This window comes from Lacrimispora brassicae (genome assembly GCF_054772055.1).
Map to the genome: position 1 here is coordinate 57,672 of NZ_BRYH01000048.1, position 115,343 is coordinate 173,014.

Annotated in this window: 98 protein-coding genes (2 of these 98 cut by a window edge); 12 read left to right on the forward strand and 86 right to left on the reverse strand. The window is 44.5% G+C overall.

Features of this window, described 5'->3' with window-relative positions; genetic code table 11:
• The 3 genes in view from ACYVD3_RS21335 to ACYVD3_RS21345 are tightly spaced (at most 33 nt apart) and all read right to left on the reverse strand, a layout consistent with a single transcriptional unit that may run on beyond the window.
• Positions 1-1,336, reverse strand: partial view of an ABC transporter substrate-binding protein gene (locus ACYVD3_RS21335; RefSeq protein WP_460644512.1) — the 5' portion only. 44 nt of this gene lie to the left of the window's left edge; only the first 1,336 of its 1,380 coding nucleotides appear in the window; it begins with the start codon at positions 1,334-1,336; its stop codon lies beyond the left edge, outside the window.
• Between the two features lie 33 nt (positions 1,337-1,369).
• Complete coding sequence (locus ACYVD3_RS21340) at positions 1,370-2,200, reverse strand: carbohydrate ABC transporter permease (protein WP_460644513.1); 831 nt, start codon at positions 2,198-2,200, stop codon at positions 1,370-1,372.
• Entirely contained in the window at positions 2,200-3,105 is a 906-nt protein-coding gene (locus ACYVD3_RS21345; protein ID WP_460644514.1) for a carbohydrate ABC transporter permease, read from the reverse strand. Before ACYVD3_RS21345 ends, ACYVD3_RS21340 begins: the two co-directional genes overlap by 1 nt.
• A 322-nt stretch (positions 3,106-3,427) precedes the next feature.
• Here ACYVD3_RS21345 and ACYVD3_RS21350 point away from each other — a divergent pair, with 322 nt between their 5' ends.
• Positions 3,428-4,315 (forward strand): helix-turn-helix domain-containing protein, encoded by an 888-nt coding sequence (locus ACYVD3_RS21350; protein WP_460644515.1) that lies wholly within the window; start codon positions 3,428-3,430, stop codon positions 4,313-4,315.
• 78 nt (positions 4,316-4,393) lie between these two features.
• Here ACYVD3_RS21350 and ACYVD3_RS21355 read toward each other — a convergent pair whose 3' ends face one another.
• From ACYVD3_RS21355 to ACYVD3_RS21435, 17 genes are all read right to left on the reverse strand, one after another.
• Complete coding sequence (locus ACYVD3_RS21355; protein WP_460644516.1) at positions 4,394-5,407, reverse strand: 4-hydroxythreonine-4-phosphate dehydrogenase PdxA; 1,014 nt, start codon at positions 5,405-5,407, stop codon at positions 4,394-4,396.
• Positions 5,408-5,953: 546 nt separating this feature from the next.
• Entirely contained in the window at positions 5,954-7,654 is a 1,701-nt protein-coding gene (locus tag ACYVD3_RS21360; RefSeq protein ID WP_460644517.1) for a peptide ABC transporter substrate-binding protein, read from the reverse strand.
• A 200-nt stretch (positions 7,655-7,854) separates the two neighbouring features.
• Positions 7,855-9,540: a peptide ABC transporter substrate-binding protein gene (locus ACYVD3_RS21365; RefSeq protein WP_460644518.1), complete on the reverse strand. Its 1,686-nt coding sequence runs from the start codon at positions 9,538-9,540 to the stop codon at positions 7,855-7,857.
• A 107-nt stretch (positions 9,541-9,647) separates the two neighbouring features.
• Entirely contained in the window at positions 9,648-10,625 is a 978-nt protein-coding gene (locus ACYVD3_RS21370) for an ABC transporter ATP-binding protein (protein ID WP_460644717.1), read from the reverse strand.
• Positions 10,625-11,635 (reverse strand): ABC transporter ATP-binding protein, encoded by a 1,011-nt coding sequence (locus ACYVD3_RS21375; RefSeq protein WP_460644519.1) that lies wholly within the window; start codon positions 11,633-11,635, stop codon positions 10,625-10,627. The genes ACYVD3_RS21370 and ACYVD3_RS21375 overlap by 1 nt, the downstream gene beginning before the upstream one ends.
• Positions 11,636-11,650: 15 nt before the next feature.
• Positions 11,651-12,691, reverse strand: coding sequence for an ABC transporter permease (locus tag ACYVD3_RS21380; RefSeq protein WP_460644520.1), 1,041 nt, complete (start codon positions 12,689-12,691; stop codon positions 11,651-11,653).
• A gap of 17 nt (positions 12,692-12,708) precedes the next feature.
• Entirely contained in the window at positions 12,709-13,626 is a 918-nt protein-coding gene (locus ACYVD3_RS21385) for an ABC transporter permease (protein WP_460644521.1), read from the reverse strand.
• A 130-nt stretch (positions 13,627-13,756) separates the two neighbouring features.
• The gene (gene tsf, locus ACYVD3_RS21390) at positions 13,757-14,680 is read right to left on the reverse strand and encodes a translation elongation factor Ts (protein WP_460644522.1); all 924 of its coding nucleotides are present in this window, start codon (positions 14,678-14,680) and stop codon (positions 13,757-13,759) included.
• Positions 14,681-14,868: 188 nt separating this feature from the next.
• On the reverse strand, positions 14,869-15,609 hold the full coding sequence (gene rpsB / locus ACYVD3_RS21395) for a 30S ribosomal protein S2 (protein ID WP_460644523.1): 741 nt from the start codon (positions 15,607-15,609) through the stop codon (positions 14,869-14,871).
• Positions 15,610-15,932: 323 nt separating this feature from the next.
• Positions 15,933-16,748, reverse strand: a complete 816-nt coding sequence (gene codY / locus ACYVD3_RS21400; protein WP_460644524.1) for a GTP-sensing pleiotropic transcriptional regulator CodY — start codon at positions 16,746-16,748, stop codon at positions 15,933-15,935.
• 133 nt (positions 16,749-16,881) lie between these two features.
• Positions 16,882-18,951, reverse strand: coding sequence for a type I DNA topoisomerase (gene topA, locus ACYVD3_RS21405; RefSeq protein ID WP_460644525.1), 2,070 nt, complete (start codon positions 18,949-18,951; stop codon positions 16,882-16,884).
• 14 nt (positions 18,952-18,965) lie between these two features.
• Positions 18,966-20,066, reverse strand: coding sequence for a DNA-processing protein DprA (dprA, locus tag ACYVD3_RS21410; RefSeq protein ID WP_460644526.1), 1,101 nt, complete (start codon positions 20,064-20,066; stop codon positions 18,966-18,968).
• The gene (locus ACYVD3_RS21415) at positions 20,059-21,600 is read right to left on the reverse strand and encodes a YifB family Mg chelatase-like AAA ATPase (RefSeq protein ID WP_460644527.1); all 1,542 of its coding nucleotides are present in this window, start codon (positions 21,598-21,600) and stop codon (positions 20,059-20,061) included. Before ACYVD3_RS21415 ends, dprA begins: the two co-directional genes overlap by 8 nt.
• Positions 21,601-21,884: 284 nt before the next feature.
• Complete coding sequence (locus ACYVD3_RS21420) at positions 21,885-22,664, reverse strand: TIGR03915 family putative DNA repair protein (RefSeq protein WP_460644528.1); 780 nt, start codon at positions 22,662-22,664, stop codon at positions 21,885-21,887.
• On the reverse strand, positions 22,661-23,989 hold the full coding sequence (locus ACYVD3_RS21425; protein ID WP_460644529.1) for a putative DNA modification/repair radical SAM protein: 1,329 nt from the start codon (positions 23,987-23,989) through the stop codon (positions 22,661-22,663). Before ACYVD3_RS21425 ends, ACYVD3_RS21420 begins: the two co-directional genes overlap by 4 nt.
• Positions 23,990-24,430: 441 nt before the next feature.
• Complete coding sequence (locus ACYVD3_RS21430; RefSeq protein ID WP_460644530.1) at positions 24,431-26,668, reverse strand: hypothetical protein; 2,238 nt, start codon at positions 26,666-26,668, stop codon at positions 24,431-24,433.
• Positions 26,655-28,838 carry an efflux RND transporter permease subunit gene (locus ACYVD3_RS21435; RefSeq protein WP_460644531.1) on the reverse strand — a complete coding sequence of 728 codons (2,184 nt, stop codon included), beginning with the start codon at positions 28,836-28,838 and terminating at the stop codon, positions 26,655-26,657. The genes ACYVD3_RS21430 and ACYVD3_RS21435 overlap by 14 nt, the downstream gene beginning before the upstream one ends.
• 234 nt (positions 28,839-29,072) lie before the next feature.
• Here ACYVD3_RS21435 and ACYVD3_RS21440 point away from each other — a divergent pair, with 234 nt between their 5' ends.
• From ACYVD3_RS21440 to ACYVD3_RS21455, 4 genes are all read left to right on the forward strand, one after another.
• Positions 29,073-29,654 (forward strand): TetR/AcrR family transcriptional regulator, encoded by a 582-nt coding sequence (locus ACYVD3_RS21440; RefSeq protein WP_460644532.1) that lies wholly within the window; start codon positions 29,073-29,075, stop codon positions 29,652-29,654.
• Between the two features lie 121 nt (positions 29,655-29,775).
• The gene (locus ACYVD3_RS21445) at positions 29,776-30,828 is read left to right on the forward strand and encodes a hypothetical protein (RefSeq protein ID WP_460644533.1); all 1,053 of its coding nucleotides are present in this window, start codon (positions 29,776-29,778) and stop codon (positions 30,826-30,828) included.
• Between the two features lie 112 nt (positions 30,829-30,940).
• Complete coding sequence (locus ACYVD3_RS21450) at positions 30,941-31,483, forward strand: nitroreductase family protein (protein ID WP_460644534.1); 543 nt, start codon at positions 30,941-30,943, stop codon at positions 31,481-31,483.
• Positions 31,484-31,561: 78 nt separating this feature from the next.
• Positions 31,562-33,235 (forward strand): S8 family peptidase, encoded by a 1,674-nt coding sequence (locus ACYVD3_RS21455; RefSeq protein ID WP_460644535.1) that lies wholly within the window; start codon positions 31,562-31,564, stop codon positions 33,233-33,235.
• A gap of 50 nt (positions 33,236-33,285) precedes the next feature.
• Here the strand turns inward: ACYVD3_RS21455 and ACYVD3_RS21460 are convergent, their stop codons facing one another.
• From ACYVD3_RS21460 to ACYVD3_RS21550, 19 genes are all read right to left on the reverse strand, one after another.
• On the reverse strand, positions 33,286-34,482 hold the full coding sequence (locus tag ACYVD3_RS21460) for an MFS transporter (RefSeq protein WP_460644536.1): 1,197 nt from the start codon (positions 34,480-34,482) through the stop codon (positions 33,286-33,288).
• A gap of 406 nt (positions 34,483-34,888) precedes the next feature.
• Positions 34,889-37,486, reverse strand: a complete 2,598-nt coding sequence (mngB, locus tag ACYVD3_RS21465; RefSeq protein WP_460644537.1) for a mannosylglycerate hydrolase — start codon at positions 37,484-37,486, stop codon at positions 34,889-34,891.
• 21 nt (positions 37,487-37,507) lie between these two features.
• Positions 37,508-39,406: a PTS 2-O-a-mannosyl-D-glycerate transporter subunit IIABC gene (mngA, locus tag ACYVD3_RS21470; protein WP_460644538.1), complete on the reverse strand. Its 1,899-nt coding sequence runs from the start codon at positions 39,404-39,406 to the stop codon at positions 37,508-37,510.
• A 156-nt stretch (positions 39,407-39,562) separates the two neighbouring features.
• Complete coding sequence (locus ACYVD3_RS21475; protein ID WP_460644539.1) at positions 39,563-40,318, reverse strand: MurR/RpiR family transcriptional regulator; 756 nt, start codon at positions 40,316-40,318, stop codon at positions 39,563-39,565.
• 221 nt (positions 40,319-40,539) lie between these two features.
• On the reverse strand, positions 40,540-41,157 hold the full coding sequence (locus ACYVD3_RS21480; protein WP_460644540.1) for a dihydroxyacetone kinase family protein: 618 nt from the start codon (positions 41,155-41,157) through the stop codon (positions 40,540-40,542).
• A gap of 86 nt (positions 41,158-41,243) precedes the next feature.
• On the reverse strand, positions 41,244-42,257 hold the full coding sequence (locus ACYVD3_RS21485; protein WP_460644541.1) for a dihydroxyacetone kinase subunit DhaK: 1,014 nt from the start codon (positions 42,255-42,257) through the stop codon (positions 41,244-41,246).
• A gap of 40 nt (positions 42,258-42,297) precedes the next feature.
• Complete coding sequence (locus ACYVD3_RS21490) at positions 42,298-43,464, reverse strand: iron-containing alcohol dehydrogenase (RefSeq protein ID WP_460644542.1); 1,167 nt, start codon at positions 43,462-43,464, stop codon at positions 42,298-42,300.
• 11 nt (positions 43,465-43,475) lie between these two features.
• Positions 43,476-44,201 carry a CoA-transferase subunit beta gene (locus tag ACYVD3_RS21495; RefSeq protein ID WP_460644543.1) on the reverse strand — a complete coding sequence of 242 codons (726 nt, stop codon included), beginning with the start codon at positions 44,199-44,201 and terminating at the stop codon, positions 43,476-43,478.
• A gap of 11 nt (positions 44,202-44,212) precedes the next feature.
• Positions 44,213-45,025 (reverse strand): CoA transferase subunit A, encoded by an 813-nt coding sequence (locus ACYVD3_RS21500; RefSeq protein ID WP_460644544.1) that lies wholly within the window; start codon positions 45,023-45,025, stop codon positions 44,213-44,215.
• Positions 45,026-45,084: 59 nt separating this feature from the next.
• On the reverse strand, positions 45,085-46,422 hold the full coding sequence (locus ACYVD3_RS21505) for a CoA-disulfide reductase (protein ID WP_460644545.1): 1,338 nt from the start codon (positions 46,420-46,422) through the stop codon (positions 45,085-45,087).
• 13 nt (positions 46,423-46,435) lie between these two features.
• Positions 46,436-47,554 (reverse strand): extracellular solute-binding protein, encoded by a 1,119-nt coding sequence (locus tag ACYVD3_RS21510; protein WP_460644546.1) that lies wholly within the window; start codon positions 47,552-47,554, stop codon positions 46,436-46,438.
• A gap of 18 nt (positions 47,555-47,572) precedes the next feature.
• On the reverse strand, positions 47,573-47,833 hold the full coding sequence (locus ACYVD3_RS21515) for a EutN/CcmL family microcompartment protein (RefSeq protein ID WP_460644547.1): 261 nt from the start codon (positions 47,831-47,833) through the stop codon (positions 47,573-47,575).
• Positions 47,830-48,486 carry a phosphate propanoyltransferase gene (locus ACYVD3_RS21520; protein WP_460644548.1) on the reverse strand — a complete coding sequence of 219 codons (657 nt, stop codon included), beginning with the start codon at positions 48,484-48,486 and terminating at the stop codon, positions 47,830-47,832. The genes ACYVD3_RS21515 and ACYVD3_RS21520 overlap by 4 nt, the downstream gene beginning before the upstream one ends.
• 36 nt (positions 48,487-48,522) lie before the next feature.
• Positions 48,523-48,822 carry a BMC domain-containing protein gene (locus ACYVD3_RS21525; protein WP_158418960.1) on the reverse strand — a complete coding sequence of 100 codons (300 nt, stop codon included), beginning with the start codon at positions 48,820-48,822 and terminating at the stop codon, positions 48,523-48,525.
• Complete coding sequence (locus ACYVD3_RS21530) at positions 48,823-49,182, reverse strand: BMC domain-containing protein (protein WP_460644549.1); 360 nt, start codon at positions 49,180-49,182, stop codon at positions 48,823-48,825.
• Between the two features lie 25 nt (positions 49,183-49,207).
• A complete protein-coding gene (locus ACYVD3_RS21535) occupies positions 49,208-49,489 on the reverse strand; it encodes a BMC domain-containing protein (protein ID WP_460644550.1) in 282 nt (93 codons plus the stop codon).
• A 5-nt stretch (positions 49,490-49,494) separates the two neighbouring features.
• Positions 49,495-49,833, reverse strand: coding sequence for a BMC domain-containing protein (locus tag ACYVD3_RS21540; protein WP_460644551.1), 339 nt, complete (start codon positions 49,831-49,833; stop codon positions 49,495-49,497).
• Between the two features lie 16 nt (positions 49,834-49,849).
• Positions 49,850-51,271 (reverse strand): aldehyde dehydrogenase family protein, encoded by a 1,422-nt coding sequence (locus tag ACYVD3_RS21545; protein ID WP_460644552.1) that lies wholly within the window; start codon positions 51,269-51,271, stop codon positions 49,850-49,852.
• A gap of 10 nt (positions 51,272-51,281) precedes the next feature.
• A complete protein-coding gene (locus ACYVD3_RS21550) occupies positions 51,282-52,241 on the reverse strand; it encodes a class II aldolase/adducin family protein (protein ID WP_460644553.1) in 960 nt (319 codons plus the stop codon).
• A 271-nt stretch (positions 52,242-52,512) separates the two neighbouring features.
• Between ACYVD3_RS21550 and ACYVD3_RS21555 the strand changes: the two genes are divergently transcribed.
• Positions 52,513-53,280 carry a DeoR/GlpR family DNA-binding transcription regulator gene (locus tag ACYVD3_RS21555; RefSeq protein WP_460644554.1) on the forward strand — a complete coding sequence of 256 codons (768 nt, stop codon included), beginning with the start codon at positions 52,513-52,515 and terminating at the stop codon, positions 53,278-53,280.
• A 123-nt stretch (positions 53,281-53,403) separates the two neighbouring features.
• On the opposite strand, the gene mtnA is transcribed toward ACYVD3_RS21555, so the two are convergent.
• The 9 genes from mtnA to ACYVD3_RS21600 all read right to left on the reverse strand — a co-directional run bounded on the left by mtnA (position 53,404) and on the right by ACYVD3_RS21600 (position 65,763).
• Entirely contained in the window at positions 53,404-54,510 is a 1,107-nt protein-coding gene (gene mtnA, locus ACYVD3_RS21560; RefSeq protein ID WP_460644555.1) for an S-methyl-5-thioribose-1-phosphate isomerase, read from the reverse strand.
• Positions 54,511-54,661: 151 nt separating this feature from the next.
• Complete coding sequence (gene mtnK / locus ACYVD3_RS21565; protein ID WP_460644556.1) at positions 54,662-55,885, reverse strand: S-methyl-5-thioribose kinase; 1,224 nt, start codon at positions 55,883-55,885, stop codon at positions 54,662-54,664.
• A gap of 39 nt (positions 55,886-55,924) precedes the next feature.
• Entirely contained in the window at positions 55,925-56,944 is a 1,020-nt protein-coding gene (locus ACYVD3_RS21570) for an ABC transporter permease (protein ID WP_460644557.1), read from the reverse strand.
• Position 56,945: 1 nt separating this feature from the next.
• Positions 56,946-58,457, reverse strand: a complete 1,512-nt coding sequence (locus tag ACYVD3_RS21575) for a sugar ABC transporter ATP-binding protein (RefSeq protein ID WP_460644558.1) — start codon at positions 58,455-58,457, stop codon at positions 56,946-56,948.
• A gap of 43 nt (positions 58,458-58,500) precedes the next feature.
• Positions 58,501-59,682: a sugar ABC transporter substrate-binding protein gene (locus ACYVD3_RS21580; protein WP_460644559.1), complete on the reverse strand. Its 1,182-nt coding sequence runs from the start codon at positions 59,680-59,682 to the stop codon at positions 58,501-58,503.
• 460 nt (positions 59,683-60,142) lie between these two features.
• Complete coding sequence (locus ACYVD3_RS21585) at positions 60,143-62,542, reverse strand: glycoside hydrolase family 31 protein (protein WP_460644560.1); 2,400 nt, start codon at positions 62,540-62,542, stop codon at positions 60,143-60,145.
• A 44-nt stretch (positions 62,543-62,586) separates the two neighbouring features.
• A complete protein-coding gene (locus ACYVD3_RS21590) occupies positions 62,587-63,408 on the reverse strand; it encodes a carbohydrate ABC transporter permease (RefSeq protein WP_460644561.1) in 822 nt (273 codons plus the stop codon).
• A gap of 12 nt (positions 63,409-63,420) precedes the next feature.
• Entirely contained in the window at positions 63,421-64,299 is an 879-nt protein-coding gene (locus ACYVD3_RS21595; protein ID WP_460644562.1) for a carbohydrate ABC transporter permease, read from the reverse strand.
• An 87-nt stretch (positions 64,300-64,386) separates the two neighbouring features.
• Entirely contained in the window at positions 64,387-65,763 is a 1,377-nt protein-coding gene (locus ACYVD3_RS21600; protein ID WP_460644563.1) for an extracellular solute-binding protein, read from the reverse strand.
• A gap of 250 nt (positions 65,764-66,013) precedes the next feature.
• Between ACYVD3_RS21600 and ACYVD3_RS21605 the strand changes: the two genes are divergently transcribed.
• On the forward strand, positions 66,014-67,033 hold the full coding sequence (locus ACYVD3_RS21605; RefSeq protein ID WP_460644564.1) for a LacI family DNA-binding transcriptional regulator: 1,020 nt from the start codon (positions 66,014-66,016) through the stop codon (positions 67,031-67,033).
• A 182-nt stretch (positions 67,034-67,215) separates the two neighbouring features.
• Here the strand turns inward: ACYVD3_RS21605 and ACYVD3_RS21610 are convergent, their stop codons facing one another.
• From ACYVD3_RS21610 to ACYVD3_RS21660, 11 genes are all read right to left on the reverse strand, one after another.
• On the reverse strand, positions 67,216-68,517 hold the full coding sequence (locus ACYVD3_RS21610) for an amidohydrolase (RefSeq protein WP_460644565.1): 1,302 nt from the start codon (positions 68,515-68,517) through the stop codon (positions 67,216-67,218).
• A gap of 33 nt (positions 68,518-68,550) precedes the next feature.
• Positions 68,551-69,510 carry an ABC transporter permease gene (locus tag ACYVD3_RS21615; protein ID WP_460644566.1) on the reverse strand — a complete coding sequence of 320 codons (960 nt, stop codon included), beginning with the start codon at positions 69,508-69,510 and terminating at the stop codon, positions 68,551-68,553.
• Complete coding sequence (locus tag ACYVD3_RS21620) at positions 69,510-70,475, reverse strand: ABC transporter permease (RefSeq protein ID WP_460644567.1); 966 nt, start codon at positions 70,473-70,475, stop codon at positions 69,510-69,512. The genes ACYVD3_RS21615 and ACYVD3_RS21620 overlap by 1 nt, the downstream gene beginning before the upstream one ends.
• Before the next feature lie 253 nt (positions 70,476-70,728).
• A complete protein-coding gene (locus ACYVD3_RS21625) occupies positions 70,729-72,261 on the reverse strand; it encodes an ABC transporter ATP-binding protein (RefSeq protein WP_460644568.1) in 1,533 nt (510 codons plus the stop codon).
• 135 nt (positions 72,262-72,396) lie between these two features.
• Positions 72,397-73,599: a BMP family lipoprotein gene (locus ACYVD3_RS21630; protein WP_460644569.1), complete on the reverse strand. Its 1,203-nt coding sequence runs from the start codon at positions 73,597-73,599 to the stop codon at positions 72,397-72,399.
• A gap of 80 nt (positions 73,600-73,679) precedes the next feature.
• A complete protein-coding gene (locus ACYVD3_RS21635) occupies positions 73,680-74,603 on the reverse strand; it encodes an MDR/zinc-dependent alcohol dehydrogenase-like family protein (RefSeq protein WP_460644570.1) in 924 nt (307 codons plus the stop codon).
• 109 nt (positions 74,604-74,712) lie between these two features.
• Positions 74,713-75,543 (reverse strand): purine-nucleoside phosphorylase, encoded by an 831-nt coding sequence (locus ACYVD3_RS21640; RefSeq protein WP_460644571.1) that lies wholly within the window; start codon positions 75,541-75,543, stop codon positions 74,713-74,715.
• Positions 75,544-75,999: 456 nt separating this feature from the next.
• Entirely contained in the window at positions 76,000-77,205 is a 1,206-nt protein-coding gene (nagA, locus tag ACYVD3_RS21645; RefSeq protein WP_460644572.1) for an N-acetylglucosamine-6-phosphate deacetylase, read from the reverse strand.
• Between the two features lie 7 nt (positions 77,206-77,212).
• Positions 77,213-78,535: a family 4 glycosyl hydrolase gene (locus ACYVD3_RS21650; RefSeq protein ID WP_460644573.1), complete on the reverse strand. Its 1,323-nt coding sequence runs from the start codon at positions 78,533-78,535 to the stop codon at positions 77,213-77,215.
• Positions 78,536-78,618: 83 nt separating this feature from the next.
• Positions 78,619-80,025, reverse strand: a complete 1,407-nt coding sequence (locus tag ACYVD3_RS21655) for a class-II fumarase/aspartase family protein (RefSeq protein ID WP_460644574.1) — start codon at positions 80,023-80,025, stop codon at positions 78,619-78,621.
• A 10-nt stretch (positions 80,026-80,035) separates the two neighbouring features.
• The gene (locus ACYVD3_RS21660) at positions 80,036-81,610 is read right to left on the reverse strand and encodes a PTS transporter subunit EIIC (RefSeq protein ID WP_460644575.1); all 1,575 of its coding nucleotides are present in this window, start codon (positions 81,608-81,610) and stop codon (positions 80,036-80,038) included.
• A gap of 178 nt (positions 81,611-81,788) precedes the next feature.
• On the opposite strand from ACYVD3_RS21660, the gene ACYVD3_RS21665 reads away from it, so the two are divergent.
• Entirely contained in the window at positions 81,789-83,336 is a 1,548-nt protein-coding gene (locus tag ACYVD3_RS21665; RefSeq protein ID WP_460644576.1) for a helix-turn-helix domain-containing protein, read from the forward strand.
• 157 nt (positions 83,337-83,493) lie between these two features.
• Here the strand turns inward: ACYVD3_RS21665 and ACYVD3_RS21670 are convergent, their stop codons facing one another.
• The 7 genes from ACYVD3_RS21670 to ACYVD3_RS21700 all read right to left on the reverse strand — a co-directional run bounded on the left by ACYVD3_RS21670 (position 83,494) and on the right by ACYVD3_RS21700 (position 91,438).
• Positions 83,494-84,681, reverse strand: coding sequence for a phosphopentomutase (locus ACYVD3_RS21670; RefSeq protein WP_460644577.1), 1,188 nt, complete (start codon positions 84,679-84,681; stop codon positions 83,494-83,496).
• A gap of 413 nt (positions 84,682-85,094) precedes the next feature.
• Positions 85,095-85,685, reverse strand: coding sequence for an imidazoleglycerol-phosphate dehydratase HisB (gene hisB, locus ACYVD3_RS21675; RefSeq protein WP_460644578.1), 591 nt, complete (start codon positions 85,683-85,685; stop codon positions 85,095-85,097).
• A gap of 11 nt (positions 85,686-85,696) precedes the next feature.
• Positions 85,697-86,425, reverse strand: a complete 729-nt coding sequence (locus ACYVD3_RS21680) for a GntR family transcriptional regulator (RefSeq protein ID WP_460644579.1) — start codon at positions 86,423-86,425, stop codon at positions 85,697-85,699.
• A 110-nt stretch (positions 86,426-86,535) separates the two neighbouring features.
• Entirely contained in the window at positions 86,536-87,378 is an 843-nt protein-coding gene (locus ACYVD3_RS21685; RefSeq protein ID WP_460644580.1) for a beta/alpha barrel domain-containing protein, read from the reverse strand.
• Between the two features lie 21 nt (positions 87,379-87,399).
• On the reverse strand, positions 87,400-88,971 hold the full coding sequence (locus ACYVD3_RS21690) for a PTS sugar transporter (RefSeq protein ID WP_460644581.1): 1,572 nt from the start codon (positions 88,969-88,971) through the stop codon (positions 87,400-87,402).
• A 326-nt stretch (positions 88,972-89,297) separates the two neighbouring features.
• Positions 89,298-90,908, reverse strand: coding sequence for a LolA family protein (locus ACYVD3_RS21695; RefSeq protein ID WP_460644582.1), 1,611 nt, complete (start codon positions 90,906-90,908; stop codon positions 89,298-89,300).
• A 2-nt stretch (positions 90,909-90,910) separates the two neighbouring features.
• Complete coding sequence (locus ACYVD3_RS21700; RefSeq protein WP_460644583.1) at positions 90,911-91,438, reverse strand: RNA polymerase sigma factor; 528 nt, start codon at positions 91,436-91,438, stop codon at positions 90,911-90,913.
• Positions 91,439-91,707: 269 nt separating this feature from the next.
• Here ACYVD3_RS21700 and ACYVD3_RS21705 point away from each other — a divergent pair, with 269 nt between their 5' ends.
• Positions 91,708-91,854 (forward strand): hypothetical protein, encoded by a 147-nt coding sequence (locus ACYVD3_RS21705; protein WP_460644584.1) that lies wholly within the window; start codon positions 91,708-91,710, stop codon positions 91,852-91,854.
• A 67-nt stretch (positions 91,855-91,921) separates the two neighbouring features.
• Here ACYVD3_RS21705 and murQ read toward each other — a convergent pair whose 3' ends face one another.
• From murQ to nirJ2, 18 genes are all read right to left on the reverse strand, one after another.
• Positions 91,922-92,815, reverse strand: a complete 894-nt coding sequence (gene murQ / locus ACYVD3_RS21710; RefSeq protein ID WP_460644585.1) for an N-acetylmuramic acid 6-phosphate etherase — start codon at positions 92,813-92,815, stop codon at positions 91,922-91,924.
• Positions 92,816-92,851: 36 nt separating this feature from the next.
• Positions 92,852-93,187 carry a PTS lactose/cellobiose transporter subunit IIA gene (locus ACYVD3_RS21715; protein WP_460644586.1) on the reverse strand — a complete coding sequence of 112 codons (336 nt, stop codon included), beginning with the start codon at positions 93,185-93,187 and terminating at the stop codon, positions 92,852-92,854.
• A 24-nt stretch (positions 93,188-93,211) separates the two neighbouring features.
• Positions 93,212-93,520, reverse strand: a complete 309-nt coding sequence (locus tag ACYVD3_RS21720) for a PTS sugar transporter subunit IIB (RefSeq protein WP_460644587.1) — start codon at positions 93,518-93,520, stop codon at positions 93,212-93,214.
• A gap of 88 nt (positions 93,521-93,608) precedes the next feature.
• Positions 93,609-94,493, reverse strand: a complete 885-nt coding sequence (locus ACYVD3_RS21725) for an N-acetylglucosamine kinase (RefSeq protein WP_460644588.1) — start codon at positions 94,491-94,493, stop codon at positions 93,609-93,611.
• Positions 94,490-95,590 (reverse strand): DUF871 domain-containing protein, encoded by a 1,101-nt coding sequence (locus ACYVD3_RS21730; RefSeq protein ID WP_460644589.1) that lies wholly within the window; start codon positions 95,588-95,590, stop codon positions 94,490-94,492. Before ACYVD3_RS21730 ends, ACYVD3_RS21725 begins: the two co-directional genes overlap by 4 nt.
• A gap of 95 nt (positions 95,591-95,685) precedes the next feature.
• Positions 95,686-97,029 (reverse strand): PTS sugar transporter subunit IIC, encoded by a 1,344-nt coding sequence (locus ACYVD3_RS21735; protein WP_460644590.1) that lies wholly within the window; start codon positions 97,027-97,029, stop codon positions 95,686-95,688.
• 62 nt (positions 97,030-97,091) lie between these two features.
• Positions 97,092-97,424, reverse strand: a complete 333-nt coding sequence (locus tag ACYVD3_RS21740) for a hypothetical protein (protein ID WP_460644591.1) — start codon at positions 97,422-97,424, stop codon at positions 97,092-97,094.
• 21 nt (positions 97,425-97,445) lie between these two features.
• A complete protein-coding gene (locus ACYVD3_RS21745; protein WP_460644592.1) occupies positions 97,446-98,285 on the reverse strand; it encodes a MurR/RpiR family transcriptional regulator in 840 nt (279 codons plus the stop codon).
• Between the two features lie 225 nt (positions 98,286-98,510).
• Positions 98,511-99,872: an RNA polymerase factor sigma-54 gene (rpoN, locus tag ACYVD3_RS21750; protein ID WP_460644593.1), complete on the reverse strand. Its 1,362-nt coding sequence runs from the start codon at positions 99,870-99,872 to the stop codon at positions 98,511-98,513.
• A gap of 231 nt (positions 99,873-100,103) precedes the next feature.
• A complete protein-coding gene (locus ACYVD3_RS21755; protein WP_460644594.1) occupies positions 100,104-101,132 on the reverse strand; it encodes a 1-aminocyclopropane-1-carboxylate deaminase/D-cysteine desulfhydrase in 1,029 nt (342 codons plus the stop codon).
• Between the two features lie 144 nt (positions 101,133-101,276).
• Entirely contained in the window at positions 101,277-101,534 is a 258-nt protein-coding gene (locus ACYVD3_RS21760; protein WP_460644595.1) for a glutaredoxin, read from the reverse strand.
• Between the two features lie 18 nt (positions 101,535-101,552).
• Positions 101,553-102,827, reverse strand: coding sequence for a dicarboxylate/amino acid:cation symporter (locus tag ACYVD3_RS21765; RefSeq protein WP_460644596.1), 1,275 nt, complete (start codon positions 102,825-102,827; stop codon positions 101,553-101,555).
• Between the two features lie 63 nt (positions 102,828-102,890).
• Positions 102,891-104,066 carry a MalY/PatB family protein gene (locus tag ACYVD3_RS21770; RefSeq protein ID WP_460644597.1) on the reverse strand — a complete coding sequence of 392 codons (1,176 nt, stop codon included), beginning with the start codon at positions 104,064-104,066 and terminating at the stop codon, positions 102,891-102,893.
• 269 nt (positions 104,067-104,335) lie between these two features.
• Positions 104,336-106,420 (reverse strand): sigma 54-interacting transcriptional regulator, encoded by a 2,085-nt coding sequence (locus ACYVD3_RS21775; protein ID WP_460644598.1) that lies wholly within the window; start codon positions 106,418-106,420, stop codon positions 104,336-104,338.
• Positions 106,421-106,569: 149 nt separating this feature from the next.
• Positions 106,570-107,346, reverse strand: a complete 777-nt coding sequence (locus ACYVD3_RS21780; RefSeq protein ID WP_460644599.1) for an ABC transporter ATP-binding protein — start codon at positions 107,344-107,346, stop codon at positions 106,570-106,572.
• A complete protein-coding gene (locus ACYVD3_RS21785; protein ID WP_460644600.1) occupies positions 107,343-108,335 on the reverse strand; it encodes a FecCD family ABC transporter permease in 993 nt (330 codons plus the stop codon). The genes ACYVD3_RS21780 and ACYVD3_RS21785 overlap by 4 nt, the downstream gene beginning before the upstream one ends.
• Positions 108,322-109,266, reverse strand: a complete 945-nt coding sequence (locus ACYVD3_RS21790; protein ID WP_460644601.1) for an ABC transporter substrate-binding protein — start codon at positions 109,264-109,266, stop codon at positions 108,322-108,324. Before ACYVD3_RS21790 ends, ACYVD3_RS21785 begins: the two co-directional genes overlap by 14 nt.
• Positions 109,263-110,276, reverse strand: coding sequence for a putative heme d1 biosynthesis radical SAM protein NirJ2 (gene nirJ2 / locus ACYVD3_RS21795; RefSeq protein WP_460644602.1), 1,014 nt, complete (start codon positions 110,274-110,276; stop codon positions 109,263-109,265). Before nirJ2 ends, ACYVD3_RS21790 begins: the two co-directional genes overlap by 4 nt.
• A 406-nt stretch (positions 110,277-110,682) precedes the next feature.
• On the opposite strand from nirJ2, the gene ACYVD3_RS21800 reads away from it, so the two are divergent.
• The 3 genes from ACYVD3_RS21800 to ACYVD3_RS21810 are packed head-to-tail and all read left to right on the forward strand — an operon-like array spanning position 110,683 to position 113,644.
• Entirely contained in the window at positions 110,683-111,936 is a 1,254-nt protein-coding gene (locus ACYVD3_RS21800; protein ID WP_460644603.1) for an ABC transporter substrate-binding protein, read from the forward strand.
• Complete coding sequence (locus tag ACYVD3_RS21805) at positions 111,933-112,634, forward strand: GTP-binding protein (RefSeq protein WP_460644604.1); 702 nt, start codon at positions 111,933-111,935, stop codon at positions 112,632-112,634. Before ACYVD3_RS21800 ends, ACYVD3_RS21805 begins: the two co-directional genes overlap by 4 nt.
• Positions 112,631-113,644: an ATP-binding cassette domain-containing protein gene (locus ACYVD3_RS21810; RefSeq protein WP_460644605.1), complete on the forward strand. Its 1,014-nt coding sequence runs from the start codon at positions 112,631-112,633 to the stop codon at positions 113,642-113,644. The genes ACYVD3_RS21805 and ACYVD3_RS21810 overlap by 4 nt, the downstream gene beginning before the upstream one ends.
• A 169-nt stretch (positions 113,645-113,813) precedes the next feature.
• Here ACYVD3_RS21810 and ACYVD3_RS21815 read toward each other — a convergent pair whose 3' ends face one another.
• A complete protein-coding gene (locus ACYVD3_RS21815) occupies positions 113,814-114,773 on the reverse strand; it encodes a D-2-hydroxyacid dehydrogenase (protein ID WP_460644606.1) in 960 nt (319 codons plus the stop codon).
• A 342-nt stretch (positions 114,774-115,115) separates the two neighbouring features.
• Positions 115,116-115,343, reverse strand: partial view of an FAD-dependent oxidoreductase gene (locus ACYVD3_RS21820; protein WP_460644607.1) — the end only. The gene runs 1,524 nt beyond the window's last position; only the last 228 of its 1,752 coding nucleotides appear in the window; its start codon lies beyond the right edge, outside the window; its stop codon occupies positions 115,116-115,118.

A 115,343-nucleotide genomic window follows, 5' to 3' on the forward strand; every position in this document is an offset into this window, starting at 1 on the left:
TGGTGTCTTCGGGGCTTACGGAACCGTTTACAATCAGCGCTTCGGTCTGCTCACACCAGATTACATTTAATTGCTGGAACCTGCTGGAGGTCTCATCCTGAGCCATCTTAGGATCTACGGTTGCTGCAATCTCTAAGAAAATCTTCATTTCCTCAGGAAAATTCTTAAATTCAAGCCCTTCTGCAATCAGACTCTGGGAAACCGGAATAAAATTGCCTTCTTCGCAGAAAAGCTTCATATTGTCTTTTCTGGCGATATAGTCGATAAAGATGGCACAGGCATTGGGATACTTGGTTTCTTTATAAGCAAATAATCCGTTTCCGCCAAGATCAGAAGTTGTTTTCCCATTGACCTGCGGCATATATGTAACAGCCCAGCCGTCTTTGAAGTTTTCATCCATAAAAGCAGTATGCCAGCTTCCGGCAAATACAAATGCAGTCTTTTGCGCCGAGAACATCATGTTGGTCTGAGCATCCTGGGGAAAGCTCGCCTTAGGCATCAATCCTTCTTTGGTCCAATCGCCCAGCATGGTCAGGACCTCCAGAGTCTCCGGAGAATTGATAGCAATTTCAGTTCCGTCATCACTTAAGATTTTACCGCCGTTCATGTAAAGGAGGGGAAGGAACCGATAACCGTTACCATTCTCCCAAATTCCCGAAAATGCTGTATCCAGATTATAATCTGCTTTCAGCTTCCTGGAAATGTCAGTCAATTCTTCTAAACTCCAGCCATCATTGGCATTCTGTGGAATCCGGATTCCCGCTTCCTCAAACATTTTCTTATTGTAGAAAATTGCAATGGTATCCGTATGATGAGGCAAACCAACCAGCTTTCCGTCATAAGTAAGAGCTTCTTTATAAGCCGGAATCAAATCATCTAAAGTCTCTTGTGAAATTTTCCCAGTCAGGTCAAGCATCACATCCGCTTCTTTAAATTTACCTAATCTCTGATAGGTATACCGCATTACATCCGGCCATTCATTGCCGGCGATCATGGTATCAAGCTGATCCCGGAAGGTTTTGGATGGATAAGCTTCCGCAACCAGTTCAACCTCCGGATGATCTTTCCGGAACCGGTCAAGAACCGCTTTCCAGGCTGCCGTATCCGACGGAGAGCCTTCCCAATAAGCGAACTTGATCACTGCACCGTCTTCTGCTTTTAATTCTTCTGCATTTGCTGCTTCGGCCTGAGCCGGTGCTCCGGTTTCCTGGGCGTTTGTTTCGGTCTGGCCGGCTGCAGCCGGCGGCGGTGTGTTTTTTCCCGAACACCCTGCCGTCAACACAATGGCTGACACCATAAGAACTGCTGCTAACATCTTTCCTGCTTTTGATTTCATTCTGCTCCTCCTGTTTATTCACATTATATTTCACTAGCCCTTGATACCCGATGAAGCGATACCCTGTACAAATTGTTTCTGAAATATCAAAAACACAATCAGCACCGGTATCGTAGTGATCAATGCGGCACTCATCAGCATGTTCCAATTGACAAACTGTGCCCCATTGAGTAATTGCAGCCCTATCTGAACCGTATACATGCTGCTTTTTGACAGTACGATCAGAGGCCACTGAAAATCATTCCAACGCCACATAACGGTAAAGATCACCAGAACACTGATCAGAGACTTTGTGTTGGGTAAAATGATCATTGTAAAGATCTGAAACTCGGTAGCACCGTCTATTCTGGCCGCCTCAATCAATTCATCGGGAATTTCCGACATAAACTGCCTTGACAAGAACAGCCCAAAAGCTTCCGCACATGGCGGCAGAATCAGTCCTGCATAGGTATTGACCATCTTAAGTTTTGACAGGATTATAAAGTTTGGGATCATGGTCACCTGCACCGGAATCATCAGTGTGCTTAAGATGATCAGGAAACATAGCTCCTTGCCTTTAAACTTATACTTAGCGAATGCAAATCCCGCCAGAAGGTTAATAAAAACAGTTATCGTGGTAGCTGACACAGTTACAATCGTACTGTTCTTAAAATACACAAGAAAATTGTTTTCCCGAAACGATCTGGCAAAATTACCAAGCTCAAACCGGCTGGGCCACAGGGTGGGCGGATAGGCAAATATTTCCTCCACCGGCTTAACCGCCGTCACAAACATCCAATAAAACGGAAAGAGAAAAATAATGGTGATGCAAATAATCGCGATATAGGCGAACACATCCAGGGCAGTTATTCTTTTCTTGACCATCAGCTTTCCTCCTTTTGGAATTTATATCGAAACAATGTAAACAGGAACAAAATCACAAACAAGATTACTCCGGACGCCGATGCCTGCCCATAGTTATTTTTAAGGAATGCTGTCTCATAGATATACACGACCAGGGTTTTGGTAGCGTTGAGCGGCCCGCCCTTTGTCATGATATAAATCAGATCAAAAGTTTTAAACGAATAAATAATACAGGTAATCAGTATAAATACATGAGTGGATTGAAGCAGGGGAAATGTTATGTACAAAAACTTCTGCCAGCCAGTGGCGCCGTCAATGGTGGCCGCCTCAAAATAATCCGACGATATTCCCTGAAGCCCGGCCAGATAAATCACCATATTGTATCCAACCCTGCTCCACAGCGTACCTGCCACAATCATGATCATTGCAAAACGGGGGTTATTGAGCCAGTCGATCTTCGTAAACCCTGCTGATTCCAACAGATAGTTAATCAGTCCAAGCTGCGGATTAAAAATCCATATAAAAATCATACCGGCTGCTACCATGGATATAATAGACGGAATATACAATGCACTTCGAAAAAATCCCCGTCCCACCAGCTTTCTGTTTAACAGCACCGCTAATCCAAGAGCCAGAACCATCAACAGCGGAACCGTTATGAGGGAGAATTTAACCGTATTTAGTAACGAGGTTAAAAATATCTGATCAGTCAATATTTTCTTAAAATTATCCAAACCTACAAACTTCGGATTTCCAAGCCCCTTCCACTTGACCAGGCTGTAATACCCGGTCATAATCAGGGGAATGATCATAAACGCCATGAATAAAATCATATTGGGTAAAATGTAAAGGTAAGGCACTATTTTTACATTTTGCCAAAACGGACGTTTCTTTATAGTTGCATTTGATGCTGCTCTTTTCGCCAATAATCCCACCATCCTTTTTTTGCATTATGTTGTTTTTTTATTTTCAAACAAACAGACTTTTTTATTTTTCTAAAAATCCTCCACCCTTCCTCCCTATTGATAATAATATCACAATTCAAAAGTAAAATCATAATTATCACTAATACAGATGAAAAATATTTTATTTTTTATGCATATTAACATCTCTTTTCGTTTTTTATCTTTTTTATTTGTATATCTTTTCATACATGATAACATATAATTTTAAAAATACATATTGTGTTTTGTTTGTTTTATATGTTATAATTTTGGAATTATAGAAATGATGAGGGGTGGTTTAACGATGAAGAACAATTATGAGATTTCAGAACAGCAATATACCGATACCATAAAACAGACAGTCTTTGATCCCTGCGCCCCCGGCAACTACGAGCATGAGATGGGCCGAAAAGACATCATGATCATCAATCAGCAATTGACGGATATCAATCCCCTTACCTGCGGAGAACAATATTGCGAGTCAGGCTATATATACGGACCTAAGATGCGTGAATATTACCTGCTTCACTACGTTTCCTCCGGCAAAGGAATTTTCATCACCGACCGGGGCACATATTCGGTTGACAGAGGTCAGATCTTCGTGATTCGCCCATTTGAAGTCACCAGCTACCAAGCCGGCAAAGAGCAGCCCTGGCATTATCGGTGGGTGGGCTTTATGTCCGATCTGGATCTTTCGGCCATTCTTGATGAGGATGTAATCTCAGCACCGGAATGTGACTATCTATTCCGTCTGATTATGGAATGCGAGCACATGGAAAGCCTGAAAGAATATTTTATCTGTGCAAAGGTTTTTGAGATTTTAGCGCTGATCAATAAAAAGAAGCACAAGGAAAATAACAAAAGCAGAGAATATATCTTAGCTGCCAAGAATTTTATAGAGGTCAATTATCAGAATCCTGATCTAACCGTCGCCCAGATCGCCGACCGAATCAATCTGGACAGAAGTTATTTCAGCACATTATTTAAGAAGTATATGGATAAATCCCCCCAGGCCTATCTTATGGATCTGCGTCTGAGCAAAGCAGCCGAACTCATCGCCTTCAAGGGGATGACAACCGGCGATGCCGCCATGGCCTGCGGCTACTCCGATGTACTGAATTTCTCCAGGATGTTCAAAAAGAAATTCAATGTTCCCCCTTCGAAATTCTCAAAGAGGGAACTGATTTATTAGGGTGTACTTAAAAACTGCTTGAGTTAAGATGTACTTTCCACTTTGCGGGCCGGAATGCATAGATTACACAATGAGTTTTCAGATCCGCCCGGCAGCCTGGGCAGCAGCGATCCGGTAGGCACTAAGAAAAGCATTGGCAGCGGCTACCCTCTGCCCGGCGATGTCAAAAGCAGTTCCATGAGCCGGAGTGGTGACAGGAACCGGAAGTCCGGCGGCCACCGTAACGGCATTTGCAAAATCTTTCAATTTCAATGCGATCTGGCCCTGATCATGATACAGGGTCACCACCCCGTCAAATTCCCCCCGGAAGGCCCGGATGAAAATAGTATCCGAAGGAAATGGCCCCGCCACACAGACCCTTTTCTCTATGGCAGCAGCGATGGCCGGTTGGATTATATCAATCTCCTCCCTGCCGCAAAGCCCGTTTTCACCAGCATGGGGATTCAGGGCACATACTGCGATTCTTGGTGTAGTGATGCCCGCCGCCTTCATGGTCTGATCTGCCAGCAGAATGGCTTCTTCTATTTTATCACGACTTAAATATTGACCGATCCTGGCCAGAGGGATGTGGCTTGTCACCCGGGAAGTCCACAGGCCTTCCACTACATTCATTTCTCCGGTCAGGCCGCTGTATCCCATGGCTTCCTGAAACACCTGCAGCTCACTTTCAATATCCGGCCTGACCAGCTTCATGGCTCCTTTGTTAAAAGGTGCATAACAGATCCCGTCAATGATTCCCTTTTGGTACAGCTCCACCGCCTTAGCGATCATATTAAAAACTGCCTGCCCGCAAACAGGATTCAACTCCCCATACCTAATCCCGCGCAGATCCGCCTCCTCCAGTTCATATACTGTAATTTCCTCTGTGATTTCCTGTTCCTTTTTTACAAAATCCGTTTCACTGCTGATCACTTCATAATCAAAGCTGACCTGTAAAAGCTCCATTTCCCTTTTCAATATGGATTCATGCCCGATAATCAGAGGAACTGCATCCTTGCTTAGTTCCCCCGACTGCAGGCATTTCACCACTAACTCGGTTCCAATCCCGGAATAATCCCCCAGCAAAACTCCTATCACCGGTTTTTTCTTCATATTACCAGACTCTCCTTTGTTTAAATTTGAGCTAATACTAGCATGTTCCATTCATATTTACAACGGCATTTTGTTCGTTAAAAATAACATTATGTTTTAATATGACGTTTTGATAAACCACTTCTAATCCATATTTTTAATTATCTTATCCCTGTTCTTGCTATCTGTAAAATTCTCCTTCGCGAAAACTTTTACCTTTCAAAGCTGTTTTCAGGCTAGGAAGAAAGATCGGGTAATCGAGTAGGAGGTGGTGACTAACCGCTGCCATCTCACAATACCGAGCGTATCAGTCTTTCTTTTGACAGCGCTCTGTTAACCGTACTTGATGCAGATGTAAACCAGTAAGCCTTTCAGCTATTCGCTGTCATGTGTGCAAAATACATCTGGAATACCAAGTTTTCGTACTCCTCCGTCTTGTTTTGGTACGTCCTTCCCACCGGGTGGATTTGAGACTTGCAATCGTAAGAACGTGCACCCGCTGGGTGCACAAACAGAAAACGCCCGGGATATATTTCCCGGGCGCTCTTAAATCAAAAAACGATATTCTTACTCCATGGTAGCATACTGGAAGAACCAGTAGCCATATGGAGAATGCCATGTTCCCTTTAACTTGGGATCCTGCAACCAGAAGTCATTGTAATAAGCAACCGGTGCAATTGCAGCGTCCTCCAGGATCATGTTTTCAACCTCATGCAGTTTGGAATAATGCTCTGCTAAATCAGCGGCAGAGTTGGCTTCATCAAGCAGTTTGTCAACTTCTGCATTGCTGTACTTCGCATTATTATTACCACTGGTGGACATCATCAGATTCAGCATGTTGGATGGATCATCGTAATCATATACCCAGCCATCACGGGCCACCTGATAATCGCCAGCGCGGCGTGTAGGCGTAAATACACCCCACTCAACTACCTTAATATCCATATTGATTCCTAAAGTTTCCTTCCAGCAACTCTGCAGATACTCTGCTACCGACTTATGATAACCGGCATCATTGGTCATATATTCAATGGTTGGGAATCCCTGGCCATCGGGATAACCTGCTTTCGCAAGAAGTTCCTTTGCCTCTGCTACATCAGCGTCATAATTCGCAACATCAAAGAAATCACCGCCGTTGTTCTTTTTTGTCACTTCTTCAAAGAATGACCCATCTTCCACATCTGAAATACCAGGTCCCACAAAGTTTGTTGCAGGAGTATAGGTTCCCTGCATAACCGTATTGGCAACATAATCGCGGTCAATGGCAAGGCTCAGAGCTTTACGCACATCCGGATTATTAAATGGTTCTTTCTGGTTCTGGAAATCAATATAATAAGTGCCCATGATAGGCTCTACGTGAAATTCTTCTTTCCCCTTAAGGCTTGGAATCTCTTCTGTCGGCGGCTCCTTGATCATTGAAACTTCACCTGCCTGGTATGCGCTGTACGCAGCATTGGGATCTTCCATCAGAACGAACTTCAGTGTATTTAAAGTAACCTTATCTGCATTCCAGTAATTCTCATTTTTTGCAAATGTAATATGGGAACCTGGTACCCATTCGATCATCTTTAAGGGACCATTGGATACATAGGTTGCAGGCGTTAAGGTCCACTTATCGCCATTTGCTTCAACGGTGGACTGCTGTACAGGAACCATAGTTGCATGAGTGAGCAGCTTTGCAAAATAAACGCATGGTACAGATAATTCCACCACAAAGGTCTTGTCATCAGGAGCAGAAACTCCAAGTGCATCAATGTTTCCTGCGGTTGCCTCTTCAAAGCCCTTTACATACCCCAGCATGTCTGCTGCATAGGGAGCAGCGGTGTTTGGATCTGCCAGCCTCTTCCAGGAATACACAAAATCACCGGCAGTTAAAGGAGAGCCATCGCTCCACTTAAGTCCGTCACGAAGATGGAAGGTATAAGTAAGTCCATCCTCGGATATATCATAAGATTCTGCCTGACCAGATACAATTTTGTTATCAGCATCCACGACCATCAACGTTTCAAATGCATGAACAATCATATTGGCACCATCAACCGCACTATTTAAAGCGGGATCGACGGTCTCCGGATCTGGACCGATGCGGACTGCAAGATCAAGTCCTGCGGATGTTCCTTGGGCGGGAGCCGTTGTTTCGCCGTCGGCTGCCGCAGCTTTGGTTGTGTCAGAGCCTGCTTTTGTACCTGCAGTATTATTCCCTCCGCAAGCGGAAAGAATCATACCGGAGGCCATAACAGCAGCCAACACAAGTGACATTTTTTTCATAGATCGTCCTCCTAATAAAAATCATATTCTATCAACGCAATAATACTTTAATCAGCTACTGCATCAACTTATCTTTTAGCATACCATAAAAGCAGGAAAATAGCAATGAGATTTTAGTTCGGCAGACAGGCAGACAGGTCACAAAAAACAAAAACACCCAGAAAACAATCCTGAGTGTTTTTATACATAACAGATATTTCTTATTCCATGGTAGCATACTGGAAGAACCAGTAACCATACGGAGAATACCAGGTTCCCTTTAACTTAGGATCCTGTAACCAGAATTCATTCCGATAAGTGATGGGAGCAATTGCTGCATCCTCAAGGATCATATTTTCCGCCTCATGAAGCTTTGCATAGTGCTCTTCAATGTCAGCCGTGGAGTTGGCTTCATTAAGCAGCTTGTCAAGCTCAGGATTTTTGTACAACGCATTGTTATTGCCGCTTGTAGACATTAACAGATTCAGCAGATTAGAAGGATCATCATAATCAAAGCTCCAGGCATCACGTGCAACCTGATAATCTCCTGCACGGCGGGTAGGTGTAAAGGTAGCCCATTCAACAATCTTAATGTCCAGGCTAATGCCAAGGGTTTCCTTCCAGCAGCTCTGCAGGTATTCTGCCACCGCTTTGTTATGACCTGCATCATTGGTCATGTACTCAATGATCGGGAAGCCCTGTCCGTCAGGATATCCTGCCTTTGCAAGAAGCTCCTTTGCCTTTGCAACATCTGCTTCATGATCTTCAACGTTAAAGAAGTCGCCCCCGTTGTTCTTCCGTGTTACATCCTCAAAATGAGTTCCACCTTCCGCATCAGAAACGCCTCGGGGAACAAAGTTTGCTGCAGGAGCACCAATGCCCTGCATAACCGTATTGGCCACATACTCACGGTCAATGGCAAGGCTTAAGGCTTTGCGAACATCCGGATTGTTAAATGGCTCCTTCTGGTTTTGGAAATCTATATAGGAAATACCCATGCCTGGCTCTACATGGAACTCCTCTTTGCCCTTAAGCGCCGGAATCTCCTCTGTTGGAACATCCTTGATCATGGACACTTCGCCGGTCTGATAAGCGCTGTAAGCAGCATTGGAATCTTCCATCAGGACAAATTTCAAGGTATTTAAAGTAATCTTATCCACATTCCAGTAATTTTCATTCTTTGCGAAAGTTATATGAGAGCCTGGAACCCACTCGATCATCTTTAAAGGTCCGTTGGAAATATAAGTTTCTGGCTTTAAACTCCACTGCTCCCCATTTGCCTCTACAGATGCCTGCTGTACGGGAACCATAGATGCATGAGTAACAAGCTTTGAAAAATATACGCAGGGAACGGATAATTCTACTATAAAGGTCTTATCATCCGGAGCGGAAACAGCAAGAACATCCAGATTTCCGGCAGCAGCCTCTTCATAGCCCTTTACATAGCCCAGCATATCTGCCCCATAAGGAGCTGCCGTATTAGGATCCGCCAGTCTCTTCCATGAATACACAAAGTCATTGGCAGTTAACGGACTTCCGTCACTCCATTTCAGACCCTCACGAAGATGGAAGGTATAGGTAAGCCCATCCTCGGATACATCATAAGATTCCGCCTGACCAGGTACAATCTTGTTTTCTGAATCCACGATCAGCAAGGTCTCAAAGGCATGTACAATTACATTTGCACCATCAGCCGCACTATTTAAAGCCGGATCAATGGTTTCAGGGTCAGGGCCTACCTGAACCGCAAGGTCAAGGCCTCCGGTTGCTCCTGCAGGAGCAGTTGTTTCCCCGTTTGCTGAGGTCGTACCGCCTGCAGATGGGCCAGCCGATTTATTACCGCCGCAGGCGGAAAGAATCATGCCTGTTGCCATGACAGCAGCCAATACCAGTGACATTTTTTTCATAAATTCCCTCCTATAAAATATATTTATCGGCACAGCAATACATGATCATGTATTCTGTGCCGATACACTTTTAGCATAGCATATAAACTGTAAATTAGCAATATAAATCAGTTCACCTTGTCCAGATGATGGCACGCTGCAAAATGTCCGGAAGAAACCTCTTTCCACTCCGGCTCCTGGGCTGCACAAAGCTCATCCGCATAAGGACACCGTGTACGGAAACGGCAGCCGGATGGCGGATTTACCGGGCTTGGTACATCTCCCTCCAGAACGATTCTCTTGGAACTACGGCTGGTTTTCGGGTCCGCAACGGGAATGGCAGAGATCAGACTCTTGGTATATGGATGCACGCTGTGGAAGGTCAGCTCATAGCTGTCTGCAAGCTCCACCATCTTTCCTAAGTACATAACGCCGATCCGGTTGGAAATATGCTTTACAATGGAAAGGTCATGGGCAATAAAGAGGTAGGTCAGTCCCATTTCTTCCTGAAGCTGTTCGAACATATTGACAACCTGTGCCTGAATGGACACATCAAGAGCCGATACCGGCTCGTCACAGACAATGAACTGAGGGTTCACTGCAAGAGCCCGGGCAATTCCCACACGCTGGCGCTGTCCGCCTGAAAATTCATGAGGATAACGGTTTGCATGCTCTGAATTAAGTCCTACAGTGGACAGAACCGAAATGATCTGGTCCTGACGGTCCTTTCTATTGGAAGCCAGATGATGGATGTCGATGGCTTCACCGATAATATCCCCAACAGTCATACGGGGATCCAAACTGGCATAGGGGTCCTGGAACACGATCTGCATTTTCTGACGGTAAGGGAGCATATTCACCTTTGTAATATCTTCCCCGTCAAAAAAGATCTTTCCTGAGGTAGGCTCATAAAGCCGGAGCAGAGTACGTCCTGTTGTAGTCTTTCCGCAGCCGGATTCTCCAACCAGTCCCAGAGTTTCACCTTTTTTGATTCCAAAGGAAACGTCATCTACTGCCTTTACCACCTTTTTCTCAAATAATTTGCCTCCTGCAACAGGGAAATACTGCTGTAAATTCTGTACCTCTACAAGATATTTATTATCCATCATGCATCTCCCTTCTGGGCCTGTTGTTTCTCAAATTCTTGTTTCTGAAGCAGCCAGCAGGCACTGTAATGAATATCAGATATATCCGTATATGGCGGCATTTCACGCAGACAAATCTTCATGCAGGCTCTGCATCTGGGCGCAAAGGGACAGCCGGCCGGCGGATTAAGCATATCCACAGGGCTTCCTTCAATGGGAACCAGCTTGTTGTGTTCTTTTTCCGTAAGCTTCGGAATGCTTCGAATGAGCCCCTTGGTATATTCATGGCTGGGATTATAGAAAATATCATCAGTATTTCCGTACTCCACCACTTTTCCTGCATACATAACTGCAATGCGGTCACACATGTTGGCAACAACCCCCAGGTCATGGGTGATCATAATGATCGCCATACCAAGCTTTTCTTTTAATTCCATCATCAATTCCAGAATCTGAGCCTGAATGGTAACGTCAAGAGCCGTAGTCGGCTCATCGGCGATCAAAAGCTTTGGCTCACATGCAAGGGCAATGGCGATCATAACACGCTGGCGCATACCGCCGGACAGCTCGTGAGGGTACTGCTTCAGACGCTTATCCGGTTCGTTGATGCCTACCAGGGTGAGAAGCTCTCTTGCTCTTTCATTTGCCTGCTGTTGGTTTTTCTTTGTGTGAAGCATGACCACTTCCGTGATCTGGTTTCCAATGGTGTAGACCGGATTTAAGCTGGTCATGGGATCCTGGAAAATAATAGAAATTTCATTTCCCCGGATTTTTCTCATTTGCTTCTCTGACATCTTCTCAATCTGATGTCCGTTAAACTGAAGAGAACCGCCAATCAGGCGCCCGGGATAAGCAGTGAGGCCCATAAGGCTGTAGGCTGTTACAGACTTACCGGAACCAGACTCTCCTACAATTCCTAAAACCTCTCCCTCACGAAGATGAAGGGATACATCATTAAGCGCCTTAACCTCTCCAGCCGGAGTAAAGAAGGAAAGACGTTCATTCTCAATATTAACTAAATATTCACTCATGGAATCTCTCCTCCTTTAATCTTTCAGTTTTGGATCGAATGCGTCACGGAGACCATCACCCAAAAGGTTAAAACTTAAAATAATAACAGAAATCGCAAGAGCCGGTGCGAATAAGCGGTGAGGATAGCTTTGCAGACCATTTAACGCAGCGCTTGCAAGACTTCCCAATGAAGGCATGGGCGCAGCAACGCCAAGACCCAGGAAGCTTAAAAAGCTCTCCGTAAAAATAGAAGAAGGAATCTGCAGTGTAGTTGTAACGATCAGAGTACCAATACAGTTTGTAAGCAGGTGCTTCTTAATAATATGACCGCTGGAAGCGCCAAGAGCTCTTGCCGCAGTTACATATTCCTGTTCCTTTAAAATCAGGATCTGGCTTCGCACGATACGTGCCATACCTACCCAGTAGAGCAGGGCAAATACAACGAAAATACTGATTAAGTTGACGCCGATGACCTGGATCCACTGAAAGCCGGGCCTTTGAGACAAAGCTTTTAGAGGCTGGTCAAAAGCAACGGACAACAGTACGATGATCAGAATATCAGGCACCGTATAGATCATGTCCACGACACGCATCATGATCATATCCACCCATCCGCCGAAGAAACCTGCAACGGAGCCATAAAGGGAACCAATGAGCAAAATGATACAAGAAGCGATCAAGCCAACCATCAGGGAAACACGGCTTCCCATCATGACACGGATGGCATAGTCACGGCCCAGGTTATCTGTTCCCAAAACATGAGGAAATACATCCTCTCCTGCATCCATGGCAGTCAGTTCCTTTTGGGAATACTGCATGGGAGCAAGGTTTTCACTTCCCCTGATCTGCTGTTCATAGCTGTAGGGATACAATTGAGGCACAATAAATGATAAAATAAATACAATAATGATCACAACAAGGCTGACCATTGAAATCTTGTTCTTTTTAAGGCGCCTGATTCCATCCTTCCAAAATCCTACGCTCTTGCGCATGACGGTTAGGCTTTCTTTTTCTGCATCGCTTGCCGGGAGAAAGTCTTCCACATTAAGCTGCAATGATAATTTATTCTTTGGCATCTTCTTTCTCCTCTCCCTTACTTCAGATTAATTCGCGGATCGATGAATTTATAAGCAACGTCCACCAGCACATTCATGATAACCATTAAAGTAGCAAGGAAAATCGTAGTACCCATAATGAGCGGATAGTCACGTCCTGTAATGGAACCAATGAATTCAGATCCCAAGCCCGGTATCGTAAATATCTTCTCAACAATAAAGCTTCCTGTTACGGTATAGGCCAAAAGAGGACCTAAATATGTAACAACCGGAAGAATGGCATTACGAAGCGCATGCTTAAAGATGCTGACCATCTGGGAAAGCCCCTTGGCACGGGCTGTTCTCATGTAATCCTGTCCCATAACATCCAGCATGGAAGAACGCATCAGACGTGCGATATATGAGGACGGATAAAATGAAAGAGCCATTACGGGCATAATGTAATTTTTCCATGATGCCAGTCCAAAGGTAGGCAGGAGGCCCAGCTTCAGGCTCAAAACATACATTAAAATAGTACAGACTACAAAGCTTGGTACTGCGATGCCGCATGTACTGAATATAATAATAACATTATCAACAGCGGTTCCCCGCTTGAATGCAGCGATACTTCCCAATGGAACGCCAACTAAGACAGCAGTCAGGATGGCGATTCCGCCGATCTTTGCAGATACCGGGAACTTTGTTTCGATGATCATATTCACCGTACGGCCGCGCTGTTTTACGCTTAATCCTAAATTGCCATGAAGCAAATCTTTCATATAGGTCACATACTGTTCACCTAACGGTTTGTCCAGGCCGTACTTTTCATTAAGGGCCGCCTGGGCCTGTGGGCTGATGGCCTTCTCAGACATGAAGGGGCCGCCTGGCACCATGTTCATGACAAAGAAAGTAACCGTTGCAACAGCAAAAATGGTTACAATCGCCATAGCGATACGTTTTAAAATATATTTAGCCACTTTCCTCAACTCCTTTGGTATAGTGATGTCCGCCTATTATGGAAACATATGTCAATGGTAAACGGACATTGTTTGAATAGAAAAATCCCATGGATACCCATGGGATTCCCCCCAGAATCCTGTTACAAGATTACTGCATCTGCTTTGCAACTTCTTCTGCAAAGTTCTCTTCTTTTCTCTCAAGACCTTCACCAGTCTCAAAGCGTACGAACTTTTTCACTTCTACCTTACCGCCAACTTCCTTGGAAACCTGCTCCAAGTACTTGCCTACGGTTAAATCTCCATCTTTTACATAAGCCTGGTCTACCAGACAGAATTCCTTTAATTCTTTATTTAAACGGCCGACAATCATTTTCTCAAGAATGTTGTCCGGTTTATCCGGGTTCTCATTCTTAGCCTGTACCTTTAAGATTTCCATTTCATGATCAATGAATTCCTGAGAAATTTCATCTCTCTTCACATACTTTGGTGTTAATGCGGCAATCTGCATGGCAATATTCTTTAAAGCTTCCTTGACAGCGTCATTCACCACTTCTGCATCAGCTTCAATTAAAACACCGATTCTTCCGCCGCCGTGGATATAATCAACAACCACACCGTCGGTAACGATCTTTTCAAATCTTCTGATGTTCATATTTTCCCCGATCACTGCGATCTGGCTGGACAGTGCCTGAGCAACTGTTAAGGAGCTGTCCTTTGTCCATGTCTCTGCAAGAAATGCATCCATGTCTTTTGTCTGAGAAACAAGCACCTGAGCTGCAACGTCTGCAACATAGCCCTGGAACTGAGCATTCTTTGCAACAAAGTCTGTCTCACTGTTTACCTCTACGATTGCAGCAGACTTTCCATCTTCGCTTACAACAGTGGTAACAAGTCCTTCTGCCGCAATTCTTCCTGCTTTCTTAGAAGCAGCCGCAAGTCCTTTTTCTCTTAAGAACTCTACTGCTTTGTCCATATCACCATCTGTTTCTGCAAGAGCCTTCTTGCAATCCATCATACCTGCGCCGGTCATCTCTCTTAATTCTTTTACCATTCCAGCTGTAACTGCTGCCATTTGTTTTCCCTCCATCAATTGATTTCATTGCTATTGCCCATGCTTTTTGGGCATAAAGGTATGCCGCAGGGCGTTCTTTTCAACTTTGATATTCTCAAAGGCTGTTTGATTCACAGGAACTTTTTTCCAGTAAAAAAAGCTCCGACCCGCTTCTCAAAGCAGGTCGAAGCATTAAATCGCCTGAATAATTAAGCCTCTACAGTCTCTTCTGTTTCCTGAGCTGCTTCTGCTTCTTCAGCTACTGCCTCGCCCTGGTTTGCCTCGATCACTGCGTCTGCCATCTTAGATACAATTAACTTAACGGCTCTTATGGCATCATCATTGCCTGGAATCACAAAATCAAGTTCTTCAGGATCACAGTTTGTATCAGCGATACCAATTAACGGAATCCCCAGTGTATGAGCTTCCTGAACGCAGATTCTTTCTTTCTTAGGATCTACAACAAAAATCGCATCGGGAATCTTCTTCATTTCTTTGATTCCGCCTAAGTTCTTCTCTAATTTCTCCCATTCTTTCCTAAGAGCAAGAACTTCTTTCTTAGGAAGAACATCAAATGTGCCGTCAAGGGACATGGTCTCGATCTTCTTTAATCTTGCAACTCTGGACTGGATTGTCTTAAAGTTTGTAAGCATACCGCCAAGCCATCTCTCATTAACGAAATACATACCGCAGCGCTCTGACTCGGCCTTGATGGCATCCTGAGCCTGCTTCTTTGTTCCTACGAAAAGGATCTTGCCGCCTTCTGCAGCAATGTCAGACACTGCCTTGTAAGCCTCATCTACCTTTACAACAGACTTCTGTAAGTCGATGATATAGATACCGTTTCTCTCTGTGTAAATGTATGGAGCCATCTTAGGGTTCCATCTTCTGGTCTGATGACCAAAGTGTACGCCAGCTTCTAAAAGCTGCTTCATTGAAATAACACTCATGTTACTACCTCCATTTGGTTTTACTTCCGCCCGCTTCTCGTGCTTCCGGGGAGACCGGTATCCGGCACCCTCCTCTGGAATCCGCAGACGTGTTTTTTGTCAGCCTAGCCAGTATAGCATATCTTTCTACATGATGCAAGTATTTTTTTGTATTTTATGTGCAAAACAAACATATCCTGCCATATTTTGTGATTTAATGAATCAACTGGATATTTGGTCATATTGTCGGTTCTCCAGACACAAGGTTGAGGGGTTTTTCATTGGGCTTTTACTAAAAAAAGAGCAGTTGTTTCCCTCTGCTCTTTTTTTCCTGACTCTGGATTTTATATATCTTTTATTTCCCGGCGCTCCGCTATATTTTTAACGGTTCCGGCTCTAATGGTTTTTAATTCATCAAAGACTACGTCATTCAATACCTTGATATAAGTTCCCTTCATGCCGGAAGATCTGGATTCAATCACTCCCGCACTTTCAAATTTCCTAAGGGCATTGACAATAACGGAACGGGTGATGCCTACACGGTCAGCGATCTTGCTGGCCACCAGGATACCCTCGTTTCCATCCAGTTCCTCAAAGATATGAGTAATGGCTTCCAGTTCGGAAAAAGATAAGGTGCTGATTGCTGACTTGACAATCTGTACTTTTCTGGTTTCCTCCGCATTCTCCTCATTGACGGAACGCATCATCTCCAGTCCTACCACTGTTGTGCCGTATTCGCTTAAAATGATATCGTCTATATCATATTGGGAATCGGATTTATAAATAAACAGGGTTCCAAGCCTTTCCCCTGCAATGTCAATAGGTGTGATGATTGCTTGGTATTTTCTGATATCGTCACCAGTGAAACCCAGCGTTTCCAGATTGACGTTTTCCTTGGTTGATAAAATGCTGAGCAAACGCTCGTTTAACATCGTATCTACATAACCGCCTACCTGGTCCGCGATCAGCTCCTGAATTTCCTCGATGTCCGGTGTCAGGCCAATGCCAAGCACCTTTCCCTTCTTGCTGATCACAAGAATATTCGAATTCAGGATCTCGGTCAGCACTTCACAGATATCGTTAAATACAACCTTATGCGAATTATTGTTATGCAATAATTTGTTAATTTTTCTAGTTTTGTCCAACAACTGTACGCTCATAGCCGAAAACCTCCTTAAGAATTTATGTGAAAATCTAAAATACACCTCTAATGATTAAATATTAACATTATTATTTTCAAATAACAATAGTTTTTTGAAGATTTTCGATTTTCTTAATAATTATTCTTTTTTCCTATTTGTCAGTGCTATATCCGCATTGCTCGTTTGAGCAAAGCAATTTGTTTCCCTTTTCAACCATATAGGCTCCACACTTGGGGCAGGCCTTCGTAGAAGGCTTTTGCCAGGACATAAAATCACAATCCGGATTTGCTTCACATCCGTAATAGATTCTTCCCTTTTTGGTTTTCTTTATTACTACTTCTTTTCCGCATTTCGGACAAGGAACGCCGATCTTTTCCAGATAAGGCTTTGTATTCTTGCATTCAGGAAATCCGGGGCAAGCCAGGAATTTCCCGTGAGGGCCGTACTTTATAACCATGTTCCGTCCGCATAGCTCGCAGATCTCCTCCGTCACCTCATCGGCAATGGTCACGGTTTCTAATTCCACAAGGGCTTTATCCACCGCCTCCTTTAAATCCGGATAGAAATTTTTCACAACTGTCTTCCACTGGACAGAACCGTCTCCCACTTTATCAAGAAGGTATTCTAAGTTGGCAGTGAAGGTGACATCAACAATGCTTGGGAAGCTTTGCTTCATCATGCTGTTGACCACTACTCCCAGTTCTGTCACATAAAGGTTTTTACTCTCCTTTGCCACATATCGCCTGGCTAAAATGGTGGTAATCGTAGGGGCATAGGTACTTGGGCGCCCGATGCCTTGTTCTTCCATGGCTTTTACAAGAGAGGCCTCCGTAAAATGCGACGGCGGCTGGGTAAAATGCTGCCCGCTCTCAAGCATATCCAGCTTAAGGAGGCTGCCTTTTTCCAGATTGCCCAGCAATACATTGGCTTCTTCCTTATCATCCTCCTGCACATATACGGACATAAAGCCGTCAAAGGATAACTTGGAAGCGGAAAGAGTGAACACATATTTTCCGGCTCCCACCCTGACTGAAGTAGTTTGATAAACGGCTGGCTGCATTCTGCTGGCTGTAAAACGTTTCCAGATCAACTGGTAAAGCCGGAATAAATCCCGCTGCAGGGATTCCTTTACCATAACCGGCGTCAGCGAAATATCTGTGGGACGGATGGCCTCATGAGCATCCTGGATCTTTGCATTGCTTTTTTTCGCCTGCTCTCCATTTGCCACATACTGGCTGCCGTACTGCTTTCCAATATATTCCCTTGCCGCAATGTCTGCCTCCTCAGCGATCCTGGTGGAGTCGGTTCTCAAATAGGTGATAAGTCCCACTGTCCCGCGTCCTGCAACTTCCACACCTTCATATAGCTGCTGGGCCAGGCGCATGGTTTTCTGTGTTGAAAAGTTAAGTACCTTGGACGCTTCCTGCTGAAGGGTGCTGGTGGTAAATGGAATGGGGGCTTTCTTGATCCTTTCCCCATTCTTGATTTCCTCCACCTGGTAGGTCTGGTTTTCAAGACCTTCCAGGATCTCTTCCAGTTCTTCCTTTTTCCGGATTGCAATTTTGCCGTCTCTGTCACCGTAAAATTTTGCAGTAAGAAGCTTTTTGCTCCCTTCCTGCTTTAAAACTGCTTCCAGGTTCCAGTATTCCTCAGGAATAAATGCGTCGATCTCTTCCTCCCGGTCACTGATCAGCCGCAGCGCCACTGACTGAACACGGCCGGCGCTTAAGCCTCTCTTTACTTTTGCCCAAAGGAGAGGGCTTATCATATATCCTACCATACGGTCCAAAACCCTTCTGGCCTGCTGGGCGTCCACCAGGTCCATATCAATCACTCTTGGGGTTTTTAAGGAAGTCTTTACCGCGTTCTTCGTAATCTCGTTAAAGCTGATCCGGTACACCTGCTTATCCTTCAGTTCATCCAGCTTCAAAGCCTTCATCAGATGCCAGGAGATCGCCTCTCCCTCCCGGTCAGGGTCAGTAGCAAGATAGATCTTATCAGCCTTCTTTACTTCTTTTCTAAGCTTGGCCAGGATATCGCCCTTCCCTCTGATTGTTATATATTTAGGATCAAAATCATTCTCTACATCAATTCCCATCTGGCTTTTCGGGAGATCCCTCACATGTCCGTTAGAGGCATCTACTTCATAATTCGCTCCCAGGAACTTTTTTATCGTCTTTACCTTTGCCGGTGATTCCACAATTACTAAACAGTTCGCCATACCAAACTCCTCGCCTATAATTTCTTACCATAATATTGATGGGATGTCTGCACAACCCAGCCTTTAAGTTCTAATTCCAAAAGGGCGCTCATACAATCGCTGACAGACAATCCGCTTAAAGCTATGATCTCTTCCAGATTCTTTGGTTGCAAATCTAGGCAACTATACACCATTTTTTCTTTTTTGACAAGTCCGTTCTTATCTTTTTCATGAACTCTTAATATATTACCACTTTGTAATTTGAAATATTCCAGTACAGAATCAGGGCCTAACAAAATTCCGGCACCTTCAAAAATAAGCCGGTTGCAGCCGGCACTTAAGGGATCCGTGGCTCTTCCGGGAAGGGCAAAAATTTCTTTTCCCTGTTCAAGACCCAGGTTCACCGTGATCAGGGAACCGCTCTTTTCCCTTGCCTCAATCACTAAAATCACATCCGACAGCCCGCTGATGATCCGGTTCCTCATGGGGAAATTACAGGGTCTTGGCGCTTCTTTTGGCATGAACTCTGTAATGATTCCTCCACTGGCCGCCATCTGTTGGTATAATCCATAATTTTCCTTTGGATAGCAGATATTGATCCCGCAGCCTAAAATTCCATAAGTATCCCCGCCTGCTTCCAGTGCTCCCTGATGTCCTGCCCCGTCAATTCCCCAGGCCAGTCCGCTGATGATCTGAATCCCTGCCCTGGATAGCTCTCCTGCCAGGTAAGAGGCCATTTGTTTTCCGTAATTGGTACAGTTTCTGGCTCCGATTATGGCAACCGCAGGCCTTTCATCCTCAGGCAGCTTTCCTTTAAAAAAGATTCCCATGGGATATCCGTAAATTGCAAGGAGCCGTTTCGGGTATTCCCTGTCATAGGGTGTAACAAAATGAATCCCTCTATTTTCTAATTCCTCCAGCTCCCATCTGCAGGCGTCTTTCTCTCCTTTCATCTTCTCAAAAAATGAAGCTTCTGCCTGTTTTAAAAGTCCTGACCGCACCAGTTCTTTTCCTTCTATATTATATATCCCTTTATAGCTTCCAATGTAATCATACAGTTTTTTTATTTTCACCGCCCCCAGAGACGGAACATGACAAAGCCAGTATAAATACTCCCGTTCTACATGATCACCCATAGATTCCTCCCCAATACTTTCCTTCCAGGCTTCGCAGCCCCACCGCCTCTGCCAGATGGTCCTTTTTAATCTTTTCACAGCCTTCTAAATCCGCTATGGTCCTGGACACCTTCAGGATCTTTTCGTAGCCTCTCACACTGAGCCCCAGATTTTCATAAACTTTTTTTAGAAATTCCTGCTCTCTCCTTCCAAGACCGCAGGATTCCTGGATCTGGGCCTTATTCATGGAGCTGTTAAAATATATCTCCTGGCCTTCAAACCGCTTTTTTTGAATCTGTCTCGCCCCCTCCACCCGTGTCCGTATGGAAGAGGAGGACTCACCGCCCTTTCTTTCCTGGAGTTCTTCATAAGTAACTGCCCCGGATTCTGCACAGATGTCGATCCGGTCCAGCAGCGGCTTTGATATCCTGCTTAAATATTTGCGCACCTGCTGTTCAGAGCACCTGCATCTTGCCCTGTCGGGAAAAAATCCACAGGCGCAAGGGTTCATGGCGGCTATCATCATAAAATCCGCCGGAAATTCATAGGCGCCAAACATCCTGGAAACCGTTATTTTCCTCTCTTCAAGTGGCTGCCTTAAAATCTCTATGGTATTTTTTTCAAATTCGGGTAATTCATCCAGAAACAGAACGCCTCCGGATGCCAGGGAGATTTCACCTGGTTTTGGTATCCGCCCTCCCCCGGCCAAGGCCGTGGGGCTGATGGTATGATGAGGGCTGCGAAAGGGCCGTTTTGTCATTAAGGGCCTTTCCTGGGAAAGCAGTCCGCATACGCTGTATATCTTTGATATTTCCACGGCCTCCTCCATTGACAGGGAGGGCATGATGGTGGGAATCCTTTTGGCCAGCATGGTCTTTCCGGTTCCAGCGGGACCGATATAAAGAATATTGTGCATACCTGCCACCGCCACCTCTGTGGCCCTCCTTAAGAGCATCTGCCCTCCAATCTCTGAAAAATCCACGCCATAGGCCTCTTCCTGCCCCGTCAGTCCGCCTTGGCCATGGCAGCCTGCTCTTTGTTTCTCAGAAAGCTTAAGCTGATCCGTTAAATCTTTCAGATGATCCACACCAATGATTTCCATTCCTTCTATTACTAAGCCCTCACTGACGTTTTCACTGGGGAGAAAACATTGACGCTTTCCGTCCTTTTTTGCGGCCGCTGTGATGGAGAGGGCCCCTCGTACAGGCTTAATCTCCCCATCTAAACCCAATTCCCCGGAAATCACACAATTTCCCAAAGCAGCAGGCTCTATCATGCCGGAAGCTGTGAGAATGGCCACCGCAATGGGCAGATCAAAAGCAGTCCCCTCCTTGCGGATGTCGGCAGGGGACAAATTAATGGTGATTTTTCTTGCAGGCAGCCGGAAACCGGAATTTCTCAAGGCCGTTCTTACCCGGTCCTGGGCTTCCTTCACCTCAGCGGAGAGATAACCCACCATGGAAAAGCCTGGAAGCCCGTCACTGACATCTGCCTCCACCAGAATGGGGACGCCCTCCACTCCCTTAATGCCCACACTATGAACTTTACTGTACAAAACCGCCTCTCCTTTCCTTATGTACGCCCATGCTTTCTGGGCATAAAGGTATACCCCTGGGTATTTGCTTATGTACGCCCATGCTTTCCGGGCACAAAGGTATACCCCCAGGGTATTTCATTCTTCTGTATCGCAAATAATAAGCCTGGAAAATATGCAGAAACGCATCTGGAATGTTCCTGAACTGGAACCTGCTTTTATAATAGCCGAAAAAAAGGAAAAAGGCAATGGTTTTTTCCCTGGTATCACCCTTTCTCACAACAAAATAAGGATTACTCTAAAAATCAGTAATCTTTTAAGCCGTGAGAAAATTCAGGCATATAGGCCCGGTAACGGAGGGGCATGTGGTTGCGCTGACAAGCCGGATTTGTCCTCTCTTTTATGGAAATGCTTTTTCTAAAGCGCTGAAAAAGTACTTCATACTCGTCCTCATCCGACGCTTTTTTCATTCGATCTTCCCATTCCGACGAAATCAGATCAGCCAAAAACCAGGGCCTCAGGGCCGGATGCAAAACCGCCTTTTTCCTGTTTTCATCGTATAAAACCCAATTTTCTCCTGACAGACGGTCCATAAAATGAGGAGCCAGAAGAACAAGCACATCATTCTTTGGTCCGATCCGGCTCACCAGCAGGCCTCCTTCCATCTCCACAAAGCGCACAAAGCCTGTGAGCAGATGGGTCTCATTATCAATATGACGGCACATTTGAAATATATCGTATACCTCCTGGACCTGAAGCATATGGACAATGTTTGCTCCAAAATGGAAGCCGTAAATCAAGAAACGGTAAATTTTATCTGCACGGTCCTTTTCCTTGCTTAAGGCAGCTTTGTATACAGCAATATAGGCTTCCTCTGATATCTTCTTTCTGATCGCCTGCACCACCTTATCCACATTCACTGCATTGACCGGAACCTCCTGGTACTCACAGAACAGCTCCATGGTGTCCTCATTCCCCATGATGCCAAGCTTCACATTCTCATGCCCCTTTCTACCGGTCCATGCTGCATATACGCCGCTGAGAATGCCTTCTACGCTGTTCTCACATAAATAGACTGTTTTCATATCCGGACTCCTCCAAAATCTGCCAAAGCGGGTAAATTCATGTCATCAAACAGGGAAAGCTGTTGAAACGTTCCCGTCGAACCGATGTCCCATACTTTTTTCTGTTCCTCACCGATGAGATGACCGGAAATAAAGTCTTCCTCGATCTTAACCGGATACATCATCCTGCCGGAACATGTGATAAAATAAAGCGCCCGTTTTAATACGACACCGATCTTTTTCAAAGCGTCAAAATCCAGAGGCCCATTTCTTCTGGCCGCAATAATACGCTTTGCTGACTTCACGCCCATTCCAGGAACCCTCAGAAGTGTATAATAGTCTGCCCTGTTTACTTCCACCGGAAACAGCTCCAGATGGCGCAAAGCCCAGTCACACTTGGGATCCAGAAGCACATTAAAATTAGGGCGGTCCTCAGAAAGCAATTCCCCCGCTTGAAATCCATAAAAGCGCATGAGCCAGTCGGCCTGGTACAGCCTGTGTTCCCGCAAAAGAGGCGGTCCCCCGGGAAGAGCAGGCAGGCTGCTGTCCTGGTTAACAGGGACAAATGCAGAATAGAACACTCTTTTTAAATCATAATTCTGATAAAGGGCCTCCGCCACCATCATCATCTGAAAATCATTTTCCCTGGTGGCCCCCACAATCATCTGAGTGCTCTGCCCTGCCGGCACAAAGGACGGGACCTTTCCGTATTCCATCAACTCGCAGCGGTTGGCCGCGATCCCTCTCTGGATCTGCTTCATGGGCGTAAGGATCTTGCTCCTGCTCTTACCGGGAGCCAGCTTCTTAAGTCCATCGGCCGTGGGAAGCTCTAGGTTGATGCTCATACGGTCCGCCAGAAACCCAGTCTTTTCAATGAGAACCGGATCTGCTCCCGGAATGGCCTTTACATGGATATAACCTCGGAAATGGTGCTCCTCCCGAAGTTTTTTAAGGGTTTGGTAAATCAGATCCATAGTGTAATCAGCACTGTGAAGAACTCCGGAGCTGAGGAACAGCCCTTCAATGTAATTGCGGCGGTAAAACTGGATCGTCAGCCGGCACACCTCATCCGGGGTAAATGCAGTCCTCACCACATCGTTGGAGCACCGGTTGATGCAGTACTTACAATCATGGATACACTGGTTGGTAAATAATATTTTCAAAAGAGAAATACATCTTCCATCTGCGGAAAAACTGTGGCAGATTCCAGGTGCCGTTGTATTCCCAAGGGTCCCAGCCTTCCCCTTCCGGTCCACTCCGCTGGAAGTACAGGCAACGTCGTATTTTGCGGCATCAGACAATATTTCAAGCTTTTCCTTTACACTTAATTCTTCCTGAATCAGCATTTTTTCACCTCGAACACACGTTCTTTTTCTTTATTGTAGCATAAGCAGACTATTTTTTCAAGCATTTTCGAATGTATGTTCTACTTTTTAGAAAATCTACGGAACCAGGGCCTGCAAAAGACTTTATATGATTTATACAATTATAAAAATCAACAGTTCTTTAAAAAGACCGGAGAACACCTGATTGCAAAGAAAGCAGCAGTTAGAGAGAACGCCTGATCCGTCTCTCTAACCGCTGCCTTCAGGTAAACTTAAACCCCTGCTATTTTAAATCCTCAGCCGCAAGGTCACTTCCGGCATATATCTCTTAAATTCTGTTCCTCACCCAGCCGCCTGCCAGAATCAGGCGGCTGGGTGTCAGGATTCTGCAGGAACCGGATATGTAGTTTCTCCTCATGATCTCTCATTGCTCCGGGATATGCCAAAATTCCTGCCTTACTGTCATTTAAAAACTGAAGTTATAGATTGCCAGATATGTTTGAAAATATTTCCGATCCGATGAAAAATATTTCCATCTGGGTAAAAATCCTCATCAACGTTTACATCATCATTGCCCTTTTCCGCTTTTATTTCCTCTGTACGCAGGATCATCTGAATGCTCCTGGGGGAAGGATTCTTCTCCGATGTTATGGACATTGGGGAGGCCTCTAAGTCAATGCTTAATATTGTCGTTTTATCCGTCGTATATTCATCCCATTTATCATCGATCATTCCCTTGATGGTATTCTTTGCGTTTCTCAATACATCTGTCTGGTTTAACCCATTTCCAGCCTCATCCAAAGCACCGGCCAGGCCGTTTAAGGTTTTCTCCGTGCTTCCGTTTAAAGAATCCCCCACAGTCTTCATCTGGTTTTCAAGAGAACGGAAAAATACATTCATGGAATCAATGCCTCTGGAAGCACTGTCTGTCATTTTTCCAACATCATTCAGGGTCGTGATCATTTCGTCATGGTGACGGTTTAAAATGCCATTTAAATCATCGGCAGCGCCGATCAGATCATCGGCTGTATCGCAGATGTTCCCTGCAGCAGTTGCTATTCCCATGGCCCCGTCAAAAGCCCCGCTTACAGGACCTCTTAAGGAATACAGATCCCCGATCAGTGCCTGGGTCATCCCAAGCATTTTTCCCAAATCCCCGGTCAGCCCAGCACCGCTGTCAACCAGTTGGGGAAGAAGGGCTGCCAAAGGAGCTGCCGCTTCCACCACGACCTTGGACCCATTGCTGGGAGTTGCCGGCCGGCCGGTTTTCAGTGCAGAGGACAGATAGCCGGTAAGAGCATTGATTTCCGGCAGGGAGTAGCCTTTTTCATTAAACAAATAGGAAGATATCTCATCTTCATCCATAAGTCCCTCATCCTTGATCTCCTGGATTAAATCCTGCAGTTCCCCAGCCTCAATTCCGGCTGCCGAGCTGCTTAGGGAATTGTTCAGCGCCGTCAGCTTTGGAAGGGTCTGCCCCAGGGAAGCAAGCTCCTTTGCCAGCTTCTGCTGCTCAGCGGTGAGGGTATATAAGTGCTCTTCTATCTTTTTTGCCTGCCCAAGAAACGCCTGGGATTTCAGATCCGTCTGAGAGTTTTTTGCCATTTTCCGAAGCTCTTCCACTTCGTTCCTTAAATGCCGGACACTGTCCTGCAAATCTCCCAAATCCGGTGACAGATCGTCAAGAATTTCCACCGTGTGATTTGTCTGGGTCCTGATGTCATTTAAGGCATTTCCGGCGTTCTGGGTGTGGTTGTAAAAGGGCCGCAGGGTCTGGGACAGGCCGTCAAGCGCTGCCAGAGCCTCGTCCGCATTCTCATACACCTTACCCTTGGAATCAGCGAATATCTGCCTTGTTTTATCCAGTCCCCTGATGCCATCCGCCGTATCCCCAATGCTTTTTTGCATATTCCCCATGGTGTTTAAAACCACATCCAGGCTGTCGCTGATGGCATCTGCCGAATCTTCCATGGTTTCCTTGGCATCTCTTAAATCCGCAACCTTATCAAGCTGGCTCACCGTCAAAGGCACCATGGCAAATACAATGCCGGGAAATTTAAAATCCTCCGAACCGATGCGGATGGAATAATGGCCCTCCTCCCCCGGCAATTCAAAGAAAACAACCATATTTAGATTTCCCATGGCCTGTACCTGGGCTCCCTCAGCCTCCAGGCTTAAGTTTTTATCCATATCCACCATCGTACTGGCCATAAGGGCCATGTTATTCTGGTAATAGCCGGAAAGCCCTTTATTGGGGATGAGATCCACATTGATCTCAATCAGCCCCGTTTCTCCGGCCAGCTCTTCCGCCTTTTTTTCCACCCCGTTTAAACGGTAGCTCACTTTAATATCCCAGGGAAGCTGGGATTTCTCTGTTTGGGTCCGGCCTTCAAAATAGAACCGGCTTCCCGTCTCTTCCGGAGAAAAGGTGATGGAGCCGTCTTCTCCCATGACAGGTTCCGAATGATCCGTTAAGTTCATCACTTTCTCGTAAGCACCGTAATCCACCACCTTGCTGTTTCCATTCATCTGGTAATTCTTTACAATGCTGCTTTCCTTTATCTCCCCATAAGGGTCCATGGTCACATAAAGAGTTTCATCATACTGAGGCACTTCCGGCGAGGCCAGGGCCGACAGCACCGGCTGAAGGGAGAATATGGCAGCCAGGCCCATACTCAGGATTTTATTATACTTTTTCATGGTCATTATCTCCTTTTATTTTCACTTTTCCATATCTTAAACGCCGTTTTTCCTTCCGTTTTGCCGAACGAAGCTGCTGGTTCTGGATCTGTCTGTCAAAGGTGCTTAACAAGGCCGGAAGAAGGGAAAGCACCAGAACCATGCTTAAGACCGCTCCTCTTCCCACCAGGCGTCCCACCTGGGAAATTGCCTGTATGGACGACGTAAAATACAAAAGATAACCTACGACCGTAAGAATTCCCCCTGACGTCAGGATGGAAAGGGTACTTTTTGAAATGGCAGCCATGGCAGAATCCGTGTTGTTCATGGTTTTACGAAAGCCCAGATAATTATTGGTCATGAGAATGGAATAATCAATGGTGGCCCCCAACTGCAGGCAGCTTACAATGATATATCCAATGTACACCATGAAGTCTCCCATCACATAAGGCAATGTCATGTTTAAATAAATGGCCACCTCAATCGGTATGATAACAAGGATTGGAACCAGGACAGACTGGAAGGTAGCAAAAACCACCAGAGCCACTCCCGCCAAAGACAACAGGGAAACCTTATTGTAGTCATCAGTCAATATATCCCGGATATCAATGGTTGTGGGAGTCATGCCTATGACATAAGCATCCTCCGGATAATATTCCCTGACCACACGTTCCAGCTCCTGGCTGCAGTCAAAGGCGTACTGGCTTTCCTGGACCGTATTTAAAGAAACCAAAAGTCTGGCGTACCTCTCACTTCGAAGCTGTTCCCTGACTTTTTCCGGAAGAAAGCTTTCCGGGATTCCCTTTGGCACTGTCCCTGCCATGGACATGGCATAATTTACGAAATCCAGGTCTTCCAACGCCTCCGTCAACTGCCGTTCCTTTACCAGGTCACCGTTTGGAACAATCCCGATGATCATATTGGATTTTCCGAATTCCTCATTGATGGCCTTGGTGTCCTCATAAACCCTGGTTCCCGGTCCTGCTCCAATGGCATCATCCCCGTAATAAAAAACGTTCATATTCTGACCGAAGTAACAGGGGACAGCCAGAAAAATGGCAACCACGAAAACAGGCTTGCGGATCCGGTTCATCAACCTTGCAAATGGTTCAAAAGAAGGAAAAAAAGGTTTATGAGCCGTTTTTTCAATCTTATCATTAAAATGCAGGATCAGGGTTGGCATAAGAAACAGCACGGTAGCCAGACTGCAGACGATCCCCTTGGTCAACACAAATCCCACGTCCCTGCCGATGGTAAAACGCATGAACGCAATCACAATAAACCCTACAATGGTGGTGGCCCCGCTTGCCAGGATGGAACTGCAGGATTCCTTTACCGCCAATTCCATGGCCTCATGTATTTCAACGCCGGTATTCTTAATTGCCGTAAAAGTATGTAAAAGGAAAATGGAATAATCCATGGATACTGCCAATTGCAAAATGGCTGCCGTGGAAAATGTAAAAAACGATATGGAGCCAAACATCAGGTTGGATCCCATGTTCATGATGATGGCCACAAGCATAATGGAAATAAACAAAAACGGTTCCATCCAGGATGTCGTGGTAAGGGTCAGTATCACCCAGATGATCACCAGCGCCATTCCGATGGCCATGGTAATCTCCTTTGTAATGGATTCTTCACGCTCCTTACTGGATACGGCGCTTCCTGCAAAAAAGCCTCTGTCCTTTCCAACAATGCGGTAAATTCCGTCAACAGCTTCCCGGGTCAGATGACTGTCATCGCCATTTTCAAATATCACATCCATCAGTGCATACCCGTCATGGTAATAATCCTCCATGGAGAAGGCATCCACAGACATCATATCAGTAATTCCCTGGTTTACGAAGGAGGCTCCCATATAAACATCCGTGGTCAGGTCCGGACCTATGACCAGATCAACCCCTTCCAGATCCGATATCTGCCCCCTTATTTTTTTTGCCTCCTGAAGGCTTACATCCTTTATCATGATCCGGGCCATGCCAGGATACCCAAATTCATCCTCCATCACATCCAGAGCCTGTTTTGTCTGAGCGAACTGCGGCAGGTATTTGCTTAAATCGTAATTGACCTTTACAAAAGGAAAGCAGACTGCGCAGATAATGGTGGCAAGAAAGAAAAAAGTTTCTATTTCCTTTCCCCGGTACACAATCACATGCACAATTTTATCAAATAAACTTTTGTCTTTTTTCATTATTTCCTCCATTACCAATCCTTATTCTACTAATAGATACATTATTGACTTTTGAACATGTGTACATTATAATACTCTTGTAAATAAGTTTCAATAATCAATCATTGGCGATAATTCTATTAATAATCATAAGTTATTTTTTCATGCAATACTCAACAGTTTTCGTCATGGTGTTCATGGTTTTCAGTCCCTGAAAATGAAAATCAAGCATGGAAACACAATTGGAGGAATCATATGGAAATGCAAAAACAGGATCGCCGCATCCGAAAAACCCAGAAACTGTTAAAGGAAAGCCTTCTTGAACTCATGGAAAAAAAGGACTTTAAGAACATTTCCGTAAAAGACATTACGGAAATGGCTGATTTAAACCGGGGCACCTTTTATCTGCACTATTCCGATACCTACAGCCTGTTGCAGGAGATGGAATCCGAAGTCTTGAATGACTTTCAGGATATGGTCAGCAACTGCCGCTATGCCTTTAAAAAGGACTCGCTCCTGCCCGTTGTCATCCCCATCATCCATTACATTGAGGAAAACAAAAAGATATGTAAAATCCTTTTTGAGAACAGCTCATCCAATGACTTTGTAAACCGCTTCCATACCCTTATCTTAAAAAACGGCACAGCCATCATCAGGGAACAGTACCCGGATGCAAAAGAAGTGACCATGAATTATTTTCTTGAATTCATCACCTATGGGCTGACCGGTGTCTTAAAGCAATGGGTTGATACGGATATGCAGCAGCCCAAGGAAGAAGTGGCTGAATTTGTGGATAAGGTGATCATGGGAACGGCAAAAAAACTTCTTGCCGTATAAACAAAATCAATTTTATTTAAAATCCTTATTTTTCCTAAGGAATGAACCGATATATGGATAGCGATGTTAAGCAGCCATTTGATCTGTATTCCGCATCAGTAAATACACAAGGATGATCATTATGCCAAAATTCACAAAAGCCAAGAAAGAGAAGGTTCCCAAGACAAAAACAAAGAAAGTAAAGGCCGCAAAGACAAAAAAAGAGAATAAAAAACCGGCCAAAGCTCCAAAAGCCAAAGGGAAAAGCCTATTGCCTAAAAATAAAAGAGTCCTGGTTTTACTGACAGCAGCTCTTATGATCATTATTATAGGATCTGCCCAGGCCATTATCCTGCTCACCGCAAAAAAGAAGGATGTCTCCAAAGAACAGGTGCAAAAACCGCCCTCTTATTACTTTTCAAAGGAAGAAGAGATTTCTTCTGTAACGGAAGTTGTAGGAGAACGTGATTTTGAAAAGCAGCCGGTTTCCGATGCCAGCCAGGAAACAGAAACAAAGGAAACCGATGACCAGGCACAAAAAGCCAAGGAATCTTCTGCTGATTCTCCCCCGGAAACCTCCGGCCTGGGGGATCGGTACAAATACCTTCATGTGGAAGATATCTCTGCTGATATAAAAAGCTACGTGGATTATCTGGAGGGAGAAAAAAGTTTCATTGACGTGACGGATAAATCCAAGCAGGCCGGGCAGACTTCCCCAGAAGAAGCCCCAAAGACCGACTCAGAGATTTACAAGCTGGCAGGCCCCTCAAAAGATTCCTCTTCCTACCTTTCCATCACCCTGGAATCCGAAACTGACAGCTATACCGTGACCACTGCTAAGGAAAACCAGCCTTGGAGCACTTATTTTAAGGACCAATGGAATAAGCAGAAAAAAACAATCGCGGATTTTGAAAAACAGCCGAAAACGACCAATACCATTGAACAGGCTGAAGAGACCGTCCGTGCCCAGGGCCAGGAAAAGCTTGGCCTGGTGGAAACTGCCGACGCTTACGAGTATATCGCAGCACCTGGAATATCTAAAATAGACGGCAAAAATTATTATACAGTCAGGGCATACAAACGCCATAGTGATGATACCCTGATTTACGTTGCTTCCTATTTATTTGACTATGATACAAGCAGTGTGGCTTTTCAATACGATGAAATGACAGGAAAAGCAATTCCTCTCAGTTGATGCAAACCATAAAAGACGGACAGTCCCCAGGGATTGGTTCCGTCTTTTTATCTTTGCTCCTTTCCCTTTTTATGCTATAGTAATGATATTAAAAACAGAAGGAGATGTTGTTATGGAATTTATTCAATTGGCAAAAGAACGTTACTCCGTCAGAAAATTCAGTGACCGGAAAATCGAAAGGGAAACGTTGGATTTGATCCTGGAAGCAGGAAGATTGGCTCCTACTGCAGTGAACTTTCAGCCGCAGCGGATCCTTGTCCTTGACAGTATGGAAAACCTCACCAAACTCGTATCCTGTACTCCTTATCATTTTCATGCTCCTCTGGCACTGCTAGTGTGCTATGATTCCACGGTAAGCTGGAAAAGGCCTTACGATAACAAGGATATGGGGGAGATTGACGCCGGCATTGTTGCCACACAGATGATGCTTGAGGCAGCAGAATTAGGGTTAGGCAGTACCTGGGTAGGTCATTTTGACCCTGCAGCCATCCGGACGGCCTTTGACATCCCTGAACATCTGATTCCCGTGGTCCTGCTCCCCATGGGCTATCCCAGGGAAGACTGCAGCCCCAGCCCCTATCACGAAAAGCGGTTTGATATGGAGCATACGGTTTTCTTCAACTCTTTTCAGGATGCAGAGCCTTCCAAAGGATGATAACCTTTCATGAACCCCCATACCTATGCATAAGATAACTATATACTGCGTTTAAAACAGCAGGGTGGGGGCTTTATCATGAATAAAATATTTGATAACGAATATTATGATTTGATCGTCAGCAACTCTTTAGTTCCCGATTTTGATGCCGGCAATAATATCACGGTTCTGAATGAAAAGTTTTCTTTGCTGCATATATGGAAAAACAGTATGGATGCCTGTGACCTGGGACTGTATCCTTACCACAATTTTCCCTCTCTTTTTACACTTACCTCGAAATTAAGCATTGAAAAATCCGGTATCATCAATGTCCGCAAGCATCCCCATTTAAACCTGATGGGGCTGGGGGTGCTCATCGGCATCGTAGATACCGGCATAGATTACCAGCATCCTGCGTTCAGAAATCATGACGGTTCCACCCGCATTCTATCCATATGGGACCAGACCGACCAAAGCGGCAAGCCTCCTGAAGGTTTCAGTTTCGGTTCTGAATACGAAAAAAACCACATAAATACCGCATTAAAATCAACCGATCCCCTGGCCATAGTTCCCACCGTTGACACCAACGGACACGGCACGGCAATCGCCAGCATTACCTCCGGCAGTCCCAATGAAAAACAATCCTTTACCGGCGTTGTTCCACAAACAGAGCTTGTAGTCGTAAAATTAAAAGAAGCAAAGGAAAACTTAAAAAAGCTGTTCTTTGCTCCTGAAAACGCCCTGTGCTATCAGGAATCAGACATCATACTGGGTATCCGTTATCTTCTCTCCGTTTCTCAAAAAACAGACCACCCCATTGTCATATGCATTGCACTGGGAAGCAGCCAGGGAGGTCATGACGGGCTGAGTGTCCTCAGCTCCTACTTAGACTACATCGTACAGTTACCCATAACCGACGTATCAGTTGCCGCCGGAAATGAAGCAAACCGGCGCAGACACTATTTCTATTATTCAGCAGCCGAGCCCTTCTGCAATGGCTTTAATTTAAAAATAGGGGAAAATGATAAAAAATTTTCGATGGAAATCTGGCCCTTTCCTCCCGGGAAAATAACCATCGAAATTTTTTCACCCAACCGGGAGATCGTTCAAAGCATATACCCGTCTTCCAGGGATTGTCAAAAATTCAGTCTTTCCTTTGGCCAAACTACCATATGGATCAACAATATCATTTTGGAAGGCGCCAGCGGGGACCAGCTCATTTTAGTACGGTTTGACAATCCCACTCCCGGAATCTGGTATTTCCAGGTCTCCAGCACTGAAAACGAGCCTTTTTCCTTCCACTCCTGGCTGCCTTCAGGAAATTTGATCTCAAACGAGACTTTTTTCTATCGATCAAGCCCGGACACCACCATAACCTCCCCTGGAAATGCCAGAAATCCCCTGACCGTTGCTGCCTATAACCAGTTTGACGGCAGAATTTTGGGAGAATCAGGAAGAGGTTATTCCAGATTCGGTGAGATTGTTCCCGATGTGGCGGCTCCCGGATACCACATTCCCTGCGCCCTTCCCGGAAATCAGTATGGAAGCATTACAGGTACCGGCGCCGCAGCGGCCCACGCGGCGGGAGCGGCGGCCATTGTCCTGGAATGGGGATTCTGCAAAGGCAATCATACCACAGTCACCGGAGTCCAGATCAACCATATGATGATGCGGGGAGCGTACAGAAACAGCGCCTATACTTATCCCAATAATATCTGGGGGTACGGGCAGATAGACGTATACAAACTGTTTCAAAGGATAGCCGCAATTTGATGAATGCATGGGATTAAGGTTAAAAGAAATACGTCTATAAAAATACCTTTTTAGCTGCCAAATCCATGATTGGCAGCTTTTCTTTTAAAAAATATCACCGTCCCGATTCCCCCCAGGCAGGCAATCCCTGCCAGCAGCAGATAACCGGTCCCTATTCCCTTCCCGGAGGCCAGTGCCCCTGTAAAAACAGGGAAGGTGGTCATACCCACCGCATATACGGCCTGAAACAGCCCCATAGCCGTGGACTTTCTTTCTCCGGGAATTTCCTCCATTGCCTCTGAAGTTGCAAAAGAAAACAGAATGCCGGTGGACATTCCCGGTAAAATCTGCAGCAGCAAAAGCACAGGGATACTTCCTGCGGCCGGAACCAGGACACAATACATGGCCACAACGGCAAATGTCAGGGGAATCCAGAACCTTGGACCTTTGCGGCTGCAGATGCCGGAAGCTGCAAAAGCCGCAAATCCTACGGACGACATCATATAGATGACAGAGGATATTCCCACAATCCCGTCTGACGCTCCCATCCCTTTCAGTATCTGGTTTGTAAACGACATGGCAGTGGTCAACTGGATCCCCTGCTGAATCAGGGCTATGAAAGAGAACATCCACAAGCGTTTATTTTTACAAACAGAAAGCAATTCCCCGGTTTTATGTATGCCTGGAGAAACAGCCGTCTCTTTGATCCCGGCAGCAAGAAGAAATGATATCAGGCCTGCGCAGACGCTTAGTATACAGATCCCGGCCATGCCGATCCGGTGATAGGTGACCGTACTGCACAGAAAACCAAGAAGCATTCCAAAATTGTTGAACAGTACGATCCGGCCGGTGGCGGCCTGCTGGTTCCGGGCGGAAAAATGGCTGGTATAGAAAACCATAAAAGAGATCCACATGGCGGAAGCCAGCCCGGAGAAAAGATTGGCAACCAGAAAACCGGCGCCATTGCACCAGAATACCCGGAAAACAGATGCAGTTCCTGAGGCAAGGGCTCCTGCCATGATAAAATACTTATGCCTGCCAACGGAATCCGCATAAAGCCCTATGGGAAACCTTAAAACCAATTGGGAAATTCCATAAGCCCCTACAATCATTCCGGTAAATGCGCTGCCGGCTCCGCTGGCTGTCAAAAAAATCGTCTGATATGGAATGTATACATATTGGGCAAACCAGAACAGGGACACCATGGCAAGGTAATGGATTTCCTGTTTGCGCGTAAACGTCAGTTCCTTTAAAATCTGTTCTTTCATCTTCTCTTCCTCTGGGCGTATTCCCTAAAATTCTGTGAATTTGCCTTAAATACCTTTGCACTGGTATAGGCAAGAATAATAGGCATGAAATAAAACAATGGGGAAGCCCCCTTATGTTTTCAGAGGCGCCCACATTTGCTATAATGTCTTTGGCTATTTGATTATAATTCATTTTCCACTCCCCTTTCAAGTGTTTTAATATCCTGCCATCCGGCCGGAATGGCAAAATAAAAAAGACCCGATCAAGCTACATCAACCATAAGACTATAAAAACAATCAGTCTTATGACTCTTCACTCAATCCGATCTTGCCTGCATTACCAGTAACACGTCTTCCTGCCAATCCCGCCATTTACAGGAACAGACTGTGTTTCCTTGTCCGTTCCTGTTTTTCTTAAAACTTCCCATTATTTTTCCGGCTTAACCGCAAATGTCCTGATCTGCCCAGGCTCTATGGCCACACAGCTCCAATCTGCATTTTTCCCGTCTCCCCTTTCATCCAGCCTGCGCTCGTTCCAAACCAGCCGATTTAAATCTGCATGGAGCAAAAGTCTGGAGTCAAATGGATTGTAACAGCGGAGAATCAGTTCTTCTGCTTTTTCTGCTTTCTTAAGCGCACTCAGGATCAATCGTTTTTCCCCTATCTTTAGAAGACTATACTCATATGGTACTCTGATTTCTGTGGGATTCAATTTCATAGCATGGTACGGCATCTTATTGTATGTGATAACCGGTGTTATATACTCTTTGGCCTGCTGTGCCGCACAGGGAATCCAGGTTGTCAGGGCAAATTCAAATCTTTGTATTCCCTGCATCTGGGAATCCGGTGTCTCCATCTTAATTCCGGAAGGTCTTCCCGGACGGCGGTATAAATTCTCCTTCCCCAGCACTCCAACACAGCGGAACAGTGTAATGGCTGTGGTGTCATGCCCCCGGCCTGTCATTTCATACTCCCGCACAGAATTAGTCAGGACTGCGATTCCCCTGTTTCCTTCCGGATATACGTAGGAAAGGAACGGATAAATGGAGTCCGGGCGCTCTGACCAGTTTTCTTTATCCCAAACTTCCATGGCGCAGTCTTCCACCGGCCGCCGTATGACTCCCAATTGATTATCACAGACAGAATACCTCGTTTCCATTCCATTGGGAATCAGCACCCGAAGGCGGTGATCCTTTGCCTGATTACAAACCTCTGCCCTAATCTCAATCACTTTGGAATCTTTTCTTAAAGTAATATTCCAGATCACAGCCAGCACAGCATCACAGCTCCTGTTTTTTCTGCTCTCCAAATCTTTTGGAACCGGCATGGAGTACCGGATAACAGCTTTTGTCATATGGTTTAAGCAGTGAATCTTTACATCTGAATCAACCGCTTTGCCGGTAACCACAAAATCCTCTTCCAGGGGGGAATAATCGTATCCATCCCCATCGTCACTGCCGTCTTCCAATAAAAGGACTTCCGAATAGGTATTTCCCCTTTCCTTATCCGTAATGCACAAGGTACCGTTTTTTAATATTTTAATCTTATAATATCTGTTTTCAATCACATCTGTTAAAGTGCCCTCAGCCGTACTCCCATTCTCCCCTTGTGACTCCTTTAAAAAATATGTCCGGTATCCCATAGCCGGTATGGTATCCTGGAAAACTATTTCATATTTTACAAACGGGTCATAATTTCCATAGTGTACGATCTGTCTGTCAATCAATCCTGGATCTATGGTTTCCTTTCTGCAAATCTCAAAGGGGATCTTCCTGCCCTCTTCATCTTCCAGCTCAAAATTACGAATTCTGGTTATAACCTCCCCTGTTATAACCTCAGTTCTTTCATAAGGAAGCAGATTAAATGCAGTAAGTTTATCCACAGATATGCTGCTGTCCATGCTGTCAGCAATCTGGCGCATGTAAAAATCCATTAATTGGTCAGCCCGTTCTTCTGTAAGAAAGAAGCGGTCCCCGATTGCCCGGTGAACTTTATCACTGCAGCAGCAGCCAATGGAATCGTGGGCATGGTTTTTCAAAAGTTCTTTCCATAGCTGCTCCATTAAACCGTGTTCATACGGAATCCCAAGGCTATAAGCAATGCTCATCAAAGGTTCCAGTAAATTCGTTATTTTATTTTCAATCCTGGTATTTGCAGACTTTAAATCAGCTCTGGATGAATAAATACTTCTGTGAACACGCATATATTTTCCATCCAGAAATTCTCCCCGAAGCGTATCCAGGCCTTCTAATTTCTCAGTGCGCTCAAAAACATCTTCATAACCCCCTATGGAAACCTTTCTTTCCGGATACAGCTTTTCAATCTGTTCCATCACCTGAAAAATATTCTTCTGAATTGGCATCTGGTCATGGCCGTTAGGAAGGAGTATATCATCTGCTGCGGCTCCTTTATCCAATACCGGAAGATATTTATCCAGTCTCGCTTTCAGCCCATCCGGCTCTATTGGCAGATACTTCCCAATTGCATATCCAAGGGGCAGAAGCTGAACCAAAACCTTTGATCCGTCCAGCCCCTCCCAGTAAAATTCTGTTTTGTCCGTACCCATTCGCTCCGAGGTCCCCCGCCAAAAGATACACCGTTTGATACCGAATCCATTTAAAATCTGCGGCAGCCGGGCTGTCTGCCCAAAAGAATCCGGCAGATATCCAATATCCATACGCGGCCCCAGCTTTTCACAGTCCATCATACCATAAAGCAGATTACGGATAATGGATTCCCCTCCTACTACCATCTCATCGGTCTGGGTATACCACGGGCCTATGATCAGTTTTCCCTGCTTTACCAGTCTTTTAACACGCTCAAGGTTTTCCGGTTTCACAGAAAAATAATCTTCCAAAACTGAGGTCTGTCCATCTAAGACAAAGCAGGGGTATTCCCTTTTGGTTTCCAGCATGGTGAGAATTTCTTCCATATCACGCACCAGTAAAATCCTGGATTCTTCCACAGTAAAATACCATTCCCTGTCCCAATGAAAATGTGGAACTATGTGTATACGATCTGCCAAACGTTTCTCCGCCTTTCTTTTCTATACTTTCTGTTGTTTCTCGAATTTTGCTTTTTTTAATAATATCAGAAGAATTGTAGAAATAACCGCTCCCAATACAGCCGCAAAGAACCATATGATGGCATTAACAAATCCGCCGAATCCATCCTTTAATAAAAACAGGGAGAAAATTCCTGCTCCAGGCACATCCAAGCCGATATTACACATGGCCACAATGGCTCCTGTCACTGCAGAACCGGCGCATAGAGAGAAGATCACGCGGATCGGATCTGCCATCATTAAAGGAATCGCACCTTCGGTGATCCCGGCAAGCCCCAGAATCCAGGTAGACATCCCAGCCTCCCTCTCTTCCTGGGTAAAATACTTCTTAAAACCAACGGTTGCAAAGGTTACTGCAAATGCAGACACCATTTTAATAGAAGCAAATGCTGCGTACGGCATCAGAAGCCCTTCTGACATAGCGCCGACACAGAATGTGTATGCCGCCTTATTTACCGGACCGCCAAGATCAAAGGATACCATAATTCCAATGATAGCGCCAAGAAGGCCGGCATTGGATCCGCTCATACTTCCCAGCACTTGAATCAGTGACTGATTCAGCCATGCAACAGGTTTTCCAAGGATGAAAATTATGACAATTCCTACAATTAACGTACTGCATACAGGATAAACCCAAAACGAAACAAACCCGGAAAATATGCCTTTCGCAGGAATATACTTCCTTAAGATTCTCACCGCATAACCGGCAACCAATCCTCCTAACATTCCGCACAAAAATCCGCCGTTAATCAGATTTGCAGCAATTCCGGCAGCGAATCCCGGGGCCAGTGCAGTCTTGTCTCCAAGAGAGTAAGCCATATAGGCAGAAAGCATGGGGATCATCAGCGTGCCAAGAGTATTGCCCCCCATTTTTCTAAAAAGCCACAGCCAGCTATTATCCAGATTATAAAGCTCCTGTAATCCAAACCCCTGGGCTATTAATACTGCAAACGCATTGATCATACCGCCTGCAACAATGATAGGGATGATGTAGGAAACTCCTGTAAGCACTGCTTGTTTGACTTCACTCCCAACGCTCTGTTTTTCCTCTTCCCTGCTTCCTGCATATTCTCGTTTTTCCCAGGTTTCCGCTTTATCCAGTGCCGCCCTGATGATACCCTTTGCATCTTTAAGGGGAGCGGACACTTTGGTTCTATAAATTGGAAGGTGATCAAAACGCTGAGAATCCTTTACTGCCACATCAACCGCAAAGATTGCAGCATCAGCTTCCTTTAAGTGCTCTGAGGTGTGGCGCCCCTCCACGCCATTGGCTCCCTGTTTTTCCACATAAACCTTAACTCCCATTTCTTCGCCCGCCTGAACCAACGCTTCCGCTGCCATATAGGTATGGGCAATTCCTGCGGGACAGGCTGTTACGGATACGATTGATTTTTCATATGTTTTTTTCGCATCCACTTTTATTGGTTCATAGGAAAGATTCTTATAAAACTCCTCACTGGTTTTGGATGACAAAAGATGTTCCAGATAACCATTGTCCGATATCTTTGTCATCAATTCTGCCAACAGCTCCAAATGGGTGCTTCCGGCCTCTGCCTCGGGTATTGCCAGTAAAAACACATAACGCACTTTGTTATCCGGAGCCAGGCTCTCCCAGTCTTCTATTGGCTCCCTGACGGAAGCAAATGCAAAGGCTGCAGTATGGACTGTCTTGCTTTTCCCATGGGGAATGGCGATTCCCTTATCAATTCCCGTAGCAGATAAGCTTTCCCTCTCTTTTACTGCCTGATAAAATTCTTCTTTTGACTGAATCTTTTTTTCTTCATAAAGCTTTTCAATCAAATCACGGATGGCCTCATCCTTGCTTTTGTAACTGCGGTTCAAAGCAATCAATTTTTCATTCGTTACCCCTTTAAGATTCATAACCCTTCCTCCTTATTTCTTTTTAAGAACACTATAGCACTTATTTTTTCCAAAACAGCATTTTGGTAATTTGCACACAGGACTTTAGACAGGTATGACACAAATACACAAAAACAGGTATTGTTTTTTATACAATACCTGTTGAATATAAGGAAACTAAGCCATATAATACGTATTCCAAAAATCTTCACTAAGCAGCCGCAGCAATACCATTAAACCGCACCGGTCCGTTACATTATAATCATTCACAACCCGGTATTCTCCCCAGAAGAACAACTGCAGATCCGTCATGTCAGCCAGTGGATTTTTGTTAAAATGAGTGATACTGATTGTCTTCATTCCCTTTGCCTTTGCCTTTTGGGTCAGATCCAGAAGCCGTTCATTTTCTCCCCGGGCGCTTATGACAACCAGAACATCTTTGCTTTTGCCATGCTCCACACAGTAAAACATATCATGAATATGAATTTCACTTTCTACCTTTTTTGCAAAGCACCGGAGATTATTCTTCATCATTTCACAAAAAGGATAAGAATCACCAAGTCCGGCGAATATGCAGCAGTCTGCCTCTATTAAGGTTTTGGATACCTTTTTAATGACACTTTCATCAATCGTATCCAGTGTTTTCACAATATTCTGGGGCAAATGTTCCATGAGCTGATGAACCAGTGTCTTATCTCCGGCCTCTGGCTTATCCTCATTGCTTAAGGCATATTTTAACTCGGAAAAACCACTGTAACCAATCTTCTTTGAAAATCTCATGACAGCATTGGGTGCAACGTAAATATCTTCTGCGATCTTACGTATAGACAGGTTCATGATCTCTTTCCTATGAAGATTGATATAGTCAACGATCAAATCATCGGTGTCATTGAGTTGGAATTCATGCGACAAAATCCGCTGTTGAAAAGTCATATTTCAGCCCCCTTACTATTTAGTCAAGCAAGTCCCCACCACCACCGCCTAATGCCTTTCGCATTTGATGCGGGGGACTTTCTTGATTCGGTTAAATTATAAAGAAAAAATAGTAAAATAACAAGATTTAATTTCATATACCACCGTCTTTTGCAGCCGGTACTAAAAATCCACAAACGGAAACCGGAGCAAAACATTTCTGTTTGCTCCGGTCATTGGTTTTATCTGTCAGCAACAGCCTTCATGATAAGTGCTGCTACAGCGGCCCCCGGGTCCTTTAAGGAACGGGATGCTTCTCCTCTGGTTGCCGCTCTTCCGTGAACAGCAATCATGGTCGTGGTATGCTCAAAGCCTTCCAATGCGGCTTTGGCAGCTTCCTCAAACGCTTCCTCAAGGGAGGTTCCGGCTTCCACTTTAGCCTTAAGAGCCTCCACTCCGGGATGAAACCCATCTAAAAAGGTCTTATCTCCTAATTTTGCCTTACCTAAATCAGCAACGCCTGCTTCATAAGCTTCAAACAAATCAGCAACATCTGCTCCTGACAATTCCGTCTTTCCCTTTAATACCTTTCCGGCACGCATCAGTCCTGCCGCCATCAATGTGCCCATGGTGGAAGGAACCTTATTTCCCATGGTTTTTCCGGCCTTGTACAAAAGCTTGCCCAGGTCCGGCTCAGCCCCATCGGATACCGCTTCATAGGCCGCCTGAAATCCGTCCGTCATGGTCAGCCCTAAATCACTGTCTCCCACAACACTGTCCAGTTCAATCAAGTAGTTTCGGTTTTGTCCCATGATCTTACTTATTCTTTCAAGCATGGCTATCAGTTCCTGCTGGTTCATATCAGCCTCCATTCTGCCGCTGTACCGGCGGCATATATAATCGTGACAAATGAGATTCACCTCTGCCATTTCCGACAGTATGATCTTTAAACCGTTCCCTGCTTAAAGAACGGCGTATCAGCCGCAGCATCCAGATAACCCTTCAGTTCTTCATCCATTTTCAAAAGGGAAATGGATAAGCCTGCCATCTCAATGGATGTCACATACTCACCTACATAATAACGGTAAACCAGGATCCCCTTCTCTTCCAGGATCTCATTGACCTTTCTTGCCACAATATACTGCTCGTCAAGAGGAGTTGCTCCCAATCCGTTTACAAGAACTGCAACCTCATCGCCTGCACCGTAAGGCATATCCTCAAGAATCTTTTCCATCATTTCACAGGTGATCTCATCTGCAGTTTCTATCTTCCCCCGGCGGATTCCAGACTCTCCATGGATTCCCATGCCGATTTCCATGTCATCCTCTCCGATTTCAAATCCGGGATGACCGACTCTCGGCACCGTACATGGAGTAAGGGCCACTCCCATGGTCCTTACATTGCCAGCCGCCTTCTCTGCAACCCGTTTTACTTCCTGGAGATCCTTCCCGGCCGCAGCCGCAGCACCTGCGCATTTATATACAAAAAAGATGCCGGCCACTCCTCTTCTGGTGTTTTTCTCACCGGGCGCAGCCTTGGGAGACGCCACATCTTCCCCTGCAACAACGCTTTCCACCTGGATTCCTTCTTCCATATCCGCCATCTCTGCGGCCATGTCAAAATTAAAGATGTCCCCGTTATAATTGCCGTAAATATAAAGAACGCCTGCTCCGGAATCAATGCTTTTCGTCACCTGGAGCATCTGCTCCGCGCTGGGAGACTGGAAAACGTCTCCAACGGAACAGCCGTCTAACATTCCCTTTCCCACATAGCCTAAAAACAGAGGAAGATGCCCCGAACCTCCTCCGGTAGCGATTCCTACCTTTCCCTCCACCTTATTGGAGGTGACCAGACAGCGTAAGTCCCCTGCCGCATAAGTGACATGGTCCGGATGGGCAAGATAGATCCCCTCCAGCATTTCATTTACATAGTTTTCCGGCACATTAATCAGTTTTTTCATTTATTTCCCTCTCCTTCCCGCAATTTGCTGCATGTCCGAATTATTCCCCATATGCTTTCCTATACACCTCTATGACCTGTTGGACCGTGGGTTTAAAAGGATTGTCCTCCATACAGGAATCACGCAGTGCAACCTCTGCCAAAGCCTTAAAATCCTCAGGATCCACCTTAAGATCCCGAAGGCTCTGTGTGATTCCAACTTCCTTTGACAACCGCCTGATACAGGCCACTGATTCCTTTACCGCCTGTTTTCCTGTCATGGCAGCCGCCCCGGGAAGCTTAAGTCCCTCTGCCACCTTCTTATACCCCTCTGCGGTCTCCGGCCTACTTCCGTTAAATTCCATAACAAAGGGCAGCAAAACTGCATTGCAGATGCCGTGAGGCAGATTCAGCCGGCCTCCCAGGGAATGGGCCATGGCATGAACCATTCCAAGGCCTGCATTGGAAAATGCCATGCCTGCGCTGTATTCCCCATAAGCCATCATCTCCCTGGCCTTCTCATTGCTTCCGTCAGCCACCGCCTGGGGAAGATATGTCAGGATCACCCCCATTGACCAAAGGGCATCTTTATCTGTAAAAGGGGTGGCTCTCTTTGCCACGGCTGCTTCAATGGCATGTGTCATGGCATCCATTCCCGTGGAAGCCGTAAGGCCCTTTGGCATAGTCATCATCAGATCCACATCGTTGACAGCAATGGTAACCATGGAGTTAGGATCCACCATACACATCTTGGAATGCCTTGCCGGGTCAGTCACGATATAGAACGCCGTGACTTCGGAACCGGTCCCTGCAGTAGTGTTCACCGCAACAATGGGAAGCCCCGGATTGGCGGAACGGTTCACTCCCTCATAATCCTCAACCTTGCCTCCGTTTGCCATGACAATGCTTACAGCCTTTGCCGTGTCAATGGCCGAACCTCCGCCCACTGCCACCAGAAGATCCACTTCCAGGGCCCTTGCCGCCTCCAGGCAGTCATTGACAATGGTTGTGGAGGGATTTGGTTCAACCAGATAGTAAATGGCATATTCCATCCCTGCCTTTAAAAGGCAGGCTCCTACTTTATCTCCGGTACCATTTTCATAGAGGAACGGGTCCGTAACAATTAGTCCCCGCTTAAATCCCCGTTTCTTAAGCTCATCCGGCAGCAGTCCAATGGAGCCGCGGCCAAAAAAGCTGGTTCCTACTGCATTGATCCTCTCAAGCGCCATAAATGGCCTCCTTAGAATTCTATATTTCTGAAATCTCCCGGATCGATCCGCTTCAGCGCATTCAGCTCTTCCCTTGTAGGAAGAGGCGTATAGGCGACATGGGAGAATTTTATGGGAAATCCGGTATTTTCCTGTACTTCTTCCAGGCTGGAAGTGGGATGAATGGTTTCCAGGACCATTTCCCCGTTTTCCATCTTGAAGATGCACAAAGGGGTGACGATCCGGTCCACATTTCCCCTGGTAGTTACAAAATCCACCTGGTTTACAAAGGTGCGCTTATCATGCTTTGTCCTCCAGAGAATCGCCTTTTTTGCCGTTGGAATAAGAACGGCGCTGCCTGCTCCTCCCGGCATCCTTACCTTTGGTTTTTTATAATCTCCGATGACCGATGCATTGACATTGCCGTGGAAATCAAACTGGATTCCGCTTAAAAATGCCACATCCAGATCCCCTCTCATGGCCAGGTCAAATACTTCCATTAACGGAAAATATGCAGTGGCACGTTCCAAAAGTTCCGGACCTGCGCTGGTATACTTTTTAAGCCTCATTGGATCCGGATCCGTTCCTCCCGGAATATTCAAATGCACGGCCCCCGGCGCATGAAGCGCCTTTGCCAGCAGCAGCGCAATCATGGGCATATGGGAGGATACCCCGTGAAACACCTTGCTGCCGTCAGGGATGAGACGGGCCATGGCGCAGACCATAATATCGCAAACTCTGTATTTTTCTTCCATCATGCCATGCCCCCTTATCCTTTATAGTCTGACTTTTCAAATGCCTTTAAATAGGCCTTTAAGCCGTCCAAATCCTTTAAGCCTTTAAATTCCTTTAAATTCTTTCCGTCAATGTCATAGGATCCCGGGCAGGAACAGGGCGAAGCCCCCTTGGGAGCCCTGACCACCGCTTCTACCAGAAAATGAGGAATATCCGCCTTTTTTAAACTGCCCTTAAAAGCAGATCCATGGACGATATTCTCCGTTGTCAGGATGACCCTTTTGGCTGCCCTGGAAAATAGGACATCCTCAAATAACGGCCCTGTGATCCTGGCGTTTCCTTCTTCATCCGCCTCCTGGACATGAATGACCGCAACATCCGGCCTTATGGCCCTTACCACGGTAACCGGCTCCTTTGTAAATGGATCCTCGACCCGCATAAAATAGTCATTTGCATCGATCAGATCGCTGATCACAAGCCCTTTTACAGGCATGAAGCCCACTCCGTAGCTGGCGGCTCGGAGGGCGGAGATCACCGTATAGCAGGCATGTTCATTTCCTTTTACAGCTCCGCTTTCAACTGCCCTGCGGTAATGCCCTGCCAGGGAATATTCGCTCTCATAGCTGATAAAACCGGCATCAACGCTGGAAACACAACCTCCGAAGCAGAGCATGTCTACATCCATGGCTCCTGCGGTCTTTACCAGCTTTAAATCCCTTTTATTCTGACGCACCAGTTCCCGCACCATTGCCATAGGCGCCCGATGAAGCACATTGCCCCCAAGACCAAGAATATCCCCGTCATGGATCAGGGCCGCCGCATCCTGCAAAGACATGACTTTGCTCATGGTCTGACCTCTCTTTCTATCCTTCACTCCACTATTTGCCTTCTAAAGATGCTTTTATTTCAGCCTTTTGCCGCATTGCAGGCAATCTGGATGGCATCCCATACGCCGGAAAAAGGTGGCGCATAAATAAGATCCGTCATTCCCAGCTCTGCCGTGGTCATCCTGCAATGGATCGCAACCGCAAACACATCCACCCGCAAAACAGCCCCTTTTTGCCCACAGGTCTGTGCACCCAGCAGCCTTTTTGTTCCTTTTTCATAAATCAGCTTAATGGTGATGGGTGTTGGATCCGGATAGTATGCCGGATGGTCATTGGCCTGAATGATCAGGGTCTTGTAATCCTTTCCAAGACGTTTGGCCTCCCCTTCTCCCATGCCTGTGCGCCCAAGCTCCAGCCCGCACACCTTAATTGCTGCCGACCCGAGAGCTCCCAGGAACTGTTCATGACCGCCTGCCAGATTGGTGCCTGCGATTCTTCCGCATTTGTTTGCCACTGTGCCAAGGGCTAAAAAGCTGTCTTCCTCTAAAACTTCATTATAGACCAGGATGCAGTCTCCTGCCGCATACACATCCGGCAAAGAGGTTCTCATTTCCCGGTCTACGATCAGAGCACCGTTCTTTGCCATGGAGATTCCCGTATCTTTCAAAAAACCCGTACAGGGACGGATACCTACCGCAACGATCACCAGATCCGCTTCATAGGTTCCCCTGTCCGTTTTTACATGTTTCACATAAAGACCGTCTCCGTAAAAGCCTTCTACCTTTTCCCCGGTATTAAGCTCCACTCCACACCTTACCAGCTCTTCCTGGGCAAGGGCTGCGATTTCCTCATCAAAGGGTGCCAGAATTCTGGGAGCCGCCTCCAGGATACGGACCTTTTTTCCAAGGCTTAAAAAAGCTTCCGCACATTCAACTCCAATGTATCCGCCTCCTACGATGACAATGTTCCGGATCTCCGGCATTTTAGCGTATTCCTTTAAAAAGATCCCATCTTCCAGGGACTTTAACACATGGACCCCCATAAGCTCCTTACCGGGAAAGGGGGGAACCACAGACGATGCCCCTACGGCTATCATCAGTTTATCGTAGGTATCTTTAAATTCCTGACCATTTTCAAGATTCCTTACAAGGACCTCTTTCCTTTCTGCATCAACAGACAATACCTGGTGACGGAGAAAGGTCTTTATTCCCATTTTGGTAAAGGTCTCCTGGGTGCGGGCGATCATCTTACGGTAATCATCGTTATAGTCTCCCACATAATAGGGAAGCCCGCATGCCCCATAAGATAGGAAACCTCCCTTTTCATAGACCGTTACTTCAATGTTCGGGTCCACCCTGTTGATCTTGGAAGCGGCGCTCATTCCTGCCGCCACTCCTCCAATTATAATAATCTTCATGTTTTCTCCCTGATCATATTACCCTGTCAATCTCTTGCCCGGCTTCCCTCATGGCTTCTTCTGCCGCCTTTTTTCCGGAAAAGGCCTCAAAGATTTTCTCATAAAGAATACCGTTTTTCTCTCCTGCCTTTGACAAATGGGGAAGAGGCCTTGCAAGCTCCATCATCCTTTGCTGCACCGGAAACCAGGGACAGTCGCCGGCCCCTTCCAGATAGCTGGCTCTTCGTACGGGAGCGCCGCTCTTTCTTCCCACCTTTTGATCCACCAAAGGAGAACGGAGGTACTTAAGGAATTCTTCTGCCGCTTCCTTTTTCCCGGAACTTAAGCAGATTCCAAAGGACCAGGTCACGTTCCAGGCTGTAGAAAAGGTGGAAAATCCCAGATCCCACTGTTCCAGACACCCTTCCTTAAAGACCTCTCCCATCTGGCCGCTCCAGGTGACCGCCATGGCCGCTCCTTTTTCCCGGATAGCTGCCGCAATTTCCCCGTTCCCGAAGGATTCTGTGCCGTCAACCGCATAAGCTTTCAGTTCCACATAGGACTGAAGCCCCTTTACCGTTTCTTCCTTTCCGCAGGCATCGGTTCCCTGAGGATCATAAGCATCTCCTCCGTACATGCGCAGGAAGGGAAGGGCATCGGTAAAGATCTCAGACGGATCAGCCTTCATGGCCACTGCCTGTTCCCCGCAGGCAGCCCTGTAAGCCTTTGCCGTCTCTATGTATTCCTGGGGAGTGATGACCCTTTCAAGCTCTCTTCCCAATGCCTGATAAAGCAGGCTCTTCCGGTAAACGATCATATGGCCGTCACAAAAGGAGGGAGATAAATATGTCTTTCCCTTATACCTCATTTCTTCTGCAATGACCGGAAGAATGTCTTCCTCCTCAAGCGCAAGCTCTGAAAGATATCCCTTTTCTGCAAAGTCACGAAGCCATAAATGACCTGCAACCATAACAATGTCATAATCTGCTTCCCCGGCAAATGCTTTCATCATCATGGGATAGTAATCGGCCCAGGGCACGATATGGAAATCCACTTTTCCTCCATATCCGTCTAAAATTCCCAGGTCCTCATCCAGATAACCTTCCACGGCCGGGTCTGCCACTGCCAAAACCTTAAGAGTTTCCTGTTCCATAAGCTTTCCCTCTCCTTCTTACTTTCCCGGCTGAGGCGGCGCATCAACGATGCCCACAATACAGGCATCCACCGGCGCCGAACGGTCCAGGGCAAATTGGGTCGTATTATCAGTGGTTACCAGTACCAGTTCCCCAATTCCTGCACCCATGGTATCGGCAGCCACAAAAATATCCTTCTTCTCCCCATAATAAGGCTCTACCAAAAGAAGCTTAAACCCAACCAGACTTTTGCATTTTCTCGTGGAAACCACAGTTCCCATAACTGTACCTAATATCATCGGGCCACTTCCTTTCTAATGGTTACCCACTGTCCCTGCTTTAGCTGGAATGCATTGGCATCATCTGTGTCCAAATGAAAATCCAGGCTGCTCTCACGGGTTACGCGAATAAGTACCTGATCCAGCACGCCGCCTTTTGGTCCATCCACCGCAACCCTCACCCGCTCCTGATCCGATACCCCGAACCACAAGGCATCTTCCGGTGTCATATGAATGTGGCGGTCTGCAATGATGACGCCCTCTCTCAGCAGTACCTCTCCCTTTGGTCCCTTTAGGATGATTCCCGGAGTTCCCTTTAAGTCTCCTGACGTTCTCACTGCTGGCTGTATTCCCAGGATCCTGCAGTCACTAAAGGCCATTTCTACCTGGCTTTGCTTTCTTTCCGGTCCAAGAATCCTCACCCTGGGAAGTGTCCCTGCTGGACCACAGACAGCCACCTGCTCCTCACAGGCAAACTGCCCCGGCTGGCTTAAAGCCTTAATGGGAGTGAGCCGGTAACCGGTTCCAAAAAGCATTTCCACATGTTCCCTGGACAGATGCACATGCCTTGCCGAGATTCCCACGGGAACCTGGTAAGGCTGTGTGCTCAGCCTTTGCCAGTTTTCCACGACCAGTGCGGTTACCTTTTGAATCAGTTCTTCCCTGTTTTCCATTGTAAGCCTCCGCCCTCAGACAATTTCCTGTTCTTTTTATTTAAGAAACGGAAGGATTCCGCCTATGGAATTATGAGGTCTTGGGATCACATGAACTGCTACTACTTCTCCCACTCTGGAAGCTGCTTCCTCTCCTGCTTCCACTGCAGCCTTGACAGCTCCCACATCTCCCTGAACCATGACAGATACCAGACCGGAGCCGATTTTCTCAGTTCCCACCATTTCAACATCCGCTGCTTTTAACATGGCGTCTGCCGCCTCGATGGATGCCGTAAGTCCTCTTGTTTCAATCATTCCCAATGCCAACATTCCCTTTTTTACTACTGCCTCTGCCATTTAATTTTCCTCCTTATTTCCGCGTTCTTCTTCCTCTGCTTTTGCAGAATTCTTTTCGCTCTCATGCCTGTCTATCATATTTAAAAGTTTTAATACCTCGGGATGAGGATTTTCAATGGACACGGACACCTTTACGTTCTCGTCTCCCACGATCCTCCCGGCCTCTCTGGCCGCTTCCACGGCAGCACGAACCGCCGAGGTCTCACCCGCCAATACCGTATGGCACATCCTGCCTCCCAGCTTCTTGTGGCAGCTTACGATTTCCACCTCAGCCGCCTTTAAAGCCTGATCCACCACCACAACGGTATTTGCATAATAATTGACTTCTAAAACCCCTATGGCGTTTCGGATTGTTTTCATGACGCCCACCTTTGCTGATACTCTTTCAACCTTTGATTTTTGGTAAAATCTTGATAACGTCCTGGTGCGGCCTTGGGATCACATGGACTGCTACCAGTTCCCCAACTCTGGAAGCTGCTTCACTGCCTGCCTCGGTAGCCGCTTTCACCGCACCTACTTCTCCGGTTACAATAACGGTTACAAGACCGGAGCCGATCTTCTCAGTTCCCACAAGCTCAACGTCCGCTGCCTTTAACATTGCATCTGCTGCTTCGATGGATGCGGTCAGACCTCTTGTTTCAATTAATCCAATTGATGTGGATGCCATTTTTGCTACCTCCTGAAATTTTCAATATTTTCTTCCTTAAGGTCTACCTTCGTTATATGAGACAGTGCCCTTGTTCCCTCATATGGTTTTTCGATCATCTCTACCAGGACCTCTTCCGGTTTGTTGATCTTTAGAGCCGCCCTTTTTGCCACTTCGCAGGCCTCTTTCACATCGTCTATCCCGCCTTCAAACTTCACCTGGGCCGTAAGGGGAATGAATGCGGTGGCATCCTTGGGATTGATGGTGTCGATACCGATGATCCTCACATTTGCCGCCTTACAGGCCTTATCCATGGCATAGAGAACAGCTCCATATCCTGCACATTCCAAAAAACCGATGGCCATATGTACCTTCCCCTCTCTAGATGATCCGCAGGCCTCCTTCAGCCAGCATACATCTGCGTCTTCTTGTAAAGCTTCTTGCACAGGTAAGTCCTTCTCCGGTAGGGCCTGCAATGGTCATGGTCGTATGGCCCTCTCCGCCGATTCCTACCCCTTTTAAGGTTGAACCGTTCTTCGTAAAAATAGTCGTCTCAATGATTTTTCCGAATTTGGTCATGTTCTCAACATTTCTGGAAAACATGGAAGCCGTATGCCGGTTGCCTGACTCTGCCGCCACCGCACTTTCCACACATTCCTCAAAGGTCCTTAATGGGACAATGGGAAGTATTGGCATAAGCTGCTCCACCATGACAAAGGGGTGGGTTCTGTCTGTCTCACAGATCAGAAGGCGGACATCCTTATGGCCGGTAACCCCTATGGCCTCTAAAAACTGGGCCGCATCCTTTCCTACCCACTTTTTATTCACTTCATGGCTGCCGTTTTTTTCAACCATGGCAAACTTAAGGATCTCATTCAGTTCCATGGGATTAAGCAGGTATGCACCTTCCTTTACCAGCTTGCTCACCAGCTCGTCTGCAACCCTTTCCATAACAAAGACTTCCTTCTCCGCCAGGCACAGGATATTATTATCAAAGGAAGCTCCACGGTAAATCTCTCTTGCAGCAAGGGTGACATCCGCTGTATCGTCCACAATAACCGGCGGGTTTCCTGCGCCTGCTCCGATGGTCTTCTTTCCGGAACGCAGCAGGGCATTTACCATGGGCATGCCCCCGGTTCCCACCATAAGGCGGATCCTGGGATCAGCGGTCATTTTACTCACTGCCTCCATGGTAGGCTCTTTCTGCATGGTGATTAAATTTGCCGGGCCTCCATTTTCCACAATGGCCTGATGAAGAAGCTTCAGACAGTGGGCACAGCACCTTTTTGCCCCGGGATGGACATTAAACACAACGGAATTCCCTCCGGCTATCATGCTGATGGTGTTATTAATGATGGTCTCCGTTGGATTGGTAGAGGGTGTAATGGCTCCGATCACCCCAAATGGAGCATATTCCTCTATCATCAGCCCTTCATCACCGGAAATGGCCTCTGTAGTCAAACACTCCACGCCTGGCGTCTTTTCAATAACAGCCAGATGCTTCTGGATCTTATCCTCAAAACGCCCCATACCGGTTTCTTCCCAAACCATTTTTGCCAGGGATTCTGCATGATTTTTTGCCGTCATCCGGATGGCCTCAATAATTCTCCGCCTGTCCTCTACCCTGTAATGCTCTGCCCATTGACGCTGGGCTCCGTGGGCTGCCTCAATGGCATCCTCCACCCGTTCAAATACCCCGTTATCACTTTGAGAGGGAATATAAGAAAGCTTTGGGCCCCTGCTTTCTATGCTTGCAAGCACTTCCCTTACAATTAGTTCTATCTCTTTTGCCCCAATTTCCATAATCTGCCTCCTAGTTTAGCTGCTGTGTCACTCTTCTCACTACTTCGGCTATGATTTCCTCCTTTGCCTTGCCTAAGGCCTCCGCCTGGACAGGCTTCTGTTCCTCTGCGGGCAAAGCCTGCATTGTCACACCGGTGCAGCCGCAGCCGGAAACTGCCAGGCTCTCTCCCGGCCTTACGATGGAAGTCACACCCTTTAATACAGGCACAGGTGCCGTCTGTTCCAGCCGATGAACATCTGCAGTCGAAACCACATCCTTCATATTCGTCTCCTCTAAGGAACAGGGAGGGATCCCTCCTGCTGTAATGCCAAGCTTATGCCTGATATCAAGCAGCTTATTTACCTGGTCACAGGAAAGAAGATTCTGGCGTCCAATGATATTGCCCGTATACATTAATATAGTCGCATAATATTCAATGGATTCCAGCCTGTAAAATGCCTGGTAAATGTCTTTTCCCCAAGTCAGGGCCCCATGGTTTGCAAGAAGTACGCCATTGTGGGTGTTTACAAAGGGAGCGATGGAATCAGGAACTTCATCCGTACCCGGTGTTGCGTATTTTGCAACCGGGATAGATCCAAGCCCCAGCACCGCCTCCGTAAGGACTGCGGCATCCAGGCTGATCCCGGCAATGGCGAAACTGGTTGCAACCAGCGGGTGAGCATGGGTGACTGCCTGCACATCCGGATTTTCCTTATAAACCCTCAGATGCATTTTTACTTCTGAGGAGGGCTTCCATCTTCCCATCAGCACTTTTCCGTTTAAATCCATTTTCACCAGCATATCCTGTGTCATAAATCCCTTTGATACCCCGGTCGGCGTCGTCCAGATGGTGTTAGGCCCCACCTTACAGCTAATGTTTCCATCATTCGAGGCTACAAAACCTTTATCGTACATACGCCTGCCGATGTCCAAAATTGCCTTTTTGGCTTCAAAATCAGACATGTACTTTACGCCTTGAACAGTCATCATATCTTTACCTCCAAAGTCCAAACAACTACGTGTTCTCTCTGTCCGAACTATCATCTTTTATACTGTATTTTTACCACTTTTGTGTTTGTTTGTCAATGTTTTATGTTGTTTTATTTTTGATTTTACTGTTTTATTTTTATTTCATCCATTTCTTCTTTACATTTAATCAAAATAATTATACAATGCACTTATATACCACATGTTTTTTATGGTTTTATATTGCATTTTATTTTAAATAAACATTTATTGTAATAAAGAAAGGAATATGCCTATGTTAGCAGTAACGAGGAAAGCCAGGATCAAAGATATTATTTTAGAAAAGAAAAGCGTTACGGTGACCGAACTTTCCAAAATCTTTTCCGTGACCGAGGAAACCATCCGGCGGGATTTAAAGCAATTGGAGGATGACGGGTTCCTGACCAGAACATACGGCGGTGCATTCATACAAGACGGGGTTGAGAATAACGTAGATTTAACCATCCGGGAAACCGCATATACGGAAAGCAAACAGGCCATCGCCAAAAAGTGCCTGTCAATCATCCACAACGGGGACTCTATTTTCCTGGATGCTTCTACCACGGCCCTTCAACTGGCAAAGACCTTACAGGGGATGCGCCTCACCGTGGTAACAAATTCCCTGCTGATCATCAATGAGCTGTATGACAAAGAGGATATCCGCCTTATTTCCATCGGCGGCTCCTATACTCCCCGGGACAAAGCTTTTGTAGGGAATACAGCCCTTAAGAACCTGGAATCCTTTTACCTGGACAAGACCTTTATGTCCTGCAGGAGCGTTTCCATGGAACATGGGATCACCGATTCCAACGAAGCCATTGCAGCCATACGCCAGATGCTGATGACCAGGAGCAATCACGTCTATCTCATTGCAGACCACTCCAAATTTGATAAGACCTCATTTATCCGGATATCCGGCTTTGAAACCATCACAGGGCTGGTCACTGACAAACGGATGGACGACCCGTGGAGAGAATACCTTTTCAAAAATAATGTAGAACTTTACGAATCAACAGAATCATAGCCTGATTTTGGCAAGAGGATGTCCCAGTTCCTTTGAGACATCCTCTTTTTTCTTATGCAAAGTTCAGCTTTTGCCTTCATAATCCGGCGGTTATACTGTGTTTCTGAAAGGCAGAACTGTTGCTTACATTTCCTTAGCTTTCAGGGCCTCTTCTTTTTTTCTGAATATTTCTTTTAACGATTCAGTATAAGGCGCTTTGGCGATCCCGTACTCCGTCACGATTCCTGCGATTAGATCATTGTCCGTCACATCAAATGCGGGATTAAACACCTTTACGCCTTCCGGCGCCATCCGCTTCTTATACCACATTTCCACCACTTCCTCTGCCGGACGCTCTTCAATGTGGATCTCCTTGCCGGTAGGGGTGTTCATATCAATGGTAGATGTGGGGGCGCAGATATACATGGGCACTCCATAACGTTTGGCTGCCAGAGCCACCATGGAGGTACCGATCTTGTTTGCAGTATCCCCATTGGCCGCCACCCGGTCACAGCCTACAAATACAGCATCTACCCAGCCGTTTCTCATGACTGTGGCCGACATATTGTCACAGATCACAGTAACGTCAAGGCCTGATTCCCTTAATTCGAAGGACGTCAGTCTGGCACCCTGAAGAAGGGGTCTGGTCTCATCGGAAAAGATGCGGAAGCCATAGCCTTTTTCGTGTCCCAGATACATGGGAGCGGTTGCTGTTCCGTATTTTACTGTTGCCAGTTGTCCGGCATTGCAATGGGTCAGAAGGCCGTCGCCAGGCTTTACAAGAGACAGGCCGTATTCTCCGATCATCCTGCAAACCCAGATATCTTCTTCCCGGATCTCCACCGCCTCTTTATGAAGAAGTTCTACGATATCAGGAACGGTTTTCTCCTTGCTGCTCAAAACCACCTGCTCCATCCGTTTCAGCGCCCATGATAAATTGACGGCAGTGGGACGTGCGGAATCAAGATAGTCCTTGGCCTTTTGAAATTCTGTATAAAACTCATCAAAACTGTCCGCTTTGATCTCCCTTGCCGCCAGGTAAATGCCGATGGCCGCAGCCACACCGATGGCAGGCGCCCCTCTTACCTGAAGCAGGTAAATTGCATTCCAGATATCCTCCTGTTTTGTCAGGGAAAGAATTTCCGTATGATACGGAAGCTGTGTCTGGTCTATGATCACCAGGGCATGGTTTTCCTCGTCAAGAGCCACGGTATCATAGTCCATGATGGATTTTTTTGTTTCTTCGCTCATTTTTGCCTCCTAATAAATCAAGCGGATACGCTTGCATATCCAGCTTACGCCCATAAAGCAGGGCACGCTATTCACCAATTCAAGGTTAAAGAACACTTTTTCTTTCAACCTTATCCCTTTTTTCTTACCGGCTTTCAATCCTGCTGCCGGCCTAAAACTTATTGATTGCCTCTTTTATCGCATTTAAGTAATCCGCCCCGCAACGGAAGCTGCGGCGGTTCATTATATAATTCTTTGCCAGAGTAATGATGATTTTTTCAGCTCTCGCCCGTTTTTCCTCATGGGAAATCGTAGTAACATCAATAACATTGGCCATTCCCACGGTCCTGCGGATGGATTCAAGACCTGCCACTCCGGCAGTGTCGGAAAGAATGCCTTCCAGATACCATTCCTTGAATCCCGGTACCTTTGCCATGGTTTCCGTCACATACTCATCAAATACCTTATTATACTTTTCAACAAACAGATCCACGATATCAGAAATGGTGTTTAAGCACCAGCCGCAAAATTCTTCTTTTTCCTTTTCATCCTCTATGGTGGCATCACCGTTGCACCATGCAAAAAACATGTTAGCAATCACATTGCCGATATCATAGCCCATAGGTCCGAAGAAGGCGAATTCCGGGTCAAAGATATAAGTATGCTCTTTGTTGATAAACACAGAGCCCGTATGCAAATCCCCGTGTATCAGGGACTGGGCATTGTTCATAAACTCAAATTTCAGTTTGGCAGCCTCCAGATGAAGGGCCTGGTCCTGGTACAATTCCTTTTTCACAAAATCCCCGTTGAGAGGAAATACATTGTTCCTGTGATTGTAATCAATAAAGGGCTCGCTGTATACCAGATCTTCTGAAATCTCACATAAGTCCGGATTAATAAAGCTTTTAACCAGCTCTTTCTTCTCCTTGTGTCCCATGACAACATCCGTTGTGCGCAGAAGGGAATTTACCATAAAAGTAGTCACATGGTCTGCAAACTTTGGATAGATCTCATGGTTTAACAGACCGGTTCGCATCATGGTATGACCGGTCATATCCTCCATTGCCATAGCACACATGGTTCCGTCATACAGATAAACCTTTGGAACAAGTCCCGGCGCATAAGAATCCTGAATCCCCAGGATCTTTGCTTCAATTCTTCCCCTGTCGGTGGAAACATGCATTTCTGCTGAAATACGAAGCGATTCTCCTGCCTGCTTCACGATGATGGATTTCCCGCTTGCCGGATCCTTTACACGGAACACGTAGTTTAAGTTTCCGTCTCCGATCTCCTTGCATTCCAGCCTGGCATCCTTATCAAAATAGGAGAGCTTCTCCTGAACATAACCCGATACCTCTTCCGCTTTCATCAAAAAATAACTGTCGTATTTAGACATTCCTGTCACCTTCCCCTGATCAATATAACGTTTGTGTTTTTAGTTTACATTTTTTGTCTTGCCGCTTGCATAGGTCATGGCAAGGGCAATGGCAAGGACTGCTCCCTTAATGATGTTCATGGCATAATAAGGCACGGACATCATGATAAGGCCGTTTTCCAGCATACCCACAAGCACCGCTCCCGCAAAGGTACCGAACGCATTGGCTTTTCCGGCGCCCAATACAGAAAATCCGATATAAGCCGCACATACGGAAGGCATTAAGTATGCGTCACCTGCCGATATCTGCGCCGTTCCCACACGGGCCGCCAGACAGATTCCGCCGACGGCCGCAAAGGTGGCTGACAGAAAATATGCAAGTATTTTATACTTTGCTACCGGAATTCCGGAAAGCTGGGCTGCCTCAGGATTTCCGCCTACCGCATACATGTATCTGCCGTGTTTTGTATAATTCAAGAAAAAGTATGCGAACAGTACCACACAGATCATGATGATGATCAGCCACGGTTCCTTTCCCAATGCCCGGAAGGCTTCAGGAACAAGACCGGGAGCCTGGGTCCCATCGGCCCGGGTCATACGCTCCGTAATGGCGCCGCCCTTGGAATAGGTCATGGAAACTCCCTGATACATAAACATTACGGAAAGTGCCGCAACCATATCCGGTATCTTGAATTTAACGATCAAAATGCTGTTGATAACTGCAACACTTAAGCAAATGAGCACCGTAAGAATAACGGAAACACCTATATTGATATTGTGCCATACAAAGCACGTCATAACAAAAACATTAGCAAACTGGGCCGTAGCTCCAATGGAAAGATCCATGCCGTTTACCGCCAGGGCAAACGTAAGACCGATTGCAATGATGGTAGTAATGGATACCGCACGAAGGATTGTGATCATATTAGACTGGGTCAGAAACATGCTCGATCCCGTATCCTTACTCCAGTTTCCAAATGTAAACAGGATGAACATGATGAGCATCGTTGCGATGGTACCCCATTTTGTCACAAAATCCCCAACGTTCCTTTTCTTTTTTACCTTCTCTGCCCCAGACATATCATTGACCTCCTGTCGAATAGTAAAGCAATTCTTTTTCGTTGGTATCCGCTGCGTTTAATTCTTTAATGATCTCTCCGTCATACATCACATAGATGCGGTCGCAGATACTTAATATTTCCTGGAATTCGCAGGTGGCATAAATAACACCTTTTCCCTTGGCTGCCAGGCCTTCGATCAGTTCATACATGTCCTGCTTGGCACCCACATCGATTCCCTTGGTAGGTTCATCGAAAATATACACCTCTGAATCCTTGTTCAGCCATTTTCCCAAGACCACCTTCTGCTGGTTTCCGCCGGACAGCAGGGCAACGACCTGATTCTCTGATGGAGTCTTGATCCCAAGGCCCTTTATCATATTTCTGGCGTCCTCTTTTTCCCGCTTTTTGTTCACAACAGAAAGCCAGGTGGTATATTTTTCCATGGCAGCAACGGAGATGTTGGATACAACCGAATCCGTGATCAGAACGCCTTCTTTTCTCCGTTCCTCCGGCACCAGTGCCAGCCCATGTTTCACAGCCTGGGTAGGCCCTTTTGCCTTGATCACTTTTCCGTTAAGCCTCATGGTGCCGCCTGCCTGCTGGTAAGCAGAAAACAAAGTCTTACAAAGCTCTGTCTTGCCTGCGCCCACCAGTCCTGCCACTCCGATAATTTCCCCTTTACAGACAGCCATGTTGATGTTTTTTACTTTCCCTTCCTTTTCCGAAAGGTTTTCTATCTCAAGCAACGGCCCGCCGATCTCGCACTTTTTCTTGATGTAATTATCCTCATAGCTGCGGCCTAACATATATTCGACAAGAGTATTCACTTCCAGTTCCCTAGAAAGCGGCAGACTGGTCACCAGCTTGCCATCTCTCATAATGGTAATACTTTCACAAATCTCATAAAGCTCACTTAAGCGGTGAGAAATAAACACTACGCCTACATTCTCTTTTGCCAGTTCACGCACCACCCGGAACAATTCCAAAGTCTCAGAATTGGAAAGAGGGGCTGTCGGCTCATCCAAAATCAGGAACCGGCACTTTTCCGCCACGCATCTGGCAATGAGAACCATCTGCTTTTGTGCCAGCGTAAGTCCTGATACCTGTTCATTAATATCCACATCTACATTTAATTTCTTTAATACCGTTTCTGCTGCCTGCCTGATTCCTTTCCAGTGTACAATCTGTTTCCGCCCCATCTTGTTAACCAGGGTATTGAACATTACATTCTCAGCCACGGTCAGATAGGGGATCAATGCGGTGTCGACCTCCTGAAATACGATTTCTATTCCAAGATTTTTTGCGTCTTTGGGGCACCGGATTTCCACCGGTTCCCCTCCAACGTAAATTTGCCCTGTATAATGTGTATTGACACCGGCAAGCACTTTCATCAAGGTGGACTTACCTGCGCCATTAGCACCTACGAGCGCATGAATCGTACCACTTTCCAGACTAAAATCAACTCCATCCAAAGCCTTAACTCCAGGAAATTCGATGGATATATCTTTCATTTCAAGTTTTACTTCGGTCATGGCATCTCTTCCTTAATTATGTAATGAATACAGAGCGTTTCCCTTAATTTACATAGTTGTTCTTGATCGAATCGGTATACAAAGCACCCTTAGGATCCTCGGCATCGCCCCATCCATCAATGATGCTTCCCAAATCGCTCATGTTGGTTTGAGCCGTGAGCTGAGTGGTTTCAATGTTGCATGCATTTAAGTTAAAGTAATCCGGTGTCTCTTCTCCCATAAATTTCAGAGCCAGAAGACGGGCATCTACAATACCGATCAGTTTCGGATCAACGGCTGCAGTAGATTTCCACACATCAGGATTCTTAACCATTAACTGAATGTCATCGTTGGATACGTCAATGGTGTACATGGGAATATCGGTACGTCCTGCATCATTTAATGCCTGTAATACACCCTTTGCCAGCTCATCGTAGCAGCCCCAGATAGCATCTACAGAACCTTCCGGATACTTTGGAAGAATAGCGGATGTCTTGTTGGTCATATCGCCCCGGGCATTGGCTGAATCAGATGGTGCAATCACTTCCAGAGTCTGGATCTTGCCTTCTGCTTCCAGCTTGGTATAGATTTCGTTACGTCTGTCCAGCGGTGGGATTCCAGGGCCCATAAAGGTCTTTAAAACTTTCATGGGGTATTTTCCGCCTTTTGCCTCAAATTCCTTCATCATGTAGCCAAGAGAAAGCTCGGCCAGCGCCTGATCGTTCTGAGCGGTAGAAGTTACCCCGGCAAGAAGCTCGCCGCTTGCATCGCCGCCCTTAAATGGCATGGTATCAAAGGTGACAACTTCCATGCCTTTGTCTCTGGCAGGCTTTAACATATCGTAGGAATAAGACAACTGTCCGTGAGATACGATAATTCCCTGATAATCCTTTGCAATGACCTGAGCTATCGTCTCCTGAGCTTTTGCGTCATCGCCGTCCGTTACAAATGTGTCAACAGTCCAGCCAAACTTTTTCCCCTCGGATACACATCCGTCTAAAAACTGCTGGGTATGATCTCCTGCCGCTAAGTTCCGCACAACGGCAATCTTCTTTCCTGCCAAAGAGCCTGTGGACTGGGCGTTCTCTACCTTCTCCGCTGCAGTCGTCTGGTCCGTCTTGGCAGCTTCCGTCTTTGCTTCTGTAGTTGCCGGAGCGGCTGTTGTTGCGGCTGTGCCGCTGCTGCCGCATGCAGTTATTGACAATACCATTGCCGCTGCAAGCACCATTGCTAACTTCTTTTTCATAAAGTAAACCTCCTTCAGAAATATAAAATATAGTTTTCTATTCCGGACACACCCATCATGTCCTTCCTGTAGAAATTGTAGCATATTGTATCCGGTTTTGCAATATTTTTATTTGATTTTATTTATTTATTTTGTTTTGTATTGAACTAATTTTTGTTTCAATGTTGTTTTATACATATTTTTGCAACAAAATTCATTATTTTGTGTATTTAATTGATACATCCATCACAAAACAAACCAAAACAAATATAAAACCATTAAATTCAAATATACTAATGTTTTGTTTCGGACTGACAGACGGATTACCTGATTCATTTTGCAAGGTACCATTTTAAAAGAGGAGGAATTTCCTGCTTTCCATCCATGAAAGCAAGAAACTCCTCCCCTTTGCATTCTGACAAAGGATTATTATCATTGGCTATTGCCAGCCAAAACCATCTTTAGTCATTTGATTTCCCCATTACCTTGCTGTTATTATTTCCAGCAGTACTCCGTATAAGTCAGAATCAAGCTTCATGGAATTCAATTCTGCCACAAGCACCGGAACCGGCTTCTTCTCACACAGCAGCCCATACAGCCGGTCCTTTAAAGCAAACTCTATTTCCGCCTGATTCAGGAAATCAAAGCACCTCAAAACCACGTTATTTTCCCGGCACTTCCCATCTATGGGAAGAACCAGGGACAGTTCTTTTGTCACATCAATATCTTTTATTTCCACCACCGCTGCCTGCCTGCTTTTATCATAGCTTCCATGAACCGCCCGTTCCTGTCCGTCTGTCAGTGCCCGGACCGATTCCAGGACCGACGTCCTGCATCCGGTAATCTCAATGGTATAACTGCGGCTTTTTGGAATCAGAGACAGCTCCCCCCGGGCTGGGCAGATCGTAAAGACCGCCTCCTGTACTCCTTCCCGGTATTCCATTCTGGTCCGCACACAGCGGTCCGTCTCATAATCGCAGCTCTCATTATCATCCTCATATAGGGTAAAGGCTCCGTCTGCCCCCATATAAACCTGAATGCGCAGGGTATCCGGATTTCCGCCCGCCTGTACACCGCTGATCTCATCTGTAAACGGAAGAATCCCTCCTCCCTTGGCCAATACCGGGATACTGTCCAGACTGCGGTACATATTCATCCGCCTTCCTCCTTCATACGCCAGTCCCGTATGTAAATCATACCAGATTCCTTTCGGAAGCCATACCTTTACACAGGCAGCATTCACTCCCGAAATCCGCGCAGTTGTAATCGGCGCCACGATCAGCTCGCTTCCAAAATAGAACTGGTTGGGAACCTCATATGCGTGACTTTCTTCCGGATGCTCATAGTACATGGGCATCACCAGAGGCAGATTATCCTTATAGTTTCGATAATTCATGGTATAAAGGTAAGGCATCATCCGGTGGCGTTGGCGAAGCGCCTCACCCATGGCGGTTTCACTTTCTTTCTTAAATCTCCACGGCTCCTTTCCATTGAATTCACCGGAAGAGCTGTGAAGGCGCATAATCGGCGAATAGACCCCCAACTGAAACCAGCGGGCTGCCATCTCGTCATTTTTATACCCCTGCATATGACCGCCGATATCATGACTCCACCACCCATATCCTACATTGGAAGCCGTTGAAGTAAAGTACGGCTGAAAGTCCAGGGAACTCCACGTAGTAATGGAATCTCCGGAAAATCCAACGGGGTATCGATGGCTTCCCGGACCCCCATACCGGGAAAATGTCATGGGACGTCTGCCATTTCGCTTACTGTCCAGAAAATGATAGTGATTCAATATCCAAAGAGGGTCCAGCCCCTCCACCTTGCAGTTTCCTCCCTGCTGCCAGTCAATCCACCAGAAATCCACACCCTCATCCTCTCTGGGATGATGTAAATACTTAAAGTATGCGTCCATAAACTCCGGGCTCGCCGGATCAAAAACAATAGGATCTTCCTGTTCATAATTTACGCCCAAAGCCTTTGCCATATCTTTGTACATTTCCTCATGTCCCTGTACGCCGTCTGCCGGATGCACATTCATGCTCACATGCAGCCCCCTGTCATGGAGCTTTTTTAAAAAACCTCTTGGATCCGGAAAAAAATCCTTATTCCATGTGTAGCCCGTCCAGCCGCTTCCATACTTGGGATCAATGTCCACCAGATGCCAGTCCATATCAATAACTGCCACTGTAAAAGGAAGATTTTCCTTTTTAAAGCGCTCCATAAGCTCCAAATAGGAATCTTCCGTATATTGGTAATAACGGCTCCACCAGTTCCCCAGGGCATACCTTGGCAGCATAGGCGTTTTTCCGCAGAGATCATAAAAATCATTCAACGCTTCCTTATAATCATGTCCGTATCCAAAGAAATATAAATCCTGAACGCCCTTTTTCCTTGGTTCTATCCAGCCATCCTCCCTTAATATCTGGGATTTGCTGTCCTCCAGGACAGAATAACCGTACCGGGAAACTATACCATGATCCAGAGGCACCGGGCCGTCAATTAAATCCAGAGTTCTTGCCGTTCCGCCCAGGTCCATGATCTCCTCCGAGTAATGCCAGATGCTGTGATAGGCACTTAAATTCCCTTTCACCTGGATGCTCAGGCCATACCTGGAAAACTCCTTCTCATTGTATATCAGATGAAGTCTGGAAGTATGAATCTCAATTCCATCTTCTGAGGAAACCAGACGCCACCCGCTTTTGGGGAAATTCCGGTTTATTACGGTCTGTGTAGGCCGGTCTTCAAAACAGCCGTCCTCACTGTATTCTAAGCGGACCAGCCCTTCCGTCAGCATGGTAATCCTGTATTTATCCCCTTGGATGATATTTTCTTCCAATGCCCGGGGATGGGAAATTAATTTATAAATATTCTGCATATGATCGTTCTCCTGTTGTTTAGTAAGTTCCTTGTTTTCCCAGCCTAACCCTTAACTGCCGACGCCGCAATACCGGCAATAAACCGTTTCTGGAAAAACAGATAAATCAGCAATACCGGCACAATGGAAATGGTGGTGGCTGCAAACAATGCACCATAATCCGTTGAATACTGCCCATTGAACATTTTAAGTCCAACTGCCAGCAGTTGTTTTTCCTTTGAATTGATTATCAGGTAGGGCCAGAGAAAATCCTCCCACGTCCAAAGAAACTGAAAAATCGCAATACTGGAAATTCCGTTTCTTGCCATAGGGAAAATAATACGGTGGAAAATAAAGAATTCATTTGCTCCGTCAATACGGGCAGCCTCTATGATCTCATCAGGCAAGGATGCAATATGCTGCTTCATCATAAAGATTCCAAAACCGCTGAACATTGCCGGTATGATCAGGGCCTTATAGCTGTCCATCCAACCGAATGCACGGATCATGGAATACCTGGGGATAATGGTCACACACCAGGGAATCATCATGGTAGAAAGCACAAAGCCAAACAGGACATCCCTTCCCTTAAACCGGTATTTGCTCAATACGAATCCGCATATTGTACTGGTATAAAGAACAAGTACCGTAATTACTCCTGTAACCAGAATGCTGTTTGCAAAAAAACGCAGGAAATTAAAATGCGCATTCATATTAATATAATTATCCACCACAAATACCCTGGGAAGCACATGCTGTTCAAAGGCCAGGATCTCCTTGTTCTTTTTAAAGGATGAGGCCAGCATCCAGACAAAGGGGTAAAGCGTTACCAGTCCCATCAAAAGAAGGATTCCATTTAATACAATACTGCTTATTTTTCTTTTCATAAGAGCCCCCTTCTATTCTTCTGAACCGGATACCCGGAAAGACAGCCATGTAAATGCTGCGGTAATCACGAACAAAACAAATGATAATGCCGATGCATATCCGAAATTGTATTTTACAAACGCTTCATCATAGATGATATAAGACGCCAGATAAGTCGCCGTCCCCGGACCGCCTTCCGTCATGATCAAAATCTGCACATAGGCCTGGATATAAGCAATCACGGAGGTAATTACCACAAACAATGTCATTGGCTTTAACAGCGGAAAGATGATATAACGGAAGGTCTGGGATGAGCTTGCCCCATCTGCCTTTGCCGCCTCCAGGGCATCACCGGGAAGGGAATAAAGACCAGCCATAAACATAACCACCGCATAACCAAAGTCCTTCCATATGGTCATAATAACCACTGCCATAAGTGCCGTCTTCGGATTCATCAGCCAGTTGATATCCCGGCCTAAGATTCTGTTAATGGCACCGATCTGGGGATTGTACATAAATTTCCACACAAAGGCAACCGCCACCATGGGAGTGACCACGGGCATATAATAGACCGCCCGGAAGAAACTCTTGTGCTTTACAAGAGACGAATAAATCCCATAAGCGATGGAAAGGCCCAGGCCCACCCGGAAAACAATAACTACCGCCGAAAAAAGCAGGGTATTCCACAAGGATTTTCCAAAAAGAACGCTGGTAAATATCTCCTTATAATTCTCAATCCCCAAAAACCTATAGGTTCCATTGAGCGGGTTCCATTCATGAAAGCTTCCTGCAAAAGCGATCCCAATGGGAACAATTAAAAATACGGTAAAAAAGACCACCATGCCGGTTACCACAAGGTTGCGCATAACAATTTCACTTTTGCTCTGCAGCGGATATGATTTTTTAAACATAAGCCTTCCTCCATTTATTCTGCCGTTAAAGCGGACAGGGTGCATCCGGCACTCCCCCAGTACACCCTGTCCATTCCCACAATTTATTTACTTTGACTCTTTTGCATACTTGTACATATTTTCTACGGATACAAATGTGCTGTTTTTCATATCGCGGATAATATTATTCTGAGCAGCCTCCAGCGCCGTATCAATATCAACCCTGTTAAAGAAGATATCCTGGCCTGCTTTCTGGAGAGATGTCTCCATGGTGGAAGGCATTGGGCCCGGCCAGATATAGCGGTCGATATGTTCTGACAATACGCTTAAGGATGGATTGGCAAGGATCTTCTCATTATTTGCAAGGGAAATCTTTGCCGGGAAAGTGCTCATCGCCAGATTGAATTCAATCTGTAAATCATCATTTGCAAGGAAATACTTAATGATATCCTGAGCAACTGCCTGCTGGTCTGCCGGAGCGTTCTTGTTCACTCCAAAGGTAGATTCTCCGTTATAACGGTTATAGGCATAAGGATTGCCGTCAAAGGTGGGAATTTCAAATACTCCAAAATCTACGTCAGGATAATTGGTCTTTAAGGTATTATAGAAATGCCCCCACTGGATAACCATGGCTGACTGTTCCTGCCCAAAACTGTCGGGACCCTTTTCCCCAAAATCTTTGGAGCCTGCTCCATCCACCTCATACATATCCACCAGCATCTGCATCACCTGTTTCATTTCCTTGGAATTTACATTAGGAGTCCTGCCGTCCTCCTGGAAGAGATTTGCCCCCAACTGGTAATTTAAGCCTAATAAGTAATTCTGGTGGAAGTCACCATTGAAATTTAAGCCTGCCCGAACAATCTTATCTCCATCCTTGACCGTCAGCTTCCCGGCAACTTCCCTCATCTCATCCCAGGTCTTTGGAATATCCCCTTCCGTCAGTCCTGCCTCTTTCCACATGGCCTTATTGTAGTAAACAGAACCGGTCATCATGCCATAATCAATGTAATACACCGCTCCGTCAATCATGTGGGCATCAACTCCGGTAAAGTCTGCCTGAAGATCCGCTGCCGGGATATCATATGGAGCCATATAGTTAATCAGATTTTCATGGTAACTGTTATGTACATTAAAAATTGCAGGGCCATTCTCACCGTCAAGAGCCAGGGGAAGTTTTGTCCAATAATCATTCCACGGATTGTTCACCAGTTTGATGGTTACATTGGGATGAATGGCTGTATAGCCGTCAATCACCTTCTGGAAAAGTTCATCACTTCCCCACTCCCATAGCTCCACGGTAATATCTTTCCCTCCGTTCACCTCTGGGGATGGATCATACTTAACCGCACCTCCAAACGGTTCTTTCGGTGCTTCCGCCTGTGGTTCTTTCCCATTCTTTGCCTCACCGGTGCAGCCGGTAATTCCTGCCATACTCACTGCAACCACACCCGCCAAACAAGCTGCAATTACTTTTTTCTTCATTCAACAATCCTCCTTGACCTTTCTTTTCGGTTTATAAGTTTAGCGATAAACTTAGTTATAAAGTACTATGCTTTTCTTATCCTGTCAACATATTCAATGCAACTTTGGCGTTATTTCTATATTTAATATCTTATTTCTGTATACTTTCTATAATTTATCAATAAACTTACTATAGATTTATATACCTTATTCCTATATAATAATTATAACGCTATATTTAAAATAAAAACCAGAAATGGAGCTGTTCCCTATGACTTTAAAAGATATTGCAGAAAAGGCCGGCGTCAGCATGATGACGGTTTCAAATGTGATTAACGGCAAACATAAACGTGTTTCACCCAAAACCATAGAAAAGGTAAATGCCCTGATCCAGGAATATAACTACATCCCCAACTTAAGTGCCCGGAGTCTGACCGCAAGGTCTTCCCATATCATTGGAATTATCATCTCCGTTGATGATAACGACAAAGTTGAAAACTATCTGGAAAATCCTCTGATCAGTACAATGATTGGAACAATAGAGAGCCGGCTGAGAGAAAACGGATATTTTGCCATGATCCGCTCAATAAAGAATGCGGACGATATTATGGTGCTGTTTCGCAATTGGAATGTTGACGGCATTATCTTCCTCTTTCCGGAATACGAGAATTTTTTAAGCCACTTTTTAGATGAATTGCATTGTCCGGTGGCAATATTTGACAGCCCTCTGAAAAATTCCAACTTGATCAATGTCACCTCCAACGATCAAAAGGGCTTATACCTGTCCACCAAATATATGGTAAATCACGGCCATGCCCATATTGCCTTTGTGGCGGACTACAAAGGCAATCCCCTTCTTACCGCACGCTTTAACGGATATTTGCAGGCGCTGGAAGAAAGCGGCATTCCTTTTCGCCCTGAATATGTATTCCCATATTCTCCCTCCTACGAAGGCGGCATCCTGGCCGGAAAGGAAATCGCTTCCCTGAAAACAAAAATATCGGCAGCGGTAACCACTGCCGACATCTGTGCCATCGGTATCATGGAAGGGGCCCGCCTGGGCGGATACCGCATTCCCATGGATTTATCAATTGCAGGTTTTGACAATTTAAAGCTCTGTACTTATACAACACCAAAATTAACTTCCATATCCCAACATGTGGAAGAAAAGGCCGTCATTGCCACGGATCTTCTGCTGGAAAAAATCCGTACAGGTACCATTTCCGCTTCTTCCCATGTGGTAATGGATGTTGAAATAGTGGAACGGCAGTCTGTAATCATGCTTTCATAAATCCATACACTTTTCAAGAAAAATCAAACAATGCTTTCCTGTTCCGCCACTAAAAATCAACTTTTCAGACTCCCTGGCAAGCCAGCCATTCTCTGTTTTCCCGGGCCGGCTGCCAGTTCATGAGATTTCATCCTGCCAACTGTCTTGCAAAAAAGATTCAAAACATATTTTTTCCATATTCTTTATCTCATTCGATTTATAATTTCATTTGCTTTCTTATAGATATTTTCCGCATCTTCTCCAACATGGAATTGATTATCTTCATATAGTACCTTACCATTTACCACAGTCAGTTTCACATTCTGCTTGTTTCCGCTATAAACGATATTTTTGGTAATATTATTTATAGGCTGCATATTGGGCTGGTGAAGATCAAAGATAATTAAATCGGCTATTTTTCCAACCTCTAAGGTATCCATTTCTTTCAATCCCATGGCTTTTGCGCCTCCTGTGGTAGCCATATACAATACCTGGTTAGCCGGTACTGAAGCCGCATCATTTTCCCTTAATTTTTGCAGCACAGTAACCAGATACATCTCACGGAACATATCCAAAGCATTATTACTGGCAGGTCCATCGGTGCCGATTGCAATATTAATGCCCATATTCAGCATTTTTGTTATTGGAGCAATACCACTGGCAAGCTTGGAATTAGAGCCGGGATTAGTTACAACAGTTAATCCGCGTTTCTGAAATACAGCCAAATCCTCCTCTGTCATATGCACGCAATGATATCCTCCTCCGCCATGTTCAAACATGCCCAACTGATCCAGATAAACAGCAGGCGTTGTCCCATTCTTCTTCAGACACTGCTCCACTTCCGCTTTTGTTTCAGAATTATGAGAGAATACCGGTGCCTTATATTTTCTGGAAAGAGCCGCAATTCCTTCTAGCAAAGGTCTTTCTGCCGTATACTCTCCATGAAAACCAATACAGTAGCTAATCAGGTCATGGTGATGATTGTATTTATAATACCAGTTCTCCAGATTTTCTAGATTTTCTTCCGTACTTCCTGTGAATTCACTGATTCCTGCACATAATACGGACCGGAACCCCATGTCCACAGAAGCTTGTGTAATATTTTCCGGACTAAAGTACATATCAAAATTAGCCGTAATACCGCTTGTTAAATATTCCAGTATCGCCAGCTTGGAAAGGTGATAAATATCTTCTCCGTTAAGTTTTGCTTCCATAGGAAATATCTGTTTATGGAGCCAGTCAAGGAGAGGCAGATCATCCGCATATGACCTTAGAAATGTCATAGCCGAATGGGTATGTGCATTTTTAAACCCCGGCATAATTAAATTGCCTTTTACATCTATTTCTCTGTCAAAGGAAGGCAATGTTGCCTTATTAATTTCATTCCCTTTCTTTGGATCACCTGCATATGTGATACGATTTCCTTCAACCCAGAGTTCTCCCTCTATAATAGAGAAATCACCTGACATTGTTAAAATTTTAGCATTAAAAAACCTCGTATTCATATTTTTCCCCCTTTCAATATCAGTGTATTAGAATTATCTCTTACCTTTATCATATATCTCACCAAGCGCTCTGGGCGAACGGTTGGATTTAGAGAAGAAAATAAGCAGTAATAAAGTTAAAACATATGGCAGTATCATAATCAAATCAGAAAATGTACTTGGCAATTCTAATACCTGTCCTAATTTATATCCGCCGGATTTTGCAAATCCAAAGAGCAGACAGGCGCCTAACGTAGAAAGTATCTTCCAGTTCCCGAATATCAATGCTGCTATGGCAAGATAACCATATCCCATATAAATACTTGGTGAGAAGTTAGCGGAGATGGAGTAGGCAAAACACATCCCCCCAAGCCCTGATAAAGCACCGGATACCATTACCGCCTTAAATCTTATCTTAGACACCTCTACACCGGCAGCGTCTACAGAATGAGGATTGTCTCCGCAAGCTCTTAGCCGCAGACCATATCTGGTTTTATACAGTACATACCATGCAATAAATGCAATCACTACAATCACGATCTCAAAGGGATAGATTGATTTAAACACAGCTCCTATAACAGGTATCCTTGATAAAACAGGAATGGTAAATCGGTTGGATACTCCTAATTGGAATTTATCCGATACAGCTCCTAACATCAAACTATTTACCTGAGTGGTCAGAAACACGGTCAACGCAGCAGCAAGTATATTTATAACAACACCGCTGATTACCTGGTTCGCCTTAAAGTTAATGCACAAAAGTGCATGAAGCATGGAATAAGCCATTCCGCCTAACACAGAAAAGATTAAGGCCACATAGAATAAAGATTGCACTTCCACGTTAGCAAACTTAGAAAACAAAACAACTGCCAACGCTCCGGAAAAAGCGCCAAAGCCTTGCAAGCCTTCAATTGCCAGATTGGTAATTCCGCTCTTTTCACAGTAAATGCCTCCAATTGCCATAATAAAGAGAGGCAAGGCAAAGGATAAGCCGTCAATAATTATAGTATCCACTATTTTTCACCTTCCTTTCTCTCATTTTCCTTCTGTAGAATACTTGCTTCTGGATCATTTCTTCTACTCTCATCTGGTTTCTCCAATAGGCTGTCCTTTCCTCTTTGAATCTTATACTTAATAAAGGTACCGCAAGCGCTAAACAAAAGAATTAATCCGGTAATAACAGAAGCAATTTCTTGTCTTACTCCGGCCGAAGAACTCATGTAAGTACTGCCCTTATCAATAACCGAAATCAGGAAGGAGGAAAAAATAATTCCTATTGGGTTTCCGCTGCCTAATAAAGATACCGCAATGGCATCGTAACCCGTACTTGCTAATACTTTTGGCTGTATGGATGAAAAATAACCAAGATAATAGGTTACTCCGGCAAGTCCTGCCAATGCACCTGAAATAACCATGGCTAAAACAATGTTTCCGCCAACATTAATACCGGCATATTTTGCGGCTTTTGGGTTTGCACCTACCGCCTTTATTTCATATCCGATTCTTGTTTTGTCAACAAGGAATTTTATAATAAATGCAGTAATGAGAGCTAAAATAATACCTATAGACAGGTCCATCTTAAGACCTGCAATTTCTACATTCACAAAAGTTAACCGTGCTGAACTTCTTATATATTTTGATTGTCTTGAAACGGGATCAATATAATAGGAATTAATGAAGAAACTTAAAACATATTGCACGATATAATTGCACATAATCGTGGATACTACTTCATTAATATTAAATTTATATTTTAACCATCCTATAATACCGCCGTAAACAGCACCAACTGCTATACCGATAATCAGTACAAGAGGCTTTGCAAGTATTCCGTTTAACTCACTATATCCTACCAGCACAGTTGCCGCATATCCGGCCAGTAACATCTGTCCGGATACACCAATGTTAAAAAGGCCTGCCTTAAGAGCCACCGCTACCGCTAAAGCAGCAAAAAGCATAGGTGCCATGGAATTCAGCATAGTCAGTAAATCCGTAAGCATGCTTTTATATCCTGCGTAAACTGGTTTTGGCAGTACACCTGCCCCCTGTAACAGATTATAAAATGCATGGAGAGGATTCTTTCCAATAAGTAAGATTACAATGGAGGCGGCAATTAAACTTAATAAAATGGAGAATAAAGGTATGGAAACAGGCTGCCATTTTTCATTTCCCATACACTTTAGAAAAGCTCTGTATATGATATTTGCATTCTTCGGACTTTTTGGATTTGTTTTACTCATGCTTTACCCCCATCATAAATTCTCCGACTCCTTTGGCGGTCAGTGTCTTTGCATCTGCTATTTTTTGAAGCTGTCCATTGTAAATAACGCCTATGGTATCGGCAATATTCATAATTTCATCCAATTCCAAAGAGATCAGAAGGATTGCCTTACCATTATCACGTTCCCGCAAAATCATATTATGAATATTTTCAATGGCTCCAATATCAAGTCCTCTGGTAGGTTGTACGAAGATCATCAAAGGAGACTGCAGCTCAATTTCTCTGGCAATAATAACTTTTTGCTGATTACCGCCGCTCATGGAGCGAACTATGGTTTTAGAGCCTTGCCCACTTCTAATATCGTATTTATCTATAAGTGAATTTCCGTATTTTATAATTTCATCTTTATTCAATACCTCATTCTTACAAAAGGGTTCTTTATAATAATCTTTTAAAGCAATATTCTCAGCCAAGGTAAAATCCAATACCAGTCCATAAGCCTGTCTATCCTCCGGGATATAAGAAATGCCTTCTAATGTACGTTTTCTAATACTATAATCGGTGATATCCGTATGATTAAGCTTGATCGAACCGCTGCTAACCTTTGCAAGTCCTGCGATTGCGTCAGCGACTTCCACCTGACCATTGCCGGAAACTCCTGCAATTGCAAATACTTCGCCGCCTTTGATCGTAAAGGACACATCTTTTACCACATCAAAATTATCCTGGTTCTTTACGGTTAAGTTCTTTACATCTAAAACCACGTCTTTAAAATGTGCCGGTTCCTTTTCTGTTTCAAAAGATACCTCTCTGCCCACCATTAAATTGGCCATTTTTTGTGTGGAGGTTTCCTTTACATCCAACACATCCACCAGCTTTCCGCGGCACAATATTGCACAACGGTCAGCAACTCTTTTTATCTCTTCCAATTTATGGGTAATTAATATAATGGTCTTTCCGCCGGCACGTAAGCCCTCAATAATATTCAGTAAAAAATCAATTTCCTGGGGTGTCAAAACCGCGGTAGGTTCATCAAATATCAGAATCTCTGCTTCACGGTATAACATTTTTAAGATTTCAACCCGCTGTTGCAATGAAACATTTATATCTTCAATCTTCTTCGTTGGATCCACTTCTAATCCATACTCTTTTGACAACTGGCTTATTTTTTTATTGGCATCTTTAATGTCTACGTATGGTATTACACCTCCTAATTTTTTGACAGGCTCAATACCAAGAATGATATTTTCTGTAATCGTATAATTTTGAACCAGTTTAAAATGTTGATGCACCATACCTATATTCAATTTTGTCGCATGGTTCGGGGAATGAATATGAACTTTTTCACCCCGAATGAATATTTCGCCTTCATCCGGTTCATACATACCAAAGAGCATACTCATTAATGTAGATTTTCCGGCACCATTTTCACCTAATAATGCAAAGATTTCTCCCTTTTTAATCTGCAATGTTACATCATCATTGGCAACAATACCGGGGAATTTCTTTGTAATATGTTTCATTTCCACAATATATTCAGACATTTTCATTCTCCTTGTCTTCATTTTAATAAAAAAAGTTTATCACTTATTACTGATTACTGATTCTCTCAATATAAAGTGATAAACTTTCTCTGTTTTCCCAACGTTAGCTAAAGGCAATGTGGAATGTTCTTAATATTATTCCGAAAGACCAGGGAATGAGTCAGGTGATATTCCATTAAAGTTAGCCGCAGGTACGATTTTTCCAGCCTGTAATAATTTATAGGCTTCATCCATTTTAGCAATACTGTCTTCAGACAATTGCTGACGTCCTTCTGCACTCACGAATCCTGTAGAATCTGTATCCGCTTTCAGAAGAACATTCTGTCCTTTAAATGTCTCATCTTTTACATCATTTAAAGCTCTCTCTACATTTAGACTCATAACTTTTAATACTGAAGTTAATATTACATTTTCTGATCCGTTTTTACCATCATCATATTGGTCAACGTCACAGCCGATTACCATAACTCCCTTTGCCTCTTTTGCAGCCGTGAATACACCGTTACCAGAACCGCCTGCTGCAACAAACATAATATCAACGCCTTCATTAATTAAAGCATTACCTACAACTTTACCAGTCGGTTCATCTGCAAAGCTTCCAACATAGTTACCGCCCACATTTGCACCGGTTACGTCTGTTCCTGCATAGGCCGGAAGTTCTACAAATTCTACTTTCTTGTCATACTTAGCATTAACATAGTTAACACCAGATTCAAAACCATATTGGTAGTTAACGTTGGAAGGATAAGCTACGCCATTTACAACTGCAACTTTACCTGTTTTTGTTTCCAAAGCTGCTGCCATTCCTGCAAAGAATCCACTTTCTTCTTCTGCAAATGTCATAGCATAAATATTATCAAATTCAGCAACACCATCAATTTCCTGTGGGTTAGAGTCGATTAATATAAATTTACTTCCCGGGTTATCTCCGGCAATTGTTGAAATTCCTGCAAACTGAAAGCCTGGAGTTATAATTACATCATAGCCGGCAACAATATCCGCAACGGCTTGTACTGCAGCAGTGGGGTCGCCAGTTGGTTCCTTAACTGTTTTCACCGTGGCATCAGGATTACTTTTTATAAAATTTAATATGCCGTTATAATTATCCTGGTTGAAAGAACCGTCATCTACACCGGAGGGGCTGGTTACGATTGCAATTTTAAGCCCTTTGCCGGTTTCCGTACCTTTGCTTTCTGTTTCCGCTTGTTTTCCGTCTGTGCTTTCTGTCTGACTTCCTTTGCTGTCCTCCGTATTATTTTCTTTTTTACTGCAGCCGGTAAATAAGGCAGCCGTAAGGCTCATAATACAAACTACTGCTAATAATTTTCTTCTTTTCATAAATAACCTCCATTTGTTAGTTTAAAGTTTTAAATATCTGTTAGACCAATCATAACTTTATATTTGCAAAATTGAATTCTTTAAAACTTAAATCCCGCCTTAAAAGCCTTGGATTGCAATGCTCTTTCATAATCTTTCAAGTCATATAATTCAATGGAAGGCAAAGTAACAAGCCCTCTTTGCAGCAACTGCATAGCCGGCTCAAAGGGACCGCATCTGCTTCCCTTTATTGTAATTTCATTTACAACAAAAGAGCTCATGTCAATTTCAACCTTCCCGGCATAAGTACTCTTTATTATAATAAGTCCTTTATTACGCACCAGTTTTTGAGCTGATAAAATTCCGGCCGGAGAGCCGGTTGCATCAATAACAATTTCATAAGTCTCATCTGTCTTTGTGGCAGTTTTAGCAAAAGAAGAAAACTGTTTTAATTTATCTTCATGTCTTCCTATGACTGTTAAATCCACACCGGACAGAGAAACCACCTGTGCTATCATAAAAGCAAGTCTTCCGTCTCCGATTACTGCAACACTCTTAGATGGCTGTATATGAGCCTGTTCCATAATCTCTAAAGCTGCCGCTAAAGGTTCCGTAAAGATTGCTACCTCTGCAGGTATTTCCTCAGGCACAGCATGAAGCAAATCAGTATTTATGGTCATATATTCTGCAAAACAGCCATCTTTACCTGATATGCCAATAACTTTACGGTTTAAACAATGCTTTGCCCTGCCTGTCCTACAATAAATACATTGTCCGCAGCCTTCATTGAGTTCACCTACTACTCTTTTACCAATCAGTTCTTTTTTGCCGGATTCTAATACCTCCCCTACAAATTCATGCCCTAATACTCCTGCAAAATCAGGCTTATACCCTTTCAATACTTCCTTATCCGTATTACATATGGCACTTATTAATATTTTCACCAAACTTTCATTGGGTCCAGGAACAGGTATCGGGTAATCTTCCAGGTACTGCGCCTTATCTTTATAATATAACGCTTTCATAAGCCCTCCTTCTTTCGCTACTTTTCTGAGATTTTTTACCAATTCAGCTTTGTCCCCTTAGTTTAAAACAACAGAATAATAACTTTTCAGTCCGTCTGATGATCCCTTATTACATTTTAGCAATATTCTTAATAGAATCTGTAATTAATTGCTTAAATAAAGGAGCAACTCTGTCTGCTGTCTCTTGTACCTCTTCATGAGTTAAAGGCTCGTCCTTCATACCGGCGCAAAGGTTAGATATACAGGAAATACCGCAGACTTTCATTCCCATATGCTTTGCTGCCATAGCTTCACAGGCAGTGCTCATACCTACTGCATCCGCTCCAAGTATTCTGCACATCTTAACTTCATGAGGTGTCTCAAAGTTTGGACCGGTAAACTGAATGTATACGCCTTCCTGTATAGGAATATCAGATTCTTTCGCTGTTTTACGAATGATTTCCTGCAAATCCAAGTCATACACATAACTCATATCAGGAAAACGCGTTCCTAATTCCCCTATATTTTCACCAATTAAAGGAGACGGTACAAAATCAGAAATATGGTCAGTGATCATCATAAAATCACCGCTCTTAAAATCATAATTTACACCGCCGGCTGCATTGGTAAGCAATAAGACCTTTGCACCCAGCATCTTCATAAGTCTGGTTGGCAGAACAACATCTGTCATAGGATAACCTTCATAATAATGAACTCTGCCCTGCATAATAACCACCGGAACATCACCGATATAACCAAATACAAATCTTCCCTTATGACCTTTTACCGTTGAAACCGGAAAGCCTTCAATATCATTATAATCAAGAACCGAATGAATATTTATGCTATCCGCATAATCACCTAAACCGGAGCCGAGAATTAAAGCAACTTCCGGTTCAAAATTATTTTTTTCACGAACACTCTGATAACATTTCTGAAGTTTTTCATATACCGGATTCATAAGAATCTCCTTTTCGTTTTTATATTAAAAATATCGACATATCCAAGCTGTTCTTTCTGTGGAAATTGTAACATATTGCATCCGTTTTTTCAATATTTTTATTTATTTATTTTGTTTTATATTGTATTTCATTGTTGTTTTTGTTGTTTTCGTTGTTTTGCATTCTATTTACGGTGTATTTTTGACTATTCAATATATTAATCCACCTTCTTCTATATGAAATTGTATTAAGTCAATAAGAACTATTTGCAATCAAATTTACCCGTATGCTGCTTAATATTTAAAGGAATACATTAGTTATTTTTTGCTATACTCTATTCTTTCATTGCCCATCACATGGAAAAATGAGGAAACGGCAGAGTACCGTTTCCTCATTTCTCAATTCTATATAAAAAACCTTTATAAAAATATTTCCCCAAAATACATGTGCAGAAGATTCATAGGGTCCCGTCACAGTCACTTACAGTACATTTCCTCTCTTTCCCGTATCTCCTTTCCCCGGCAGAATACACTGACCAGGTTCAAATCAGAATCCACAACCGTAAGATCTCCATCTTTGCCGGGTACTATGCTGCCTTTCCGGTCATCCACATGAATATACCGGGCAGGATTTAAGCTGGTCATCCCCATGATGTCAAACCAGTCCACATGGGTATGCTTTGCCATATTCTGAATGGAACCTATGTAACTTAGCTCTATCTCCCTGACTGCCTGATAATCCTTTGGATCCAGCCACTCCTCCCTGCCGTCATAATGGGCGATCTTAACCCTGTCTCCATCCTTTATGAATTTCATTTTCCTTACGTAATGATCGAATTCCGTCTGGGTCTGGGCAAGGCCGCTGCAGTCAGTTGTCATGATGATCCTTCCGCTGCCCTTGATCCGGTAAGCGATGTCAAAGGCCTCATGGGACACGGTCATGCCTGTCTGCTTGGCAAATTCACACATCATGTCGTCAAAATACAGGGCAGCCCCCGCCACCCCCGGCTCCCGGTGATGAAATTCACGCATCCCGCTGAACGTATGGGTAAATCCACCCACTCCGGCATTCTTTATTTCCTTAATCTGAGAGAACGTGGCTCCGCTGTGGCCAATGGCTGTCTGTATCCCATGGCTTTTGCAAAACTCCAGCACCTCCCTTGCCCCCTCCTGTTCCACGGCAATGGTCATGTGACGGCAAAGTTCCTTGTTCCGGAAACTGTTATAAATTTCCTCCATCACTTCAAGCCTTGGCAAAATACAGCATTCCTCCCGTTGCATCCCCCGGTACCGGGGATTGATAAAAGGTCCTTCTAAATGGACCCCCAGCATCTCAGCCCCCGGAGCATCTGCTTCATAAGCTTCATCGGCAGCTTTGATGCAGCGCTTGATTTCTGATATGGTATCTGCTCCTGAAGTTGCCAGATAAGAAGTGACCCCGGCATAAGGAAGGGTACGGCACATCTCCCTTAATGCTCCGGCACTTTTTTCAAACCAGAAAGAGCCTGTGGCCCAGCCATGAATATGGATGTCAATAAATCCAGGCAAAATGATAAAATCGGAAAAATCCTCATAGGGTCCTGAAAATTCCTTATGCAACGCCTTTATTTTTCCTTGTTCCATTTCCAAAAATCCGTCAAATTCCTCGTTTTCCAGAATGATATGCTTTGAATAAAGTACCATACTCCACCTACCTTAAAGTCCAATAATCTTTGTTTGCAGCCATCAGGTCATCAAGCACCGCTTTTGCCTTGGAAGGATCCACCACGGTGCGGTTTAAAGTCAGCGCCATCAGCGCCTTTGTATAATCCTCTTCCATAAATGCTTCCACTGTCAGCAGTTCATAGGCGTACTGCCCTTCCATCAGTCCTTTGTAGTATGGCTTGACGGTTCCAAAGGGATAGCCCTTTGCTCCATCTTTTCCAATGGTTCCCGCCACCTCTACAATTGCCTCCGGTTCAAAGTTATCAATGATTCCCCGGTTTTTCACCATCACAATAAATTCGTTGTTCAAATCATAGACAATGGATTCTGCCACCTCCACCATCAGATTTCCAAACACACTGTTGGTAAGCATTTTAAGACCATCCATATTGTCCTTTCCTACCGCCCCGGCACAAAGTTCAAAGACTTCCATTTCCCTGGAATCCCGGGATTCATCGGCACGGGTGTAAGCCGGATCGCTTTCCGCCACGATCTCGTCAGGAAACATGTAATACTGCATGTAGGTGGTAGGAATGTATTCATCCATCAGCTTCATATATTTGTTCACCCTTACATAAGTATCCAGCCATGACTTTGAGCGCTGCTCCGCATTAAAGGGCTTGAAATCATGATTCTTTAAATAAGAACGCAGGGCATCGAAGTAATCCTTTCCCTCTGTATCCTTCAGCTCCGTAAACCATCCAAAATGATTCAGCCCAAAATAACGGGCCCGAAGACTTTCCTGGGGCACTTCAAGAATTTTGGAATAACTCTTCATCAGGGAAAACGGCTGATCGCAAAGGTTTAAAATGCGCTTATCACGGGGGAACAGCCTGTCAAGGCCTAAAGCCACAATGGCGGCTGGATTGGTATAGTTTAAAATCCAGGTGTCCTCAGAATAGGATCGGACCTTTTCCACCATTTGCTTCATGGCTCCCAGAGAGCGCATCCCATAGGCAAATCCGCCGGGACCGCAGGTTTCCTGTCCAACCAGACCATGGCGCAGAGGGATCTTTTCATCCAGGGAACGCATCTCTGTCTTTCCCACCCTCATCTGGCAGAAAATGAAATCAATATCCCTGTATGCTTCATCCTCATCCGTGGTAAACACCACCTGACATTCCGGATAACGGCATTTCAACACCAGGCGGTTATAATCCTCCATCAATCCCATGCGTTCCCTGTCTATGTCATAGAAGATGATTTTTGAAAGGGGAAAACGTTCTTTATAATTCACCAGTGTCCCCACAAGCGCAGGCACCCGGGCACTTCCCGCTCCGGAAATCGTAATCACATGTTGTTTTCTCATGTTATTCTCCTTGTATTCTTAATGATGAAAGGGAATGCCGCAAAATACTGCCACATCCCCCTATTTGAATAAATGCTGCTCCTTTATTTATCAGCCGCAGCTTCCCTGTCGCCGTCTATTTCTTCCGGCTCCAGTATTTTTCTTAATTTCACTGCCCGTTCCAATGCCTTTTGAGCCATCTCCTCTGCAAGCACACTGCAAAGCCCTGTGTAGTTTGCAGGATCGAGCATGGATTTTAATTCTTCCCCTGTAAACATGGAACTCAGGGTTTCATCCTCTGTCAGCACTTGATAATAATCCTTTCCTTCCAGCTCCACCTTCATGGCTTTCTCATACATAAGCTCATGAGCTCTGTCCTTGCCCATCTTTTCAGCCACATGCATCATCACAAACTCGCTGTTGTCAAGTCCCTGGTTTAAATTCACATTTTTAAGCATCTGTTCCTTGCTGACCTGCAGGGTACGGCTCAGTTCTTCGGCCCGGATCAGTACCTCGGCAGTCAGTTGAAGGCCTTCCTCCACGATGCCGTCAAACAGCATATAGGAGCTGCTGTCCCCCTCAAACATCCGCACAGCGGAATAAAGTCCCACAGCGGGAAGGGAGTAAAGCTTCTGGGAATTGGCGATGATCCCCTTGGACAGCTTTGGGTTAATTTTCTGAGGCATGGTGGAGCTGCCGATGGTTCCGGCCGTAAAGGATTCACTTACCTCTGAAAACTCTTCAATTCCGGTATAATAAACCTCTTCCGCCATTTTGTGAAAGGTATTGCACAGGAGAGCCAGATTCATTAAATATTCCACCTTCATCTGACTCATGTTCCGGCTGGGCACTTCCATGGAGCCCATGCCCAGCTTACAGGCAACCCGTTTCTGAATCCCGGGGCCTGCGGGGCCTGTAGCATGAAAGCCTCCTGCGGCCCCTCCCATCATGGCCACAAATACCCGCTTCTCGCTTTCCTCCAGGCGTTCTAAGGAGGTGATCAGCTCACTGATCCAGACAGAAACCTTATAACCATAGGTGATGGGAATGGCATGCCTTCCATGGGTCCGCCCTGACATGACCGTATCCTTATGGTCATTGGCCAGCCTCCCTAGGTTTTCCAGGATATCTGCAAGAAAGCTTTTAAAAACAGAATTCACCTGCATTGCAATATAAAGCTGGGAGGTTTGCTGGATATTCTGAGTGGTGACCCCGTAGTGGACATACTTTCCGCCTTCCCCCCTGCACGCCTTTACCAGAACCTTTACAAAGGGGACAAAACCATGGCCTACCCTGGCTTTGATCCGCTCCATTTCCTCAAGGTCCAGATCCTCAAACCGGACCGCTCCAATATCCCTGGCAGCCTCCAGGGGAATAAAGCCTTCCTCTGCCTGGGAAAGAGCCAGGGCAGCCTCCACCTTCAGCCATGTTTCATATTTGGCCGTTTCACTTAACAGATCTTTAATTCCCCTGTCATCCAGTTTACTTTTAGAATCATAGAAAGCTCTCATCCTGCACCTCTTATTTCTTCATAGCATCGTCTACCGCATGACGGACAAATTCCACATGAGGCCCAAATACAACGTGAATGTGATCCGCTGACGGGAAGAAAATGCCCGCACAGCCGGAATCCTTGATTTTTATCTGATCAACCTTGGAAGGATCTTTTAAATCCACCCGCAGGCGGGAAATACAGTTTTCCACGCTTAAAATATTGTCCTTTCCGCCCAGTCCCTTAATAACAACTTCAGCAATGGCCGGCCAGTTCTTTTCCTTCAGCAGAAGGCTTGCTGATTCTTCGATCTCAAAGCCTTCCCGTCCCGGTGTTTCCAGATTGAATTTTACAATAAACCATTTGAACACAAAGTAGAATACAATAAAGTTTCCAATACCCAAAAGGATCAGGTTAAACCAATGGGTATTTTCATACAGAAGGCCAAAGATTCCAAAGTCAAAAATCGTGCCGCGGATGTAGCCGATGGAAATATGAAGCATCTGGTATGGAATGGAACCAATACCGCTCATAACGCAGTACAGAATGAACAGAGGCGGAGAAATAAACAGGAATGAGAATTCCAGCGGCTCTGTGATGTTTCCTAAAAATGCGGTCAGACAGCAGGTGAGGATCACGCCCTTTGCAATCTTTCTGTTTTTCAGATAAGAAGTGCGGTACATGGCCAGGCCCACAGCCGGCACCCGGAATAAGGTTGTCAGCATCTGGGCACCTCCTAAATAGCTAGTAAGGGTTGGCATGAGCTGGCCCCAGTATTCGCTGCTGGGTCCTAAATTAAACAGGACTTCATTGGTTGCATTGAGGATCCCCACATATTCGGTTCCGTTGATCATATAAGTTCCGCCGGCCTCAGTAAAGCGGACCATTGAGGAAAGAACGTGATGTAAGCCAAATGGAATCAGTGCGCGGTTTAAGGCATAATAAATGGCATTTCCTATGTACGGCGTTGTAAATATAAAGGAAATGCTGATGAGGAAATTGGTCAGCAGGTTCCAGAACACCGGAATGATCAGACCGATGGGAATCATCAGCCCAAAGGTGATAATGGGAATGGATTTCTTTCCTCCAAAAAACGCAAATGCAAGAGGAAGCTCCAGGCGGTAAAACCGGTCCGCCGCCTTGGCAGCCACCAAACCTGAGATCAGGCCCCCCAGTGCCTCAATCTTCAGTGTCTGAATGCCAAGAACCGTACCCTGCCCCACCTGAGCCGCTATCTCCGGGTCAGCCAGGGTTCCCGTCTGCTTCAGATAAACGCTCATGACCACATTCAAGGTCAGATAGCCCACAACGGCTGAAAAGACGGCGATTCCCTTTTCGTTCTTTGCCATGCCCTGGGCAACGCCCATGGCAAACAGCAGCGGAATATTGTTAAAAATTATACTGGTAATGGTCTGCAGGCTGGATAAAATAAGCTTCAGACCCTGACTTCCCAAAAACGGGAATTTCTCTATCATGTAGGACTGCCCTAACGCACTGCAAATACCCATAACCATACCAATAGGTGCCAGAAGCGCGATTGGCAGAAGGAGAGAACGGCCAAAGGTTTGGATGCCGTCCTTCCAGCTAGACTTTTTATTGCTCATATTGTTTCCCTTCCTTTGTTATGACATTGTGGTTTTAAGGCGCCTTTGAAACTGTGTTCATTATGGCAGATAACATCAGTTGCTTCAAGGCAGAAAATTTACATTTTATTATTGCGTTTAGTTGCCCTCAACTTTATAATAGAACCATCACTGTCACAACAGCACAGGAGGATGGATTATGGGATTAAGCTACAGCGATTTAAGCCTGCTTCGGTTTCTGCAAAAAAGGCAGCACATTTCCTTATCAAAGGTTGCCCTGCAGTTTCAAAAGGATGAAATATCCATACGGAGGACCATTGAACGGATCAACCTTTTTTCCCCCAAGCCCTTGGTAGAAATACAAAAGGGGGTTTGCTTAAGCCGCTTAAACTACAAGGAATTTGTGGACTTTATCCAGCAGATCACCATGAGCGACTATACCAGTTCTTACATCGAGCGGATCCGCATCATGATCGTGACTATTTTTTTCAACGGCTATGTCAATGCTTCTTCCCTGTATGAACATTGGGGACTTTCCCTGACCACGAAAAAGCAGGATACCGCCCACCTCCGGCAGTTTTTAGCAGGACACGGCCTGTCCCTTCTGACCTTAAAGAAAAAAGGGCTTACCATCGAAGGAGATGAACTGCAACTGAGATTTCTGGTCATCGACATCCTTCATCCCCTGTTGGAGTTTACGGCAGAAAACCGGATCGAAGCCCGCTATGCCAACACTCCCCTGGAAAAACAAAGCTATGATCTGGCCGGTGCCTATTTACAGCCGGTGTCACGTCAGGCAGTGGAACAACTGAATTCCTTTTTAACAGAATACAGCCTGTCTCTGAATTATCCATCCAAAAAGTTTCTTCTGCTGTTTATCTGCATCATGGAGATCCGGCCTGTTGACGATTCCATGTTTTTTTGCTACCGGCTGCCTCTGGCGCCTCTTAATATCCACTTCGTTGACGGCATCCGGGAAAACAAGCTGTACAATGTGGCTTTCAGCATGATGAACTTTTCCCGAAGCCTTGATTTTCCCTTTGACAAGCGCTTGTGGCATACCACTGAGCAGTTTACAGAACAGGTGGTGAGCCATTTAAAAAGTCCCTTTACTGTCCAGGAGGAATTCATCAATGAGCTTTACAGCTATTTCTACCGGGAGATCACACTGAACCGCTTTCATTGTACCTTTGTGGACAAGACCGTAGAAAATACGAAAGAGCAATTTTTAGACCTGTATGAAACCATCAGGAAATATGAGGTGTATTTTAAGGCTTCCTATAATTTTTCCTTTATGGACGAACACCTTTCCACCTTAACCCTGCTGGTGCAAAAACACATCCTGCGAAACCGCACCGTAAACCGCCATTATAAGAAGATCGTGGTAATGACCAGCATCAATTTTGAACGGGTCAGCTTTTTTCTGGAGCAGACCAAGGAATATGTGGAGCTGCAGTGGATGGGCACCTTAAACATTAACGAGATCCATCGGCTGAAGGATCTGGATTATGACCACATTTTTTGCTTCTCATCCAGGATTTTCAATCTTCTCCACAACCAGAACCTTCCTGTCATCCGCATGAATTTCTTTGTGGACAGCAGTGATATGGAAACCCTTCTGGCACATGGCTTCTCCACACGGAAGCACCGTTTCCTGACCGCCAGCTTTGTATCTGAAATCGGAGGGAAAAGCGAACCTGAGATGGAGGCTTATTTGAAGGAGAATTACGGAGATTATTTTGTGTAGGATATTGCCGAAAAAACGGTTCCCTGATGAGAAATACAAAAAAGCGCCCGACTTTATTTATGATGGATTTTATAATCAATCATCACAAACAAAGCGGCGCTTTTTCATATCTTTTCTTTCATTTACATAAGCAGGTCACCTGATAATCCAGAAATCCCTAAAGCAATTCCTCTATGGGCTCTCCAATCATATCCTGGGCTTTTTGCAAACCGAAATTATCCAACACTGTTGCTCCGATTACCGCAAAAGTGTTTTGTTCCTTTAATTCTCCGCAACGTTCATAAGATGGAGAATAAGCCAGTAAAGGCACCTTTTCCTTTGTATGGTCGCTTCCCTTAAAGGTAGGATCATTGCCATGGTCTGCCGTAATCAGCAGCAGATCGTCTTCCTTTAAGAGAGGAAGAAGCTCTCCCAGCTTTTCATCAAACCGTTCTAACTCCGCCCCATAGCCTAATGGATCACGGCGGTGTCCCCAGAGAGCATCAAAATCCACCAGGTTCACAAAGCACAGTCCGTTAAAATCCTTCTCTGCGATTTCTATGGTCTGTTCCATACCATGAACACTGCTTTGGGATTTATTGCCTTCGGTAAGTCCTTCGCCGTCAAAAATATCAAAGATCTTTCCTACGCTGATCACATCCAGGCCTGCGTCCTTTAATATATTAAGGGCAGTGGCGCCAAAGGGTTTTAATGCATAATCATGGCGGTTTGGTGTTCTTTTAAACTCACCTTTTTTCATTCCAACATAAGGCCTTGCAATAACCCTGCCCACCTTCCATTCATCCTTTAAGGTAAGCTCTCTTGCAATTTCACAGCAGCGGTAAAGCTCCTGTAAGCCAAAGGTATCCTCATTGGCACAAATCTGCAGAACCGAGTCAGCAGAAGTATAAACGATCATGTCCCCGGTGGCGATTTGATGCTCTCCCAGTTCATCCATGATTTCCGTACCGCTGGCGGATTTGTTTCCTACGATCTTATGTCCTGTGCGTTTTTCCAGTTCATCTAACAGTTCCTTTGGGAAGCCTGTTTCCGTAAATGTCTGGAATGGCTTTGTAATGTAAAGCCCCATCATTTCCCAATGGCCTGTCATGGTATCTTTTCCCACACTGGCTTCATTAAGCTTTCCATAATATGCCATTGGCTCAGCAACAGGCTTTACATGGTTTAAGGAGCAAAGGTTCCCCAAACCAAGCTTTTCTAAATTAGGCAGATTCAGATGATCCACCGCGGCATCAATATGCCCCAGGGTATCGCTGCCCTCGTCGCCGTACTCCCCGGCATTATCCATAGCACCGATTCCTAAAGAATCAATTACAACTACAAAAATACGTTTAAATCCCTTCATATTCCCTCCCTGCAGATTAATCGCAGCATTAGTTTCAAAACACCTTGCCCATAGTTTCCTTCCCGGATCTCCTTATAAACATGTTCCCAGCGCAACCTTTATGATGCGGTGGAAGCTTGTCTGCCTGCCCTGGGCAGAGGTTTCTTCCCTAAAAAAGACCGTATGGGAGATGGTCAGAATCGCTGCAGCCTGTTTTCCGGTTATATTTGCATTGTGAAACAGATGATTTCTCTTTTATTATACAATCTTGGAAAAGTTTTGCAATCCTTTTCGCCTCCTATTCAAAGGAATTTTACTGATTTTTTACTAAAACCTGGGTCCAGCTCAATTCTTCAACGAATTTTACAAACAGGCTTTAACGTGTAAAACAGCCGCTGATTTGATTCAGCCGCTGTTTCCTCGTCACGTTTTTATTACAGAACTCCTTTTGTTGACCACACTCCGTCAATCCTGGGTTCATGCATGGTAGCCATATCCAAAGCCTTGGCAAAAGCTTTAAAACTGCTCTCCGCTATATGATGATTGTTGACTCCGCTTATCTTTTTAATATGAAGATTCATATTGGCCGAATAGGAAACCGCATAGAAAAAATCGTGGATCATTTCAGAGTCCATATCCCCTATTTTAGGCACAGTGAATTTAGCATCATATTCAAAATATGGCCTTCCTGACAAATCAACCGCGCATAGCACCAATGCTTCATCCATAGGCAGAAAAGCACTTCCATAACGCTTTATTGCTTTCTTCTCCCCTGCTGCCTCCTTAATGGCCATGCCAAAGACAATGCCAACATCCTCTACGGTGTGGTGTGAATCCACATACAAGTCTCCTTTGCATACCAGGTCAATATCAAACAGGCCATGGCGTGCAAAACCATCTATCATATGATCAAAGAACCCTATTCCTGTATTAGAGTTACAGACACCTGTCCCATCCAAATTAAGAGTTAAATCAATGTCCGTCTCCTTTGTTACCCTTTTAATATGCGCAATTCTTGGCTCCATCCCGTTCCTCCTCATACTCTGGATATTTTAGTTGAGAAAAAGTACTTTTCCCCTATATAGGAACACTCCACATAATAAAGAGGACGGTTATCCTCCAAAAACGCAGAGCATTTCATAAACAGCATCGGTGAATCTTTTGAAATATTCAGCTTTTCCTGCAGCTTTGCGCTTGGCATTTCCGACTCTAAGTGTATAATCCCATATCCGATCTTCAGACGGTATACATTCTCATAGATCTCATATAAAGAAGACTGGTCATCTAAATATTTATGGATATCCGGACAGCACTTATATGGTATATAGGTTGTCTCATACGCCATGGGTTTGCCGTCGCCCTTCCTGATCCGGCAGATAATATAGCACCGTTCGTCTTCATCCAACTGGAGATGGGCTCTTATGTCATTCCTGATGCCTGTCTTTAGTTCAATCCGCTCAAGTTCAGAAGAGGGTTCAATCCCTCTGCTTTTCATCTGCTCCGTAAAACTTTTTAAGTATGACAGTTCGTAATCAGATTTATCCTGCTTTACAAATGTCCCTATTGCAGATTTTCTGTCAATAAAACCTTCCTGTTCAAGCTTAGCAAGAGCCTTTCTTACCGTATCCCTGCTGACCTGGAATTCTTCCTGCAGTTCTTTTTCTGTGGGCAGCTTTTCTCCCGGTTTTATTTTTCCCTGTTCTATTTTATCTTTCATTTCCTGATAGACTTTAAAATACTGAAAACGTGATTTTCCTTCTGGCATATAATCACTCCTTGTTACAAAGCATACCATATTATTTAAATCCAGGCAATGATAAACTTCAGATACAGGAATCGGGCTATTGCCTTATAAAAGCAATAGCCCGGTTTCTTTTAATATGTGTTTAAGAAATCCTGAACCGCCTCCTGCGCTGCCTTTTCCACCATCTTATCAATGGATGTACCGATCACAAGAATATTAACTCCTGTTTCTTTAAAGGCCTGATAGTTTGTAAGGTTGATTCCTCCTTCTGCCAATGTGGGAACCTTAACCGATTCCACCATGGCACACAGCCGCTCTTTCAGAAGCGGATGGATTTTTCCGGCTTCAACCCCTTCATAACTCATGCCTGTCATCATTCCAATCATATCTGTACCTATGGATTCCATCTGTCTGGCAACCTTTGCAACCTCCTCCGGCTTTTCCCCTGATATTCCAAAGGTATGCAAGTCTGTGGGCAGTCCAATATAAGCATCCACACATAAACCATACTTATGGGCTTTGCTCACCAGTTCTTCCAAATCTTTTAAGCTGGATTTGTGGGTATGGAGTCCATTGGCGCCGTTTAAGGACATCTGAAGAAAATCCTCATCTTCCAGGATAATAGGCTTTACCTCCGTAAATCCTCCCGGTATGCCAACGGTTATATAGATGGATTCACCCACAACCCCTCTTACACCCTTTGTCACTTCAGCCATCTGGGAAATGGTTATTTCATGGCGGTATTTTTCTGCTTCATGCATGGAAGAGATTCCTTTATGGCCTCTTGCCAATACCAGCGCCGGATGATTAGGCTCCAGCATGGAAACCCCCGCATCAACCACTGCCTTTGCAAGACGGGCATCATCGCCTGTAATACCGGTACTGAGAATGGTATGTCCATTTCCTCTTTCAATGGCCTTATGTACAATGGCCATACTCTTTTCCATTTTTAATTTCATATCGTTATAAATCATGTCTTACCTCCAGCCTGTTTTTTATTCTTCTGTCTTTGCAGATTTCTTACCTTCTGAAATGTTAGCTGCTAATGTCAGCACAAATGCGCTGCCCATAGCAACCACCATACAGATAATGGTCTGCAGAACCTTGCTGTTTGACATAAAAGGAGCCAAAAAGCATGGGATATATGCTGTACATTTCACACCAAAAAATCCTATGACGATTCCTGAGATTGTGGCCGCTGCTATGGCACTTGCAAATACTTTCTTACAGGAAAACATAAAGGGGTACGCAGACTCCACAAATGTACCAAATGCAAGGTTAATGAGTATATTGGGTATGGCAGATGCCCTGTCTCCCTGATTGCGGGGTTTCACAATGTATGCCAGTTGGATCCCTGCACAGACCATAACCAGTCCGCATAAATCAATGGCACCCAGGAAGCTGAAACCGGAAGATTCCATCTCCAGAAGCACAATTGGAAGTATGGCCGCATGATAAACACCGCCAATGATGGCAAACCATATGGTAAATCCAGCTACGGCTCCCGCCAGGATTGCATTGTAATTCAATGTCCAGTCAATTGCCATCTTGATTCCATTGCCGGCTGCCAGCGCTACAGGAGCAATTGCATACATGCCGATCAAGCCTGCGATCAGTCCGGACAGACCTCCTGCCGCTATATTGGCTGTTGTTCCCGGAACCTTATGCTTAAAACAGAAGCTGCTTATATAGTAAACAAGGACGCCTGCCACAACCCCTGCCATGATTCCGCCGATGATGCCGCCGCCCACCGACAGAGAGCCTGCCACAATTCCTGCCACAATGCCGACTTCATCCATGCCGGATATCTGCTTTGCAGCAATTGCAGCCACTATAACCGGAAGAATTCCTATAAGGGAATTGAATACGGCCTCAAGCCCTGATAACCCTGGAATTTTACTTAAGGCAAGGCAAAGAGCCATGGCAATGAATCCCGGCATAGACGCCATCATAATTCCCCGGAAGTTAATTCTTTTCCAGACATTTCCTTCCTTGCTCTGGCCGCCGCCTGATGAACCAATGACCGGGCTGTATTTGATCTTCCATTCCTTTGAAAAAGCTGAAACCGCAGAAATTGCCCGGGTCCTGTTTGTCGTTCCCGTTGTTCCGGAGGCTGCGATGACCCGGCAGCCGGCTGCCTGAGGATCGGCCATAGAGGTCCCTCCCGTACCGGCAACCGGAATCTTCTTTTCAGAAGCTGCTTTGATAGCCTCTTTATTTACTCCTTTCGGGTCACAGCTCATTAGCATGATCCCGTCAATTTCCCCTTCCCGGATAAGGGAAGCCAGTGTTTCATCTGATTCCCGGGACATTTCATTAATCTCTGCCAGTGTCTTTCCTTCACTGGCAACAAGATTTTCAGGCCCATTCAATGTGTAAAGACGCGCTTTTGCATCCATTGAAATCCCATCCATACTGCCGGATGTGCCTATGAACTGAATATAACCAACTTCAATTCCTGCTGAATCTGCCTGTGCAAATATTTCTCTCATCATACCGTCAGGATCGTTTCCTCCCTGATTGTAAAGGTTCCCCCCGCTGCTACCTATTATGGCAAGCCTCTTCATTACACCATCCTCCTCATTTTTTCTTTATAGTTAGCTACGGCCTTAGTATAGCACATTGTACGTACTTTACAATCGGTATTTTAAACTGATTTTTATGTGTATTTTTATTAGTATTTCACAAAATATTATTGTTTTTTTGTAGATTATATACATTTACTCTCAATTATTTGCATACATTTAACCCTAAATGTATTTTTCATTTTTACAATTGTACGTATTTTATATCCCTACTTTTTCTTAAACCATACAAAACCCAAGGAAGAATCTGGAGAATGGTGAAAATACCGATATGGAGCTTCATCCCTCTGCCATCACTTTTTTACATGTTACTGTCCAGCCGGATCATATCCAACTACAGTCCAGATACCCGTATCATCCTGGCGGACAAGGCGCTTTAAATAAACTGATTTTGCAACAGATTTTTCATCCTTGATTTCTGCAACGGCATCAACTCCGTTATTAAAAGTGATTTTAATATTTTCATAAGCAATGGGATAATCACCCACAATGCCTTCCGGTGACAGCAGCAGACTTGCAAATACCTGGGATACAAAAACCGGATCCAGTTTCCATGGGGAATGACCTGCATCAACACTCTTCTGTTCATTTTCTCCCACCGACTGATCCACTTCAACTTTGATACGGGGTTCTCCGGCATTTTCAGCGGTTACCGGTATTACGACCTTTCCATGGGACAGGTCCTCCGCGAAAACGGTCAGTGTCTCTAAGGGAGCAGATCCCAGTATACAGTATTCCATGCCGTCTTCCTGCCAGCGGACAGACCTGGCAGGCTCCGTGGTTATGATCTCGGCCTTGTTGTGATCCACAGTTCCAAGGATTGCCGCGGAAGACGGTACAAGCTCTTCTGTTGTTTCTGACTGGATCAGGAGAATGGTATTTGCCGTATCCCCGGCCGAATAATATAGCTTTACGGCTGCATGGTCTTTCTCAACAGCGATCCGGTCCAGTGTATACCCTTTCGCTGCCTGATCCATAAGCTTGGGCATAAACCCGGCCATCCGTTCTGCTTCCTCAAGGGAGGCCACCTCCTGTTCCGTATTTGTATCAATTTCTTTGTAACCATCAGGCGTATCAAAGACAAGAAGGTCCCGAGGAATTTCATCCATAAATTCCATTGAGGTATATTCTGCTTTGATCTGAATCCCATTTTGCATTGCCGAAATTCTTTGCAGAGGCAGGTCTGTTTCATCATCAACCCACAGGAAATATGATTCCCCTCCCTTTGGGGTGATTTGGAGCTTTGTTGCCTGTCTTCCATTGACGGTCTCCAAACCGGCTATTTTAACCGTCTGTGCCTTTGAAGCATTATTGATTTCATTGCCAAGCTCAAAGGTAAAGCGAAAAGCATCGGGAAATATGGGCAAAAGGTAAAAGGCTTTTTCCTCCGGCCGGAGCTGCCACTTCTGCTGGCCGTTGTTGGCGGTTATGGTTCCTTTGGAAGTTCCCTCAAGATCAACGATATAATAATTCCCTTTCTTATCTGCCCACACCTCTCTTTTGGACTGGGTTATTGTTTCCCCTAATCCATTGGTCTCACTCACTTCTATGATTCCATGATAAGCACGGATCTCCTTCATTGCATTTTCCATGGCATATACGATACCTGCGTCCCTATTGGGAAGAAAATAATATGCTGTCACGAAAAGCAGTATGGCTGCCGCAGCCGAAGTACAGATCAATCCATATTTTCTGATCCGGTTCCTTTTTGACTTTTCTCTTCCTGCAAGGGAATTCATAAGACGCCCCTGAAACGAATCATCGGGAAATTCTATTTCCTTAAGCTGCCTTACCTTTCTTACGGTGGCAAGCAAAATCTCATCCTCTTTTTCTTCCTCCTGTAATCCGTTTTTGTGTTCCCTTGGCCGCTTGCCGGCGTTTAAATCATCAATATATTGAGATAGTTTCCTTTCATCCATTCTTATCTTTCCTCCTTACCCTGTACTGTTTCCAATATCTTTGCCAGGGCTTTCACCCCGCGCAACTGCAGGACGCGAACAGCTCCTTCTTTCTTCTGCATCAGCTTTGCAGTTTCAGCCACGGAATATCCTTTGACGATCCTCAATTCAATCACAATCTGCTGTTCTTTGGTCAGACGGCTCATGGCCTCTTCCAACCGGTTCTTTTCAGTGAGCGAATCTGCAAAATCCTCCAAGGCGATGTCCTCCGGCTTCACTTCCTCTATATTAACGCTGCTGCTCCGCCGTTTTTTCGCCCTCCACTGATCACGAATGACATTCATTGCTATGGTCTTTAAATATCGTTTGCATTCAAGGATATTCACATCATTCCTATTCAGAAAAGAAATTGCTTTCGCATAGGTTTCCTGTGTTATATCCTCCGCTTCTTCACGGTTTTGGACTTTATAATAAATGAAGCTGTACAGTTCCCGCCATGTATCCGCGCAAAGTTTTTCAATCATTTCCCTGTTGTCCTGTCTGTTTCTCATTCCTGCCTCCATACTGCTGCAACATGGCATCCTATATTTTTAAAATCGACTGCATTCCGGATTATCGTACGTACATTCATAAAGACGCCGGCGGCATATGAAATGTTACGCGCTGATTTTATTTTTATAAACTACTATGTACCGAAACGGCTTATTTATAAACGCCTGTAAATACATTCTCTTTTCAAAGTTGCGAAATAGGCCAAGAGATCGTATGGAAGATTTCTCTCTATGGATACTTGACAGGAGTATATAACAGGCGGTATTTTATGGAAAAGGGAGAAACCGGCGCAGAAGAAGGGAGTTTTGCAGTCATTGACCTGGATCATTTTAAATCCATCCACATAAGGAATGAACGGCAGACAAAAGCGCTCCTCATGATATTTCTGCATGAGGAGCGCACTATTCAGCAATAAATTCAATTCGATTCTTTTTTCTTATCCTTAACAAAAGGCACAGTCAGAAATGTTTTATACTTGCTGACTAATTTAACTGGATTGCTTTTCTAACAAAACCATCACTTTGTTCCAATGCCTGTCTTGCTTCATCAGACGGGCAGCTTTTTAAAATAGAAACAATAGCAACCTTTACCTGATTATCAGCCTGTATGATCGCCTCATCTGCAGTGTCATAATCTACACCAGTGGCTTCCATTACGATTTTACGTCCACGCTCCCTTAACTTTTCATTGGTCATCAGCACATCTACCATAAGATTTTTATATGCTTTACCGTTTAATATCATAGCAGCAGTGGATATCATATTTAAAATTAATTTTTGTATTGTGCCTGCTTTCAGCCTTGTGGATCCGGTCAGCACTTCACTGCCCGCATCTACCTCAATGGCAATTTTCGCAAGCTTTCCAATAACAGAGTCTTTATTACAAGCAACCGAAATAGTGTTACATTCAACAGAAATAGCATACTCCAAAGCACTAATTACATAAGGCGTTCTTCCACTGGCTGCAATACCGATTACCACATCATTTTTATTTAAGTTGATATTTTTTAAATCTTCAACTGCCAGTTCCTTAGAATCCTCTGCACCTTCTACCGCTTTGAAGAACGCAGTGTCCCCTCCCGCAATAATTCCAATGACTGAATCAGGAGAAACACCAAAGGTTGGTACACATTCCACAGCATCTAATATGCCTAATCTGCCACTGGTGCCTGCACCAATATAAATAATTCTGCCGCCTTTTTTATATTGGGTTGTAATACAGTCAACAGCCATCGATATTTCGTCCAGTGCCTCTGTAAGTGCCAGAGGCACGTTTCTATCCTCTTCATTCATTAATTTACAAATCTCATAGGCTGACATCACATCAATGTTGGTTGTTCTACTGTTCCTAAGCTCTGTCTTTAATTTTTCTAACATATATTTCTCCTCATTATGTCATCAATCTCCTTGGTTCTACGCATTTTGAGAAGATTTCATCTTTTCATACATTTCTATTATTTCAGAAGCCATCAGTTCAACGACTTCCGTGCTTAACATCTGATCTTCTGCATGCATTAAAATCAGTGAAAAGGGAACATCTTCACCATTTGCCTCTTTTTGAATCAGGCTGAAATGATGAGTATGGCTTTCCATATAGAGCTCCCGGCCTTCCTTCATTTTTTCCCTGGCTTCTTCTGTTTTTCCTTCTTTTACAAGGTTTATCGCCTCGACGTACATACTCTTCGCTCCGCCCACCGCTGAAACAATCTGGCAGGCAATAAGCTGAATTTCCTCTTTTATATTATCCATTTTCTTTTCCTCTCAGCTAATACATTATTTCGAAAATTCCTCATATCCTTTTAAGGCATCATTTAAAACATTCTCTCCATTAATCAGCCCGTAGTCACGCATATTGATGCACTGAATAAATTTTCCGGCCAATTCTTTCCTGATTGCCGCTTCACGAAACTTTATCTGAGGAGCCAGTAAAACAATATCCGCTTCAGGGCCTAATTTGCCTGTGGTGGATTCTGCAAATGCTTCAATTTCATGTTCCATTCCCTTTGCCTCTGCTGCCTTGCGCATTTTGGTTACCAGTAAAGAGGTTGACATTCCTCCGGAACAAAATAAATAAATTTTCATAATAAGTTCTCCATTCTTTTTATTTTTTAATTAGATTCAGCATCTGCTTTTAAAGTACTGCCAGCCGCTGTGTGAGTATAACTTTTTGTTATTCACAGTAAACTTTTTTCCCCAGCAATACCGCTCCTGTACATGAATCGTATACAGGATGCTGCATAAAAATACCGTGGTTTTCCAATGGCTTAAGGATTTTATCTCCTGCCCGGTATACGCCGCCAATGTATGAGACGGGGACTTCCTGATCAAATAACTTTATTAAAGATTTGATATAAACAGAATGCTCCAACGCAGCATCCTGAAGTAGCTGTTCTGCGTTCTGGCTTCCTGCAAGACTGGCTTCGTAAACCAAACCTGCCAGTCCGGCGGTTTCCGTCCGTATGGTTTGTACACGATCAAACATGACCCCAATTAAATCCATAGGCTTAGACAAAGAATAACGTTCCATAATCATATCAAATAAAGCATCTTTTTCTATTAAATCCTCTGACATCCTGGCATATATTTTCAGGGCTTTTTTTCCAATGTCATAAGCAGACCCCCCATCATCAATAAGATAACCAAGACCGCCTCTTCTGTGCCATTTACCATCTTTATAAGCGACTGCAATAGAACCAGTTCCTGCAATCATAACAATTCCTTCCTTACCGCCTAAAGCACCAAATGCAGCAATTTGGGAATCATTGTGCAGAACGTATTTTCGTTCCAGCACTACATCTTTAATCACACTTTCTATTTTCCGGCGTATCTCAACTACTTCACCGTAACCTGCCAGGCCAAAGGAAAGAACGGTTTCACCATTGGAATATTTTAATAATCCGTTGATCCCCTGCTGTAGAATTTCTTTCATCCTATCGTATCCAACCTGGCCGAAATGACTGGTCCCTAATTCAATTTCTTTTATTGTATTTAAATTTTCATCTGACAGACGAAATAGGGTTTTTGTCCCTCCGCCATCGATTCCGATATAGTTCATTTAGCTTCATCCTCTGTAAATACAAACTTCTGCCAAGGTTTGATACAGTCTATTAAAAAGACTTCCTGCTTACAAATATGACCTGCCACATTGGATTTTCCGGAGTTCTTCATTTCATTTACCACAATCTGCAGTTCTCCGGCATAATGTCCGTATTCACTGCTTTCAATGATAATATCTCCTCGCTTAAGTATTTCAGGAGCGTTATGTACCTGAAATGTTTCCCCTTTATATTTTACCCGGGGCTGAGTGGAGCGAATTAAATTTCCTGATATATCTCCCCGGTTAAAATGCAGTTCTTCTAAAATAATCTTTTTTTCTGTTTCTGTTATATCAGGTTCCAGGCACACACTTAGATTTACCAGATTCAAATTGACCTTACTGATTTTTTCTAATTCATCAGGGCTGGGATAACAGTTGGAAATAATAATATTATCTATTTGTCCCATTGCTATATAGTGCTTCATCTGTATATCAACGGGTAAGTTTCTATGTGACTCTAACGTAGGAAGACCTTCAGTCACAGGCCATGGACCAAAGGTATCCTGATTTTGGGATGTGACAAACGCTGAGGTATTTAAGCCATATTTTTTAAAGCGCTCTGTACATTTATTAAAATGTTCCAAACTTAATCCACTATAATTATGGGGGTAAAAATTATGGCAGCCAATCAGCTTATATTGATTGGGCTGATAATCCATAACAGTATCCAGATAATGGGTATTTTGGCTCATATTTAATTCCACTTTCAAACCATAGGGGTTGAAGGTCATAATACTCTCTTCTGAACCGCTGAATCCTAAATCCAAGCGGATTCCATCTGCATTCAGTTCATGAAAAAAGGACAGGTCGTTGTAGCTGATCCCAAAATCATTGAATACTCTAGGGCTGACATCCAATATTACCTCATATCCATGTTCTTTGGCGAAGGTATTAATTTCTTTAAACTCATTTATAATTTCTTCTTTTGCCTTTGTTACAGATAATAAACAGGAAAATATTCTGCTAAAACCCATCTCACTCATTTTCTTAATGTAATCCAGTACTTCCTGTTTATCACTTTTTTCCGGATAGATGGATATTCCCAGTTTTCTCATGATTCCCTCCGTTCTGCCGCTTCAGCGGTCTTTCCTATGACCGGAGTGCGGGAGAAAGATTTCTTTCTCCCTTTCCTTCCGATCATATGGGTTACTCAATCCTTATCTGTATTGTTTTCCTGTTCTTCAGCCAAAAGCTTGGCATCGTATCTTATAAAAAATGGGTAGTAGATAATAATTGACAGGAAAATCAACAATACATTTAAAATAACTCCTCTATAATCTCCGCCGGTTGCAATAAAGGCGCCAATCGGTCCTGGAAGAGTCCATGGCGGCAATGCCACCAGTTTATTCACCATGCCGGTGCTGACTGCTATGTAAGCAATTGTAGCATTTGCTAAAGGTGCCAGAACAAATGGGGGTATTAAAATTGGATTTAATACGATAGGAGTACCAAAGATGATTGGTTCATTAATATTAAATACTGCAGGTAAAAAAACTGTTTTTCCCAGAGCTTTTCCAAACTCTGATTTGGAGCGGAATGCCAAAAGAGTGGCCAGACCAATGGTTGCACCGGCTCCTCCAATCCAAATAAACCACTGGAAGAATGTTTCCGGAGCCACATTAGGAATGGTTTGTCCGGCTGCTAATGCAGCAGCATTCTGTTCCTGTAAAATCAGCCATACAGGTCTTGCCAGAGCGCCTATAATGGAAACTCCATGGATTCCAAATGACCAGAATAACGTAATTAAAATAACCAGCAGCCATACGGAGAAAATAGAATCCGTAGCGGAAACCAACGGTTTTACCACAATGCTGATCAAACCATGCACATCGATTTTTAGCCAGTAAACAATTGTGGAAACTAATAAAGTAACTAACAAAGTAGGTACAATTGCTTCAAAGGATCTGGCAACAGAAGGAGGTACTGAATCCGGCATTTTAATGGTGATATTATTTTTTGTTGTAAATCTGAGGATTTCCACCGAAATAATTCCAACAATCATGCCCACAAACAGTCCTGCAGAACCCAGGTTTGCCATTGGCGCTACGAAACCTAGTCCTTTTTGAACCATCTCGGCACCATCTGTGCCTTTTTCTACGATAATACGCATGGTCTGTCCATCAACAATCCGTTCAACTGCCCAGATCTCTCCAACAACTTGAGGCATAATTGTCAATAAGTATCCAATCGTGGCAATTATAGAACCGGAAACAGGATCCAAATCATATGACTTTGCTAAACTATGCCCTAATCCAATAACCGCATAGATTGACATAATAAACATGGTCATTCGATAAGGAAGCAGGATTGTTGCTGCATTTTGCTTTGCCCAAATAGTAATTCCCCAACTGGCTGGCAACGGCGGGAATGCGATAATCAGGAAAAGAGAGCCCACCATAATCAATGGCAGGGTTGACACAATACCATCTCGTATGGCACGAAGATAGCGGTTTTGCGAAAGTCTGATCATAAAATTCGTAACTTGTTCTAACATAGTATCCTCCTAAAAATTTTTATATTTTATGTAAAAATAAAATATCCTGATTAATTCAGCAGTTAGATATAATAATGATAAAATACCCAGTAATAACTGATGACGAAAAAAGCGAAAAAGAAAATCAAAAACTGCAGAATAAGATTTTTTGACATGCCCTTCTTGCTGTCAACAAAGTTGCGCACATAGCAGATTCCTATACTGCCAAAAAGCGATGTACTTAATACTGTGACTATCTTGTAACTTAATCCAATCAGGCCTAACAGGCCTGGCACTCCCATTGTTCCAATAAGGCAAATCAACGCCAAAATAAAGGCACCTTTAATACTGAACACTTTTATCGTATCATCTAAAACATGGAGGGGTTCCATTGATTTTTGTTTGAACTGTTTCAAATTATTCTCTCCTTTATGAGCTCAATTTTCTTTATTCACTACTTTATAAGTTTTATAAAGATTTTCAAAGGTTTTCTCATTGTAGAATAATCCATAGGTGTAAAAAAGAATATCAACAATGTAAAAATGCATGATCCTGGAAGTGGTAGCTGTTGCACGGTATTCTTTCTCCAGTGAAGCGGCACCAAAGGAAATATCTGCAAATTCTGACAATGGAGATCCCCCAACACTGGTCAGGGCTATGATAGGCACTCCCTTTTCCTTTGCAATTTCTGCAAGTTCAATCATTTCTTTTTTTCTGCCGGAATAGGAAACCACAAAAAGCAAATCATTCTTTGTTAAATTTGATACTGCAATTTTTCTGCAGTCATTGTCATTGTAATAGATAACATCCTTTTGGATTCTTAACAATTTACTCACCATATCCTGAGCCACCAGATCGCTTACCCCGATTCCCGCACAGATAATTTTATTGGATTTATGGAACAGCTCCGCGGCCTTTAAGATGTCTTCCTGGTTGAGCATGGTAAACGTATCGCGAAAGGAAGCAATGTTCTGGTTTAGTAACTCTTTGGCTATGTTATTTTTAAAATCTTCCGAATTATCATCATAAAATGTGTTCTCGTCATATATAGGTATTTCCTGTGATAAAGCAATTTTAAGCTGAGCAAATCCATCAAACCCAAAATGCTTGCAAAACCTTGTAATTGCTGCCTGGCTGACTCCGATTTCTTTTGCCAGTGCTTCGGCAGACATCCAAACAATATGTTGGACATTTTTAATCAGATATTGTGCAATTACTTTATTGTTTTTGCTAAGATAGTCTTTCTCCTGCTGAATAATATACAGTAAACCCTCCATGTTTATCTCCTATTTTTTTTATTTCGACAATTATATCATATGCGAATGGTTAATTCAATATATAAAAAATAACGAATTAAATATTTACTTTTTGTATATAATGAATAAATTTTAGCCATGAAATCAGTTACAAAAAAACTTAAGTCTTTGTCATTCCAAGGAAGCGTTTCAGCAGGAATGGCAGTATACAAGAATGAGCCAACTAAAATAATTCTTTTAGTTGGCTCATTTATGGATATTATGCTTCATTTTCCGTTCAAAACTACCAGAAATACCTATCTCTTCACGATATTTGGCAATAACCCTGCGGGAAAGACGATACCCTTTCTTACTCAGTAATTCTGCAAGTCTGGAATCGCTATATGGCTTTTCTTTATTTTCATCATTCACAAGTTCCCGTATTAATTGTTTGATGCCATCGGAATTAATCAAGCTGCCGTCACTTGCGGGAACCGATGCAGAAAATAGATTTTTCATTAAAATACAACCTGCAGGAAACTGAAGATATTTGTCTTTCACAGCACGGCTGACCGTGGAGGTGCTAACTGAAAGCGTTTCTGCCATTTGTGTCATGGTACATGGCTTAAGTTTACCTGAATATCGAAAAAACTCTTCCTGCTCTTCCAATATTACATTTGTTAATTGAATAATAGTCTTACGCCTTTGTTCAACTGCATGAATCAGAAATCTTGCCCGCTCTGACTTTTTCTTGAAATATTCAAAAAGCTCCGGCTCTTTTGCTTCAGCCATCATCTGGAGATAATAATCGTTCAGTTGGTAGTTCCCGCACCAATTATCATTGATTTCTATATTCCATTTCCCATCCGGGTCCATAGCAACAATAATATCCGGAATAATATATTGCTTTTCCCCCTCTCCAAACCCTTGCAGGGGCCTTGGGTTTAATGTACCGATAAGAGCAACATATCTTCTTGCCTGTGCAGACGAGATATTCAGCCCACGGGTGATTGAACTTATCCTCCCCTGAGATATGTCTGTCAAATGATGAGAAATAATATTTTTTAGATTTTCATCATCCAATCCCAGTGTTTCAATCTGAATTAATAAGCATTCTGCCAGATTCCCGGCAAAAATACCGCTGGGTTCCAGTTTTTTCAGATCTGATAAACAGCATTCAACTACCTGCTCATTTACACCGGTCAATCGGGCAATCTCCGGAACAGCCAAATCTATAAATCCATTGCTGTCCAGGCTTTGAATCAAAAAGTCTATTACTCTTAGTTGTTTATCTGAGTAACGGTCCAGCTCCAACTGCTCATAAACAAAACTATAGATATTTTTCGTATTTAAAATATCCAACAACTGGCCGCTTCCCTCTCTTCCTTCTTCATAAAAACCGGAAGTATTATTTAAAGGTTTATAATAATTTGAATGATACCAAGTTTGATAATCTTCTTGAGTATAAGATTCAGTTCTGGCATTTACCTGTTCCAGCAAAGGATTTTCCATATATTCATTTTCCATATACCGGCTCAATTCACAATTACATAATGCCAGTAATTCCAAAGAAGATATCTGGCTTTGAGACAGTAACTGACGTTGTTCCATGGTTAATTTATGTTTCATGGCAGCCTCCTTCCTTATTTATCCGGTGTATCACATTATATCTCTGGCATTACAATTATTATACCATCCCAGTACATGATAAAACAAAATCTATTTCAACGTTGACATTCATTCAATTGATGGAGTTAATTCTCCATAGTCCAAAAAGAGCGAAGCTGCTTACCACCCCGCTCGTTTTTATCATGGAGAACTCTGCCACTCAAAGGACTTGTTCTTATAACGTCACTTTATTCAGTCAAGAACTGTTATCCCATCAATTAATTCTTTTTCAAATTCCACCCTATGGTGCTTCGTGTATAATCCCGGCGCCCCACCTGAATGAATCATGATTATCTTCTCATCTTTTTTGATTTTCCCCTCTTTAATCATATCAGGGATTGCAGCAAAACATTTTCCAGTGTAACACGGATCAAGGAGGATGGCTTCTTTTCTTGCCATGAGACAAACAGCATCCCTTACCTCCCTGGAAGGAAGATTATATCCGCCCCGAACATAATCCCTTTCAATATCAAAATCTTTTAATCCAGCGCTTATTTTCATTCCATACTTTTCTTTTACCTTATCAAACAGTTCAACAATGCTCTGTTCTTTGTAATCATCAAACGGCAATATGGCTACACCGGTTAATTTCAGGCTGGAGCCTTCATTATGGAGTCCGCAGTACAGGCCCATATAGGTCCCTATGCTGCCTACTGCAGAAATAACCCGTGCATCACCGATTCCCATGGCAGTTGCCTGCTTTGTCAGTTCGGCTGCGCATTCATAGTACCCAAGAATACCGATATCATCGGAACCTCCAAGGGGTATATAATAAACGGTTTCTCCCTGTGCCTCATATTCTTTGATTGTATCCATAACCAACTCTTTATACTGATCAGGAGATGGACGGCCATCATCCTTTTTTATGATTACTTCAGCACCCATTAACCGGTCCAATAGCAGGTTTGCCGATAATTCTCCCGGATAATCTCCTATTGTAACAATGGCGCACCTCATGTTATATTTAGCGGCCACAGCAGCCGTTAACCTGCCATGATTTGTTTGTACTCCGCCTTCCGTAACAAGCATGGTTGCCCCTTTGTCCTGGGCTTCCTTTAAAATATACTCCAACTTTCGAAGCTTATTGCCTCCCATACCCAGACCAGTCATATCATCACGCTTAAGATATAATTTGATCCCTAACTCTTCTGAAATATTTTTAAGATACTCCAAAGGAGTGGGTAAATTCAAAAATGAGACTTTTTCCTGACCTAAAACCATAATCATACCTCCTGATTACCTTAGACTTCCGGATTATTACTTCATATTTAAAAAGCAGGGATTATATGGTGGATTATGTAATCTGACGTTCCTATATATCCCCGCTTTTATCAAATTTTAGAATTCAATCACCCATTATTAGTATTACAGCTTTTCCAATACTTCTTCCAGGTTTAAGGTTTTGGTTCCGTCTTCAAGAACAAAGAATGGAATACCAATACCCCCGTTTCTCTTGACCGCTTCAAATGCCGGTTCCGTATCACGAACAGCAAGGTATACTTTTAAATCCTTTAAATCCGCTGATAAATCTTTGAAATCCACGCTGGCTTTCAAAGCAATCAGTTGATTCAGTGCATACAGTGTGTCTGGACATAAGTGGCTTCCTATAATTGTTACTTTCACAGTTATCCTTCCTTTCTCTTATGCAGTAATATCTGTTTTTTCAACTAATTCTTCGTTGTTACCTTTTAAGCGGTTATTAATCCACTCTTTCCCTTCAACCATTCTGGCTACCATCATGGATGCAATGGCATCACCAGATGCATTTAAGCAGGTAGCTGCAGGGTCAAACAGGAAACCTAAGGTTGCAATTAACGGAAATGCCTGGGGTGGAAAGCCAAAAAGACCGACGATCAGCATTTCGCCTACCAGACCTCCCCCCGGTGCTCCGGATAATACAAATGCGGACAAAATCGCTACAACAATTGACATGGCATAAGTTCCAACCCCGGTAAAGGGTTGATTGAACACTCCAAACAAAAATGCAATCTTAACAATCGCGGATAATACCGAACCATCCATATGCATGGTGGCTCCCATTGGAAGAACAATTTCTCTGATATCCTTTGGAACGCCCATTTTGTCACAGGCATCTAAATTTACCGGCAGAGTAGCCATTGAACTTTGAGTTGCAAAAGCAGTCAATGCGGGAGTAGGAACAAATTTCAGCATACGGCGGACCGCTTCTTTTCCGCCTGCCATATAGGAATACAACGGAAAGAATATTACCACATAAACGAAGCAGAGCGGATAATATAAAATCATGGAACGACCGTAATCACCAATCAGGCTTGGTCCAAACTCACCTACTAAGTTGGCGAAATATGCACCCAGACCAATGGGAGCAAACTTCATGATTAAATTGACCATCTTCATGATAATTTCATTTAAGTTAGCAAGCATTTTTCCAACGGGGCTTTCGTCTCCGCCACATGCGCTTACACAAAATCCGAACATGACAGAAAAAATAATCAATGGAAGCATGTTCTGGCGGCTTAAAAGATCCGGAAAATCAGAAACAGTAAGAGCTCCAACGATCATGTCACCAACAGCAGCAGTTTCTCCAACTTCCGCTGCGCTCATTGCAATTGTAGTATTTGCCGCTGGCGGAAAAAGGTTCACAGCAAACAGAACAAGTATCGCTGCGGCTGCACCGGTGCCGATAAAAACAACGATAAGATTTCCTAAGATGCTTCCAAGACGTTTCATATTTACCATGCTTCCCACAGCACTGGAAATAGAAACCAAGACCATTGGCACAACGATTGTAAACATCAGGTTAAGGAAAATATCACCAAGAGGTTTGACAATCGCCGCTTTCTCTCCGGCAACCAATCCGAAAACCGACCCGATCAAGATTCCCAACACTAATAGAATAGGGAACCGATAGCTTTTCCAAATATCACTTTTATTCATAAGTACACTTCTCCTTTTTACCCCAAAATTTTGACTTCAAGTGACTTCTATCATTTCTTTATCTCACAGACGATTTACTGCAGCCTCCAACTGTTTCATGGCTTTTACAAGCACGCTTCGCGGACATGCCGCATTTAACCGCATATAACCGGAAAGGCTCCGTCCAAAGGTATAGCCTTCATTTAAGCCCAGCTTTGCGTCTTCAATCATGAATTTCCTTAATCTTTCATTATTCATTCCCAACTCCCGGCAATCCAGCCATACCAGGTAAGTCGCATCCGGTACATTGGGTTTGATTTTAGGAATGTACTTTTCACAATAATCTTTGATAAAATCAAAGTTTTCAGAGAGATACGGAAGCAATTGCTCTAACCACTCTTCTCCCTCATTAAACGCCGCTTCCATAGCTACTGAACTGAATGCATTATTCCTGTGAATGTCTAAATTCATCCAGAACTTATCAAAAGCAGCTTTCATTTCCCGGCTGGGGAAAACATTGGTCGATGCCTGTAATCCTGCAAGATTAAATGTCTTAGTACCTGAAATACAACTTATGACATTATCTCTGGCCTTGTCAGATATCATAGCTGTTGGAATATGTTCCTTTCCATGGAACACCAGATCTGAATGTATTTCGTCAGAAACCATCAGCACATCATTGGCATAACAAATTTCAAACATCTTCTGCAACTGCTCTTTCGTCCAGACAATCCCAAGAGGATTATGGGGGCTGCACAAAAGAAAGATCTTCACCTTTGGATCTTTTGCTTTCTCCTGGAAATCTGCAAAATCAATGGTCCATTCCCCCCCCTGTTCAACCAATTGATTTTCAACTACTTTTCTTTCCCATGCTTCCGTAATATCATAAAATTCAGAATACACAGGAGTCTGAATCATAATTGAGTCTCCTTTATTGGTAAATACCTTGACAATTGCAGACAGCGCAGGTACAACTCCTAAGCTCCAGCTTACTTTTTCCTTGTCAATCTTCCAGCCATGTCTGCGAAACTGCCAGCCAAGTATTGCATCAAAATAGGAGTCAGGACGATAGGTATACCCCCAGATCCCTTCCTTTGCCTTTTCCACACATGCATCAATGATTGGCTGTGCAGTCTGGAAATCCATATCTGCAACCCAAAGGGGAAGAACATCCATGGTACCAAACTTTTTTTGCCTCTCATCGTATTTTCCCGCGCGGTTTTTACATCGGTCAACAACCATATCAAAATTGTACTTCATATAAAGCTCCTTTCAGTTTTATATTTTTATATAGAGCAACAACCATGCCAACTTTTTATCAAAAAGAAAATTATGAATAAAAACGTAGAAAAGGCCTGTAAATGCTTCCTTTTCTACGTTTATTTTTTTGCGATGTCTTGCAGAATTTTGCCGGGAAATGAAACCTTTTTCTTTCCGATTGTCAACTGGTTAATAATTGGTTTTAAATTGGTCATAAACAGGTCGAAAAACAATCCTTATGTGGTTGCATACCAAGCTGTCTTTGCTAATTAATCGCTTATCCAACCGACTCCCTTTTTGGTAATACTGCTTCCGCCTCTGCCCTTCGTAACAGTTACGTAGCCGCTTTCCTCTAATCTGCCTAATATTTTGCGTACCTGAGGCTGAGTTAATTTTATATTACGTGTCTGTGCCTCCAACAGAATTTTTTCCCGGCCAATGGATTGTCCTGTACGTTCTGCATCGTAAAGAATTTCCAGAATCACCCGCTCCTGCCGGGTGGGCATATGGGATGTATTTTGGTATTGAGGCGGCTTATGTGGGGAATGGATATTTAACTCTGCCTCTTTTGCTCCATGCACCGCTTCTCTATCTTTATCAATACAAAAAACCGGAGGCAAATCATCAATTGTTATTACGGTATGACCGGTAAAACACAAATATTCTATCACATTGTGCAGTTCCCGTATATTCCCCGGCCATTTGTATTTACGGAACAACTCTTTGATATCCTCACTTAACAGGAATCTTCCCCCAAGTTCTTTTCGAAAATGATCCAGAATTAAGAATACATCTTCATCCCTCTTCCGAAGCGGGGGGATCAGCACCGGCAAGGCATTCAGCCGGTAATAAAGATCCTGACGGAAAGTGCCTTCCGCTACTTTTTGCTCAAGCTCTTCATTGGTTGCAGCAACAATCCGCACATCAACATGAATAATTTGATTTCCGCCAACCCGCATGATTTCCCGTTCCTGCAAAACACGCAGCAGCTTTACCTGCAAGGCCGGACTCATGCCCTCTACTTCGTCTAAGAACAGAGTTCCCTGATGGGCGAATTCAAACAGGCCTGGACGGCCTCCCTTTTTCGCGCCGGTAAAGGCGCCTTCTTCATAGCCAAACAACTCACTTTCCAATAAATTTTCCGGCATAGCCGCGCAGTTGATTGCCACAAAAGGCTGATCCCTTCGTTTTGATGCGTTATGAACGGAGTGTGCAAACAGCTCCTTACCGGTTCCGGTTTCCCCAATTAACAAAACAGGGGATTCCGTACAGGCCATTTTATTTAAAATAAATTTAGTTTTTAATATGGGTTCGGACTTTCCAATCACATCATCAAAGCAATATTTAGCCCTATGCCCCTGCCCTTTCTTCATCAATTGAACCCGCAGTTCGTTCTGACGGCGCTCCATCTCATTAAACTTCTGCAAAATGGCAAATGCACCAACACAAGCATCCCGCCTTAACACCGGACGGACGTAAAGGCTTACCAGATTTCCGGCAACTCTTACAACTTGCGGGCTGGTCTCCTTTTTCTCCTCCAAACATTTCCGGAATGGTATATAGGGAAATACTTCTTCCCCCACGTTTGAAAGGCCGAGATTCTCCGGAACCCGGGTGATATCGGCAGCATTTTTGTTGATTGCATAGATCTCTCCATGTTCATTTACCGCGATCACGCCCTGATCAAGTACTTCCATAAGAATATCAAACTGACTCTCCAACCTCCTGGAACGGTTAAACATCTGATCAAAATAATAGGTATTGGTACATACCGACTCCTGGTACTGTTTAAATTCAACCTCTTCCAGCAAATCGTCAAAACCAAGCCTAAATGCGGCTTCAATCATTGTATCAGAAGAACAGGTTCTCTGTCCCAGATTTATAATTGTGGGAATTCCACTGGGCACATAACGCTCTTCATCGGGAGTAACAGCAATCTCTGCCATATCAGTCAGTATGCTTCCCGGTGCATAAAGTATAAACTTTAAATGAGTAATTCCCAACTGCTCTAACTGTGTCACTGCTTCCCTTGCCATGACCTCTGTGATATTAACGTAAAGAACCTTCGTCCCCTTTGGGATTTCTTCCAGACGGCGCACAGCTTCCTTTAAATAAGTAACCTGAATTTCCATCCGCTGCGCTTTGAGCGGAATATACCGGCTTGGATCCCCCATAGCATCAAACGCATCTGTGGAGCCCATATACAAATCGCAAGGTTCCATATTTGCTGCCGTTCCATCCATCATGCTGTAGTTACGTACAACAGCCCGTTCCCCAAACACCGACCGAACCTGCTGCGCATATGCTTTTCCCGCAAATGGGTCTAATGCAATAACCGCAATACTCTTTTTCATGCTTTACCTTCCTGTGACAATAAAAGACTCCAACATCTGTCCACGCTGCTCTCACTCCTTGTCTCAAGTATAACACAGCAAAAAAAGCAGGTAAAGATCAGATTTTTTTCAAAAGCCAATGGGATTCTCCAAATGCGGGCCAACGCTTTTTATATTTTAAAGGAATAATAATAAGACTTCCCCTTTTCCGTCAGCCGCCGGATATCCACCTTAAAAATATCGCTGATACAGCTATGGACCCTGTGGTCGGAAGCATCTTCATAAGCAGCTACTCTCCCCTTTTCCATTACAGCCAGCCGGTCTGAATAATTAAGAGCCAGATTGAGATCATGCAAAACCAGTACAATGGTTTTTCCAAGCTTCCTGTTTAAACTGCTTATAAGCTCCATGATTTCATAGGAAACATTAATATCAAGATACGTTGTGGGTTCATCCAGGAAAATAACCGGCGTATCCTGAGCCAGTACCATGGCAAGAAAGGCCCGCTGCCGCTCTCCCCCTGAAAGCTGACGCATATTTTTGCTTCGCAGAGACTGGCAGCAGGTCATTTTCATGGCATATTCCGTCAGACGTTTATCCTCGGCAGAAGAAAAACTGACAGAGGACTGATGGGGATATCTCCCTGACATCACCGCATCTTCCACTGTCATATCCGGTATGTGGCTGCTTTGAAGCAGCACGGATACGTTCCTGGCAAACTCCTTCCGTTTCATGCTTCCGATCTCTTTATTCTCTAAAAACACCATGCCCTTATCAGGATGCAACAGCCGGGAAGCCAGCTTTAACACAGTGCTTTTTCCGCATCCGTTGGGTCCGACGATGGTAGTAATCCTTCCTTTTTCAAAACTCAAATCCATCTCCTGAATCAGGGGCTGTCTGTTATAAGAATAAGTCACACCCTCAAGCCTGATCATAATTTCCATCATCCCTTCCGCCTGTTTTTAAGTATCAGATAAAGAAAAAACGGCCCTCCCATGAGAGACATCAAAATACCCACCGGCAGCTCATAAGGCAGGAATAAGGTTCTCGCCAGCAAATCACACAAAATAACAAACATGCCTCCTGTCAGGGCGCTGGCAGGGATGACGAACCGGTTGTCCTGGCCGATCATTAATTTTACCCCATGGGGAACCAGAAGGCCCACAAAGCCGATCATCCCGGCAAAGCTGACGGCAGCGCCTGCAAGGATGGCCGCAATGGCCAGGTAAGCACACCGGCAGGCATTTACATTCATGCCCAGGGCTTTTGCGCTGTCTGCCCCAAGATTTAAAATGTTAAGACCCTTGGAACAAAGCATCGCAAGAATAAAACCTGTGACAATAAAAACCGAAGGATAGACAAGAACCTTAGAAGTAACTGAGGAAAGCCCTCCCGCCAGAAAATTCCCTGCACCTACGTAGGCATCCGGATATAAAATCATTACCGTGTTCATTCCCGCGGTGAAAATACTGTTAACCGCAAAGCCTGTTAAAACCAGCATGACCCTTGACAGCCTGCCGGACATGGTAATTGCCAGAACCAGCATACAGGCAAGGAGCCCGCCGGAAAATGCCGACAAGGGCAGATAAAGCGGGTCTGGCGGAAGAAACGCAGATGCCAGCAGAACCGCCAGCCCTGCTCCTGCATTTACTCCTATGATATTCGGACTTGCCAGGGGATTGTTTAGTACGGACTGAATGATGGCACCGGATACCCCAAGAGCGCTTCCTGCAAGCAGGGCTGCTGCCACTCTCGGCAGACGCACCGTAAGGAGTATCCGGTATAAAAAATCATCAGGTTTCCCTGCAGACAGGGTGGCAATGAGAACCGATGGCCTCATATTGCTGGTTCCAAGGCATAATCCCAGCAACACTGAAACCGCCAGTCCTGCTGCTGACAAAAGGATAAGCAGCCGGGGCTTATTATTTCTTTCCATAAAGAATCTCCGAAAGGTATTTATAGCTTTCTCCCCATTTCCCATTGGGTTTATAAAGGAACTTTTCCTTTGGCAGAAGGATGTAACGGTCCTTTTTAACGGCAGTAAGACCATTCCATGCCGGATTCTTTTCAATGCTTTCCTTTAAATTTTTCATGGCAAGATCATCGTCATTTCCCATTGGGATCACAAAAATATAATCCGGGTCTTCCTTTATGATGCTTTCCATGCTGAACTCCTTTAAAAGGCTTTGATTCTCATCGGCTATATTTTGGCACCCCAGGTCATTTAACATTTTGCCTGTCATGGTCCTGGAATTCTGCGCCACCGCTCCGCCGGAATAGGTAATGAGAAGTAAAACAGAAGGCGGATCCTGAGGCTTTGAGCCGGAAAGGATTTCCTCAATCTCTGTCTTTACAGCCAGCCCGTTTTTCTGATACATTTCATTTCTTCCGGTTATTTCCGTACAGGTTTTAAGCATGGACAGGTAGTCTTCAAAATATGTCACTTTAAAGTAGGCAGCCGTAATGCCTGCCTGTTTCAAAACCTCTTTGAGCGCTGTATGTTCCTTGGTTTCTGATGACAATATAACAAGATCCGGGTTTAAGGCTATGATTTTTTCTACGTTGGGACTGTTATACTTCCCCACGGAAACAGTTTCCTCTGAAAGCCCCAGCCCCCTTTCCTCAAATGCATCATCCGTAACACCTGCCAGGCTGCCTCCGGCTGCCAGCCAGACTTCTGCAAAGCCACCCATTAAAGCTATCACACGTTCCGGATCCTGAACCGTCACCTCCTGGCCAAGGGCATCGGTAAAGCAGTACCCCTCCGCCGTCCCGGCTGCCGGTCCCCCTGTCCTGCTGCCGCACCCGGCAAGCATATTTACTATCATAAGAAGCATCACTGCATACACCATGGTTTTTTTCTTCACTGGATCAAGGCACCTTCTTTGCATAATAGTTTTCCGTAAGCACAATAGCTGTCTTCCGCCATATAATCGCCGTCATTATAATATCCTGCCCGTGCGCGGCAGCCTCCGCACTCTTTCCCGTAAATGCAGTCACGGCATGTCCCCTTGTACTCCCGGGTGCGCAGGGTTTTAAACAGGCTGCTGTTATTCCATATCTCATCAAAAGGCTCCTTGCGGATATCTCCTGCTTCTTCCACCATATAAGCACAGGGACGGACCTTTCCCACAGGGCTTACCACACAATAGGAAAGCCCGGCAAGGCAGCCTCTGGTAAAGCGGGTATCCACCTCCATCTCCTTTGCTACCCTTGTAAATTGAGGGGCACAGGTGGGCTTGATATCAATGGGAACCTCCTTCTGCTTCTTCATAATGGTCTGCAGAAGCGTTTCGTACTCCATGACTTTCAGCGAGGTTTCTTCCAGATATCTCCCTCTGCCCACCGGAATGAGGAAAAACAGGTAATTGGCTACAGCACCTGATTTCACGCTGAAATCAATGATATCTCCCACTTCCTCCTGATTCCAGTCCATGATCGTGGTATGGATCTGAAAGGGCAAACCGGCCTTTTTACAGTTCCCTATCCCCTCTAAGGTCAGCCGGTATGCATTTTCATCTCCCCTGAACCTGTTGTGCTTTTGTTCATCCAGGCTGTCAAGACTGATCCCCATGACTGCGGCTCCGCATTTTTTCAGCTTTTTGGCTGCCTCAATGGTAATCAGCATACCGTTGGTGCCAAAAACAGGCCGAAGGCCCGCACCGGCTGCATAGGATACCAGAGTATAGATATCCGGGCGCATCAGCGGTTCCCCTCCGCTGAATATCATAATGCGAAAACCGGCCCTCGCAATTTCGTCGATCAGCTTTTTGGCTTCCTCCGTTGTTAATTCATCTGTCTTTTTGCTGCCGGCATCCTGGTAACAATGCTTGCACTTAAGATTACACTGGTTTGTTGTCATCCATGAAACGATCATATGCGTTCTCCTTGTCCTAAACTTTAAACCATTTAATTCATCATAATTGCGTCAGTCCTTTTTCATTCCATAAATTTAAAATATTTACCGGTATTATGAAAATAAGCGCTGTTTTCAGTACCCTTTATATGATCAGGAAAAACAGCTTTCCAAAAACTGTATCCATTATAAATTTTAGCTTAAAAACCAGGGGAAACGCAGAAATAATCCTTTTGACCTCCCCCAAACGCACAGAAATGACCTTTTCAATCTTTCATGGAAAACGGCACATTTTTACAGAAATCAATAAATAATATCATTAACAATTCCGCATGTGTTGTAATTACAACAACCAAATGGGAAATCATATGCTATGATAATCCTATCACATCGTTTAAACCGTTATCACATATAGAAAGGAAGAAAAATGGCACATTATATAAAAGCGACTGACACCATTTACGATATAACTGAAAAATACCCCGAAACAATCGGATTGTTTGTTACAAATGGTTTTGAGCATTTAAACAATCCTGTTATGCGCAACACCCTTGGAAAGACCGTCACTCTGGAAATGGCTTTATCCATGCGTAAGCTCAATCAGGAGCTTTTCATAGAAAAGCTGGAGGAAACCATAAAGCAAAACATTCCGGACCTCACTTCCGGCCTCACTCCTACAAGAAAGGAAGACGGCGGCGATATCCGCATCGAAGGCGTACTGCCCTGCCCCATCCGCCTTCCCCTTTTGGAAAAATTCGAAGCCTGGATGGCTTCCCAAAAGGATTCCATGGACTATAAGGTAGACTACAATTTAAAATCCGCCAACCTTGGACTGGATGATGTAAAGGAACGGATCATCGCCGCAGACGGCAATGCAGATGCCCTGTCAGACCTCTACTTATCGGCTGGCTTTGACTTGTTCTTTGATAAAAACCTTATGGGACGCTACCGGGATTCCGGTACCTTTGAAGATATTTCAGATATTAAGCAAATAAATCCTGATTTTGACAATGATGCAATTTCATTAAAGGACCCTAAGAACCAATATGCCATCATCGGCATCGTTCCGGCGGTTATCATGGTAAATACCGCTGTTTTAGGAGACCGTCCCTTTCCAGAAAGCTGGGCTGATTTAATGAAGCCTGAATTTGAAAACAGCGTCAGCATGCCGATGAAGGACTTGGACATGTTCAACGCATTTTTGCTGCACATCCACCGGTATTACGGGGATGAAGGAATTGAAAAAATGGGAAAAGCTCTATTGCGCAGCATGCATCCGGCCCAGATGGTAAAATCCCATATTTCAAAGGAAGGGAATAAGGTTCCGGCTGTTTCTATTTCTCCCTACTTTTTTGCCAGCATGGCAGATGAGAAAAGTCCCCTGCGCCCTGTATGGCCAAAAGATGGCGCGATCATAAGCCCGATTTTCCTTTTGGCAAGATCAAAGAACAGGGAAAAGGTTAAGCCCTTTGTGGACTTCCTCTATTCCAAAGAAATAGGCGAAATCCTTTCCTCTAACGGTAAATTTCCTTCTACCAATCCGCTGGTAGACAACCGCTTAAAACCGGACCAGAAATTCATGTGGCTTGGGTGGGATTATATTCACGGCCATGATATTGGAGAACTGATCAAGACTACAGAACGGCTGTTTTATCAGGCAGCAGAAAAGGAGATTTTATGAATCTGATTATTGTTTCAGGCCCTCCTTCCTCCGGGAAGACGTCTGTGATCTTAAAAACCATTGCTTCTTTTCAGAACAGAGATATAAAGGTGGGTGTTGTTAAATTTGACTGTCTCTATACGGATGACGATGTTGCTTACGAAAAAGCCGGTATACCGGTAAAAAAGGGACTTTCCGGCGCCCTGTGCCCTGACCACTTTTTTGCTTCCAATATTGAAGAGGTGGTAAATTGGGGCAATGAGGAAAAACTGGACTTACTCATCACCGAATCCGCCGGTCTTTGCAACCGCTGTTCCCCCTATTTAAAGGAAATCAAGGGAGTCTGCGTCATTGACAACCTTTCCGGCATCAATACCCCGAAAAAAATCGGTCCCATGTTAAAATCCGCTGATTTTGTAGTGATTACAAAGGGGGATATCGTCTCCCAGGCAGAGCGTGAGGTTTTCGCCTCCTGTGTAAGTTCTGTTAATCCCCGCGCCGTCACCATGCATGTAAACGGCCTGACCGGACAGGGAGCCTACGAACTGGGAAGCCTTCTCTATGATGAAAACCAGAACATTGAATCCGTTCAGGGCATGCAGCTTCGCTTCCCCATGCCATCCGCCCTCTGCTCCTATTGTCTTGGAGAAACGAGGATCGGAGAGGCATTTCAGATGGGAAACGTTAAAAAAATCAATTTGGGGGCAGATAAGACATGATGGAATTAAGCTTAAACCAGCTTCTTAAGGAATATCCCTTTGTAACCACGTATTTTGAACAGAATAAGCTGGATATTGCCGGGTACGGGAATAAGACCTTTAAGGAGTATTTAGAGCATTTTACAGAAGAAGAATTAGAGGATCAGGCCATTGACAAGGAAAAGCTCCTGTCCAATCTTCCTGTTTACTTAGAACAGATGAGTGCGTTTCTGGGCCTTGAAAAAAGCAACCAGGTCCTTTCCATGACAATCCTGGCAGGATATGACAAATCCGGCAATCCGGAAGGCTTTTCAGAGCTTACGGTGGAAACCTCTCAGATCATTTCTATCGTAGGGCCTACGGGCTCCGGCAAAAGCCGCCTTTTGGCGGATATTGAATGGGCGGCGCAAAAGGATACGCCTACAGGCCGCAGCATTTTGATCAATGGAAAGAAACCGGATAATAAATGGCGTTTCTCCTCCAACAACCGGCTGGTGGCACAGTTGTCCCAGAACATGAATTTTGTCATGGACCTTACGGTAGAGGAATTTTTAAGGATGCACGCCGTAAGCCGTCTGGTGGAAAACCCTCAGACCGTTATTGAACAGATTATCCTGGCCGCCAATAACCTGGCAGGAGAAAAGTTTGACTTAACCACTCCTGTCACCAGCTTAAGCGGAGGACAGTCCAGAGCCCTGATGATCGCAGATACTGCTATTTTAAGCTCCTCCCCCATTGTTCTCATTGATGAAATCGAAAATGCCGGAATTGACCGCAAAAAAGCCCTTGAGCTTTTGGTCTCCTCCGACAAGATCGTGTTGATGGCAACTCACGACCCGCTTCTGGCGCTTATGGCAGATAAGAGGATCATTATTAAAAACGGAGGAATCAGCAAGGTCCTGGACACCAGTGAGGAAGAAAAACTCTTGTTGGAGGAGCTTGAAAAAATGGATTCCCAGATACAAACCGCACGTCAGGAGCTGCGTAAGGGAAGCACCTTGTCTGTGAGAACTCTGGACATGGAAAAATAATCATATTTAACAGGTTAAAACAGTATCCTTTCAGGCGGTGGGTGTGTTCAGACATAGGCCGCCAGATAAAAAGCGTCCAACTCCCCGCCTTATGGCATACTCACCCGTATGAGTACCTTAGGCGAGGGGCTGAACGCTTTTGTATTTCTGCCCCGCTTTTCAAATCCAATCATTGATTTACAATATTCCCTGGCTGCCCTTCCACGTAAGACCTTAGATTATCCACTGCAATATCCATCAGCCTCTGTCTCGTTTCTTTTGGAGCCCAGGCAATATGAGGGGTAATGATGCAGTTTTTTGCTTTCAGCAGCGGATTATCCTCTTTCATGGGTTCCACAGAAATAACATCAACCGCCGCACCGCCGACTTTGCCGCTGTTTAATGCCTCCATTAAATCCTCTTCCACAATAAGAGGGCCTCTGGAGCTGTTGAGGATCATAACATTGTCTTTCATTTTAGATATGGTCTCTTTATTGATGATGCCCTGGGTATCAGAGCTGAGGGGACAATGGAGGGAAATCACATCTGAATTTGCCAGAAGCTCATCCAGGTCCGTATAACGGCAGGTTTCCGATTCCAGGCTTTCATCTCTGTTTCTGGAACAAGCCAGAACATCCATTCCCAAAGCCTGGGCAATCTTAGCCGCTGCCTGTCCGATTCTTCCAAATCCAATAATGCCCATAGTCTTACCCGCCAGTTCTGTCAGAGGGTAATTCCAAAAGCAAAAATCCTCACTTCTGGTCCACTCCCCCTCCATGACACATTGGGAATGGGCTCCGATATGGTGACACAGCTCCAATAAAAGAGCGATGGTAAACTGGGCAACAGCCTCTGTCCCATATGCAGGGATATTTGACACCGGAATACCTTTTTCTTTTGCAGCCTCTACATCCACAACATTGTAGCCGGTTGCCAGCACACCGATGTACTTTATATCAGGGCATGCCTCCAATGTGGATTTGCTCACAGGCGTCTTGTTGGTATAGACTGCCTCTGCATCACCGATCCTCTCCACGATCAGCTCCGGCGGAGTCCTGTCATATACCGTAACCTCTCCCAATTCTTCCATTCCGCCCCAGGATAAATCTCCCGGATTTTCCGTATATCCGTCTAATACTACGATCTTCATTTTTCCTTTTCTCCTGTCCTGCTTCTGGAAAACGTTTGTTAATCTTCTGACAAAACCCATGCCAGGTTCATGGCAGGCTTTGTATCAGCAAGAATAATATTACTATTTTGTTTTATTCTACCACAGAGTATCAGAGGCGGCAATATTGTTAAATGCTCATCTGTAAATTTTTCTCCCTTTGCACCATTTCAATAAACCATTTTCATTTAGCGTGACCATGGGCGTATTGCCTTGCAGCCGTATTCTTTCACAGGCATGTTTTCCCGCTTGTCACCAAAAACAAGAAATGCCTTCTCCAGGAATACTTTACCCTGGAGAAGGCTGAAACGTCTTACTTCTGCATCAATAAATTCTCACTTCAAAAATCCCCGCCTCCCTGCTGCCGTATGTGGAAATGGCCCTGATCCGGACGGCGTCTCCTTCGGTTTCGTCAAGGAAGAGCCGCTGAAGCCGCTGTCCCTGGGACCGGGCTGCAATATGCTCCACAACCTCCCCTTCCAGAAGGATATCCACTTCATATTCCTTCAACAGCTCCCACGGAGGCCCGGACTTCTGTCTGGACAGCACGGC

Excerpts from the sequence above, each read along its gene's own strand:
- dprA (WP_460644526.1), bottom strand. The coding sequence starts at position 20,066 with ATGGGTGATCATGTAGAACGGGAGTATTTATACTGGCTTTGTCATGTT.
- ACYVD3_RS21535 (WP_460644550.1), bottom strand. The coding sequence starts at position 49,489 with ATGGCATCCACATCAATTGGATTAATTGAAACAAGAGGTCTGACCGCA.
- ACYVD3_RS21445 (WP_460644533.1), top strand. The coding sequence starts at position 29,776 with ATGCCAAAATTCACAAAAGCCAAGAAAGAGAAGGTTCCCAAGACAAAA.
- ACYVD3_RS21725 (WP_460644588.1), bottom strand. The coding sequence starts at position 94,493 with ATGAACTATATCGGAATCGATGGCGGAGGGACAAAAACCCTATTTCGT.
- ACYVD3_RS21490 (WP_460644542.1), bottom strand. The coding sequence starts at position 43,464 with ATGGCGCTTGAGAGGATCAATGCAGTAGGAACCAGCTTTTTTGGCCGC.
- ACYVD3_RS21780 (WP_460644599.1), bottom strand. The coding sequence starts at position 107,346 with ATGATGGAAATTATGATCAGGCTTGAGGGTGTGACTTATTCTTATAAC.
- ACYVD3_RS21380 (WP_460644520.1), bottom strand. The coding sequence starts at position 12,691 with ATGCCAAAGAATAAATTATCATTGCAGCTTAATGTGGAAGACTTTCTC.
- ACYVD3_RS21540 (WP_460644551.1), bottom strand. The coding sequence starts at position 49,833 with ATGGCCATCGGTTTTTTGGAATGTGCAGGATATGGAGCTGTTCTCTAT.
- ACYVD3_RS21455 (WP_460644535.1), top strand. The coding sequence starts at position 31,562 with ATGAATAAAATATTTGATAACGAATATTATGATTTGATCGTCAGCAAC.
- ACYVD3_RS21805 (WP_460644604.1), top strand. The coding sequence starts at position 111,933 with ATGAATCTGATTATTGTTTCAGGCCCTCCTTCCTCCGGGAAGACGTCT.
- ACYVD3_RS21600 (WP_460644563.1), bottom strand. The coding sequence starts at position 65,763 with ATGAAGAAAAAAGTAATTGCAGCTTGTTTGGCGGGTGTGGTTGCAGTG.
- ACYVD3_RS21785 (WP_460644600.1), bottom strand. The coding sequence starts at position 108,335 with ATGGAAAGAAATAATAAGCCCCGGCTGCTTATCCTTTTGTCAGCAGCA.
- ACYVD3_RS21500 (WP_460644544.1), bottom strand. The coding sequence starts at position 45,025 with ATGAGCAAAGTCATGTCTTTGCAGGATGCGGCGGCCCTGATCCATGAC.
- ACYVD3_RS21640 (WP_460644571.1), bottom strand. The coding sequence starts at position 75,543 with ATGAATCCGGTATATGAAAAACTTCAGAAATGTTATCAGAGTGTTCGT.
- ACYVD3_RS21550 (WP_460644553.1), bottom strand. The coding sequence starts at position 52,241 with ATGATGACTGTTCAAGGCGTAAAGTACATGTCTGATTTTGAAGCCAAA.
- ACYVD3_RS21530 (WP_460644549.1), bottom strand. The coding sequence starts at position 49,182 with ATGAAAACAATCCGAAACGCCATAGGGGTTTTAGAAGTCAATTATTAT.
- ACYVD3_RS21650 (WP_460644573.1), bottom strand. The coding sequence starts at position 78,535 with ATGAGAAAACAACATGTGATTACGATTTCCGGAGCGGGAAGTGCCCGG.
- ACYVD3_RS21510 (WP_460644546.1), bottom strand. The coding sequence starts at position 47,554 with ATGGAACAGGAAACTCTTAAGGTTTTGGCAGTGGCAGACCCGGCCGTG.
- ACYVD3_RS21700 (WP_460644583.1), bottom strand. The coding sequence starts at position 91,438 with ATGAGAAACAGACAGGACAACAGGGAAATGATTGAAAAACTTTGCGCG.
- ACYVD3_RS21665 (WP_460644576.1), top strand. The coding sequence starts at position 81,789 with ATGGGATTAAGCTACAGCGATTTAAGCCTGCTTCGGTTTCTGCAAAAA.
- ACYVD3_RS21810 (WP_460644605.1), top strand. The coding sequence starts at position 112,631 with ATGATGGAATTAAGCTTAAACCAGCTTCTTAAGGAATATCCCTTTGTA.
- ACYVD3_RS21520 (WP_460644548.1), bottom strand. The coding sequence starts at position 48,486 with ATGGAAAACAGGGAAGAACTGATTCAAAAGGTAACCGCACTGGTCGTG.
- ACYVD3_RS21355 (WP_460644516.1), bottom strand. The coding sequence starts at position 5,407 with ATGAAGAAAAAACCGGTGATAGGAGTTTTGCTGGGGGATTATTCCGGG.
- ACYVD3_RS21475 (WP_460644539.1), bottom strand. The coding sequence starts at position 40,318 with ATGACTTTTCAACAGCGGATTTTGTCGCATGAATTCCAACTCAATGAC.
- ACYVD3_RS21495 (WP_460644543.1), bottom strand. The coding sequence starts at position 44,201 with ATGATGGAAGAAAAATACAGAGTTTGCGATATTATGGTCTGCGCCATG.
- ACYVD3_RS21630 (WP_460644569.1), bottom strand. The coding sequence starts at position 73,599 with ATGAAAAGAAGAAAATTATTAGCAGTAGTTTGTATTATGAGCCTTACG.
- ACYVD3_RS21660 (WP_460644575.1), bottom strand. The coding sequence starts at position 81,610 with ATGAGCAATAAAAAGTCTAGCTGGAAGGACGGCATCCAAACCTTTGGC.
- ACYVD3_RS21360 (WP_460644517.1), bottom strand. The coding sequence starts at position 7,654 with ATGAAAAAAATGTCACTTGTGTTGGCTGCTGTTATGGCCTCCGGTATG.
- ACYVD3_RS21705 (WP_460644584.1), top strand. The coding sequence starts at position 91,708 with ATGGAAAAGGGAGAAACCGGCGCAGAAGAAGGGAGTTTTGCAGTCATT.
- ACYVD3_RS21730 (WP_460644589.1), bottom strand. The coding sequence starts at position 95,590 with ATGAGAAAACTGGGAATATCCATCTATCCGGAAAAAAGTGATAAACAG.
- ACYVD3_RS21775 (WP_460644598.1), bottom strand. The coding sequence starts at position 106,420 with ATGAAAAAGAGTATTGCGGTTATTGCATTAGACCCATTTGCGGGAAAA.
- nagA (WP_460644572.1), bottom strand. The coding sequence starts at position 77,205 with ATGGTACTTTATTCAAAGCATATCATTCTGGAAAACGAGGAATTTGAC.
- ACYVD3_RS21350 (WP_460644515.1), top strand. The coding sequence starts at position 3,428 with ATGAAGAACAATTATGAGATTTCAGAACAGCAATATACCGATACCATA.
- ACYVD3_RS21570 (WP_460644557.1), bottom strand. The coding sequence starts at position 56,944 with ATGTCTGGGGCAGAGAAGGTAAAAAAGAAAAGGAACGTTGGGGATTTT.
- ACYVD3_RS21720 (WP_460644587.1), bottom strand. The coding sequence starts at position 93,520 with ATGAAAATTTATTTATTTTGTTCCGGAGGAATGTCAACCTCTTTACTG.
- ACYVD3_RS21485 (WP_460644541.1), bottom strand. The coding sequence starts at position 42,257 with ATGAAAAAACTGATTAATGTGCCGGAAAACTATGTAAATGAAATGCTG.
- ACYVD3_RS21420 (WP_460644528.1), bottom strand. The coding sequence starts at position 22,664 with ATGAAAACAGTCTATTTATGTGAGAACAGCGTAGAAGGCATTCTCAGC.
- mtnA (WP_460644555.1), bottom strand. The coding sequence starts at position 54,510 with ATGAGCGAAGAAACAAAAAAATCCATCATGGACTATGATACCGTGGCT.
- ACYVD3_RS21435 (WP_460644531.1), bottom strand. The coding sequence starts at position 28,838 with ATGAAAAAAGACAAAAGTTTATTTGATAAAATTGTGCATGTGATTGTG.
- tsf (WP_460644522.1), bottom strand. The coding sequence starts at position 14,680 with ATGGCAGCAGTTACAGCTGGAATGGTAAAAGAATTAAGAGAGATGACC.
- hisB (WP_460644578.1), bottom strand. The coding sequence starts at position 85,685 with ATGGAGCCAAGAATTGCGCATATTAAAAGGGTAACAAAGGAGACGGAC.
- murQ (WP_460644585.1), bottom strand. The coding sequence starts at position 92,815 with ATGTTAGAAAAATTAAAGACAGAGCTTAGGAACAGTAGAACAACCAAC.
- ACYVD3_RS21610 (WP_460644565.1), bottom strand. The coding sequence starts at position 68,517 with ATGAATACGAGGTTTTTTAATGCTAAAATTTTAACAATGTCAGGTGAT.
- ACYVD3_RS21800 (WP_460644603.1), top strand. The coding sequence starts at position 110,683 with ATGGCACATTATATAAAAGCGACTGACACCATTTACGATATAACTGAA.
- ACYVD3_RS21695 (WP_460644582.1), bottom strand. The coding sequence starts at position 90,908 with ATGGATGAAAGGAAACTATCTCAATATATTGATGATTTAAACGCCGGC.
- ACYVD3_RS21595 (WP_460644562.1), bottom strand. The coding sequence starts at position 64,299 with ATGTTTAAAAAATCATATCCGCTGCAGAGCAAAAGTGAAATTGTTATG.
- ACYVD3_RS21365 (WP_460644518.1), bottom strand. The coding sequence starts at position 9,540 with ATGAAAAAAATGTCACTGGTATTGGCTGCTGTCATGGCAACAGGCATG.
- ACYVD3_RS21590 (WP_460644561.1), bottom strand. The coding sequence starts at position 63,408 with ATGAAAAGAAAAATAAGCAGTATTGTATTAAATGGAATCCTTCTTTTG.
- ACYVD3_RS21525 (WP_158418960.1), bottom strand. The coding sequence starts at position 48,822 with ATGGCAGAGGCAGTAGTAAAAAAGGGAATGTTGGCATTGGGAATGATT.
- ACYVD3_RS21575 (WP_460644558.1), bottom strand. The coding sequence starts at position 58,457 with ATGACCGAAGTAAAACTTGAAATGAAAGATATATCCATCGAATTTCCT.
- ACYVD3_RS21460 (WP_460644536.1), bottom strand. The coding sequence starts at position 34,482 with ATGAAAGAACAGATTTTAAAGGAACTGACGTTTACGCGCAAACAGGAA.
- ACYVD3_RS21715 (WP_460644586.1), bottom strand. The coding sequence starts at position 93,187 with ATGGATAATATAAAAGAGGAAATTCAGCTTATTGCCTGCCAGATTGTT.
- rpsB (WP_460644523.1), bottom strand. The coding sequence starts at position 15,609 with ATGAGTGTTATTTCAATGAAGCAGCTTTTAGAAGCTGGCGTACACTTT.
- ACYVD3_RS21735 (WP_460644590.1), bottom strand. The coding sequence starts at position 97,029 with ATGTTAGAACAAGTTACGAATTTTATGATCAGACTTTCGCAAAACCGC.
- mtnK (WP_460644556.1), bottom strand. The coding sequence starts at position 55,885 with ATGTCTAAATACGACAGTTATTTTTTGATGAAAGCGGAAGAGGTATCG.
- topA (WP_460644525.1), bottom strand. The coding sequence starts at position 18,951 with ATGGCGAACTGTTTAGTAATTGTGGAATCACCGGCAAAGGTAAAGACG.
- ACYVD3_RS21605 (WP_460644564.1), top strand. The coding sequence starts at position 66,014 with ATGACTTTAAAAGATATTGCAGAAAAGGCCGGCGTCAGCATGATGACG.
- ACYVD3_RS21635 (WP_460644570.1), bottom strand. The coding sequence starts at position 74,603 with ATGAAAGCGTTATATTATAAAGATAAGGCGCAGTACCTGGAAGATTAC.
- ACYVD3_RS21815 (WP_460644606.1), bottom strand. The coding sequence starts at position 114,773 with ATGAAGATCGTAGTATTAGACGGATATACGGAAAATCCGGGAGATTTA.
- ACYVD3_RS21655 (WP_460644574.1), bottom strand. The coding sequence starts at position 80,025 with ATGAGAGCTTTCTATGATTCTAAAAGTAAACTGGATGACAGGGGAATT.
- ACYVD3_RS21480 (WP_460644540.1), bottom strand. The coding sequence starts at position 41,157 with ATGAACCAGCAGGAACTGATAGCCATGCTTGAAAGAATAAGTAAGATC.
- ACYVD3_RS21690 (WP_460644581.1), bottom strand. The coding sequence starts at position 88,971 with ATGAAGAGGCTTGCCATAATAGGTAGCAGCGGGGGGAACCTTTACAAT.
- rpoN (WP_460644593.1), bottom strand. The coding sequence starts at position 99,872 with ATGAAACATAAATTAACCATGGAACAACGTCAGTTACTGTCTCAAAGC.
- ACYVD3_RS21515 (WP_460644547.1), bottom strand. The coding sequence starts at position 47,833 with ATGATATTAGGTACAGTTATGGGAACTGTGGTTTCCACGAGAAAATGC.
- ACYVD3_RS21430 (WP_460644530.1), bottom strand. The coding sequence starts at position 26,668 with ATGAAAAAGTATAATAAAATCCTGAGTATGGGCCTGGCTGCCATATTC.
- nirJ2 (WP_460644602.1), bottom strand. The coding sequence starts at position 110,276 with ATGATCGTTTCATGGATGACAACAAACCAGTGTAATCTTAAGTGCAAG.
- ACYVD3_RS21625 (WP_460644568.1), bottom strand. The coding sequence starts at position 72,261 with ATGTCTGAATATATTGTGGAAATGAAACATATTACAAAGAAATTCCCC.
- ACYVD3_RS21505 (WP_460644545.1), bottom strand. The coding sequence starts at position 46,422 with ATGAAGATTATTATAATTGGAGGAGTGGCGGCAGGAATGAGCGCCGCT.
- ACYVD3_RS21375 (WP_460644519.1), bottom strand. The coding sequence starts at position 11,635 with ATGAGTGAATATTTAGTTAATATTGAGAATGAACGTCTTTCCTTCTTT.
- ACYVD3_RS21765 (WP_460644596.1), bottom strand. The coding sequence starts at position 102,827 with ATGAATAAAAGTGATATTTGGAAAAGCTATCGGTTCCCTATTCTATTA.
- ACYVD3_RS21680 (WP_460644579.1), bottom strand. The coding sequence starts at position 86,425 with ATGCCAGAAGGAAAATCACGTTTTCAGTATTTTAAAGTCTATCAGGAA.
- ACYVD3_RS21440 (WP_460644532.1), top strand. The coding sequence starts at position 29,073 with ATGGAAATGCAAAAACAGGATCGCCGCATCCGAAAAACCCAGAAACTG.
- ACYVD3_RS21620 (WP_460644567.1), bottom strand. The coding sequence starts at position 70,475 with ATGCTGAATTCCATGGCACCTATGCTTTTTGCTGCTTTAGCGGTAGCG.
- ACYVD3_RS21555 (WP_460644554.1), top strand. The coding sequence starts at position 52,513 with ATGTTAGCAGTAACGAGGAAAGCCAGGATCAAAGATATTATTTTAGAA.
- mngA (WP_460644538.1), bottom strand. The coding sequence starts at position 39,406 with ATGAATCTTAAAGGGGTAACGAATGAAAAATTGATTGCTTTGAACCGC.
- ACYVD3_RS21370 (WP_460644717.1), bottom strand. The coding sequence starts at position 10,625 with ATGGATAATAAATATCTTGTAGAGGTACAGAATTTACAGCAGTATTTC.
- ACYVD3_RS21580 (WP_460644559.1), bottom strand. The coding sequence starts at position 59,682 with ATGAAAAAGAAGTTAGCAATGGTGCTTGCAGCGGCAATGGTATTGTCA.
- ACYVD3_RS21450 (WP_460644534.1), top strand. The coding sequence starts at position 30,941 with ATGGAATTTATTCAATTGGCAAAAGAACGTTACTCCGTCAGAAAATTC.
- ACYVD3_RS21585 (WP_460644560.1), bottom strand. The coding sequence starts at position 62,542 with ATGCAGAATATTTATAAATTAATTTCCCATCCCCGGGCATTGGAAGAA.
- ACYVD3_RS21745 (WP_460644592.1), bottom strand. The coding sequence starts at position 98,285 with ATGGAGGGTTTACTGTATATTATTCAGCAGGAGAAAGACTATCTTAGC.
- ACYVD3_RS21685 (WP_460644580.1), bottom strand. The coding sequence starts at position 87,378 with ATGATTTATAACGATATGAAATTAAAAATGGAAAAGAGTATGGCCATT.
- ACYVD3_RS21425 (WP_460644529.1), bottom strand. The coding sequence starts at position 23,989 with ATGCTGATTCAGGAAGAATTAAGTGTAAAGGAAAAGCTTGAAATATTG.
- ACYVD3_RS21755 (WP_460644594.1), bottom strand. The coding sequence starts at position 101,132 with ATGGTTTTAGGTCAGGAAAAAGTCTCATTTTTGAATTTACCCACTCCT.
- ACYVD3_RS21770 (WP_460644597.1), bottom strand. The coding sequence starts at position 104,066 with ATGAAGTACAATTTTGATATGGTTGTTGACCGATGTAAAAACCGCGCG.
- ACYVD3_RS21340 (WP_460644513.1), bottom strand. The coding sequence starts at position 2,200 with ATGGTCAAGAAAAGAATAACTGCCCTGGATGTGTTCGCCTATATCGCG.
- ACYVD3_RS21670 (WP_460644577.1), bottom strand. The coding sequence starts at position 84,681 with ATGAAGGGATTTAAACGTATTTTTGTAGTTGTAATTGATTCTTTAGGA.
- ACYVD3_RS21545 (WP_460644552.1), bottom strand. The coding sequence starts at position 51,271 with ATGGAAATTGGGGCAAAAGAGATAGAACTAATTGTAAGGGAAGTGCTT.
- codY (WP_460644524.1), bottom strand. The coding sequence starts at position 16,748 with ATGAGCGTACAGTTGTTGGACAAAACTAGAAAAATTAACAAATTATTG.